The sequence below is a fragment of the Acinetobacter sp. KAM396 genome (assembly GCF_021602765.1).
GTDB classification, from domain to species: Bacteria; Pseudomonadota; Gammaproteobacteria; order Pseudomonadales; family Moraxellaceae; genus Acinetobacter; species Acinetobacter towneri_A.
On record NZ_BPPH01000001.1, the window covers coordinates 115,344 to 230,686 of the forward strand.

At 41.1% G+C, this 115,343-nt stretch carries 112 protein-coding genes, 4 tRNA genes and 3 pseudogenes (2 of these 119 cut by a window edge); 55 read left to right on the top strand and 64 right to left on the bottom strand.

The features are described 5' to 3' along the window. Both L6C30_RS00635 and L6C30_RS00640 read right to left on the bottom strand, forming a co-directional pair. On the bottom strand, positions 1–971 hold the 5' portion of the coding sequence (locus tag L6C30_RS00635) for an aspartate aminotransferase family protein (RefSeq protein WP_019837667.1). It extends 562 nt beyond the left edge of the window; the window shows 971 of its 1,533 coding nt (coding positions 1–971); the start codon lies at positions 969–971; its stop codon lies off the left edge, out of view. A 4-nt stretch (positions 972–975) separates the two neighbouring features. Continuing rightward, positions 976–2,349: a diaminobutyrate--2-oxoglutarate transaminase gene (locus tag L6C30_RS00640; RefSeq protein ID WP_194558779.1), complete on the bottom strand. Its 1,374-nt coding sequence runs from the start codon at positions 2,347–2,349 to the stop codon at positions 976–978. Between the two features lie 493 nt (positions 2,350–2,842). Between L6C30_RS00640 and L6C30_RS00645 the strand changes: the two genes are divergently transcribed. Beyond that, positions 2,843–3,547, top strand: coding sequence for an SIMPL domain-containing protein (locus L6C30_RS00645; RefSeq protein ID WP_236162220.1), 705 nt, complete (start codon positions 2,843–2,845; stop codon positions 3,545–3,547). A 137-nt stretch (positions 3,548–3,684) separates the two neighbouring features. On the opposite strand, the gene proB is transcribed toward L6C30_RS00645, so the two are convergent. Together proB and cgtA are read right to left on the bottom strand one after the other, a co-directional pair. Next, positions 3,685–4,818: a glutamate 5-kinase gene (proB, locus tag L6C30_RS00650; protein WP_019837670.1), complete on the bottom strand. Its 1,134-nt coding sequence runs from the start codon at positions 4,816–4,818 to the stop codon at positions 3,685–3,687. Positions 4,819–4,845: 27 nt separating this feature from the next. Beyond that, positions 4,846–6,060 (bottom strand): Obg family GTPase CgtA, encoded by a 1,215-nt coding sequence (gene cgtA / locus L6C30_RS00655; RefSeq protein WP_236162219.1) that lies wholly within the window; start codon positions 6,058–6,060, stop codon positions 4,846–4,848. Between the two features lie 468 nt (positions 6,061–6,528). On the opposite strand from cgtA, the gene L6C30_RS00660 reads away from it, so the two are divergent. Continuing rightward, entirely contained in the window at positions 6,529–6,816 is a 288-nt protein-coding gene (locus L6C30_RS00660; protein WP_236162218.1) for a hypothetical protein, read from the top strand. A 152-nt stretch (positions 6,817–6,968) separates the two neighbouring features. Here the strand turns inward: L6C30_RS00660 and L6C30_RS00665 are convergent, their stop codons facing one another. From L6C30_RS00665 to uvrB, 5 genes are all read right to left on the bottom strand, one after another. Then, positions 6,969–7,331: a helix-turn-helix domain-containing protein gene (locus L6C30_RS00665; RefSeq protein ID WP_236162217.1), complete on the bottom strand. Its 363-nt coding sequence runs from the start codon at positions 7,329–7,331 to the stop codon at positions 6,969–6,971. 221 nt (positions 7,332–7,552) lie between these two features. Continuing rightward, positions 7,553–9,010, bottom strand: coding sequence for a glyceraldehyde-3-phosphate dehydrogenase (locus tag L6C30_RS00670; RefSeq protein WP_019837674.1), 1,458 nt, complete (start codon positions 9,008–9,010; stop codon positions 7,553–7,555). Positions 9,011–9,358: 348 nt separating this feature from the next. Continuing rightward, entirely contained in the window at positions 9,359–10,282 is a 924-nt protein-coding gene (gene rarD, locus L6C30_RS00675) for an EamA family transporter RarD (protein ID WP_236162216.1), read from the bottom strand. Between the two features lie 177 nt (positions 10,283–10,459). Next, the gene (locus L6C30_RS00680) at positions 10,460–11,059 is read right to left on the bottom strand and encodes a lipocalin family protein (RefSeq protein ID WP_236162215.1); all 600 of its coding nucleotides are present in this window, start codon (positions 11,057–11,059) and stop codon (positions 10,460–10,462) included. 170 nt (positions 11,060–11,229) lie between these two features. Further along, the gene (gene uvrB, locus L6C30_RS00685) at positions 11,230–13,257 is read right to left on the bottom strand and encodes an excinuclease ABC subunit UvrB (protein ID WP_236162214.1); all 2,028 of its coding nucleotides are present in this window, start codon (positions 13,255–13,257) and stop codon (positions 11,230–11,232) included. Positions 13,258–13,509: 252 nt separating this feature from the next. On the opposite strand from uvrB, the gene L6C30_RS00690 reads away from it, so the two are divergent. Further along, on the top strand, positions 13,510–14,298 hold the full coding sequence (locus L6C30_RS00690) for a hypothetical protein (RefSeq protein ID WP_236162213.1): 789 nt from the start codon (positions 13,510–13,512) through the stop codon (positions 14,296–14,298). A 97-nt stretch (positions 14,299–14,395) separates the two neighbouring features. On the opposite strand, the gene L6C30_RS00695 is transcribed toward L6C30_RS00690, so the two are convergent. Beyond that, complete coding sequence (locus L6C30_RS00695) at positions 14,396–14,575, bottom strand: hypothetical protein (RefSeq protein ID WP_236162212.1); 180 nt, start codon at positions 14,573–14,575, stop codon at positions 14,396–14,398. Between the two features lie 218 nt (positions 14,576–14,793). Here L6C30_RS00695 and L6C30_RS00700 point away from each other — a divergent pair, with 218 nt between their 5' ends. After that, the gene (locus L6C30_RS00700) at positions 14,794–16,029 is read left to right on the top strand and encodes a pyridoxal phosphate-dependent aminotransferase (protein ID WP_004971708.1); all 1,236 of its coding nucleotides are present in this window, start codon (positions 14,794–14,796) and stop codon (positions 16,027–16,029) included. A gap of 93 nt (positions 16,030–16,122) precedes the next feature. On the opposite strand, the pseudogene L6C30_RS00705 reads toward L6C30_RS00700, so the two are convergent. Together L6C30_RS00705 and L6C30_RS00710 are read right to left on the bottom strand one after the other, a co-directional pair. Then, positions 16,123–16,948, bottom strand: a pseudogene (locus L6C30_RS00705) (DMT family transporter). 123 nt (positions 16,949–17,071) lie between these two features. Next, positions 17,072–17,530, bottom strand: coding sequence for a hypothetical protein (locus L6C30_RS00710; protein ID WP_236162211.1), 459 nt, complete (start codon positions 17,528–17,530; stop codon positions 17,072–17,074). Between the two features lie 248 nt (positions 17,531–17,778). Here L6C30_RS00710 and L6C30_RS00715 point away from each other — a divergent pair. Then, a tRNA-Asn gene (locus L6C30_RS00715) sits at positions 17,779–17,854 on the top strand. 281 nt (positions 17,855–18,135) lie between these two features. On the opposite strand, the gene L6C30_RS00720 is transcribed toward L6C30_RS00715, so the two are convergent. The 11 genes from L6C30_RS00720 to L6C30_RS00770 form a co-directional block, all read right to left on the bottom strand. After that, the gene (locus tag L6C30_RS00720) at positions 18,136–18,789 is read right to left on the bottom strand and encodes a tRNA-(ms[2]io[6]A)-hydroxylase (protein ID WP_026438186.1); all 654 of its coding nucleotides are present in this window, start codon (positions 18,787–18,789) and stop codon (positions 18,136–18,138) included. A gap of 39 nt (positions 18,790–18,828) precedes the next feature. Further along, positions 18,829–19,554 (bottom strand): pyridoxine 5'-phosphate synthase, encoded by a 726-nt coding sequence (pdxJ, locus tag L6C30_RS00725; protein WP_026438187.1) that lies wholly within the window; start codon positions 19,552–19,554, stop codon positions 18,829–18,831. Between the two features lie 11 nt (positions 19,555–19,565). Then, positions 19,566–20,279, bottom strand: coding sequence for a DNA repair protein RecO (recO, locus tag L6C30_RS00730; protein ID WP_026438188.1), 714 nt, complete (start codon positions 20,277–20,279; stop codon positions 19,566–19,568). Positions 20,280–20,287: 8 nt separating this feature from the next. After that, positions 20,288–20,488: an NF038104 family lipoprotein gene (locus tag L6C30_RS00735; protein WP_019837686.1), complete on the bottom strand. Its 201-nt coding sequence runs from the start codon at positions 20,486–20,488 to the stop codon at positions 20,288–20,290. A gap of 22 nt (positions 20,489–20,510) precedes the next feature. After that, entirely contained in the window at positions 20,511–21,539 is a 1,029-nt protein-coding gene (gene era / locus L6C30_RS00740) for a GTPase Era (protein ID WP_004971721.1), read from the bottom strand. Continuing rightward, positions 21,536–22,237, bottom strand: a complete 702-nt coding sequence (gene rnc / locus L6C30_RS00745; protein ID WP_026438189.1) for a ribonuclease III — start codon at positions 22,235–22,237, stop codon at positions 21,536–21,538. The genes era and rnc overlap by 4 nt, the downstream gene beginning before the upstream one ends. Next, positions 22,209–22,580, bottom strand: coding sequence for a DUF4845 domain-containing protein (locus L6C30_RS00750; protein ID WP_019837688.1), 372 nt, complete (start codon positions 22,578–22,580; stop codon positions 22,209–22,211). Before L6C30_RS00750 ends, rnc begins: the two co-directional genes overlap by 29 nt. A 24-nt stretch (positions 22,581–22,604) precedes the next feature. Beyond that, complete coding sequence (gene lepB, locus L6C30_RS00755) at positions 22,605–23,432, bottom strand: signal peptidase I (RefSeq protein ID WP_019837689.1); 828 nt, start codon at positions 23,430–23,432, stop codon at positions 22,605–22,607. A gap of 20 nt (positions 23,433–23,452) precedes the next feature. Further along, positions 23,453–25,270 (bottom strand): translation elongation factor 4, encoded by a 1,818-nt coding sequence (gene lepA / locus L6C30_RS00760; RefSeq protein ID WP_019837690.1) that lies wholly within the window; start codon positions 25,268–25,270, stop codon positions 23,453–23,455. Positions 25,271–25,539: 269 nt separating this feature from the next. Then, positions 25,540–25,986: a thioesterase family protein gene (locus L6C30_RS00765; RefSeq protein ID WP_019837691.1), complete on the bottom strand. Its 447-nt coding sequence runs from the start codon at positions 25,984–25,986 to the stop codon at positions 25,540–25,542. 171 nt (positions 25,987–26,157) lie between these two features. Beyond that, positions 26,158–27,540 (bottom strand): Do family serine endopeptidase, encoded by a 1,383-nt coding sequence (locus L6C30_RS00770; protein WP_070154165.1) that lies wholly within the window; start codon positions 27,538–27,540, stop codon positions 26,158–26,160. A 330-nt stretch (positions 27,541–27,870) separates the two neighbouring features. Here L6C30_RS00770 and nadB point away from each other — a divergent pair, with 330 nt between their 5' ends. Continuing rightward, positions 27,871–29,505: an L-aspartate oxidase gene (nadB, locus tag L6C30_RS00775; protein WP_236162210.1), complete on the top strand. Its 1,635-nt coding sequence runs from the start codon at positions 27,871–27,873 to the stop codon at positions 29,503–29,505. A gap of 175 nt (positions 29,506–29,680) precedes the next feature. On the opposite strand, the gene mtlD is transcribed toward nadB, so the two are convergent. The 5 genes from mtlD to pabC all read right to left on the bottom strand — a co-directional run bounded on the left by mtlD (position 29,681) and on the right by pabC (position 35,049). Then, a complete protein-coding gene (gene mtlD, locus L6C30_RS00780; protein WP_236162209.1) occupies positions 29,681–31,810 on the bottom strand; it encodes a bifunctional mannitol-1-phosphate dehydrogenase/phosphatase in 2,130 nt (709 codons plus the stop codon). Between the two features lie 194 nt (positions 31,811–32,004). After that, complete coding sequence (locus L6C30_RS00785) at positions 32,005–32,415, bottom strand: PaaI family thioesterase (RefSeq protein ID WP_096901103.1); 411 nt, start codon at positions 32,413–32,415, stop codon at positions 32,005–32,007. A 118-nt stretch (positions 32,416–32,533) separates the two neighbouring features. Next, a complete protein-coding gene (gene tmk, locus L6C30_RS00790; RefSeq protein ID WP_236162208.1) occupies positions 32,534–33,142 on the bottom strand; it encodes a dTMP kinase in 609 nt (202 codons plus the stop codon). Positions 33,143–33,144: 2 nt separating this feature from the next. Beyond that, positions 33,145–34,209, bottom strand: coding sequence for an endolytic transglycosylase MltG (gene mltG, locus L6C30_RS00795; RefSeq protein WP_236162207.1), 1,065 nt, complete (start codon positions 34,207–34,209; stop codon positions 33,145–33,147). Between the two features lie 15 nt (positions 34,210–34,224). Continuing rightward, positions 34,225–35,049: an aminodeoxychorismate lyase gene (gene pabC, locus L6C30_RS00800; RefSeq protein ID WP_236162206.1), complete on the bottom strand. Its 825-nt coding sequence runs from the start codon at positions 35,047–35,049 to the stop codon at positions 34,225–34,227. A gap of 160 nt (positions 35,050–35,209) precedes the next feature. On the opposite strand from pabC, the gene L6C30_RS00805 reads away from it, so the two are divergent. The 7 genes from L6C30_RS00805 to L6C30_RS00835 all read left to right on the top strand — a co-directional run bounded on the left by L6C30_RS00805 (position 35,210) and on the right by L6C30_RS00835 (position 42,369). Next, entirely contained in the window at positions 35,210–36,217 is a 1,008-nt protein-coding gene (locus L6C30_RS00805) for a sulfate ABC transporter substrate-binding protein (protein ID WP_236162205.1), read from the top strand. A 301-nt stretch (positions 36,218–36,518) separates the two neighbouring features. Next, positions 36,519–37,124, top strand: coding sequence for an alpha/beta hydrolase (locus L6C30_RS00810; protein ID WP_236162204.1), 606 nt, complete (start codon positions 36,519–36,521; stop codon positions 37,122–37,124). Positions 37,125–37,211: 87 nt separating this feature from the next. Then, entirely contained in the window at positions 37,212–38,045 is an 834-nt protein-coding gene (gene cysT / locus L6C30_RS00815) for a sulfate ABC transporter permease subunit CysT (protein WP_004971748.1), read from the top strand. After that, positions 38,042–38,935 carry a sulfate ABC transporter permease subunit CysW gene (gene cysW, locus L6C30_RS00820; RefSeq protein WP_236162203.1) on the top strand — a complete coding sequence of 298 codons (894 nt, stop codon included), beginning with the start codon at positions 38,042–38,044 and terminating at the stop codon, positions 38,933–38,935. The genes cysT and cysW overlap by 4 nt, the downstream gene beginning before the upstream one ends. 11 nt (positions 38,936–38,946) lie before the next feature. Beyond that, positions 38,947–40,008 carry a sulfate/molybdate ABC transporter ATP-binding protein gene (locus L6C30_RS00825; RefSeq protein WP_168417798.1) on the top strand — a complete coding sequence of 354 codons (1,062 nt, stop codon included), beginning with the start codon at positions 38,947–38,949 and terminating at the stop codon, positions 40,006–40,008. 53 nt (positions 40,009–40,061) lie between these two features. Beyond that, on the top strand, positions 40,062–40,985 hold the full coding sequence (locus L6C30_RS00830) for a CysB family HTH-type transcriptional regulator (RefSeq protein ID WP_236162202.1): 924 nt from the start codon (positions 40,062–40,064) through the stop codon (positions 40,983–40,985). Between the two features lie 187 nt (positions 40,986–41,172). Next, positions 41,173–42,369, top strand: coding sequence for an outer membrane protein transport protein (locus L6C30_RS00835; protein ID WP_236162201.1), 1,197 nt, complete (start codon positions 41,173–41,175; stop codon positions 42,367–42,369). A 58-nt stretch (positions 42,370–42,427) separates the two neighbouring features. Here the strand turns inward: L6C30_RS00835 and carO are convergent, their stop codons facing one another. After that, positions 42,428–43,165, bottom strand: coding sequence for an ornithine uptake porin CarO (gene carO, locus L6C30_RS00840; RefSeq protein ID WP_236162200.1), 738 nt, complete (start codon positions 43,163–43,165; stop codon positions 42,428–42,430). A 300-nt stretch (positions 43,166–43,465) separates the two neighbouring features. On the opposite strand from carO, the gene dapD reads away from it, so the two are divergent. From dapD to L6C30_RS00865, 5 genes are all read left to right on the top strand, one after another. Then, on the top strand, positions 43,466–44,287 hold the full coding sequence (gene dapD / locus L6C30_RS00845) for a 2,3,4,5-tetrahydropyridine-2,6-dicarboxylate N-succinyltransferase (RefSeq protein ID WP_236162199.1): 822 nt from the start codon (positions 43,466–43,468) through the stop codon (positions 44,285–44,287). 78 nt (positions 44,288–44,365) lie between these two features. Beyond that, positions 44,366–45,076, top strand: a complete 711-nt coding sequence (gene queE, locus L6C30_RS00850) for a 7-carboxy-7-deazaguanine synthase QueE (protein ID WP_236162198.1) — start codon at positions 44,366–44,368, stop codon at positions 45,074–45,076. Between the two features lie 89 nt (positions 45,077–45,165). Then, on the top strand, positions 45,166–45,837 hold the full coding sequence (gene queC / locus L6C30_RS00855) for a 7-cyano-7-deazaguanine synthase QueC (RefSeq protein WP_236162197.1): 672 nt from the start codon (positions 45,166–45,168) through the stop codon (positions 45,835–45,837). A 13-nt stretch (positions 45,838–45,850) separates the two neighbouring features. After that, positions 45,851–46,255: a hypothetical protein gene (locus L6C30_RS00860; protein WP_236162196.1), complete on the top strand. Its 405-nt coding sequence runs from the start codon at positions 45,851–45,853 to the stop codon at positions 46,253–46,255. Positions 46,256–46,325: 70 nt separating this feature from the next. After that, positions 46,326–46,784, top strand: a complete 459-nt coding sequence (locus L6C30_RS00865) for a peroxiredoxin (protein ID WP_236162195.1) — start codon at positions 46,326–46,328, stop codon at positions 46,782–46,784. A gap of 78 nt (positions 46,785–46,862) precedes the next feature. Here the strand turns inward: L6C30_RS00865 and L6C30_RS00870 are convergent, their stop codons facing one another. Continuing rightward, complete coding sequence (locus tag L6C30_RS00870) at positions 46,863–47,435, bottom strand: nicotinate-nicotinamide nucleotide adenylyltransferase (protein ID WP_096901115.1); 573 nt, start codon at positions 47,433–47,435, stop codon at positions 46,863–46,865. Between the two features lie 100 nt (positions 47,436–47,535). Here L6C30_RS00870 and L6C30_RS00875 point away from each other — a divergent pair, with 100 nt between their 5' ends. Both L6C30_RS00875 and L6C30_RS00880 read left to right on the top strand, forming a co-directional pair. Further along, positions 47,536–48,336 (top strand): enoyl-CoA hydratase-related protein, encoded by an 801-nt coding sequence (locus L6C30_RS00875; RefSeq protein WP_019837713.1) that lies wholly within the window; start codon positions 47,536–47,538, stop codon positions 48,334–48,336. Positions 48,337–48,487: 151 nt separating this feature from the next. Beyond that, positions 48,488–49,264: pseudogene (locus tag L6C30_RS00880) on the top strand (nitroreductase family protein). Here L6C30_RS00880 and L6C30_RS00885 read toward each other — a convergent pair. Continuing rightward, entirely contained in the window at positions 49,261–49,578 is a 318-nt protein-coding gene (locus L6C30_RS00885) for an NGG1p interacting factor NIF3 (protein WP_070154137.1), read from the bottom strand. The pseudogene L6C30_RS00880 and the gene L6C30_RS00885 sit on opposite strands and share 4 nt — an antisense overlap. A gap of 264 nt (positions 49,579–49,842) precedes the next feature. Between L6C30_RS00885 and L6C30_RS00890 the strand changes: the two genes are divergently transcribed. The 3 genes from L6C30_RS00890 (at position 49,843) to ruvB (ending at position 53,064) form a co-directional block, all read left to right on the top strand. Next, positions 49,843–51,183, top strand: a complete 1,341-nt coding sequence (locus L6C30_RS00890) for a deoxyguanosinetriphosphate triphosphohydrolase (protein ID WP_019837718.1) — start codon at positions 49,843–49,845, stop codon at positions 51,181–51,183. 129 nt (positions 51,184–51,312) lie between these two features. Then, positions 51,313–51,915 carry a Holliday junction branch migration protein RuvA gene (gene ruvA, locus L6C30_RS00895; RefSeq protein WP_070154135.1) on the top strand — a complete coding sequence of 201 codons (603 nt, stop codon included), beginning with the start codon at positions 51,313–51,315 and terminating at the stop codon, positions 51,913–51,915. Positions 51,916–52,062: 147 nt separating this feature from the next. Further along, positions 52,063–53,064 (top strand): Holliday junction branch migration DNA helicase RuvB, encoded by a 1,002-nt coding sequence (gene ruvB / locus L6C30_RS00900; protein ID WP_236162194.1) that lies wholly within the window; start codon positions 52,063–52,065, stop codon positions 53,062–53,064. A gap of 84 nt (positions 53,065–53,148) precedes the next feature. Here the strand turns inward: ruvB and L6C30_RS00905 are convergent, their stop codons facing one another. Continuing rightward, a complete protein-coding gene (locus L6C30_RS00905; RefSeq protein ID WP_236162193.1) occupies positions 53,149–53,727 on the bottom strand; it encodes a hypothetical protein in 579 nt (192 codons plus the stop codon). A 228-nt stretch (positions 53,728–53,955) separates the two neighbouring features. Between L6C30_RS00905 and ybgC the strand changes: the two genes are divergently transcribed. The 6 genes from ybgC to pal all read left to right on the top strand — a co-directional run bounded on the left by ybgC (position 53,956) and on the right by pal (position 58,889). After that, a complete protein-coding gene (gene ybgC, locus L6C30_RS00910) occupies positions 53,956–54,363 on the top strand; it encodes a tol-pal system-associated acyl-CoA thioesterase (protein WP_236162192.1) in 408 nt (135 codons plus the stop codon). Between the two features lie 27 nt (positions 54,364–54,390). Continuing rightward, positions 54,391–55,089, top strand: a complete 699-nt coding sequence (gene tolQ, locus L6C30_RS00915) for a protein TolQ (RefSeq protein ID WP_236162191.1) — start codon at positions 54,391–54,393, stop codon at positions 55,087–55,089. Next, positions 55,089–55,538: a protein TolR gene (gene tolR / locus L6C30_RS00920; protein ID WP_236162190.1), complete on the top strand. Its 450-nt coding sequence runs from the start codon at positions 55,089–55,091 to the stop codon at positions 55,536–55,538. The genes tolQ and tolR overlap by 1 nt, the downstream gene beginning before the upstream one ends. A gap of 3 nt (positions 55,539–55,541) precedes the next feature. Further along, positions 55,542–56,771 (top strand): cell envelope integrity protein TolA, encoded by a 1,230-nt coding sequence (tolA, locus tag L6C30_RS00925; protein WP_236162189.1) that lies wholly within the window; start codon positions 55,542–55,544, stop codon positions 56,769–56,771. A gap of 193 nt (positions 56,772–56,964) precedes the next feature. Beyond that, positions 56,965–58,248, top strand: a complete 1,284-nt coding sequence (tolB, locus tag L6C30_RS00930) for a Tol-Pal system beta propeller repeat protein TolB (RefSeq protein ID WP_026438303.1) — start codon at positions 56,965–56,967, stop codon at positions 58,246–58,248. 71 nt (positions 58,249–58,319) lie between these two features. Continuing rightward, entirely contained in the window at positions 58,320–58,889 is a 570-nt protein-coding gene (gene pal, locus L6C30_RS00935) for a peptidoglycan-associated lipoprotein Pal (protein ID WP_236162188.1), read from the top strand. Positions 58,890–59,044: 155 nt separating this feature from the next. On the opposite strand, the gene L6C30_RS00940 is transcribed toward pal, so the two are convergent. Beyond that, positions 59,045–59,230 (bottom strand): NF038105 family protein, encoded by a 186-nt coding sequence (locus L6C30_RS00940; protein ID WP_004971800.1) that lies wholly within the window; start codon positions 59,228–59,230, stop codon positions 59,045–59,047. A gap of 177 nt (positions 59,231–59,407) precedes the next feature. Here L6C30_RS00940 and L6C30_RS00945 point away from each other — a divergent pair, with 177 nt between their 5' ends. The 5 genes from L6C30_RS00945 to L6C30_RS00965 all read left to right on the top strand — a co-directional run bounded on the left by L6C30_RS00945 (position 59,408) and on the right by L6C30_RS00965 (position 62,688). Next, complete coding sequence (locus L6C30_RS00945) at positions 59,408–60,382, top strand: class 1 fructose-bisphosphatase (RefSeq protein ID WP_236162187.1); 975 nt, start codon at positions 59,408–59,410, stop codon at positions 60,380–60,382. Positions 60,383–60,432: 50 nt separating this feature from the next. Beyond that, complete coding sequence (locus tag L6C30_RS00950) at positions 60,433–61,209, top strand: RNA methyltransferase (protein WP_236162186.1); 777 nt, start codon at positions 60,433–60,435, stop codon at positions 61,207–61,209. 156 nt (positions 61,210–61,365) lie between these two features. Then, positions 61,366–61,980, top strand: coding sequence for an RNA polymerase sigma factor (locus tag L6C30_RS00955; RefSeq protein WP_236162309.1), 615 nt, complete (start codon positions 61,366–61,368; stop codon positions 61,978–61,980). Next, positions 61,977–62,297 (top strand): hypothetical protein, encoded by a 321-nt coding sequence (locus tag L6C30_RS00960; RefSeq protein ID WP_236162185.1) that lies wholly within the window; start codon positions 61,977–61,979, stop codon positions 62,295–62,297. The genes L6C30_RS00955 and L6C30_RS00960 overlap by 4 nt, the downstream gene beginning before the upstream one ends. Then, positions 62,287–62,688: a DUF3106 domain-containing protein gene (locus L6C30_RS00965; RefSeq protein ID WP_236162184.1), complete on the top strand. Its 402-nt coding sequence runs from the start codon at positions 62,287–62,289 to the stop codon at positions 62,686–62,688. The genes L6C30_RS00960 and L6C30_RS00965 overlap by 11 nt, the downstream gene beginning before the upstream one ends. Before the next feature lie 103 nt (positions 62,689–62,791). Here L6C30_RS00965 and L6C30_RS00970 read toward each other — a convergent pair whose 3' ends face one another. From L6C30_RS00970 to cxpE, 5 genes are all read right to left on the bottom strand, one after another. Then, positions 62,792–65,254: a CSLREA domain-containing protein gene (locus tag L6C30_RS00970; protein WP_236162183.1), complete on the bottom strand. Its 2,463-nt coding sequence runs from the start codon at positions 65,252–65,254 to the stop codon at positions 62,792–62,794. Between the two features lie 9 nt (positions 65,255–65,263). Continuing rightward, positions 65,264–65,851 carry a hypothetical protein gene (locus tag L6C30_RS00975; RefSeq protein WP_236162182.1) on the bottom strand — a complete coding sequence of 196 codons (588 nt, stop codon included), beginning with the start codon at positions 65,849–65,851 and terminating at the stop codon, positions 65,264–65,266. 11 nt (positions 65,852–65,862) lie between these two features. Then, positions 65,863–67,080 carry a rhombotarget A gene (gene rbtA, locus L6C30_RS00980; protein ID WP_236162181.1) on the bottom strand — a complete coding sequence of 406 codons (1,218 nt, stop codon included), beginning with the start codon at positions 67,078–67,080 and terminating at the stop codon, positions 65,863–65,865. 122 nt (positions 67,081–67,202) lie between these two features. After that, on the bottom strand, positions 67,203–67,907 hold the full coding sequence (hda, locus tag L6C30_RS00985; RefSeq protein ID WP_004971812.1) for a DnaA regulatory inactivator Hda: 705 nt from the start codon (positions 67,905–67,907) through the stop codon (positions 67,203–67,205). 14 nt (positions 67,908–67,921) lie between these two features. Beyond that, complete coding sequence (gene cxpE, locus L6C30_RS00990) at positions 67,922–69,142, bottom strand: chloramphenicol efflux transporter CxpE (protein WP_236162180.1); 1,221 nt, start codon at positions 69,140–69,142, stop codon at positions 67,922–67,924. A gap of 134 nt (positions 69,143–69,276) precedes the next feature. Here cxpE and purM point away from each other — a divergent pair, with 134 nt between their 5' ends. Beyond that, positions 69,277–70,347: a phosphoribosylformylglycinamidine cyclo-ligase gene (gene purM / locus L6C30_RS00995; protein WP_236162179.1), complete on the top strand. Its 1,071-nt coding sequence runs from the start codon at positions 69,277–69,279 to the stop codon at positions 70,345–70,347. Between the two features lie 10 nt (positions 70,348–70,357). After that, on the top strand, positions 70,358–70,987 hold the full coding sequence (gene purN / locus L6C30_RS01000) for a phosphoribosylglycinamide formyltransferase (protein WP_019837938.1): 630 nt from the start codon (positions 70,358–70,360) through the stop codon (positions 70,985–70,987). A gap of 88 nt (positions 70,988–71,075) precedes the next feature. On the opposite strand, the gene L6C30_RS01005 is transcribed toward purN, so the two are convergent. Together L6C30_RS01005 and sppA are read right to left on the bottom strand one after the other, a co-directional pair. Next, a complete protein-coding gene (locus L6C30_RS01005) occupies positions 71,076–71,894 on the bottom strand; it encodes an alpha/beta fold hydrolase (protein ID WP_070154104.1) in 819 nt (272 codons plus the stop codon). Next, positions 71,891–72,913: a signal peptide peptidase SppA gene (sppA, locus tag L6C30_RS01010; RefSeq protein ID WP_004971820.1), complete on the bottom strand. Its 1,023-nt coding sequence runs from the start codon at positions 72,911–72,913 to the stop codon at positions 71,891–71,893. The genes L6C30_RS01005 and sppA overlap by 4 nt, the downstream gene beginning before the upstream one ends. 127 nt (positions 72,914–73,040) lie before the next feature. Between sppA and L6C30_RS01015 the strand changes: the two genes are divergently transcribed. After that, the gene (locus L6C30_RS01015; RefSeq protein WP_236162178.1) at positions 73,041–74,030 is read left to right on the top strand and encodes a lysophospholipid acyltransferase family protein; all 990 of its coding nucleotides are present in this window, start codon (positions 73,041–73,043) and stop codon (positions 74,028–74,030) included. On the opposite strand, the gene L6C30_RS01020 is transcribed toward L6C30_RS01015, so the two are convergent. The 3 genes from L6C30_RS01020 to L6C30_RS01030 form a co-directional block, all read right to left on the bottom strand. Beyond that, on the bottom strand, positions 73,987–76,422 hold the full coding sequence (locus tag L6C30_RS01020) for a DNA internalization-related competence protein ComEC/Rec2 (RefSeq protein WP_236162177.1): 2,436 nt from the start codon (positions 76,420–76,422) through the stop codon (positions 73,987–73,989). The two genes, L6C30_RS01015 and L6C30_RS01020, sit on opposite strands and share 44 nt — an antisense overlap. A 133-nt stretch (positions 76,423–76,555) precedes the next feature. Then, positions 76,556–77,239, bottom strand: coding sequence for a lipoprotein-releasing ABC transporter ATP-binding protein LolD (gene lolD / locus L6C30_RS01025; protein WP_019837944.1), 684 nt, complete (start codon positions 77,237–77,239; stop codon positions 76,556–76,558). Further along, on the bottom strand, positions 77,232–78,467 hold the full coding sequence (locus L6C30_RS01030; protein ID WP_070154100.1) for a lipoprotein-releasing ABC transporter permease subunit: 1,236 nt from the start codon (positions 78,465–78,467) through the stop codon (positions 77,232–77,234). The genes lolD and L6C30_RS01030 overlap by 8 nt, the downstream gene beginning before the upstream one ends. Positions 78,468–78,493: 26 nt before the next feature. Here L6C30_RS01030 and L6C30_RS01035 point away from each other — a divergent pair, with 26 nt between their 5' ends. After that, complete coding sequence (locus tag L6C30_RS01035) at positions 78,494–79,066, top strand: PilZ domain-containing protein (protein ID WP_070154098.1); 573 nt, start codon at positions 78,494–78,496, stop codon at positions 79,064–79,066. A gap of 64 nt (positions 79,067–79,130) precedes the next feature. Here the strand turns inward: L6C30_RS01035 and L6C30_RS01040 are convergent, their stop codons facing one another. Both L6C30_RS01040 and L6C30_RS01045 read right to left on the bottom strand, forming a co-directional pair. Continuing rightward, positions 79,131–80,042: a DMT family transporter gene (locus tag L6C30_RS01040; protein WP_070154096.1), complete on the bottom strand. Its 912-nt coding sequence runs from the start codon at positions 80,040–80,042 to the stop codon at positions 79,131–79,133. A gap of 12 nt (positions 80,043–80,054) precedes the next feature. Further along, a complete protein-coding gene (locus tag L6C30_RS01045) occupies positions 80,055–80,522 on the bottom strand; it encodes a YaiI/YqxD family protein (RefSeq protein ID WP_004971836.1) in 468 nt (155 codons plus the stop codon). 238 nt (positions 80,523–80,760) lie between these two features. Here L6C30_RS01045 and L6C30_RS01050 point away from each other — a divergent pair, with 238 nt between their 5' ends. Together L6C30_RS01050 and L6C30_RS01055 are read left to right on the top strand one after the other, a co-directional pair. Continuing rightward, positions 80,761–81,693 (top strand): hypothetical protein, encoded by a 933-nt coding sequence (locus L6C30_RS01050; protein WP_070154094.1) that lies wholly within the window; start codon positions 80,761–80,763, stop codon positions 81,691–81,693. A 485-nt stretch (positions 81,694–82,178) separates the two neighbouring features. Beyond that, positions 82,179–82,319 (top strand): hypothetical protein, encoded by a 141-nt coding sequence (locus tag L6C30_RS01055; protein WP_167562399.1) that lies wholly within the window; start codon positions 82,179–82,181, stop codon positions 82,317–82,319. A gap of 91 nt (positions 82,320–82,410) precedes the next feature. On the opposite strand, the gene serC is transcribed toward L6C30_RS01055, so the two are convergent. The 11 genes from serC to L6C30_RS01110 all read right to left on the bottom strand — a co-directional run bounded on the left by serC (position 82,411) and on the right by L6C30_RS01110 (position 94,563). Further along, positions 82,411–83,490: a 3-phosphoserine/phosphohydroxythreonine transaminase gene (gene serC / locus L6C30_RS01060; protein WP_070154092.1), complete on the bottom strand. Its 1,080-nt coding sequence runs from the start codon at positions 83,488–83,490 to the stop codon at positions 82,411–82,413. A gap of 171 nt (positions 83,491–83,661) precedes the next feature. After that, complete coding sequence (locus L6C30_RS01065) at positions 83,662–84,105, bottom strand: DUF3887 domain-containing protein (protein WP_236162176.1); 444 nt, start codon at positions 84,103–84,105, stop codon at positions 83,662–83,664. Positions 84,106–84,188: 83 nt separating this feature from the next. Continuing rightward, complete coding sequence (gyrA, locus tag L6C30_RS01070; protein WP_236162175.1) at positions 84,189–87,191, bottom strand: DNA gyrase subunit A; 3,003 nt, start codon at positions 87,189–87,191, stop codon at positions 84,189–84,191. A gap of 434 nt (positions 87,192–87,625) precedes the next feature. Beyond that, positions 87,626–88,558, bottom strand: coding sequence for an electron transfer flavoprotein subunit alpha/FixB family protein (locus L6C30_RS01075; RefSeq protein ID WP_004971866.1), 933 nt, complete (start codon positions 88,556–88,558; stop codon positions 87,626–87,628). Positions 88,559–88,576: 18 nt separating this feature from the next. Then, positions 88,577–89,326, bottom strand: a complete 750-nt coding sequence (locus L6C30_RS01080; RefSeq protein WP_026438220.1) for an electron transfer flavoprotein subunit beta/FixA family protein — start codon at positions 89,324–89,326, stop codon at positions 88,577–88,579. A gap of 545 nt (positions 89,327–89,871) precedes the next feature. Then, a complete protein-coding gene (locus tag L6C30_RS01085; RefSeq protein WP_026438221.1) occupies positions 89,872–90,243 on the bottom strand; it encodes a hypothetical protein in 372 nt (123 codons plus the stop codon). Between the two features lie 266 nt (positions 90,244–90,509). Then, on the bottom strand, positions 90,510–91,424 hold the full coding sequence (xerA, locus tag L6C30_RS01090) for a site-specific tyrosine recombinase/integron integrase (RefSeq protein ID WP_236162174.1): 915 nt from the start codon (positions 91,422–91,424) through the stop codon (positions 90,510–90,512). Next, complete coding sequence (locus L6C30_RS01095) at positions 91,424–92,062, bottom strand: alpha/beta fold hydrolase (protein WP_019837956.1); 639 nt, start codon at positions 92,060–92,062, stop codon at positions 91,424–91,426. Before L6C30_RS01095 ends, xerA begins: the two co-directional genes overlap by 1 nt. A gap of 133 nt (positions 92,063–92,195) precedes the next feature. Then, positions 92,196–93,041 carry a diaminopimelate epimerase gene (dapF, locus tag L6C30_RS01100; protein ID WP_019837957.1) on the bottom strand — a complete coding sequence of 282 codons (846 nt, stop codon included), beginning with the start codon at positions 93,039–93,041 and terminating at the stop codon, positions 92,196–92,198. 12 nt (positions 93,042–93,053) lie between these two features. After that, a complete protein-coding gene (gene lysA / locus L6C30_RS01105; RefSeq protein WP_019837958.1) occupies positions 93,054–94,298 on the bottom strand; it encodes a diaminopimelate decarboxylase in 1,245 nt (414 codons plus the stop codon). A gap of 25 nt (positions 94,299–94,323) precedes the next feature. Then, positions 94,324–94,563 (bottom strand): lipoprotein, encoded by a 240-nt coding sequence (locus L6C30_RS01110; RefSeq protein ID WP_004971884.1) that lies wholly within the window; start codon positions 94,561–94,563, stop codon positions 94,324–94,326. Positions 94,564–94,921: 358 nt separating this feature from the next. Between L6C30_RS01110 and L6C30_RS01115 the strand changes: the two genes are divergently transcribed. The 3 genes from L6C30_RS01115 to L6C30_RS01125 all read left to right on the top strand — a co-directional run bounded on the left by L6C30_RS01115 (position 94,922) and on the right by L6C30_RS01125 (position 98,930). Continuing rightward, on the top strand, positions 94,922–96,277 hold the full coding sequence (locus L6C30_RS01115) for a sodium:alanine symporter family protein (RefSeq protein WP_019837960.1): 1,356 nt from the start codon (positions 94,922–94,924) through the stop codon (positions 96,275–96,277). A 152-nt stretch (positions 96,278–96,429) separates the two neighbouring features. Further along, positions 96,430–97,818, top strand: coding sequence for a DNA repair protein RadA (radA, locus tag L6C30_RS01120; protein ID WP_070154081.1), 1,389 nt, complete (start codon positions 96,430–96,432; stop codon positions 97,816–97,818). A 134-nt stretch (positions 97,819–97,952) separates the two neighbouring features. Further along, positions 97,953–98,930: a Tim44 domain-containing protein gene (locus L6C30_RS01125; RefSeq protein ID WP_070154079.1), complete on the top strand. Its 978-nt coding sequence runs from the start codon at positions 97,953–97,955 to the stop codon at positions 98,928–98,930. A 389-nt stretch (positions 98,931–99,319) separates the two neighbouring features. On the opposite strand, the gene L6C30_RS01130 is transcribed toward L6C30_RS01125, so the two are convergent. Continuing rightward, positions 99,320–100,498, bottom strand: a complete 1,179-nt coding sequence (locus L6C30_RS01130) for a S1C family serine protease (RefSeq protein WP_070154077.1) — start codon at positions 100,496–100,498, stop codon at positions 99,320–99,322. A gap of 166 nt (positions 100,499–100,664) precedes the next feature. Between L6C30_RS01130 and L6C30_RS01135 the strand changes: the two genes are divergently transcribed. The 7 genes from L6C30_RS01135 (at position 100,665) to L6C30_RS01165 (ending at position 103,769) form a co-directional block, all read left to right on the top strand. Beyond that, positions 100,665–101,423 carry a Nif3-like dinuclear metal center hexameric protein gene (locus tag L6C30_RS01135; protein ID WP_070154075.1) on the top strand — a complete coding sequence of 253 codons (759 nt, stop codon included), beginning with the start codon at positions 100,665–100,667 and terminating at the stop codon, positions 101,421–101,423. Between the two features lie 179 nt (positions 101,424–101,602). Beyond that, the gene (locus L6C30_RS01140) at positions 101,603–102,229 is read left to right on the top strand and encodes a superoxide dismutase (RefSeq protein ID WP_070154187.1); all 627 of its coding nucleotides are present in this window, start codon (positions 101,603–101,605) and stop codon (positions 102,227–102,229) included. A gap of 148 nt (positions 102,230–102,377) precedes the next feature. Continuing rightward, a tRNA-Asn gene (locus tag L6C30_RS01145) sits at positions 102,378–102,453 on the top strand. A gap of 6 nt (positions 102,454–102,459) precedes the next feature. Further along, positions 102,460–102,535 (top strand) — tRNA-Asn (locus tag L6C30_RS01150). Between the two features lie 214 nt (positions 102,536–102,749). Further along, entirely contained in the window at positions 102,750–103,052 is a 303-nt protein-coding gene (locus tag L6C30_RS01155) for a hypothetical protein (RefSeq protein WP_019837418.1), read from the top strand. Between the two features lie 115 nt (positions 103,053–103,167). Continuing rightward, a tRNA-Asn gene (locus L6C30_RS01160) sits at positions 103,168–103,243 on the top strand. Between the two features lie 82 nt (positions 103,244–103,325). After that, positions 103,326–103,769, top strand: a complete 444-nt coding sequence (locus L6C30_RS01165; protein ID WP_070154074.1) for a DUF2726 domain-containing protein — start codon at positions 103,326–103,328, stop codon at positions 103,767–103,769. Between the two features lie 16 nt (positions 103,770–103,785). Here L6C30_RS01165 and L6C30_RS01170 read toward each other — a convergent pair whose 3' ends face one another. From L6C30_RS01170 to glnA, 4 genes are all read right to left on the bottom strand, one after another. Next, a complete protein-coding gene (locus L6C30_RS01170) occupies positions 103,786–104,043 on the bottom strand; it encodes a hypothetical protein (RefSeq protein ID WP_236162308.1) in 258 nt (85 codons plus the stop codon). A 196-nt stretch (positions 104,044–104,239) separates the two neighbouring features. After that, a complete protein-coding gene (gene ubiA, locus L6C30_RS01175; RefSeq protein WP_070154072.1) occupies positions 104,240–105,118 on the bottom strand; it encodes a 4-hydroxybenzoate octaprenyltransferase in 879 nt (292 codons plus the stop codon). Between the two features lie 14 nt (positions 105,119–105,132). Further along, a complete protein-coding gene (locus tag L6C30_RS01180; RefSeq protein ID WP_019837422.1) occupies positions 105,133–105,621 on the bottom strand; it encodes a chorismate lyase in 489 nt (162 codons plus the stop codon). A gap of 206 nt (positions 105,622–105,827) precedes the next feature. Continuing rightward, positions 105,828–107,237 (bottom strand): type I glutamate--ammonia ligase, encoded by a 1,410-nt coding sequence (glnA, locus tag L6C30_RS01185; protein WP_070154069.1) that lies wholly within the window; start codon positions 107,235–107,237, stop codon positions 105,828–105,830. A gap of 866 nt (positions 107,238–108,103) precedes the next feature. Here glnA and L6C30_RS01190 point away from each other — a divergent pair. From L6C30_RS01190 to trpC, 3 genes are read left to right on the top strand one after another with little or no spacing between them, the layout of a single operon-like run. Next, positions 108,104–108,688, top strand: coding sequence for an aminodeoxychorismate/anthranilate synthase component II (locus L6C30_RS01190; RefSeq protein ID WP_168417738.1), 585 nt, complete (start codon positions 108,104–108,106; stop codon positions 108,686–108,688). Between the two features lie 17 nt (positions 108,689–108,705). Beyond that, on the top strand, positions 108,706–109,752 hold the full coding sequence (gene trpD / locus L6C30_RS01195) for an anthranilate phosphoribosyltransferase (protein ID WP_236162307.1): 1,047 nt from the start codon (positions 108,706–108,708) through the stop codon (positions 109,750–109,752). A 21-nt stretch (positions 109,753–109,773) separates the two neighbouring features. Beyond that, a complete protein-coding gene (gene trpC, locus L6C30_RS01200; protein WP_236162306.1) occupies positions 109,774–110,577 on the top strand; it encodes an indole-3-glycerol phosphate synthase TrpC in 804 nt (267 codons plus the stop codon). Between the two features lie 48 nt (positions 110,578–110,625). Here the strand turns inward: trpC and L6C30_RS01205 are convergent, their stop codons facing one another. Next, on the bottom strand, positions 110,626–112,137 hold the full coding sequence (locus L6C30_RS01205; protein ID WP_070154066.1) for an HNH endonuclease domain-containing protein: 1,512 nt from the start codon (positions 112,135–112,137) through the stop codon (positions 110,626–110,628). An 85-nt stretch (positions 112,138–112,222) separates the two neighbouring features. Between L6C30_RS01205 and L6C30_RS01210 the strand changes: the two genes are divergently transcribed. Together L6C30_RS01210 and folE are read left to right on the top strand one after the other, a co-directional pair. Continuing rightward, entirely contained in the window at positions 112,223–112,912 is a 690-nt protein-coding gene (locus tag L6C30_RS01210; protein ID WP_019837431.1) for a Smr/MutS family protein, read from the top strand. 93 nt (positions 112,913–113,005) lie between these two features. Continuing rightward, complete coding sequence (gene folE / locus L6C30_RS01215) at positions 113,006–113,554, top strand: GTP cyclohydrolase I FolE (RefSeq protein WP_236162305.1); 549 nt, start codon at positions 113,006–113,008, stop codon at positions 113,552–113,554. A gap of 86 nt (positions 113,555–113,640) precedes the next feature. On the opposite strand, the pseudogene L6C30_RS01220 reads toward folE, so the two are convergent. Both L6C30_RS01220 and L6C30_RS01225 read right to left on the bottom strand, forming a co-directional pair. Continuing rightward, positions 113,641–114,996 (bottom strand): annotated as a pseudogene (locus L6C30_RS01220) (diguanylate cyclase). A gap of 109 nt (positions 114,997–115,105) precedes the next feature. Beyond that, a protein-coding gene (locus tag L6C30_RS01225; protein ID WP_019837433.1) for a DUF4105 domain-containing protein crosses the window boundary here: on the bottom strand, positions 115,106–115,343 show its final stretch. 1,712 nt of this gene lie beyond the right edge of the window; only the last 238 of its 1,950 coding nucleotides appear in the window; its start codon lies off the right edge, out of view; it ends in the stop codon at positions 115,106–115,108.

Here is a 115,343-nt window from a genome sequence, read left to right on the forward strand (position 1 = left end):
GTTTGGAAATAATGCTTATGGAAATCCAGTGTTACAGAGTCTGATAACTCAATACCATCAAGCATGTCACGATGACTGTTAGAAAGAATTAATGCCCCACCCCAAGCCGCGTCAATGTGCATCCACGCGCCATATTGATTGGTGATGTCACGAATCTTTCTAAGTGGATCAATCGCACCAGCATCGGTTGTACCCGCAGTTGCAACCACACAGGCAACAATCTTACCTTCTGCTTTTAAATGTGCCATGGTTTGCTCAAGTGCAACCACGTCCATTTGTGCATTTTCATTGACCGGTACAGTAACAACCGACTGGAAGCCCATACCCATCATCGCCATGTTCTTTTGCACAGAGAAATGTGCATTTTCAGAACAAATGACTTTCACATTACGCATTGCATCGCTTGGAATACCATCGCGCTGAACAGACCACGGATTACCGTTTTCATCTTTCCAGTTCTTTGCAATACACGCATCACGCGCTAAGAGTACACCCATCAAGTTAGACTGAGTACCACCTGAAGTGAATACACCTGCTTGACCTGCACCATAGCCAACTTTTTGACGTAACCAGTCAATCAATTGTACTTCCATCAATGAACCTGCAGGGCTTTGATCCCAAGAGTCCATAGATTGGTTAGTTGCATTGATTAACACTTCTGCAATTTGACTTGCCACCATAGTTGGGCAATGCAAATGTGCCAAAGAATGTGGATGATGAACTTTTAAACTTTTGTTTAAGAAAAGCTCAACCATGCGTTCCAATGACTTTTGTACACCCAAGCCTTCTTTTGCAGGTTGGAAAGAAATCGCTTCACGCAATTCTTTAATGCTGCCGCCTGTGTACATTTTGTCATTTTGCAACCATGCCGCGACTGCTTGAGTCGCTTGCTCCATTGCTGCACTGTAGTCAGCAATGGATTGAGCATCATTGCAGAGTAACGCTTTACGATGTTCTGCAAAATCTACCATAAACTTATGCGCCTCGAACTGCGACTAACGCTTCAGCAACTGCTTTCTTGAAGCGAGCGATGACTTCTACACACTCTTCTTGAGTAATGATCAATGGGCAAAGTAAACGGATCACCGTACCACCACGACCACCTTTCTCAAGCAACAATTTGTTGTCAAAACATGCAGCTTGAACAGCAGCAGCCAATTGAGAATCTGCTGGATAAGCACCTAAACGGTCTTTTTCTTGGCGTTCATCTACAATTTCAATACCAATCATTAAACCGCGACCACGAACATTACCAATACATGGGAATTCAACCGCTAATTTTTTCAATTCAGCCTGAAGGAACTCACCACGCTCTTGTGCGTTTTGTGCCAAGTTTTGTTCTTTAATGGTTTTAAGTACAACAAGACCTGTACCCATTGCCAATTGGTTACCACGGAAAGTACCCGTATGACCTGCTGGCTGCCATGCGTCGAACTTACGTTTAATGGCAAGTACAGCTAATGGTAAACCACCACCAACAGCTTTAGACATGACAACAACGTCTGGCTCAATACCTGCATGTTCAAAAGCAAACATTTTACCTGAACGTGCAAAGCCCGCTTGAACTTCGTCTAAAATTAAAACGATGTTGTGCTTTTCAGTCACTTCGCGGATTTTTTTCAACCATTTAATTGGTGCAGTTACTACACCGCCTTCACCTTGAATTGCTTCAAGAATCACAGCTGCTGGCTTAGTTACACCGCTTTCTACATCTTCAATGAAGTTTTCAAAATAATACGTTAAAGCATCTACACCCGCTTCACCGCCAATGCCGAGTGGGCAACGGTATTCATGCGGATATGGCATAAATTGAACGCCAGGCATTAAACCATTGACTGCGTTTTTCGCAGACAAGTTACCTGTCATTGCTAATGAGCCATGTGTCATACCGTGATAGCCGCCTGAGAAGCTGATGACTGAGCTACGACCTGTATAGGTTTTTGCAAGTTTAATAGCCGCTTCTGTGCCATCTGCACCTGTAGGACCACAGAACTGTAAGCAGTACTCTTCTTGGCCGCCAGGCATGTGTGAAAGCAACGCTTCAGTAAAAGCATCTTTCAAAGGTGTCGTTAAATCTAGGGTGTGTAATGGCAAACCACTCGCTAAAGTGTCTTGGATGCTTTGAACCACCGCAGGATGGTTATGACCCAATGCCAAGGTCCCTGCCCCAGCCAAACAATCTAGGTACTCAGTACCTTCAACATCGGTAACCCAACAACCCAGTGCTTTCGCTATCGCTAACGGTAATTTACGAGGATAACTACGCACATTCGATTCCATCTGACTTTGGCGAGTCAAGTAGTATTCGTTTGTGGAATGGTTGGCAGGGTTTACAGAAGTAACGCTCATATCGAATTACCATCTCTGATATGGGTTGAAAGAAATAAGTCTGGTGACTTGCGGTCCTTTGACTCGGTGCTTTTTTGATCTAGCGAGATAGAGTTTTGTTCTTCAAGACTAGGAAGCGGGATAATACCTAATTTTTCTAGAAAATAAACAGGTTTAACCCAAATATTGCCTAATTTCATCGAAAAAACATATCTTGCAAATGATTCGATTGAATTATCATCTTACATTGTGACAAAGGAAAGAAAATTTAACTCTTTCCTATTCCTTTATACTTTCTTTTGAGCAATCTCTCAAGCCGTGCAGCATTTATTTTCAAAATAGTATAGATCATTATTTTTATTGAATTTTATAAACCTGAATTTACTGCAATTTTATAGCGAAATTTTACAAAGCCACCACAATTTCGACTAAAAATCCTCACAAAGCAAAGTTACTATTTAAAGCAGACAAATCAACTTCAAACTTTCCGATAATTTGAACAATAGGTCAGAATATGCGCTTACTTTCTCTCGCTGCTACGCTCTTGGCTGCTGGTGCTGCCAGTACGGTATTTGCTCAGCAAAATGAATCACTGAATTACAATATCGTCAATGTACAAGCTGAAGCTTCACGCGAAGTTTCAAATGATCAAATGCATGCAGTACTGTACATTGAAAAAAGTCACAAACAACCTGCAGAGTTGGCTTCGCAAATCAATCAGTTAATGAGCCAAGCTATTGCAACTGCACGTAAGTATCCACAAGTGAAAGTTGAAACAGGTTCACAGACCACCTACCCAATTTACGATAATGACAGCCGTAAGTTAAAAGAATGGCGTGGTCGTGCAGAAGTACGTGTGCAAAGCACCGATTTTAAAGCGGCAAGCCAATTGGTGAGCGAGCTACAACAAAACTTTCAGACCCAATCTATTAATTTTAGTGTGTCGGATGCACAACGTAAAAAAGTTGAAAATGAGTTGATGGTCGAAGCGTCTAAAAGCTTCCAGCAACGTGCGCAAATGTTAAGTCAGGCTTGGAATAAATCGGGCTATAACTTGGTTAATTTAAACCTAAACACCAATTCTTATTTCCCGCAGCCTGTTATGCTCGAGAGTAAGGCTAAATTTGCTGTCGCAGAATCGGCAGTAGCTGATCAAGATATGGCAGCGGGTGAATCTAAAATAACCGTCAATGCAAATGGAACGATTCAGTTTAAATAAAAATCTGAATTTACCTAAAACAGCTCATCAAGATTCATTTACTCGAATCATCTGAGCATATAAAAATCCCGCGAGGCAAACCAAGCGGGATTTTTTAAAACTTAAACTTAATTCAAAGCTTAAAATGCAAGCCAAATTTAGTAGATTGCCATGTGGTTGCGGTGAATCATCTCTAATGAACGTGCTTCACCTAAGACTTGATGCACTTTGTCGGATGCCAAACCTTTGACCAAGTCTGCAGAGCGCGAACTAAAGTTTACACGTCCAACTGCCACACGATGGCCTTGCGTATCTACACATTCCACCACATCACCACGGTCAAAATGCCCTTCTACGGCTTTTACACCCACAGGCAATAAACTGCGATGATTTTCTTTAATGGCTTTGACTGCACCATCATCAATAACCAAACGTCCTGCTGTTTGTAAATGTGCTGCCAACCATTGTTGATGTGCGGCAATACGGTCATTATCGGTAATAAATAAAGTACCCAACAATTCGCCCGCCATTAAACGCGCAAGTACGTTGTCACTTTCACCACTGGCAATCAACGTCGGACAGCCCGATTTAGCCGCTAAACGTGCCGCACGAACTTTAGTCAGCATACCGCCACGCCCAAACTTACCGCCACCACCTGCCATATCGAACAAGCTTTCATCCAAAGCACGTACGGTATGGAATAGTTTTGCATTTGGGTTAGAACGTGGGTCAGAGTCAAACATGCCTTGCTGATCAGTCAAAATGATCAGTAAGTCTGCATGCACTTGCCCTGCCACCATTGCAGCCAAGGTGTCGTTATCGCCAAAACGAATTTCATCGGTAGAAACCGTGTCATTTTCGTTGATAACTGGAATCACGCGCCATTCAATCAAGTTTTGCAAGGCATCGCATGAGTTTAAATAACGACGACGATCTGCCAGATCATCGTGGGTTAATAGGACTTGTGCAGTTTGAATCTGGTGCTTTTCCAGTACACTTGACCACGTCTGAATTAGCCCCATTTGACCAATGGCAGCGCATGCCTGAAGACTGGGTAGATCGGTGGGTCGCTGCTCAAGTTTCATTCGCACCATCCCTTCAGCCACAGCTCCCGATGACACCAAAATAATTTCGTGTCCAGCATTGTGTAGATCTGCAATTTGTCCCGCCCAATGCGAGATGGCATCCAAATCTAAACCTTGCCCATTGGCTGTGAGTAAAGATGATCCGATTTTAACAACGATTCGTTTACAACCCTTGAGCTGACGTTGACCATCTACCACTTCTATCATCTTGTCCTCAGTCACTTTTTGTAGCGCTTAGCGTACGTAATACACTTCTACTTCGCCATCTTCACCATCATCGTCTTCGTCGTCATCACCCAGAATACCGGCAAGACGTTGCTGACGACGCATCTCACGATACGCTTCTTTTGCAGCGATGGTTTGTTCACGTGTTTCAGCTTCCAACTGATCACGGAAGGCTTTCATTTCTGCTGCGTACTCAGGATCTTCAACTTCGCGTTCACGTTGTTGCTCAATTTGATCCATCAAGTAATACACGACTTGTTGTGTACCCTCAGACATTAAGCCTGAAGTTTTGAACACAGGACCATCCCATTGCAATTCTTCCAGAATGTGTTTACACCATTCTTCACGTGAATCTTCAGGGATTTGATCAAGTTTATTCAACACCAATACGATTGGTAATTTGGCCAAAGTTGGAGAGAATTTTTCCAACTCTTGCAGAATCGCTTTGGCATTGTACACAGGATCAGAACCATCAATAGGTTGAACATCCACAATGTGCAACAAAATACGAGTACGCGCCAAGTGCTTCAGGAAGCGAATTCCCAAACCTGCGCCTTCTGCTGCACCTTCAATTAGCCCTGGAATATCCGCCATGACAAAAGAACGATGACGATCTGCATCCACCACGCCTAAATTTGGCACCATGGTGGTAAATGGATAGTCAGCAACTTTTGGTTTTGCCGCAGATACGGCACGAATAAAGGTCGATTTACCTGCATTAGGCATGCCCAGCAAGCCTACATCGGCAAGCACTTTCAACTCCAGACGGATTTCACGGAATTCACCTTTCGCGCCATGCGTGAATTTACGCGGAGTACGGTTGGTAGATGATTTAAAGTGAGTATTCCCTAAACCTCCATCACCACCTTGAGCGACCAATACTTTCTGACCGCTTTCGACTAAATCTGCAATAATATCGCCAGAGTCTGTATCAACAATGGTTGTGCCCACTGGAACGGTCAAAACGACAGAATCACCACCACGGCCTGCACAGTTTGCGCCCGAACCGTTTTTACCACGTTCAGCACGAAATTTACGGGTATAACGATAATCTACAAGGGTGCTTGCGTTGTCGTCAGCTTCAATGAAAATACTGCCGCCACGACCACCATCACCACCATCTGGCCCACCAAATGGTACAAATTTCTCTCGGCGAAAACTGGCTACGCCATTGCCACCGTCGCCAGCCTCTACGGTAATGACTGCTTCATCAACAAAGCGCATCTTGCCAATCCTCTAAAAACTTTAAAAGCCGTATATTCTGCCATATTTTAGAGAATTTCTCGAATTATATTTATGCAATCGTATGTAGAGATGCTTCTTATCCTTGATTGTTCAAAACACTCATTGCTTTGAGCAATAAGAAGATCGTTTTTCTTATACAGGTTTTGTATCGACCTTTTGTTTTGGAAAGCAGTCTATTTCAGTAGCGACATCATCACCCTACTTTTATGCAGGATTATTATGGACAAAACTTGCATCTAAAGCTGCCTACACTAACTAGACTATAGCAGGCATATATCATGCTTTAGTTCAATTAGCTGTGGCCCAACCATATTTAATTCATAGCGCGTGCGCAGGTGCTTTGGGTTTTGCCATTTTGTCCTTGGTTTTTACTCCCATAACTTTTGTTTAAGTCATTCTGCCTTATCATTTTAGTGATTTTCTAGTTGGGCTTTTGGTTTATTGGGTGTGATTGGAATTTTCTCGTCAAGTTGGTCTAGTGAAACGGTAGGCAAATGTCATGAGAATTTTGTCGCAATGTTATGTATTGGCTTGATGTTGTTTTCTTGCATTCCACTCTTTTTTGCACAGCAGAATATTGTGACTTATGCCGTTGGCGTGTTGATGAGTTATTTTGGTTTAACTGCTTTTCACGTGTTGAATCAAAACTTGGCGTACCGAATTGATGCCACCGCACGTTCCCGCATTAATGCGGTATATATGACCTTTTATTTTCGGGTGCAGCACTTAGGCTGAATGGATGATGTTGCCAGTATATTGTTGTTTACCCTAAGAATTTTACTGATTAATCGTTATTATTTTTCACATCAACGTGCTATTTAATTATCCCGAATGTACTTCGGATTAGGTACATCTACAACGACTTCCCCTCAAAGATACGCAATCTATTAATGGGAAGATTGCTGTGAAGTTTCAGGCAAATGCTGTTCTAAATACTCAATGAGTTGATTCACTCTTATTGCAATTTGTGAGCCTTCAAAAGTGAGTTGATATTCCACTTTAGGCGGTACCGTTGGGTAAACTGTGCGCAAAATTAACCCATCTTGCTCTAGGGTTTTAAGCGTTTGTGTCAACATTTTTTCACTCACCCCTTCAATGCGCTGTCTTAACTCACTAAAACGGTGCAAACCTTCGCTCAAACAATGCAACACCAACATTGACCATTTATTGGCTAGATGCTCCAAACGAATCCGTGATGGACAATCTTTAGCAAGGACTTGTCCAAGTAAGTGACTAGTGGCGTATTGCATAACGGCATCCTTCTGTTATTTCTATTGTTCAGGCTTTGAAAGCTTGAAAGCAAAATCAAATCTACTTACTTTTTAGAAGAAACTTTATTTTGGTAAGTTTATAGTAGCGTATTAGGTGAAAATTTCAACACTCATCCTTATATTCAATTGTTTAATTAAAGCACATAAAAAAAGAGCTTCATTTGAAGCTCTTTTTAATTTTAAAGTTCTTTATCTACAAATTATGCATTTGTTTCAGCAGGAACTTTAGGATAGCTTACGCCGCCCATTTGTTCAGCAATACGTAATACTTGGCAGCTATAACCCACTTCGTTGTCATACCAAACGTAAGCAGTTAAACGGTTGCCTGAAGTAATGGTTGCTTGCGCATCGAATACACCTGCGGTACGCGAACCAATGAAGTCACTTGAAACCACTTCAGTCGAGTTGGTATAACCAATTTGACCTTGAAGATTAGAGTGAATTGAAATTTGACGAATATATTCGTTCACTTCTTCACGATCTACTTCTTTCTCAAGCGTTAAGTTCAAGATTGCAAGTGATACGTTTGGCGTTGGAACACGTACAGAGTTACCTGTTAATTTACCTTGCAATGCAGGCAATGCTTTCGCAACTGCTTTTGCTGCACCAGTTTCAGTAATAACCATGTTCAAAGTTGCCGCACGACCACGACGATCTGCCTTGTGGTAGTTATCAATCAAGTTTTGGTCATTGGTAAATGAGTGCACAGTTTCAACGTGACCATTCACAACAGTGTACTTGTCATGCAACACTTTTAAAGTTGGTGTGATTGCATTCGTTGTACAGCTTGCTGCAGAAATAATAGTATCTTCATCAAGAATGTCAGCTTGGTTTACGCCGTAAACCACGTTCTTCATGTCGCCTTTACCTGGTGCAGTTAAAATTACACGTGCAGCACCTGGGCATTGAAGGTGTTGAGCAAGACCTTCTGCATCACGCCATTTACCAGTGTTATCAATAACTAAGGCATTGTTGATGCCATAAGCTGTGTAATCTACTTCAGATGGGTTAGATGCATAGATCACTTTAATGAAGTTACCATTTGCGATAATAGCTTCATTTTCTTCATCTACAGAAATAGTGCCTGCAAATGGACCGTGAATAGAGTCACGACGTAGCAAAGACGCACGTTTTTCTAAATCACCGTCAGATGATTTACGCACAACAATAGCTTTAAGGTTTAAGCCACGGCCAAGACCTGATTGACCAATGATTAAACGTGCAAGAATACGACCGATACGACCAAAACCGTAAAGAACTACATCTTTGCTTTCTACAGTTGTTGGGTTACCTGCTAAAGATTTCACAGCGTCTGCAACAAATGCATCTACATCGCCGCCTTTTTCTTTATATTCAACAGCAAGTTTACCCAAGTCAACTTCTGCTGAACCAATGTTCTCTACTTTGGTTAAAGCTTCAAGAATTGGGAATGTGTGAACAACTGAAAGTTCTACATCCATCATACGAGTACGACGGTGTGCTTTCAAAATTTGGATCACAGAACGGTTAACTAAAGAACGACCAAATACTGAAACCATGATATTTTTTTCACGGTACAACTGACCGAGTAAAGCAATCATACGTTCCGCGATTTCTTCACGGTTTTTCCAGCGACCTTGGTGCTCTGCGTGTAGGGCGATGATAGTCTCTTTGCTCACAGATACGTCCTCTAATTAATTGTATATCTAGGCATGAATTTCAAAACCCGATAATTGTAATGGAATTGTCGTCAAGATTGAATCAAAAGCTGGCATTGACCCGACTATTTTCTTATATATTCACTATAAATTCATAAAATAGTTGTAATTATTTTTGTGATTTTACTTTTTTCATTCAATGTTCAATTTTTCAGGCCAAAAACTTGGCAGGTATATTTAAGCTTCATCTGCTTTTTCTATACCTTAAATTCAAAAAAGATCATTTTTTCAAACTAAGATGTATCGGCAAACCTTTAAACCATCTTCTTTGTATTTCTACAGAAGCATGTCAATAGATTTTTAAGATATTTATCGCTCTGATTGCTGCTCTATCTTCTGCTGTAAATCTTGCTGATTCTGTTTTTGCTTTCTTAAATGCAAACAACCTTCCATTACCAGCAACGCCACCGCCAACCAAATTGGAATATAGGTCAGCCATTCCCCTGCTTCTATTCGCTCACCCAATAACATTGAGGCAAAAGCCAACAGCACAGGTTCTAAATAACTCAATAAGCCAAAAATCACAAAAGGCAAATAACGACTGGCCAAAATATAACTACCCAGCCCTAATGCACTTAAAAAACCCAGTCCCAATACCGCCCAAATTAAATGGGTAAAATTTGCAATGACTTGCAAACTGTCACTATAGACAAAGGCCAAATACAGCGAAATAGGAATCACGAGCAGCAAATCCCACCAAAAACCACCCAAGTGATCGGTTTGAAATACACGACGTAAAAAGAAATATAAAGGATAGGCAAATGCCACATATAAGGTTTCCCATGCCACCGTGCCAATGCGCCAGATTTCATGACTGACACCTAGCACAGCTAAGGCAACTGCTGCCATCTGCCAAGTTGATAATTTTTCCTTATATAGCACACAGCCCAGCAGAACCATGACCAAAGGCAATAGGAAATAACCCAGTGAAACCTGCAAACCACGCCCGTTAATCGGTCCCCATAAAAACAGCCACAATTGCGTGGTGCATAAAAACGAACTAAAAATCAGCCAAAGTATGAATTGAGGTTGTTGTTTAAGCCGCTGAAAAATCGCAGAAATATGTTTTAAATCTCCCGACCACCACATAAACAAGGTCAGGAATGGCAAAGTTGCCAACATACGCCACGTAAAAGTTTCTTCGCTGTCTAAAGGCTTGAGTAATTGGGTATAAAAATACAGCACCCCAAAAGTGACCGATGCTAAAACCGATAATGCAAGGCCTTTATACATCCGACTCTCCCCTATATCAGTCGGCATTATATCCATATCTATGTTGTTTTAGAAATTGATCGAGTGTTCAAAATTTAAAATGACAGGACATAAAAAACCACGCAGCTTTTGCGTGGTCAATTGGTCTGCATGTGTTTATCTGCTTATATCTTTAAATAGCTCTGGAGCTGCTACAACTTAGTCTGACTTTTTAGTTTGCGTATGTTTGGTATAAATCACATCACTTAAGTCATAACCGAGTGATTTGGCATAGTTCAGATATTCAGTCACAACAGCCTGATCAGGATTTGGCGTACGCGAAAGTACCCATAAATATTTACGTCGTGGCTCACCCACCAAGGCCGTTTGATAATCATCATCCAGCTTTAACACCCAATAATCACCCCGCCCTACAGGCAACCAACGAATGACTTCAGGTAAAAAGCTAACTTTGAGCTTACTGTTAAAAGGCGCATTTTGTACAAAAGCTTCGCCCAATGCGCGCATTTGTTTGCCATCTTTTCCAGTACAACGGTTATCGACCTGCACATTGCCATTTTCATTCAAGGTATATGCTGCTGTTACGTTCGAACCGCATTTGTTTTGAAAATATAAAGGCTTTCTTGCGACTTCATACCAAACGCCTAAGTATTTATCCAATTCGACTTTTTCTACCGTTTTCATCGGTTCGTTGGTTTTGGAATATGCCATCGTCGCAGCACCCAAACCAATCAGTACCACACCACCAAGGGCAATTTTGGCAAGTCGCGCACCTGCAAACGGAAGTTTTTTAGCCATTTTCCCAACCTCGAAACTCTAATTTTTAGTCAATTTTGTTTATCTGCTTCAAAAATAACCGCAAGCATTTCAATTTACTGTATGGATATGTAATTTTTGCAACTCAAATTTTACATACACGTTTTGTTCAGATCGTTGCACATACAATGACAATGCAAATCGCCCCTAATTTAGCCTGATTGCAACATTTGTGCTTTTAAACGCAAAATTTCATCACGTAAACGTGCCGCCTGTTCAAATTGCAGTTCTTTAGAGGCTTTTAGCATCTCTTTTTCAAGTTTGGCTATATGTTTGGCATACAGTTTAGGGTCAGCCAAAATGTGTTGTTCATCGTCACTAAAAGCACGGCTTTGCGCATTGATTTTTTCATCAATTTGCTCATCATTCAGCACTTCACCTGTGTCAATCTCTTTAATCACCTGACGTACTGCACTGCGTGGGGTAATGCCGTGTAATTCATTAAATTCAATTTGTTTGGCACGACGACGTTCCGTTTCATCTATCGCCTTTTGCATTGAGTCAGTAATGCGATCTGCATATAAAATTGCTTTACCTTTCAAGTTACGCGCCGCACGTCCAATGGTTTGAATCAACGAACGTTCCGAACGCAAAAAGCCTTCTTTATCGGCATCTAAAATGGCCACCAATGACACTTCCGGCATGTCTAAGCCTTCACGTAACAAGTTAATGCCGACCAACACATCATGCAAGCCTGTACGCAATTCATGAATAATTTTAACGCGTTCTACGGTATCAATATCGGAGTGTAAATAAGCCACCTGAATGCCGTATTCTTTTAAATATGAGGTCAAATCTTCGGCCATGCGCTTGGTTAATGTGGTGACCAACACCCGCTCATTCAATTCTTTACGCAGATAGATTTCAGACAGCACATCATCCACCTGAGTTAACACCGGACGAATTTCAATTTCAGGGTCAATCAACCCAGTTGGACGCACCACTTGCTCTACAATTTGCTGCGATTTTTCCAATTCATATTGTGCAGGTGTGGCACTCACATAAATTGTGGTCGGCACAATGCGCTCCCATTCTTCAAATTTCATCGGGCGGTTGTCTAACGCACTTGGCAAACGGAAACCATAATTCACCAAGTTTTCTTTACGTGAACGGTCACCTTTATACATCGCGCCAATTTGCGGGACAGTCACGTGCGATTCATCAATAATCAGCAAGGCATCATCAGGTACATAATCAAATAAAGTTGGCGGTGCTTCACCTGCAGGTCGTCCAGACAAATGTCGTGAATAGTTTTCGATCCCATTGGTATATCCCAATTGCTGCATCATTTCTAAATCATAGCGCGTACGTTGTTCTATGCGCTGCGCTTCGAGTAATTTGTCATGTTCACGGAAAAACACCAAACGCTCTTTCAACTCTTCTTTAATGGTGCCAATCGCGCGTTCCAAATGATCTTTAGGCGTAACATAATGACTTTTAGGATAAATGGTCACGCGCGGCACTTTACGTATCAGTTTACCTGTGAGCGGATCAAACCAACGAATCGAATCAACTTCATCATCAAACAATTCTATGCGAATAGCATGCTGATCAGATTCGGCTGGGAAAACATCTAAAATTTCACCCCGAATACGGTAAGTACCGCGCAAAAACTCCAACTCATTGCGGCTATATTGCATTTCGACCAAACGACGGATTAAATCATCACGATTGACCCGATCACCCTGCACCACATGCAGTAACATGCTCATATAAGCATTAGGGTCGCCCAAACCGTAAATTGCAGATACCGATGCGACAATAATCGCATCACGACGTTCTAGTAATGCACGTGTCGCAGAGAGTCGCATTTGATCAATATGATCATTAATGGCCGCATCTTTTTCAATAAAGGTATCTGAAGAGGGTACATAGGCTTCAGGCTGGTAATAGTCATAATAACTGACAAAATATTCAACTGCGTTGTTCGGAAAGAACGCTTTAAACTCCCCATATAACTGCGCTGCCAGCGTTTTGTTATGTGCCATAACAATGGTCGGTCGCTGTGTTCTGGCAATTACATTGGCCATGGTATAAGTCTTGCCTGAACCTGTAACCCCAAGCAATAATTGATCGTGATAGCCCTGTTCTATCCCTTGAACCAATTTTTCAATGGCTTGTGGTTGGTCACCCGCAGGTTGATAGTTGGTGACTAAATCGAATGGTTTCTTATCACTCACAAATGCAGCTCTTTTGTTTAATGCGACCTGATATTTTAGCAGATTTGCCGAATCTCAGAGCATTTGAATATGTAGTGGCGATGTTACGTTTCTGCAAAGCCATCGCACAATTTTAATTCTGTCGTGCACGCTATTAGAACAAAGATGTTCTACGACTAAATTGAGCGTAGGGAAACTGCTTTAAGTCTTGACCCACTGGCTTTTCAAAGGCAACATGAAATTTCAGGATGACAACCATAAAAGCACACACTCATGACTTACCAATATCACGACGAATCAATTATCAAAAGCCTCCCTGAAGATACTGTTTTCGTATTTGGCAGTAATATGGCAGGACAACATGCAGGTGGTGCAGCACGAACAGCCAAAGAATTTTTTGGTGCCGTTGAAGGCGTCGGGCGCGGTTGGGCAGGACAAAGTTTTGCCATTCCTACCATGAATGAACATTTACAACAAATGCCGCTTTCGCAAATTCAGCACTATGTGGATGACTTTAAAATCTATGCCAAAAACCATCCTAAAATGAAGTATTTTTTAACTTCAATTGGTTGTGGTATTGCAGGATATACCGTTGAAGAAATTGCCCCAATGTTTAAAGGTATCGCCCATAATGTGATTTTTCCTGCGTCGTTTCGTCCTTTTGTTGAAAAAGCACTGCCTAAACTGACGCAAAAACTACTACACACCATTTACCGTGATTCTGTGATCTTCACCCCTGCCACCGATGAATTAATTGAAGTCTTGGCTTTGAGTGAAAATGAAAAAGCTTTAGCCAAAATTATACTGAATACACAAATGTACCCAACCGACAGCAATGGTCGTGATCGGGTCTATGAAATTCAGGATATTTTGCACAACTTAAATGGTAAGGTCTTTGAATTCCAGAGCAATTCTGAAGGACCTATGCTGTTTGGTGCCGTCATTTTAGCTTTATTGGAACTGTATAATATCAATGAGCAAGACTTTAGCGATGTTTGGCATGGTGTGCGTGTAATTGCACCACCGAAGCCTGCCAACAAAGCCCGTAAGCATGTACGTTAATCTCAACAATTTTTTTGGACGGTTGGCATTTCATAAGGCGCAGTGTCACAGACACTAATCTCCATCCATAAAAAATGCCACTAATTGTGGCATTTTTTTAGCGCTTACCCATCGAACGACGGGTGCCACGTGGTGGCATCCAAGTACGATCTGCATACTGTTCAGGTTTTGGACGAACCTGATTATGTGCAACATTGTCAGCACTTTGTTCTGCATTTGGCATTGGGAATGGGAGATTCACCAATGGTTTTTTTGAAGTAGGCTGCTGCTTACTCATGACCATCACTCTTTTAAAATTTGGACTATTTTAAAGTTTTTTGCTGCCCGATGCGAGAAACTTCCACCTCACAGCAGTTTTAATCATGATTTCATAGGAAATTGGTCTAATTCGGTGTTTTTTTATTATTTTGATGCAATTTTAAACGACGCAGGCATCGAATTTAGGCTAAGATAATATGCTTTTTATTTTTTTATCCCTATAAGAAGGAATATGCCGTGGACGTACGTCTCTCTGATCGTGTCAATGCCATCAAACCGTCCCCAACACTTGCCGTCACCAATAAAGCCGCTGAACTTAAAGCTGCGGGTCATAACGTTATTGGTTTGGGTGCAGGTGAACCGGATTTCGATACACCACAACACATCAAAGATGCAGCTATTGCAGCAATTAATAACGGTTTTACAAAATATACTGCTGTTGACGGTACGCCTGGTCTTAAAAAAGCCATTATCGCAAAATTAAAACGTGACAATAATCTTGACTACCAAGCAAACCAAATTTTGGTATCTTGCGGTGGTAAGCAATCATTCTTTAACTTGGCGTTGGCTTTGTTGAACAAGGGTGATGAAGTGATTATCCCTGCACCGTTCTGGGTAAGCTATCCAGATATGGTGATTATTGCTGAAGGCGTGCCAGTTATTGTGGAATGTGGCGAAGAACAACGCTTCAAAATCACACCTGAACAATTAGAAGCTGCGATCACTGACAAAACACGTTTAGTGGTACTCAACAGCCCATCTAACCCTACTGGTATGATTTACACCAAAGCAGAATTAGAAGCTTTAGCTGCAGTACTACGTAAATATCCTGAAGTATTTATTGCTTCTGACGATATGTATGAACCAATCCGTTGGGATGATGAGTTCTACAACATCGCGACTGTTGCACCAGACCTTTATGACCGCACAATCGTGTTAAACGGTGTGTCTAAAGCTTATGCAATGACTGGCTGGCGTATTGGCTATGCAGCGGGCCCTGCCAAACTAATTGGTGCGATGAAGAAAATTCAATCTCAATCGACTTCTAATCCAACTTCTATTTCACAAGTTGCTGCAGAAGCTGCATTGAACGGCCCACAAGACGTACTTGAGCCAATGGTTGAAGCATTCAAACGCCGTCATGACTTAGTTGTAAACGGTTTGAATGACATCAAAGGTATTTCATGCTTACCTGCAGATGGTGCGTTCTATGCGTATGCAAACATCAAACCATTGATTCGTGCCAAAGGCTTAAAATCTTGCACAGAATTCTCTGCCTGGTTATTGGAAGAAACTGGTGTTGCCGTTGTTCCTGGTGATGCATTCGGTTTAGGTGGTTTCATGCGTATTTCTTATGCAACTGCAGACGAAGTACTTGTAGATGCGTTGGCTCGTATCAAAAAAGCTGCAGAATCAATTGAAGGTGTCGATGAAGCGATTGCTTCAATCGAAGCTGAAAAAGCTGCAAAATAATCTAAACTTGTTTAGATGAATAAAACCCACGATTGAATCGTGGGTTTTTTATTTTACTTGGATGAAATTCCGAGCAAATTAGATGAATACTGGTTAAACCCGCGGCTTAGTTAAAATCACCATCAAAATACCACATAACACAATCAGGGTTGCTATAACCATCAACAGGGTTAATTGTTCACCCAGAAAAATCACACCACCTAAAATCGCCAAACACGGCACAGAAAGTTGCACAGTACTTGCGGTAATATGGTCAATTTTTTTCACAATGCTGTACCACAACACATACGCTCCAGCCGAAGCCAATGCACCCGACAACACCGCCAAAACCACACCCTGCCAAGTGATAAAACTTTCAGGTAAATGCCAAAGAAAAAATACAGCAACAAGTGGTGTCGCTAGAATGAAATTAGACAGCGTATTGGTTAAAGCATGCTGCATCGTCTTTGCAGCGATACTATAAAAACCCCATGCAATACCTGCCAGCAACATCATCAACGCATATTTGAATTTTGGCGCACTGGCTTCAGGCAATAGCAGCAAGCCCATCCCTAACACAGCACAGCCTAGTCCAACCCAGCGCGCTAAAGTCATACGCTCACCATGCAAAATGGCATAACTGATCATCGTGATTTGCACTGCGCCAAATAGAATTAATGCCCCTATACCTGCCGATATGCAAATACGCCAACGAAAAACCGAGCAGATATACAGCAAGGCTTAGTGCAGATTTCCATTGGAATTGAATTGGTTGTTGAACCTGCAAAACAACATAGAACAGTCCTAAACACACTACCCCACTGCCAACCCTGAGCAAACTAAAACTCATAGGATCTATTTGCTGTTCAGCCAATGCCAAACGACATAGCAAGGAATTTACAGCAAATGCGAGCATGGCAATGCTTATTTTTATCCACACGGCTGAATATCCTTTTCAAGCTGTCCGTAAATCTATACCCAGTTGATAACACTATTTCAGTGAGAGTTATTTAGCTCGACTCAATACATACCTATTTGGCTAACCATAATCAATCACCTTAGATCAAACACTGTTTTTCAATGCTGCTATCAACTCTGACTTAGACACTGCAGGTTGTGATGTCGCTTTATATTCACATAAATAGCGAAAAGCAGAGTCTAATTCTACACGCAATTGTTTTTGTTCAGACACAGACCATACACGTGAACGGTTGCTCCCCGAAAGTGCGCTGCCTACTAGTTGGTACAAATATAAATCATGATCACGCTGCAATGGTTTTTTGGTGCCGTTGTCTGGATGGTCTGAAAGCAATTGACAGGTTGATTGAATGAGCCATTTTTCACTAAACCACAATTGCAATAAATCGCCCAGATACAAATCTTGAGGTGCAAAAGGCCAGACGTGAATATATGCACCTTTTACAGCAGTATAGTATTGTTCAGGCGTAGACAGGATAGAAAGATAATGTTCTTGATAATAAGAAAATTGAGAAAAAATATCAGAAATGCTGAGCGTATTCATTCGCTTACTCCGATTTAGCCATTTTAGTGCTGGCAAGTTGGGTTAAATCCACACTGTTTAAGATCTACTTAAACGCCTTGTTCTGTTAATCAGACTAACAATCGATTTTGTGTAACGCAAGTTTTATGGATGATTTTTTTATAAAAAAATTTTTTTGTTCAAATAAAAAGCATATAAAGTCAAAATGAACGAAACATGACAATTTATGCTTGACCCTTGCTTAAATCTGCTTATAATCGCATTCAGATTCTCCCATAGCTCAGTCGGTAGAGCGACGGACTGTTAATCCGCAGGTCCCTGGTTCGAGCCCAGGTGGGAGAGCCAAATTCTAAAAAACCCAAGCATAACGACTTGGGTTTTTTATTGCCTAAAATTTATGGATGATGTGGTCTGTAAATAACCAAGCAGCGATTCATGCCTTAATCGTTCAAAAAGATGAATGTAACTGTTTTGGGCAATTCAGCTTAATGTAATTCCTAATCTTAGCCTTGATCATTTCTAAGTGACTTAGGCAACAATCCACAATCAAAATACCTAAGCAATAACTTGATTGATAAAAAAACGGAACCGAAGTTCCGTTTTCTATCTTAGATCATCTACAAGTTTTAAGCGGCTTGCACAGGCACACCACTATGAAAACGGAACAGATCATCTGGACTTAAAATAAGATTCTTTTCCACTTCACGTATATGCTGAATTCGCCCCTGAATATCTTCTTCAGGGTTTTTCAGTTTTGCTGTTTTTGCTACATCCAAAGCCAGTGCCAAATAATCTTCATAATGCCGTGATTCTGATTTAAGCAAATAACGGTAATATTTTCCTAATTCTTCATCCACGAGTGGCGCAAGCGCATAAAAACGCTCGCATGAACGTGCTTCCACAAAGGCACCAATCACCAACACATCAATCAATGCTTCGGGTTCATAGGTACGGATTTCTTTACGTAAACCACCTGCATAACGCCCTGCACTTAAACCTTGCCACGTTTGCCCACGCTTTGCCATAAACTCTAGCACCTGCTCATAATGCAACATTTCTTCGCGTACCAACTGTGCCAGTTTGACCTGCAAATCGGTAAAAAAGCTGTAACGAAACATCAAGTTCATGGCTGTGCCTGCAGCTTTTTTCTCACAGTTGGCGTGATCTTGCATCAAAATATCTAAATTATTTAATGCTTCATTCAACCATTCTTTAGGTGTTTCACAGCCTAAAAATGCTATTACAGGCTGCATCAATTCATCATAATTTATGCTGGACATAACGTTTCAAATTTTATCTTTCAATTTCAAATATACAGATTAACGCGCTGCATCAATCGCGGCTTTCATGCGTTTAACAGCCTGCTCCAATCCGACAAATACAGCATCACCAATTAAAGCATGACCAATATTTAACTCATGGATGTGTGGAATTGCGGCAATTGCACCTACATTATCCAAGTTCAAGCCATGCCCTGCATTAATCACTAAGCCACGGCTAGCTGCATATTCTACGCCCTGAACAATACGGGTCAATTCAGCTTGCTGTGCAGCTTCATTTTCTGCATTGGCATACGCGCCTGTATGAATTTCAATGGTCGGTGCACCACATGCAACGGCCGCATCAATTTGTGCAAGATCTGCATCAATAAACAGTGACACATCACAGCCAATTGCTGTTAATTCCTGAGTAGCGGCCTTAACTGCTGCAAAATTGCCTACTACATCCAAACCACCTTCAGTGGTTACTTCTTCACGGCGCTCAGGTACCAAACATACATGCTGTGGACGAATTTCCTTGGCAAACTCGATCATTTCTTCGGTGACTGCCATTTCCAAATTCATGCGGGTTTTCAACAACGGACGCATACGACGCACATCATCATCCTGAATATGACGACGATCTTCACGCAAATGCAAAGTAATCCCCTCTGCACCCGCCTGTTCACAAACTAATGCGGCCTTCACAGGGTCTGGATAGTTCGTGCCACGCGCTTGTCTTAAAGTTGCCACATGGTCAATATTGACACCGAGTAAAGCCATAATAGGTTCCTACATTACGCTTGGGTTTGAGAATTCTGAATCCACAATTGGCGACTTTTTAAAGGTCGATCACCCAACAGTGAACTAATCATTTGTCGATACAGCCGAGACAGTAATTGTAACTGCTCTGGGTTAAAATCCCTACCTTTTTCATAGTCGCACATACTGAGGATCTGTGCGCCAAGCAAATTGGCTCGTGAAGCTTGTGTAGTAGGGATAAAACCATCATTCAGTTGAAAATGATAATGTAGATTGGGCTGAATCGGCTCTTGGTTCGCATCGACTGAAAAATCAATCGCATAGCCTAATTCTTCCAATAATGCATGTTCAAACTGACGTAAAATTTGTCTTAAAAATAGATTAGGATTTTCTTGACTAGATAAATGTTGTAAATGCGCCAAAGTCTGGTGATATTGCACAAAAGTTTCAGGCATTTCCACTTCGGCAGAACACAAGCGCAACACAATTTCATTTAAATAAAAGCCTGAAAAAAATGCATCACCAAAGAAAAAAACGGGTTGATTGACAATTTCCAGCTTAGTGAAATTTTTAAGGTCTGATTTTCCCGAAGCTTGTATGCGAATCGGTTGATATTGTGGCGGTGGCATTTGTCTTAAAATACCATCAACCCGCCCATGTTCGCGGGTAAACAAGTGCACAATATGGCTACGTTCGCGGTATTTTCGATGATGGATTAAATAACCATGCAAGATTTCATTACGCATGATAGCGTCAATTAATCCTGTTCTTTAGAGGATTCTTGTTTGGATTTTTCTTCGTCATCACCATCTGGAATGACAGCACCAACTACAGCAGCAGTGCCTTTCACCACACCCTTTGTAGTTTTGTAGGCAACTTTTACGGGAACTGTCACAACTTTGTGAATACAACCTTGCAAGACAAACATACATGCCACAATGGCCAACACTTTCATCATCACAGTTCCCTTTTCGTCAAACTTAGATATCGCTATATCCTAAGCTTTTTAATGCACGTTCATCATCAGACCAACCACCTTTGACTTTCACCCAAAGCGTCAGCATGATTTTTTGCTCGAACATTTTTTCCATGTCGACCCGTGCATCCATACCAATTTTTTTCAGCTTCGCGCCTTTTTCACCAATCACAATGGCTTTTTGACCAGAGCGATCTACAAAAATAGTGGCATCAATATAGGTACATGGTGCTTTCATACGACCCGTTTTTTCATTTAAAACCGCATCTTCAGTTTTAAATGATTCGATTTGCACGGTTAAATCGTAAGGCAGTTCTTCGCCCAATTGGCGCATGATCTTTTCACGGATAATTTCAGATGCCAAGAAACGTTCTGAACGGTCTGTGATTTGATCTAGCGAATACAACGGTGGCTGGAATGGCAAATAGCGTTCAATCGTGTCACGCAAATGATCTAGGTTCGCGCCGCGCAATGCCGATACAGGTACAATTTCCGCAAAGTTCATTAACTTGGCACGTTCTTGAATAATCGGCAAAGCCTGATTTTTATTCTCAAAAGTGTCGAGTTTGTTAATCACCAGAATCACTGGCATTTCTGCATTTTTCAGCTTTTCTAGGACTAACTCATCATTTTGCGTCCATTTTTGTGCATCCACCACAAACAAAACCAAATTCACATCGCGCAAAGCAGACGATGCAGCACGGTTCATCATTTTGTTGATGGCACGGACTTCTTTTTTATGCATCCCTGGTGTGTCTACAAACACAGCCTGAGATTTTTCACGTGAATCAATTCCCACAATTTTGTGACGTGTGGTTTGTGGCTTACGTGAAGTAATGGATAGTTTTTGACCTAACAAATGGTTCATGAGGGTTGATTTACCCACATTCGGGCGACCAACAATCGCAACAAAACCACTGCGGAAATCAGATGGAATTTCAGTTCCCTGACCACTAAAGAATTGGTTAATTAGGTCATTGGCGTCGTTATTCGACTCGTGATCAGCATCTACGTGATCGGAATGGATGGTCATTCAGACTTTTGCTCCAAAAATTTTAAAATATCTGCCGCAACTGCCTGCTCGGCAAAGCGACGGCTTGAACCTTCACCCTTCATTACAGGCAAGCTATCGACTCGGCATTCCACAATGAAATGCTGATTCGGGGCATCACCCTGAATATCTACAACCTCGTAAACTGGGAGAGGTTTTTTACGTGCTTGTAAATATTCTTGTAAACGTGATTTAGGGTCTTTGAGTTGATCGGTTGGCTCAATATGATCTAAATAAGGGCTGTACCATTTTAGCACAATCGTTTGCAGTAAATTTAAATCACCGCTATCGACATATATGGCGCCAATAATCGCTTCTACGGTATCTGCCAGTATAGACTCACGATGATGACCGCCAGATTTCAATTCCCCTGTACTGAGAATTAAATTTTGGCTGAGCTTTAAATCATTGGCGATTTTGCCTAAGGCTTCCTGACGAACCAAGGTTGCCCGCATACGCGTTAAACGACCTTCATTTTCGTGAGGATAGGCCTCATATAAATAATTGGCGATAATCATGCCCAATAATGAATCGCCTAGAAATTCCAAACGTTCATAATTGTGTTTATGACTCACCGAACGGTGAGTCAAAGCCATTTTAAGCAATTCAGGTTGCTTAAACTGATAACCGATTCGGTTGGCTAGACGGGTCTCATTTAGCTTGGACTGAGCTTTGATCAAAACTTTTCTCGAATTTCATTACAATATCAATATTCAATAAGAAAGGTTTTCTTATTTCATATTCTTTTTTCACTTGCAGACCATCAACATTCGTGACTTGAGCAACATCTGCAAATTTAATATCGCGAATGTTGTTCATACTTAAACGTTTGTCCATTTCACCAATAAATTTTTGTGGTGATAGATTTTTTGGCCCATTTAACAATTGTTCTTCAATTTGATTGTCCAACATTCGATCATCGAAATATGGTCCCCAAACTGCAACTGCTACTTTTGCCATAAATGCAAAACCAATAATTGCAATTAAAATTGCAATATAAGATGCCCCTTGTTGATGACGCATTTTTTATTTTCCTAATCTGCTGTATTAATCAATTTTGCCGTTACGACTAAATGACGGCAAATTAAACCCAGGTTCTTTATGCATCCAAATATAGAATGCACGACCTGTTAGGTTTTCCTCTGGTACAAAGCCCCAAAATCGACTGTCAGCACTTTGATCGCGGTTATCCCCCATCGCGAAGTAATGACCGTCAGGTACTTTGACTTCCCAATATAAACCATTTTCTGCTGAATATTTACCATTGTCTACATAGTTCAGGAATGGTGCCTGACGTGCCACGTTGACACCTTCAAGTTCGCGCATGGTAAATGTATGCGTGCCTAAAGTTTCCTGATGGTAAATTGATGTAGGTGTATCTAAACTGTCTTTTTCACGGCTAAATTGGATTGGAGTTTTTGTTACTTTTTTACCATTGATGCTTAACTGACCATGGTCATAAACAATATGATCACCTGGTAAACCGACAATACGCTTAATATAGCTAATGCTTGGTTGTGGTGGATAACGGAACACCGCAACCTCACCACGTTCAGGCGAACCCACATCTATAATTTTGCTGTTGATAATTGGCAAACGCACACCGTATTCAAACTTGTTCACCAAAATAAAATCCCCCGTTTCTAAAGTTGGCACCATAGAATCTGACGGAATATTGAATGGTTCATACAGGAATGAACGCAGTACCATGACCACTGCCAAAACAGGCCAAAAATCATACGCCCATGTGATGATGAAGTTTTCATTGCCTCGTCCTTTGGTTGCTCTTTGCTTAAATACAAATTTATCGAGCAGCCACACCACAATAAAAAACAATGTGGCAGGAACGAGAATCAAATTAAAATCAAAATCCATGGGTTTTTATCCTTATAATTTTAGCGTTCGACTTTGAGTACGGCCAAGAAAGCTTCTTGCGGGATTTCAACACTTCCCACTTGCTTCATACGTTTCTTACCTTCTTTTTGCTTGGCAAGTAGTTTCTTTTTACGAGAAACGTCACCGCCATAGCACTTCGCAAGTACGTTTTTACGCATCGCTTTCACAGTTGAACGTGCAATAATTTGCGCACCAATTGCAGCCTGAATAGCCACATCAAACATTTGACGCGGAATCAAGTCTTTCATTTTTTCAACCAAGGCAATACCACGGTGACGTGCATCTTGACGGTGGCAAATCATCGCCAAGGCATCAACTTTTTCACCGTTAATTAGTACGTCTACTTTAACTAAAGATGAACTTTCAAAACGAACAAAGTTATAATCTAAGGATGCAAAACCACGTGAACATGACTTCAATTTGTCAAAGAAGTCCATCACGACTTCCGCCATTGGAATTTCAAAAGTAATGGATACTTGGTTACCCAAGAATTTCATATCCTTTTGCACACCACGACGCTCAATACATAAGGTCATGACATTACCCAAGTATTCTTGTGGCACTAAAATATGACATTCTGCAATCGGTTCACGCAAATCTTCTACAGTTGAACCATCAGGCATTTTAGAAGGACTGTCGATATAAATTGTTTCGCCATTTTTCATCACGGCTTCATAAATAACCGTTGGTGCCGATGAAATCAGGTCTAAGTCGTACTCACGCTCTAAACGCTCTTGTACGATTTCCATGTGCAACATGCCCAAGAAACCACAACGGAAACCAAAGCCTAAAGCATCTGAACTTTCAGGTTCAAAGAACAAAGCTGAGTCGTTAATTTGTAGTTTGTGCAATGCTTCACGGAACGGTTCAAAGTCACTAGCATCAATTGGGAATAAACCTGCATAAACCTGCGGCTTAACTTTTTTAAAGCCTGGTAAGGTTTCTACTTCTGGTGTCGTTGCGAGTGTAATGGTATCGCCCACGGGCGCACCAAAAATATCTTTAATACCCGCAATAACAAAGCCAACTTCGCCTGCTTCCAAAATACCTGTTTCGGTATGTTTTGGATTAAAAATACCAACTGAGGTAATAATGTGCGTTTGACCTGTCGATTTCATCAACATTTTATCGCCTTTACGCACACGACCTTGCTTGATACGTACTAACGACACAACGCCTAGATAGTTATCAAACCATGAATCAATAATTAAGGCTTGCAAGGGCGCATCACGATCACCTTGTGGTGCAGGAATGACACTCACCAAGGTTTCTAATACATTGTCGATGCCTAAACCAGTTTTAGCCGAACAGGTGGGTGCATCTTGCGCTTCGATACCAATAATTTCTTCAATTTCATGAATCACGCGCTCAGGTTCTGCCTGTGGTAAATCAATTTTATTCAGTACAGGTAAAACTTCTAAGCCTTGCTCGATTGCGGTATAGCAGTTTGCAACAGATTGTGCTTCCACCCCTTGTGCCGCATCAACCACCAATAGCGCACCTTCACAAGCTGCCAAAGAACGTGAGACTTCATAGGAAAAGTCGACGTGTCCTGGGGTGTCAATGAAGTTTAATTGGTATTCCTGACCATTTGGATGGTTGTAGTACAAAGTCACCGAGGTGGCTTTAATGGTAATCCCACGCTCACGCTCAAGCTCCATAGAATCCAACACCTGCGCTTGCATCTCACGATCTTGTAGACCGCCACAGGTTTGAATGAAACGATCTGCCAGAGTCGATTTACCATGATCGATGTGCGCAATGATCGAAAAGTTACGGATGTTTTTAATATCAACAGATTTTTTAGCTTGCGCCATGGGTTACCTTAAAAAATAACACGCCCTGCACCTTAAAATTCATGCAGAGCAAAAGCCGAATAGAAATTGCGAAGGATTATAGCAGATGGATTTTTCAATGTATCCATAATAATGAGTTCCTTTTGCTGCCCTTTAGTTTTTTCTTTTTATACAGCAGACTTAGACGTTTTATGTGTAGATTTAAATACTTTATGAATCTTAAAAACCTCAAGATATAACGAATCGTAATACCCAACTAGAGCACACTCGGTACTTAACTTATCTCTCGACTAATCATAAGCACTAAAATCTAAAGGATTAACATCTGCAGCCAGTGGCTGATAAGCTTGCGTAAAGGTAGGTGACATACGCTTTGGACGGCCTGTGGCAATTTCCACACATGCCCATTGTGTGCTACCCATAAATAACAGGCTTTTATCTTGCGGGCGATAAAATGCATACTGACGAAATGAATACAGCGCATTCAAATCACTGAGCCACGTTCGTAAAATCAGCTCCTCTCCTTCGAGAGCTGCTTTACGGTATTGCACATGGTGTTCTACAGCGACCATGGCATGTTTCAGCTTCAAATATTCTTGTACACCTAAACCTAGCTGCTCTATATGCGCCGATGCCACATCTTGCATCCATTGCACATAAACCACGTTATTCACATGACCCAAAATATCTATATGTTCTGGCTGTACGGTGATTTTTAAATCAAATATGCTACTCATGTCATCCTTTTAACTAAACGGTCATGTCGGTCTAGTCTAACAAAAATGCAGAGTTACATAAAAAAGTCGCCCTAATTCCAGAGCGACTTTCTTAAAATATGTGACTATCTAAAGTTTAGTAAAATTCTAAATTTTAGTTTAATTCACTATTTGATCTCATGCTGCATCAGCTTATTGAATACGCATGCCAATAATCGCACGTTGTCCTTGACGAATAATCACCACACGTGCAATAGCACCTTGTTTCAAGGTAGATACTGTTTCAACAAATTGGTTGGCATTTTGGATAGTGGTGTTATTCAATTGCACAATGACATCGCCTGGCATAATACGCGCCTGAGCAGCCGAGCCACCACGACGCACTTCCTGAATCAACACACCGCCTTTAATATCTAATTGGCGTTGTTCTGCAACACTTAAATCGCGAATTGACACCCCTAAAACAGGGCCTTTAGCTGCTGTATCAGGGTTATTTTTGGCAGGAGTGTCATCAGGAGCTGTGCTCACAGTAGCAGTAATATTACGGCGTTTATCATCACGTAATACTTCAAGCTGAATACTTTGATTGGGCACTGAGCGGTTTAAATAGTTCAACAATTCAGAGGTTCTGGAAATAGCTGTGCCGTTGTATTTAAGAATCACATCCCCTGCACGCAAACCTGCACGTGCAGCAGGTGAATTTGGTGCAACTTGAGTAATTAATGACCCTTCAGGTTTACTGAGTTTATAAGATTCTGCCAGATTGCGATCAATATCTTGCAAACTCACCCCTAAATAAGAGCGGGTCACTTTACCATTTCGTTTTAACTGATCGGCCACGTCCATTGCTACATCAATAGGAATAGAGAATGACAACCCCATATAACCACCCGTACCACTAAAAATACGGGAGTTCACGCCCACAACCTCACCACGCTGGTTGAACAGTGGCCCACCTGAGTTACCTGGGTTTAAAGCTACATCGGTCTGAATAAAGGGTACTGAGGTTTCACCCATCATATTCCGCATTTTTGCACTAACAATCCCTGCCGATGCAGAATAGTCAAATCCAAATGGAGACCCAATTGCAAGTACAGGCTCACCCACACGCAATTGATCGACATTGCCTGTACGCAACTCTGGGAAACTCACACCTTGCACTTTTAATAAAGCGACATCGGTACGTTCATCACTGCCCACCACAGTTGCATCTAATTCACGGCGGTCATTCAGTACAATTGTAACTTTTGAAGCATCTTCCACCACGTGGTGGTTCGTTAAAAGGTATCCATCTTTACTAATAAAAAATGCACTGCCATAACCTGTTTTTTCTTGTGGCAATTGTTGTTGTGGAATAATGACTTGATTGCCAAAAAAACGGCGTAAAATTTCTGGAACTTGTTGTTGTAAGAGTTCTTCCTGACTCATTTTTTTGACCACATTGACACTCACAACAGCAGGACTCACCTGCTCAACCAAATTAGAAAAGTCTACTGGTGGTGCTGCTTGAGTCTGCACAGTTGCCATAGTAAAAACAGCCGCATATAAACCTTTTTTTAAATTGCGATTTTTCATAAATAGCATTCACTCAATAATAATTATGACTTTGAACCCATCTTATTTATCACAAAATTACTCGGTTTTGCGTAATAAAATGTTGAATCTTTTCAGTTTCAGCTTTTAGTTTATTGCAATTAAATCAGTTTGATGAGATTGAATATTTAACCATGCTGAATCTGACTTAAAGCTCAACATCTGAAATAGATTGGACAAAATTGTCATAAAAGTTGGAATATTCCATAAAAGTTTCCCGTTTATTCTTTTTTTTCATTATTCATGCCCACTTCGCACTTGCGTTTTTCTGCAAAAAGGGGTGTCATTATCCAACTTTTTTCAAATTAGCTGATGGACATGTCTAATTTAAACACAACACATCAATTTGATGTGATTATTGTGGGAAGTGGTGGTGCAGGTTTGAGTTTAGCGCTCTCATTACCCCAGCATTTCAAAATCGCCGTTTTGGCAAAATCTACCCTCACTGAAGCCAGCACCTTCTATGCGCAAGGTGGTGTTGCTGCAGTCCTTGATGAAACCGACTCAATTGAACAACATATAGATGACACCATGATTGCAGGTGCACATTTATGTGAAATTGACGCCGTAAAACAAACGGTGGAAGGCGGTAAACCTTCGGTAGATTTTCTGCTCAAACATGGTGTGCAGTTTACCTTAGACGAACAAGAGCAATTGCATTTAACCCGTGAAGGTGGCCATTCTCAGCGCCGTATTATTCACGCTGCCGATGCAACAGGTCGTGCAATTTCCATGACTTTGGTGCAACGTGCTCAAGAACAGCAAAACATCACGATATTTGAAAACTATATTGCCATTGACCTGATTACCTCACAAAAGCTTGGTTTAAACGAAGCTAATCGCTCATTGGGCTTATATGCACTAGATGAAAGTACTCAAAAAGTACATACCTTCCTTGCTCCATTTACTGCACTTGCCTGCGGCGGCGCAATGAAAGCCTACCTTTACACATCAAACCCAGACATTGCGACGGGCGATGGTATGGCCATGGCATACCGTGCAGGTTGCCGTGTAGCCAATATGGAATTTAACCAGTTCCATCCAACCTGTTTGTATCATCCTCAGGCGCGTTCTTTTTTAATTACTGAAGCCATGCGTGGTGAAGGTGCATATTTACGTTTACCTGATGGCGAACGCTTTATGCTGCGTTTTGATGAGCGTGCAGAATTGGCACCACGTGACATTGTCGCACGTGCAATTGACTATGAAATCAAACGCTTAGGTATACGTCATGTGTGGTTAGACATCACTCATAAACCTGCAGAATTTGTAAAGGAACACTTCCCAACGATGTATGCACGTTTACTGGAATTAGGTATTGATATAACCACTGATATGATTCCTGTTGTACCTGCTGCCCACTACACTTGTGGCGGGGTGATGGTCAATGAACATAGCCAAACCGATATTGCAGGTTTATATGCGATTGGTGAAACTTCTTATACAGGTTTGCATGGCGCTAACCGTATGGCAAGTAACTCTCTTTTAGAATGTTTTGTCTATGGAATGGCGGCCGCCAAACATATTGAAGCCCATTACACCGCAGATTATAGCTCGCCTGAAGTCCCTGCTTGGGATGACTCTCAAGTCACTAACCCTGATGAAGATGTGGTGATTTTACAAAACTGGGATGAGCTACGCGCAACCATGTGGAACTATGTCGGCATAGTACGCACCACCAAGCGTTTAGAGCGTGCCTTGCACCGTATTGAAATGCTAAAACGTGAAATCACCGAGTATTATCAGGACTATCAAGTCAGTAAAAACTTGATTGAGCTGCGTAATTTGGTTCTGGTTTCTGAAATGATTGTGCGCTGTGCCATGCAACGCAAAGAATCGCGTGGTTTACACTTCACGCTAGATTATCCTGAACTCGCACCTGAATTGCGTAAGACTGTGCTTATTCCACCAAATTTCCAAGTGGAAACCCCATTGGTGAATGAGTGATCTGATTGCTTGTTACACAACAGCATTTGCATAAAAGTATCTGTGAATAAAGTGCATTTGAATTCTAATGCAAGAAAGCACCGAATCGTGTTCCATAACACGATTCGGTATTTTATCATTTTGAATATGATGACGTTAACTTACTACCCCCCCCAAGAATTCATCAAGTTGAGTTTTAGATTACGGCTGCAACTTGAGTACCATCTTGAATAAATGCTTCTAAGCGAACTTGACCAGCCAATAGTTGCTGTAATTGGTGGCTAATTATGTACTGCAATTGCTGCCGTGTCTGTTCGTCTATAGGCGCATTTTGCAATTGTTTTGACAAATGCTGTAATGCTGCTTGAGCCCCCAACTGCTGCATTTTAATTGCATACAGATAGCCCAACACCACTCCTTTCTGCACATAATTTGCAGCTAAATCATTCTGCAGATGATAAATCAAAGCACCCATCACCCGTTCATTGGCTGAGAGTTTACGCAAAGGGTCACGTGCCACACGCTGACACGGGTCTTTATAGGCATGTTCACATGAGTCCAGAAAGCTCTGTGCCAGATGCTTTAAGTTTTGCTGACGATGCGGCAACTGTGCAGCTAATCCCAACGCTACTTGTGCCGAAACAGCGCGGGTAAAATCTGCAACCAATGGGTCTGCCATTGCGACACCAATACTGTTATGCCCTATTAAACTGGATAACCAAGCCATCATGGCATGTACACCATTCCATAAACGATTTTTAATGAGTTGGATTTCGGCAATATCATCTACCAAAATCATTTGACGCATGTGTTGCAATAATGGACTGGCATTTTCCACATAAATAGGCATGTCACTTTCAGCATGAAATAAAATTAAATCCATACTTTGCAAAATGTGACTGGGCTGAAAATTGCGTCTTAAATCTTCTACATATAAGGTGGCTTGACGCTCTTGCTCAGGCTGCAATCGAGTATTATCTTCAATTTCAATTGGCTCTGCTTCGTCATCCAACTGAAATTGCTTAAAAATATTATACTTGATGCGTAATTGGCGATATAAGTTTTGATCGCTTAATTTAGAGACCATTCTATTTACGACAGTATCGCAAAAATAATGCTGCGCCATAATTTTGGCTGCCGTATCGGGATCCAACAACGTCTCTAACGCCTGATGAATATGCGTCATCAAGAGCTGTTTTGCCCCAACTTTATTTAAAATTACCAAAATAGTTAAAGGCTGATGGAGTTCAACTTGCGCTATAAAACGGGCATATAAGCCCTGCGCAATTACTTTAGCCTCTTGCTGTAAAGCATGTTCAGGCAAACATAATGCAATTAGGCTCGACTCCACATACATTTGCTGCATCTGCTGCAAGTTCTCCGCATCAATGATGTGCATATTTTCAATTCGTTCATCATAAGAACATTGTCCATAACGAATTGAATACGTTCCAAAGGCGTTTACTGCAGAACGATATAAGGTATTCCGTGTAGAAGCATAAATACGTTTAGGACGGGTATAGCCATCCCAGTGCGATAAAATTTGGGCCAAATAGCCCCCACCTATTGCACCAAAACCATGAATCCCCACACTCAATTGATTTAAAGTTTGCGGGAAGGCCTCTTGTAAACTCGGCATTTCCAATACAGGAATAACTTGATTTAAGTCATCTAAATAAGCTTGCATACTTGCGTAATAATGCTGCGTGAGTGACAACATATTAGCATTAGGTTTTTTGATATCCCGAAATAGTATGGTTATGCCACCCGCTGCATGTGCAGATTTGATTCCATTTTCAGAATCTTCCAGCATGAAACATTCGCTGGGTTCTAGATTAATTTTTTGTGCGGCTGTTATAAAAATTTCAGGATGTGGCTTGCCCTGTTGCACCTCATCGCCACAAACTAATACATCAAAAAACTTATAGACATTGGCATTAATCAAATATTCTTCGGCAATGGCACGACGACTAGACGTAGCAACTGCCATTCTCAAGCCAGACTTTCGTAACCGCTCTAATACCTGCAACAAACCTTTTTTAATGGGCACACCAAAATTGCGCACACTTTCTAATTCTAGTTCATCAGCACGCTGACGGATCTCACGGTAAGGAATGTCTGCACTATATTCTGCTTGCGCCAGTTGTTCAGCGCTCTTTGCACTCAAACCCAAACATTGCATGAGGTATACGTCTGAAAATTCAACGCCAATGAGCTCCTGAGATGCCTGCTTCAATGTTTGAAACCGTAATCGTTCAGTATCAAACATTGTTCCATCCATATCAAAGATTGCTCCATGAACAATATTGTTCTTGAATTTAAGCATTTAGCTCCCTTGTTTTATCACTTACGGGTTGTTAGCTTAGACAAAAGCAGATTTGATCTATATGAAAAACATAAAATGAAATATTTGTGATTGTTTTTTAACCAATTAAACTCTGATTTTCATGTGGTATGTGTACATATGTAACCACATGGTAAATATAAGTAACTAAAATTAAGATAAAGCTGACTTTATTCTCAGCCAATCTGTGGAATCGAATACGTCCCTGTTACATGCGCCACGGCATCATCTACACCTTCGGAATATACCCAAACCTCACCGACCACGAGGTTTTTCCCTACTTTCATTAAGCGACATTCACCACGTAAATTACGCCCTGCTGCGGGCTTGCGTAAAAAGTTGATGTTTAAATTACTGGTCACCGCCAAAGCCACCAAACCCAACTCCCCTAAAATGGCGATATAAAGTGCATAGTCTGCAACAGTCATCATAGTCGGCCCTGATACCGTACCACCTGGGCGTAAATCACGTTCATCGATGTGATAATTCACCAATGCCCCACGTGGCGTGATGGACACAATTTCACATTTTTCCAAACTTTGCGGAAACTCAACTTTTAAAAATTCAATAATTTCGTCTTTGGTCATATTTACTATTCGCTATTATTTAAATAAAAAAATCTTCTAAAGCATTTCCACTATAGAAGATTTTTCCATTCAATCAAATGCATAACCATGACCCATTGGCTTGTTATACCTTTGTTTGTTATGCCTTAGCTTGCAAATAGTGCATCGCCTGTGCAAATACTTGATCGGGGCTTTGTGTTGCATCTATGCGTTTCAGCCGCTCAGGATGTCGCTCCCACAAAGTTTGATAGCCACTTCTTACTTTCTCAAAGAAAGCTGCTTTCTCTTGTTCAAAACGATCAAGTTCTCCACGCGCCCGTGCACGGGTCATACCCAGTTCAATCGGTGCATCGAGCCAAAAAGTTAAGTCAGGCATACGTGCCACAAAATGGCTATTCAGCATGTTCAACTTCGCTACGCTTAAACCACGGCCAGCACATTGGTAGGCAAAACTTGCATCACTAAAACGGTCGCATAACACAGTTTTACCTGCAGCAAGTGCAGGTAAAATCACCTGATCTAAATGCTGTGCACGTGCGGCATACATCAACAACAGCTCTGTGTCGGAACACATTTTTTCTTCATGCTTAACGCTAAGTAACAAATTACGAATTTGCTCAGCCATAGCTGTGCCACCTGGTTCACGGGTGAGTACCACAGACTGGCCTTGTGCCGTAAGATAATCGTGAATACGTTGAATCAGTGTGGTTTTACCTACACCTTCGGTGCCTTCAAAACTAATAAACATACTTATTCCCCTGACTTTTTGGCACGTATTACGCTTAAATATTCTTGTACAGCGCGGTTATGATCTTGCAAATTGGTACTGAATTTATGCCCACCATTGCCTGTCGCCACAAAATAAATGTTGTCAGATTGGTCTGGATGCATCGCCGCTTCAATGGCTTTTTGACTTGGCAAGGCAATTGGTGTTGGCGTTAAGCCACTCATGGTATAGGTGTTGTATGGCGTTGGAGTGCGTAAATCCTGACGGGTGATATTACCCTGATAACGATCTCCCATACCATAAATGACGGTTGGGTCAGTCTGTAAACGCATACCCAGTTTTAAACGACGTACAAACACCCCAGACACTTGCCGTAATTCAGCATCGACATTGGTTTCTTTTTCAATAATTGAGGCCATAATCAAGGCTTCATATTTATTTTTATAAGGTAAATCTGCTGCTCGATTATTCCAAGCATCATCCAATGATTTCATTTGACGCTGATACAGATCGGTTAAAATTTTACGATCAGTTTCACCTTTGGCAAAGAAATAGGTATTCGGTGCAAATAAACCTTCGGGATGTGCAAAAGGAATATTTAAAGCTTTTAGCATTTGATCATACGGCAAATGAGACACTTCTTTGGTGACTAGCTCATCTTTCTTTAACGCATCAATCAATTGTTTAAAAGTCGTGCCTTCAATCACCAAAATGCGGTTCATTTGCGCATTTTCAGCATTGGCGATCATTTCCATAACCTGACGTACGCTCATGCCCTGACGCACTTCATATACACCTTTCTTCATGCTGTCATGGATCATCACCCGTTGGTACAACTTTAAAACAATTGGAAAGTTCACATGATCATCTTCAGCCAAACGATCAATAAAGCGTGAATACGTGTCGCCTTCATTAATCGCCAATAATTGTTTTTGACCTTCAACAGGATAATCTCTAAACAGACTTGACCATAAAATCACGCCAAGCACCAGTAATAGCCCCAGTATAAAAATGATGCCACCTTTCAAGGCACGCATAGACGGTACTGTATTAGTTTTCTTTTGAGACTTTGATGGGCGCTTAGACATAAGAATGAATCTGATTCAGTTGAAGTGACTTAATTGAAGTTGTTTAAATAGTTCCACGCACGGCTGCATATCTAAAACCTGCTGCCCCAAATGGCTGACAATTTTCATGGGCGTTAAGGCATTACAGAAAAACAGACTTTGAATCTGCGCAATTTCCGAAGCATGAATATCACGCTGTTCACAATGCAAACGCTGTTGTTGCATACGCGATAAAATTTCTGCCCGCATGACACCATGCACGCCATTATACCCAAGTTGTGGCGTAATCCATGTATTGTTTATACGAATGAAACAATTACTACTCACACCTTCAACCACACTGCCTTGTACATCAGTCACCAACGCTTCTGGCCAGCCTTTTTGATCGGCTTCTTGTTTTAGCAATACCTGTTCAAGCCGGTTTAGACTTTTCAGCCCAACTAAATTCGGCATACTCAGTCCAATCGTTTGCGTCAAGACACCACTTTGAATGATGTCATAATGATATGCCGTATCTACAGATGCTTGTACTTGTGGATAGAAAAATATCCAAACATCAGCAGGATGATCAGGCAAACTGTAGCCTCGCTGCCCCACACCACGACTTAAAATAATCTTTAAAGTACCGTTTAATTCGCCATGCGCCTGCTTTAAAAGCGTCAATGTTTCAGTGATCAACTCAAGATTGGCATTTAAAGAAAGTTGGCGATTGGCATATTGCAAACGCGCCAAATGGCGGTCAAATAATTCAATTTGATTTTGGCGAAAACGTGCAGTGCTAAAGCATCCATCACCATAATGAAACGCGCGATCTAACACATGAATCTGCTCGGTAGGCTTGGCATTTTTATAACACTGCATGGAAGAAGTACTCGTTATTTATCTCTAAATATAGAAAACAATGAAGAAATTTATATTTATCATTTACTGATATTCACCGCATTTTAAATTATTTTTTCAGCAAATAGACTACCGATATGCTTGCCTCATTCAACAACATTTTTAATATATGAGGTCAAACATGAACTTTACAAAACTGAAAATTGGACTACTGGCGGCAGTACTTTCGGCAACAACCTTGAGCGTATCCGCAAAAGACTTTCTGAATGTTTCCTACGATCCAACCCGTGAATTATACGATAACTTTAACAAAGATTTTGGTGCGTACTGGAAAAAAGCCACGGGGCAAAACATCAATTTTAAACAATCACATGGTGGTTCGGGCAAACAGGCACGTGCGGTGATTGATGGTCTGGGTGCCGATGTCGTGACTTTGGCACTGGCTGCCGATATTGATGAAATTGCCAAACGCGGTCTATTACCTAAAGACTGGCAAAAGAAATTTCCGCACAACTCAACCCCGTATACGTCCACGATTGTATTTTTAGTGCGTAAAGGCAACCCAAAAGGTATTCGAGATTGGGGCGATTTGGTCAAACCTGGTGTGGAAATCATTACTCCAAATCCAAAAACATCTGGCGGTGCACGCTGGAACTATTTGGCAGCGTGGGCATGGGCAAAACATCAACCTGCGGGCAATGATGCCAAAGCCCAAGAATTTGTTCGTCAAATTTATAAACAAACCAAAGTATTGGATTCAGGTGCCCGTGGTGCAACCACCACTTTTGCAGAACGTGGTATTGGTGATGTTTTGTTGGCTTGGGAAAATGAAGCCTATTTAGCCGTGCGTGAACAACCAGGTAAATTTGAAATCATCACCCCTTCCTTATCCATCTTGGCTGAACCCCCAGTGGCGATTGTAGAGAAAAATGTGCAAAAAGATGATAATCAACACTTAGCCAAAGCCTATTTAAACTATCTTTATTCGCCTGCGGGTCAAAATATTGCTGCAAAGCATTATTACCGGCCACGTAATGCTAAGGTGTTGGCACAATATAAGTCGCAATTTAAACCATTAAAACTCGTGACCATTGACCAAGAGTTTGGTGGATGGAGCAAAGTTCAGAAAAAACACTTTGAAAATGGCGGTGTTTTCGATCAGATTGTCAAAGCCAATCAAACCAAGTAATGCTGAAAGGCAAATCATACTGAAAGGATAGTGAAAAACACCCACATTGGAAAATGCGGGTGTTTTCATACAGCCTTATATCTTTTTCATTCATATAAAATTCATTTTTAATTATTTTTTTTGCATAGAAACTCTCGTTATCCTTGTCGCAGATGATTTAAAACATGAATTTTACAGCATTATCTTACTGAATTTTGAATCCAGGCGGTCACATCCAATACTGGAACATGATGGATTCAATTGAAATTTAAGCGTTATTCAGATCATCATTTCAGGCTGAAATATGCGAAGGAGCATCGACATGATTCATACCGTAATTGTTCCAGGTGTAGCTGGCAGTGAATATACACACTGGCAATCTTGGTTACAACGACAACTCATGTCTTGCTCGCGTGTACAACAGTCAGACTGGAATAGCCCCATTTTACAGAACTGGGTTACTGAGTTTGTCAAAACGGTTGCCCCGATTCAGGACGATATTCAAATTGTGGCACACAGTTTTGGTTGTCTAACCACGGTGGCGGCATTAGCACAGTACCCTGAACTACAGGCGAAAATTAAAAATGTGGTGTTGGTTGCGCCTGCCAACCCTGCCCGTTTTGGTGAGTCTGGTTTTGCAGAACACAGCCAAAGCAATTATTCGGCTTACTTTCAGCAACTTAAATTAGCTGTGCCGACACGCTTACTGATTAGTGAAAATGACCCGTGGCTCAGTTTTACAGATGCACAGTCGCTTGCACAAGCATGGCAAGTCACACCTATTAATTTAGGACAAGTGGGTCATATTAATGTTGCATCAGGCTTTGGGGCATTTCCTGAAATTTATGATTATTTGATTGCAGAAAATATGCAATCACATATCAGTATTTCTGATAACAACAAGTATTTATTCAAATTTGCAATTTAATCTTCGCAAATTATGCTTGTGCCGAATTTATCTTTTACTTTTATCTGTTTGTTTTCAAACACTCATTCTCTCTTTTGAGGAGTCATCATGTCGCAGCGATCCAAAGTGCTGCCAGGATTTGGTCTTTCTCTAGGCTTTACCCTAGCGTATTTATCCTTAATTGTTCTTATTCCCTTATCGGCTGTATTTATTAAATCGCTGGGTATCGGTTGGGATGGTTTATGGGAAATTTTAAGTTCAGAACGTATCCAAAAATCTTTGCAACTCAGTTTTAGCGCTGCGCTCATTGCAGCCTTTATTAATGTCGTCTTCGGCTTATTATTGGCATGGTGTTTGGTACGATACAGCTTTCCGGGCAAACGTATTATAGATTCTTTGGTCGATTTACCTTTTGCATTGCCTACTGCAGTTGCGGGTATTGCCCTGACTTCTTTATACGCACCGACTGGCTGGATTGGACAATATTTAGAACCATTAGGCATTAAAGTCGCGTATACCCCTATCGGGATTACCCTTGCCCTGATTTTTATTGGTATTCCATTTGTTGTGCGTACCGTGCAACCCGTACTCAGTGACTTAGAAACCGAGTTGGAAGAAGCAGCATCTGCGCTAGGGGCTAACCGCTTTCAAATTGTCACCAAAGTGATTTTCCCTATTTTATTGCCTGCACTGATTACAGGTTTTGCCCTCGCATTTGCGCGTGGCGTGGGTGAATATGGCTCGGTGATTTTCATTGCAGGTAACCAACCATTTAAAACTGAAATTGCACCCTTAATGATTATTTCCCGTTTGGAAGAATATGACTACGCAGGTGCAACCACAATTGCTGTGGTGATGTTGCTGATTTCTTTTGTCATGCTGTTCTTAATTAACTTATTACAAGCATGGGCAAGTCGTCGCACAGGGAGAACTGCACGATGAGTTTAAATACCAACAGCAATGCTTTGGCTGAAAAACTACAATCACGCGATGCAACACGTGAACCGACTTGGGTACGCTATACCCTGATTGCAATTGCCTTCATTTTCTTCTTAAGCTGTCTGATTTTGCCGCTGATTTTGGTTTTTGTCGAAGCGTTAAAACAAGGCATTGGTGTCTATGCCCAAGCATTGGTGCATCCTGACACTTTATCAGCAGTGAAATTAACCTTACTCACTGCAGCCATTGCCGTGCCTTTAAACGTGATATTTGGTATTGCCGCAGCGTGGTCAGTGGCGAAATTCAATTTCCGTGGCAAGTCAATTCTCACCACCTTAATTGATATGCCTTTTTCAGTTTCTCCTGTCATTGCAGGTTTAATGCTAGTCCTGATTTTTGGTACACAAGGTTGGATGGGCGGCTGGTTGATGGAACACGACATCAAAGTTTTATATGCCGTACCTGCAATTGTGATTGCCACGATCTTCATTACTGTACCTTTTGTGGCGCGTGAATTAATTCCTTTAATGGAAGCACAAGGCACAGAGGAAGAAGAAGCTGCAATTGTATTAGGTGCATCTGGTTGGCAAACCTTCTGGAAAGTCACTTTGCCAAATATTAAATGGGGTTTAATTTACGGCGTAATTCTGTGTAATGCCCGCGCGATGGGTGAGTTTGGCGCAGTATCTGTGGTATCGGGGCATATTCGTGGAGAAACCAATACCCTTCCGCTGCACGTCGAAATTCTCTATAACGAATACACTTTTAGTGCTGCGTTTGCGGTGTCCTCTCTCTTGGCACTTCTTGCGATTGTGACCCTGATTTTAAAAACTTGGGTTGAAATTCGCCAAGAAAAGCAAAACCAACGCAATGAAGATTCAACTGTTTCTTAAGGAATGACCGCATGAGTATTCAAGTTAAAAATATTGAAAAAAATTTTGGTGCATTTCATGCACTGAAAGACATCTCCCTCGATTTTCCAGATGGTCAACTGGTGGCTCTGCTTGGGCCTTCAGGCTGTGGTAAAACCACCTTGTTGCGTATTATTGCGGGTTTAGAATCGGCAGATCGTGGACAAGTCATTTTAGAAGGTCAGGACGCAACCGATGTGCATGTACGTGAACGTCAAGTTGGTTTCGTATTCCAGCACTATGCCCTATTCCGCCACATGACCGTATTTGACAATATCGCGTTTGGTTTACGGGTACGTCCGCGTGCAACCCGACCTTCAGAAGCCGAGATTAAAAAACGTGTTATGCGTTTACTCGACTTGGTACAGTTAAGCTTTTTAGCAGACCGTTATCCTGCACAATTATCGGGTGGACAACGTCAACGTATTGCTTTGGCACGTGCCTTAGCGGTAGAACCACGCGTATTGTTATTGGATGAACCTTTTGGTGCGCTTGATGCCAAAGTGCGTAAAGAATTACGTCGTTGGTTAAGAACTTTGCATGATGAATTACACATCACTTCAATTTTCGTGACCCATGATCAGGAAGAAGCGCTCGAAGTTGCCGATCAAATTATTGTTATGAACAAAGGTAATGTCGAACAAATTGGTTCACCACGTGAAGTGTATGAACAGCCTGCCACTCCATTTGTATTTGACTTCTTAGGTCAAGCCAACCGTTTTGAAGGACAACATCATCAAGGAATTGTGCAAATTGGTGAAGATCGTGTACAACTTCTTAATCAACCCAATGCGCCACAAGGCAAAGTCATTGCATTTGCACGTCCAGATGAGTTGCATATTCATGCCCAACCCCAGGAAAATACCATTCAAGCGACCTTCTTACGTGAAGTTTGGATTGCTGGTAAAGTAGTTGCAGAATTGCAAGATCGCCAAGGCAATTTGATTGAAATTGCACTCACTGCAGATGAAGCTAAGCTGCACCAATTCCGTCCAAACCAAACGGTTTGGTTAAGTGTAACCACTTTACATTTATTTGAAAATCAAGTCGCATAAGCACATTAATATGGAGCCTAACCCGCCCCATCCTTTTTTAGGTTTGCACCACTATGAATTTCCAACAACTTAGAATTATTAGAGAAACCGTTCGGCAAAACTTTAATTTAACTGAAGCATCTGCGGCACTATACACTTCTCAGTCGGGAGTGAGTAAGCACATTAAAGACCTTGAAGATGAGCTCGGGGTGCAGCTTTTTGTCCGCAAAGGTAAACGCTTATTGGGTTTAACCGAGCCAGGACAATCCTTGCTGTGTATTGTCGAACGCATGTTGATTGATGCAGATAACATTAAACGCCTTGCTGATGACTTTAATAAAGTTGATGAAGGCACGCTCACCATTGCGACTACACATACCCAAGCGCGTTATGTGCTACCGCCCATTGTGAATTTGTTTAAAAAAGAATTTCCTAAAGTACATCTGATTTTACAACAAGCCAGCCCTGTAGAAATTGCTGAAATGCTGCTACAAGGTGAAGCCGATATTGGTATTGCAACCGAATCTCTCACCACTGAAGAAAACTTGGCAAGTGTGCCTTATTATGAGTGGCGTCACAGCATTATTACTCCACAAAACCATCCTTTAGCCAGTAAAGCTGAGATTAGCCTGTCCGATTTGGCTGAATATCCAATTATTACTTACCATGGTGGCTTTACGGGTCGTTCTAAAATTGACAAAGCATTTACCGATGCAGGAATTGATGTCAATATCGTCATGTCTGCACTTGATGCAGATGTCATTAAAACCTATGTTGAATTGGGCATGGGCGTAGGTGTGGTGAACAATGTAGCATACGATGCAGAACGTGATTACCGCCTAAAACAAATCCAGACCGATATTTTTGGGGTAAACACCACATGGATTGCGGTTCGCAAAGGGCATTTACTGCGTGGCTATGGCTATGAGTTTATTTCTTTATGCGCACCGAATGCCGATATTAAAGCTTTAAAACGTATCGCCTATCCTGAAGAATAAAACAATAATGCATAAGAGAGCCTAGGCTCTCTTTTAGTTCTCTGGCAAAATTCTTGCTGATCTAAATGCCTAGAAATAATCAAAATAATGATTTTAATTTATCAGAAACATGAATAAAATATAATCAACAATAAAAAACGTAATTTGATTTTAAACACAATTCTATAATTTAGACCAAGGACGTAACATGAAATTTCACATTTTTATTGGATTGCTTTATGTCCTGCCGCTAGGTTATGCCTCTGCTGCCGCTTTAGAACGTAGCGGTCAATCGGTACATGCATTATTTGAAAAAGGAAATTATGCGGAAGTCGCTTTGCTACACGTGGATACCAATATTTCAGGTCAGGTACAGCATCAACAAAATATTGCCGAATTAGGCGTTCAAGATTTTTCAACAGGCAATTTAGTCAATAATCAACACTTCATCCAAGCTGCATTAAAATTACAACCACATCCACAAATTTCTGTGGCGTTATTATTTGACCAACCTTATTTTGTTGATGTGGATTATCACTATAGTCCTATTCTTTCAGGCGAACCTTTACCTATAGAAAATGCAGATATTAAGTTTGACTCAAGAAATATTACAGCGCTTATTGGCTATCAACCCACACAACATTGGAACCTCTTTACAGGTCTGAGTTACCAGTCATTTTCAGGTGATCTGAAAATTGGTACACAAGTTGACTATACCTTTTTTGATTATCACGTACATTTTCCAAAAGACCATGCGTGGGGTTGGTTGGCAGGTGTAAGCTACCAAATTCCTGAATATGCATTTAATACAGCAATTACTTATCGCTCTAAAATCAAGCACAGTACCAATGCAAGCGAAAGTATTTGGGGATTTCCTTTAGAGATTGCACCACATCAAGCAACAGAAATTGAAACACCTGAATCGGTGAATTTAGATTTTCACACAGGTTTACCTGCGCAAAATTTTCTGTATGGATCATTGCGATGGGTCAATTGGCAAGATTTTAAAATTCAACCCACTCAGTTTGCTGCAATTCTGCAATCTGAAGGACTAGGTAATCAGTTCAACCTGATTGATTATCAAAAGAATCAATGGTCGACCCGCTTGGGCGTTGCCCATCAATGGTCATCCAAATGGATCACTGCGGTGGAAGGATTGTGGGATTCTGGTGCAGGTAATCCTGCCTCAAGTTTAAACCCTGTAGATGGTTATGTTGGTGTGGGTACGGGTGCGGTTTATCACTTCAACCCCAAAACTTTTATGATTGCGGGTCTGCATTATTTGCACTTTACTAAGCCAGACACGACACAACCACAGTCGTTAATCACGCAAATTTCAAGTTTTTCTTCACTCGAACAACGTGAGGCTTGGGTTTATCACTTGAAATTAGCACACCGCTTTTAAGACACAAAAAAAAAACGAGCCGAAGCTCGTTTTTTTTATTAGGTTAAGCAGCTATAGCTTAGAAACGGAAGCTTACACCTAGTTTAGCCACTGGTAACCATTCGTATTTATTATCGTTACGAAGTGCATCTCGCTCATCAGCTAATGCTTGCTCTAAAGAACGACCATCGTCAGCACGGGCAATTGTATATGCTTCTGGATTAGCAGTTAAACTTACAGTAGGATTCCCATTATAATAGGCCCCTACCTCGCCGAAGACCCCCCAACGATTGGTAATGGCTGGTGAGAAACCAATCCCTACATAAGGTGCAATATTATTTTTATAAGATAGGTCACCATTAATGCGAACATCTGTATTGCCTGCATTAAAACGTGCCCCATCAACTGTGAATGAAGCATTAGTACCTGGACGACGTTCTAGACTATAATCATTATCAATATATGCTACACCAGCAGCCATATAGAACCAGTTCGCCCAAGGACGAATCTCAGCGTTCAAATAAGTCAGGTTATTGTCCATATCCAGGTCATATTTAGAACCGTTGATTGATAAATCATCAGTCCAAGAAATATCACCACCATTATAACCTAGAGTAACACCGACATAAGGGTTAGCATTCCAAGAGATCGCGCCACCATAACCTGTTGTACCGACTTCAGCACGAACTGCAGCGGGTTTAAAGAAAGAGAATTCAGCTACCCCTTCATCTGTTACGATTCTTTCATCAGCAGCCATGACAGATCCAGCTGTGGCAGCTAGAACGGATACTGCTAAAAGTTGATATAAAGCTTTCATTATTTCTCTCCTCAAAAGAACTTTTTTTCATCATTAGTTATTCGTGATGAGCTCAATATAAAGGAGTCAATGAATATTTTTTATTCGTGTTTTGCTGAGCTTTTGTTATTTTTTGATACTTATTAATTTTTCTTGTTGAATGATAAGCCTTTTTTAAACAATGTTTGTACATATCTAAAATACGAAAAGAATACTAATCACTTTACTTGCGAATTTAATTCAGCACCCTTCCTAGTTTTCCATCTTTTTAGAGCAATATAGTGTAAAATCTTGGAAAATTTTTTTCAGGTAATTACATCGATGTCGCAGCTTTCAACAATTATTGAACAAGCATTTGAAGACCGTGCTAATTTTACAGCAGCAGATTGCCCTGCTGAAATTCGCCAAGCAGTTGAACAAGCAATTGCAGGTTTAGATAACGGTACATTGCGCGTTGCTGAAAAAATTAATGGTGAGTGGATCGTTCACCAATGGTTAAAAAAGGCAGTTTTGTTATCTTTTAAACTCAATGATAACAAGCCAATTGAATCTTGCGATTTGCGTTTCTACGACAAAGTAGACACGAAATTTACAGACTGGACTGACGAGCAATTTAAACAAGCCGGTGTACGTGTAGTACCGCCTGCTGTTGCACGTAAAGGTTCATTCCAAGCCAAAAATGTGGTGTTAATGCCATCTTATGTCAATATTGGCGCTTATGTAGATGAAGGCACCATGGTCGATACATGGGCAACTGTAGGTTCATGTGCACAAATTGGTAAAAATGTGCATTTATCGGGTGGTGTAGGCATTGGTGGTGTACTTGAGCCACTTCAAGCAAACCCAACGATTATTGAAGACAACTGCTTCATTGGCGCACGTTCTGAAATTGTTGAAGGCGTGATTGTAGAAGAAGGTTCTGTTATTTCTATGGGCGTTTATATTGGTCAATCGACCAAAATTTATGACCGTGAAACTGGCGAAATCCATTATGGTCGTGTACCTGCAGGTTCGGTGGTCGTTTCTGGCAATCTGCCTTCTAAATGTGGCACTTATAGCTTGTATGCTGCTATCATTGTGAAGAAAGTAGATGCGAAAACCCGTGCAAAAACCAGCTTGAACGACTTATTACGCGAAGACTAAACTTTTTTAGTTTTTCCCATCTCTACGGCCAGCAATGACCGTAGGGATTTTTGTTTTTTATATACTGTGATGAATTTTATGAGTACCCTCCGATCTTCCGCTATTCCTGTTTCTGATCCGTCTGCGGGTTTACGCATTACGGAGATTTTCTATTCATTGCAGGGCGAAGCCAATACATCAGGCTTGCCAACCGTATTTATTCGTTTAACGGGTTGTCCATTGCGTTGCCATTACTGCGATACCACCTATTCTTTTGAAGGTGGCGAACGTCAATCTTTAGATGACATCATCCAAACCACACTAGATTTTAAAACCCCGTATGTATGTGTGACGGGCGGTGAACCTCTGGCTCAACCGAATGCACTGCCACTGATGCAACGCTTGGCAGATTTAGGTTGTGAAGTGTCTTTGGAAACCAGTGGAGCTTTGGATATTTCTAAAGTGGATAATCGTGTATCTAAAGTGCTGGATTTAAAAACCCCTGCCTCGGGTGAAATGTCCCGCAATTTATTATCAAATTTAGATTTTTTAAACCCGCATGATCAAATCAAATTTGTGATTTGTAATCATGACGATTATCTTTGGGCGAAGGAGCAGGTTGAGCAATATCAATTGCATAAAAAAGTCGATACCGTGTGGTTCTCCCCTGCATTTGCTGTCGAAAAAGGTGCAGTCGCCTTGCCACAACTTGCACGTGATTTGGCACAGTGGATTTTAGCCGACCATCTCCCTGTTCGTTTCCAATTGCAATTACATAAATTGCTTTGGAATGATGAAACAGGTCGTTAATGTCCACACGAATACACATTCGTACTAAGGTCAATCATCACAGTTTTGCTCAAGTTCTAACGCAATATTTTAAAAATTGGAGTTCAATTATGCGCCCTCGTGCCATTGTATTGTTATCTGGTGGATTAGACTCAACCACGTGTTTGGCATGGGCACAAGCGCGTTATGAATGTATTGCACTTAGTTTTATGTATGGTCAACGCTCGACCACAGAGCTAGATGCTGCACGTGCCTTGACTAAAAATGCAGGCATTGAGCATCGTGTGATTAATATTGATTTAGGCAACTTGGGCGGTTCTGCCTTGACCGATCACAGCATTGAAGTACCTGATCATGAGCAAGAAGGTATTCCTGTGACTTATGTTCCTGCGCGTAATACCATCTTCCTGTCTTATGCTTTGGCTGCAGCCGAAGTGTTTGATGCAGAAGCCATTGTGATTGGCATTAATGCGGTAGATTATTCGGGCTATCCTGACTGTCGTCCTGAATTTATTGATGCTTTTGCCAATATGGCGCGCTTGGCAACCAAAGTTGGCGTAGAAGGTAAACCGTTAAAATTTGAGACACCTTTGTTACATTTATCCAAAGCAAATATTATTCGCTTAGGTATTGAACATGACGTAGACTATAGTCAAACGGTTTCTTGCTACCAAGCAGATGACCAAGGACGTGCTTGTGGTAAATGTGACAGCTGTCGCTTACGCAAACAAGGTTTTGCCGATGCAGGTGTTACTGACCCGACACGTTATATACCGTCATAACAAGGTAAAGTGTATGAAAAATTTAAAATCAAACATTATGGTTTCTGCGATTATGTCTGTTGTTGCATTATTCGCTACAACGACGCACGCAAATAATGACAAGTTGCAACAAGCTTATAAAAGCACCAATGTGAAAGCAGCTTTAATTAATGTTTGTAAAGAAGAAACTGCAAAAGGCAAAAAACTAACTACAGCTGAAGTAAGCAAATATTGTACATGTGCAGTAGAAGCAGATGGTAAATTAACCAACGCTCAAAAATGGGAAATTCAAAGCGCAATTAACCAGAAAAAGAGCCCTGCGACTTTAGCTTTTGTACAAAAGCAAAATAAAGATTTGCAAGCTTGTTTTGGTCCTCAGCTTACAGGTAAATTAAAAACCTTAACTGAAGAAGCAATGAAAGCGGGTGAGAAAAAATAAGTTTTCTTAACAATTTCAACTAGCCACTTTATGTGGCTAGTTTTTTATGTGCATGATTTTGGAGAAAAATATGAGCACGACAATTCAATTACCAAATCAAGCTTTTCCTGCAACTACAGGCAAAGTCAACTTAACCGAGCTTGGTACAGATTGGTTAGTGGTGTATTTTTACCCGAAAGATTCTACCCCAGGCTGCACCACACAAGCTGTCGATTTTACTGCGCTAAAGCCACAATTTGATGCGCTTAATACCACCATCATTGGCATTTCGCGCGACTCAGTCAAAGCCCATCAAAACTTTACCGAAAAACAATCTTTAGGCATCAACTTGATTAGCGATAAAGAAGAAGTATTGTGTCAGTTGTTTGATGTGATTAAAGAAAAAAATATGTATGGCAAAAAAGTTATGGGCATTGAACGCTCTACTTTTATTTTCCATCAAGGTCAATTACTGAAAGAATATCGTAAAGTCAAAGCTGCAGGACATGCCGAGCAAGTGCTTGCGGATTTAACCGCTTTACAGGCTTAATTTTCAGCCTCTAAAAAAACACAATGTTCTGGATGATTGAAAGCTTTTTCAATCATCTTTTTTCATTTAAAAACTGGATTACTCCGTCAAATTACTGCTGTCCTGCTGCTGGTATTTGTCTTGTAATTGACGATAAATTTCCGTGTTTTGAAATGCGGTTAAGAAATCAATTGTGCCTTGCGGGAAAAAATTAGGCTGTATTTCCCCACGATAATAAGCCTCACGTGCAGGCGTAGCAGACATGGCATCTTGCAAGCTGTCTAATTCTACCATCTCCCATTCAGGGAAAAACTTTAAATAATAAGACGAGTCATCTTTAAAATGCCCAATTAAACCAACACGATCTTGCGGTTGAATCAATTCACCGACTAAAGATTTGACTAGTTTTTGCCATTTTTCATCATTGTAGACATCTACGACATGCACAAACTTAATCCGTTCTTGCATCTCAGGTGAAAAGTTAGACAAAATCATCTGCTCACGTTCTTTGGCTAAAAACGGATTTTTTAAATTGCGCTCATTTTGTGCAGAACCTAATGCCAAAATCACATAATGACTACGTGCTAACGCAATTTGAATGGTTTGCAAATGCGCCAAATGAAATGGCTGAAAGCGGCCAATGAAAACCAAATAATCAAACGTATATTGCATAATAAATCTAACTTTTTATGAACTCATGAGTTGTGCCAGCGCTGCGAATTTGCGACATAATGAGCCATAAATTCTAACCAATCAAAGCAAGGATAGTACGATGACACTGAGCTGTATTCAACAACCTCACCCACATTTGAATGCGAATTTAGAAAATGGCGTACTGACTTTAGCCATCAACCGACCAGAAGCAAAAAACGCGCTGTATGGTGAATTATATTTGTGGATTGCACAAGCCTTAGATGAGGCCGATCAAGCCAATGAAGTACGTTGCGTAATTTTACGCGGCGCAGATGCAGACTTTAGCGCAGGCAATGACATGCAGGATTTTATGAAGTCTGCCGCACTTAAAGGACAATTACCTGCTGCCGAAGGTCCTCCGTTCATCTTATTAAAATCTGCTGCCAAGTTTTCTAAACCGCTAATTGTAGCTGTACGTGGGGTGGCGATTGGCATTGGTGTCACCATTTTATTGCATGCAGATTTAGTGTATAGCGACAATACTGCCCTATTCCAGATTCCATTTGTGAGCTTGGGCTTATCGCCAGAAGGCGCATCAAGCAAACTTTTGGTAGAGCAAGCTGGCTATCACAAAGCGGCTGAACTGTTGTTGACTGCGCAGAAATTCAATAGCGAAACGGCATTATCGGCAAATCTAGTTAATAGTATTGAAACCGATGTCTATGCAACAGCACAACAAAAAGCAGCGCAATTGGCGGCTTTGCCTTTGGCCTCACTCAAACAATCTAAAGCCCTGATGAAACATAATGTCGATGAAATCGTGGCGTGGATTGACCATGAAGCAGAAATTTTTATGCAACGTGTCGGTTCAGCAGAAATGATGGAAGCAGTGCAAGCCTTTATGCAAAAACGTAAACCTGATTTCAGCCAATTTAATTAAGTACTGTTGAACTGAAATGCACTTATGCCTATTTTAAGTGTACTAGCCGTTTTTAAAACCACATTCATATTGGCTGAATGTGGTTTTTTCTTTATTCGCCCCCATATTCTGCAATGTGCTGTCAATCATTAAAAAATTGAGGAAAATTGTAATGTCTAATCCAAATCCAACCGATGTTAAAGCTGAAAAAAAAGAACGTTATTTTGAACCTGCACCACAAGATATTGATGTAGAAAACTTTAAAAAAGTCATTCAAAGCCGTCGTTCGGTGCGTAAATTTACCGACAAAGCCATTCCTGCTGAAGTGTTGGATGATTGTTTAGATATGGCTTTATTGGCGCCAAACTCATCTAATTTACAACCCTGGACTTTTGTGGTGGTGCAAAACCCTGCCAAGAAAAAACAACTTGTTAAAGCCTGCTTAGGACAGCTTGCTGCCCGTACTGCAGCAGAGCTAATAGTATGTATTGCGCGCACAGACCGCGTTGATGAAATGGCAAAAAAGAATATCAGCGAGTTTCCTTTTCCTGAAGCACCCGCTGCAGTGAAAAAATATTACAAGTTTATTCCTTATAACTACAAGACTGGTTACTTAAATGCAGTAGGTAACTTTAAGAAAGTCGCTTTCAAAATTGCACGTACTTTAGATAAACAATTACCTGTAACGGCATTTAACCCTGCCGATGCCAAACTTTGGGCCAGTAAAACCACAGCACTCGCCTGTGAAAATATGGTCTTGGCCCTTCGAGCACACGGTTTTGATAGCTGAATGATGGAAGGTTTTGATGAGCCGATGGTACGCAAACTCTTAAAACTGAATGATCAACAATTTCCAGTGATGGTGATCGCTGCAGGTGAACGTGCCGAAGATGGTGTCTTTTTCCCACAATACCGTTTTGACCGTGACTTGTTTATTCAGAAAATTTAATCATCAAAGACTAAAAGTTGCATAAACTCAAAGGCAGGCTCTTCGTAAGGATGGCTTGCCTTGAGCGCTTTTGCGACTGCCTGAGCATTTTGCTCAGGCACAATGGTTTCCACTCGCCACTCAGCAACACGCTCCAAAGCATCTAACTCACCAATAAAAGGATTTGCTCCTTTTACAGGTTTAAATTGCCCTGTGCCTAAAACCTGCCATGCACATTGTTCATAATTGCCAATCCCCCCTGCACCTGCTGCAAAAACAGCCTGTTTGGTTTCTTCAAGATGAGATTGAGGCACATAGTAAATCAGTTTAAGCATATTTAAACTTCGCTATCCATTTCACGATTGACTAGAAATTATCATAAAAAATGATGATCGGTGCTGTTTTGGCAAGCTGTGCGAATTATCAAATCCTCGTTTTATACCGCTTGCCCCCCAAAAATTTAAAGTACGCTTCGCCATGAACGTATCTCCCATTTTGTATGATTTTAGATTTAAAAAGACAAGCCATGTCGCCCGCCCCTAGAGCTTTTGTCATTTTTTTGGCATGATGCAAAACAAGCACATAGTGAATAATGATAAATGACTCAAATGCGTTGGTTAGAACTGCTTTCCACAGTTCGAATTGGTAGTAAAAAACAAAGTACAGAACAGGCGCGCAGCCCTTTTCACAAAGATTATGACCGTATTATTTTTTCGCAAAGTTTTAGACAGCTAAACCGTAAAACCCAAGTCCATCCACTGACTCAACACGATGGCATTCACACTCGCCTAACCCATTCTTTAGAAGTGTCTTGTATTGGACGTTCATTGGGAATGTTGGCTGCAGAAAAAATTAAAGATCACTTGCCTATGTGGATTTCCCCTGCCGATGTCGGTGCGATTATTCAAGCTGCTTGCTTGGCACATGATATTGGTAATCCACCTTTCGGGCATGCAGGCGAATATGCCATTCGTGAATGGTTTGATGATGCTTCACACGGCAATTTCCTCGCCAAACTCAGCGATGAAGAAGAAGCTGATGTCCGTCAGTTTGAAGGCAATGCACAAGGTTTACGTCTACTCACCAAAATTGACTATCATCCAAATGATGGCGGCATGCGTTTAACCTATGCCACTTTAGGCGCTTATTTAAAATATCCATGGCTCTCCAAAACCATTGCCGAACAAGGCAACCGCCCTGCCAATCAACGTGATAAGTTTGGTTGTTACCAAGCCGAAAAAGAAATTCTCAAACAAATTGCAGAACAGCTTGGTCTGATTCAATTGGGCGATTATCACTATTGCCGTCATCCACTGACATATTTATTGGAAGCGGCGGATGATATTTGCTATGCCTTAATTGATTTGGAAGATGGTATTATTTTAAACATGCTCAGCTATGAAGAAGTGGAACCGATCTTTTTAAACTTGATTGGTGACTACGGTATTCCTGCAGAACTGGCGATGGCACGTACCACATGGCAACAAAAAATTGCCGCTTTGCGTGGTCGGGTCATGAAGCGTTTGGTCGATGAAGTCACCACGGCGTTTGCCAAACACCATTTTGAAATTCTAATGGGACAACTCAAAGGCAGCCTTTTACAGTATTGCTCGGCAGATATTGAAATTGGTATCAATCGCGCCAAAGACTTAGCACGTGAGAAAATTTTCGAGCATCCGCAAAAAGCTGGATTGGAAATTATTGCGCATCAAAGTTTACAAAATATTTTGGATGCGTTTATTCCGCTCACCACACCCCATAAAACCCTAAGTTTTAAAGAGCAGCGTTTAATGTCCATCTTGCAACGCTCAGGTGCAGATTTTGCGCATAACCACTATGACAATATTATGCAAGTGTTGGACATTATCTCTAAGTTTTCAGATCACCAAGCCTATAACTTGTCGCAAGAATTACAAGGCAATAAGGTTGGCCTACTGTGATGACTCACCTGTATATCAATAACTTATATAAAATTGACGTAGAGTTTAAGCACGGATTTTGCCTTTTGTGAAAATGCGCTCTACTATGCGAACAGCAAATTATTTTAAATTAATCAGTGAATCACAAATATGATCGGATGTCTTATTGGCGAAGTATTGGCTTTAGAAGCACCAACCGTGTTGCTGAATGTGAATGGTGTGGGCTATGAAATTGACACACCGCTCACCACATTTTGCCAATTACAAAAAGGGCAGAAAATTACCCTATGGACGCATTTAGCCGTGCGTGAAGATGCTCAATTGTTATATGGTTTTTTAGAAGCCCAAGAAAAAACCATTTTCCGAACCTTACTTAAAGTCAATGGTGTCGGCCCAAAAATGGCGCTAGGTATTTTATCAACCTTAAGCGTCGAGCTACTGATTCACACCGTAGAACATGAAGATATTAATACCCTGATTAAAGTGCCAGGTGTGGGCAAAAAAACTGCTGAACGTTTAATGATTGAATTACGTGATCGCTTTAAAGCCATGTCCAACGAAGTGAGCAGCAGCAATTCCACAGTGACTCAAATCCAATTTACAGGCAATTCTGCTGTTGCCGAAGCCGAAGCCGCTTTACAATCTTTAGGTTATAAACCTGCCGAAGCACAAAAACTTATTAATGCAGTCAAGGGCGATTTTACTGAAGCCAGTGATATTATCCGTGCAGCATTAAAGTCGATGAATCGGTAAGCACATATATTGTCTAATTCACCTCATCTGATACGCGATGAATTCATTCGCAACTGTTGAGACAGAAAGTTCTATTGGAAAGACGCCGCCAAAACTGTTTTGCGGAATTTCTTATTAAAATCAGTTTACTTAAAGTTTAGATCACCTATGCAAGACCGTCTAATCAGTGGTTCTGAAAAACCCGAAGATCAAATTGATCGTGCCATTCGCCCAACCTCACTCGATGACTATATTGGGCAACCTGTGGTGCGTGAACAAATGGAAATTTTTATTGGTGCAGCCCGTGGACGCGCAGAAGCACTCGACCACACACTGATTTTCGGACCACCAGGTTTAGGTAAAACTACACTCGCCAATATTATTGCCAGTGAAATGGGCGGCAATCTTAAATCTACTTCAGGGCCTGTCTTGGAACGCGCAGGCGATTTAGCCGCCATGCTGACCAACCTTGAAGAAGGTGATGTGTTATTTATTGATGAAATACACCGTCTGTCACCTGTGATCGAAGAAATTTTGTATCCAGCGATGGAAGATTATCAACTGGATATCATGATTGGTGAAGGACCTGCAGCACGCTCCATTAAACTGGATTTACCCCCATTTACCCTTGTCGCCGCCACCACTCGCGCAGGTTTGCTCACCTCACCGTTACGTGACCGTTTTGGAATTGTGCAGCGCCTTGAATTTTACTCGGTTGAAGATTTGACCCATATTGTCAAACGTTCGGCAAGTCTGATGGATGTGCCTATGACCGAAACTGGTGCGAAAGAAATTGCACGTCGTTCACGTGGAACGCCGCGTATTGCCAACCGTTTGTTACGTCGCGTACGTGACTATGCACAGGTCAAAGGCACAGGTGAAGTCACACAAGAGATGGCACAACGTGCATTAGATATGCTTAATGTCGATAAAGATGGTTTAGATACTTTGGATCGTCGATATTTAAGTATGTTATTAGAGCGTTTTGATGGTGGTCCCGCAGGTGTGGAAGCCTTAGCTGCTGCTATGGCGGAAGATTCTGGCACTTTGGAAGATGTAATTGAACCATACTTAATTCAGCAAGGTTATGTGATGCGAAGCGCTCGCGGGCGTATCGCGACCAATATGGCGTATTTACAATTTGGGATGACACCACCTGAGCCGAAATAAAAGTAGGTCAAAAAAATAGATCAAAGGGAGGTATCTCCCTTTAAACGCTTAAACAATTAGGTTAATTGAGTCTGAAGATAGAGCTTAATTTTCGATGACACGTACATCTTCAACGAGCATTAATTCACACGCGCCCGCCCCTGTGTCATGACGGCTTAAAGAACTGCGCCACTGCCAACCATCTGCAGCAGTAACTTCAACCAATTTACCTTTCAAATAAATCAAATCATCTTCATCAATCTGTTTTAACTTTGTCGCAATCGCCGGCGTTGCAGGAATTAAATGCGTATTGGCACTCAAACTTGCAATCTCTTGTACAGGAATTGGTGGTGCTTGTTCATAACGCCAATGATACCAACGGTTGCTTTGACGAATAGACAACTGTTTATACACTTCAGGCTTGGCCATTTCGCCCCATCCCAAGGCAAAATCGACAGGGCTAAGTTCGGCTTCACGTCCAAAATTATAATTTTCACGTGACAATACCCGAAACTCACCTTCATAGCTTTCCAGAACTTGAATGGTGTAGTCTTTAAACTGATGGACTTGCTGCGATGACTGATAGGTTGTGTTATCGGCAATTCCTCCATCTGACTGGAGCAGCATCATCCACAATAAATACAATATGGCAATCACTACAAAAAATTTAACTAAACGACTCATGTACTGCTCATTTCGATGGATCATCTGCATGTGTAAGGCAAACAGCTAATTTTAACTTAAAAGCATGTTTGAAATCTTGTGCCATTGGACGAAGCGTTGAGAATGATAAACTGCCACGCTATACACAGCTTGACTTATAGCCCCGATTCACGTCAATTTCATAGACATGGCTTAAGCTATAAGTATTGCTTATCAAACAACTTTGCAACATTGAAGCGGAACATCATTATGGCGAATAAATTTGAATTTAAAATTCGTATCTATATGGAAGATACTGATGCAGGCGGCATTGTTTACCACGCCAACCATATTCGCTTTATGGAACGTACCCGTACCGAATGGCTTCGTGCGTCGGGTGTTAATCATTATTGGCATCAACAAGATTACAACTTTGTCGTGCATAAAATTAACGTGAAATATTCACGTCCAATCTTAATGGATGACCTAATTACTGTTACAGCAAGTGTAGTTTCGTGTAAAGCATCATCATTTGTATTGCAACAAAATATTTATCGTGGTGAAATCATGCTTGCATCTGGCGAGGTTGAATTGGCCTGTCTGGGTTCAGATATGAAACCACGTCGTCTGCCAGATGAAATTCGTAGCCTTATTCTGAAAGAATTAGGACAAGATTAAAAAAATGAATTGGCACATGTAGTAACTATGGCAACACAACTCGAATCATCTCTTCAAGTATCAGATCTTATATTACAAGCAAGTCCTGTTGTTCAGCTGGTAATGCTCTCGCTGCTTTTAGCATCATTATACAGTTGGTATCTGATTGCCAAGTTACACATGAGCTATAAAAAAGCACAAGCAGATGATCAGCATTTCCAAAAAATCTTCTGGTCTGGTGCAGAACTGAATACGCTTTACAACAACGCACAGCTCAATTCAAAACGTGTCGGTTTAGAAGATATTTTTTATCAAGGCTTAGGTGAGTTTTTAAAACTCAAAAAGCGCCAAGCGCATGCTTCACAAACCATTGAAGGCACAGAGCGTATCTTACGTGTCGGTTTAAGTCGCGACCAAGCCCAACTTGAACAAGGCTTAGGTGCATTGGCCAGCATTGGTTCGGTTGCGCCATACGTGGGTTTATTTGGTACCGTCTGGGGTATTATGAATGCCTTTATTGGACTGGCAGATGTCGATCAAGTCACATTAGCAACAGTCGCACCAGGGATTGCTGAAGCCCTCATTGCCACAGCGATTGGTTTATTTGCCGCTATTCCTGCGGTACTTGCTTTTAACCATTACACAGCCAAAGGTGAAGCGGTTTATTCTGATCGTGCTTTATTTGCCGAAGAAATGGTGGCTTTATTACAACGTCAATCTTTAGGCAATACTCAGGATCACGACTAATGGCCATTCAACGCTCAGGACGCTTCGAGCGCATTAAGAAACCACTCAAAAGTGACATGAATGTAGTGCCTTATATTGATGTCATGTTGGTACTGTTGGTGATTTTTATGGTCACTGCACCAATGATTACCAGTGGTATTCAAGTCGATTTACCACAAGCCAATGGCAACCCAATTGAATCGAAAGATGCTCCTGCTTTGGTGACGTTAAATAAAGATGGGCAATATTTTTTAGAATACAAAGAACACAAAGCCCAGCCTTTGGAATTAGCCCAACTGAAACAAATTTTGACCGATGCTCAAATTCAAGCCAAAGCTGAAAACAAAGAGTTTCGGGTTGTTATTCGCGGTCATAATACACGCCCTTATGGTGATGTGATTGCGTTAATGTCTAACTTACAAGATGCGGGTTTAACCCAAGTTGGATTGCTGACCGAGCCTTTAAAGTAATTTATGAAAGATTTTAAAAAGCCACCTTTTCAACAAAAAGCCATTGCGATCGGGTTCACCGTAGGTGTCCACCTTATCGCAGTGGTTGGCTTGCTTTATTTGGGCATGAGTAAAGCACCTGAGCCGCCTAAGCCCATTAAAACCGTACTGATTAAACCAGAAGATTTAAAACCCTTATTAGAAACTAAATCTGCTGAAACCACACATGAAAATGTAGCAGAGCAAATTACTCAAACTGCCGAGCCTGCTCTTGAACCTGCCCCTGTCATTCCAACACCTGCAGCGGCTCCTACGCCACCCGCTCCTCAAGTTGATACACAAAAAACTGCACAAGCAGCAGAGGCTCAAGCACGTGCAGAACGACAAGCTGCTGAAGCCAAACAAATTGCAGAGCGACAAAAACTAGAAGCTGAACGCTTAAAAGCTCAACAAGCACGCGCCGAAGAACGTGCTCAACGAGAAGCTGACGCCAAAGCAAAAGCTCAAGCCGATGCCAAAGCACGTGCTGAGGCAGATGCTGTACGTCGTAAAGAAGCCGAAGCCCTGAAAAAAGCAGAAGCTGCAAAAAGACGTCAACTCGAAGCCAATGCAGCAGCAAAACGCAAAGCTGAAGCAGATGCAAAAGCCAAGGCAGATGCTGAGGCAAAACGTAAAGCTGCTGCAGATGCAAAAGCCAAAGCTGATGCAAAACGTAAAGCTGACGCAGATGCAAAAACCAAAGCTGATGCCGACGCAAAACGTAAAGCTGCTGCAGATGCAAAAGCCAAAGCTGATGCCGACGCAAAACGTAAAGCTGCTGCAGATGCAAAAGCCAAAGCTGATGCCGAAGCAAAACGTAAGGCTGACGCAGATGCAAAAGCCAAAGCTGATGCCGAAGCGAAGGCACGTGCCGATACTGAAGCCAAAGCTTCAGCTGCCAAACAAGCTGCAGAAGAAGCTGCTCAGAAAAAGGCTGAAGTACGACGCATTGCATCCACTGCTAAACGCGATTTCGAAAATAAAATCAGACGAGCGTGGGATACCCCAGCTGGTTCTTCGGGTCAACGTGCAACTGCCCGCGTGACTTTAAGTGACAGTGGCGCAGTTCAGTCTGTCGTGGTTAATTCTAGCGACCCTGACATGAAAGCCAGTGTAGAAGCTGCTGTTCGTGCTGCCGCACCTTATCCGATGCCATCAGACCCAGATGCACGACGCGAAGCACGTAGCTTCACCTCTACCTTTACAGCGCAATAAGTTACCAGTTAGCCGAATAACATCTATTTGGCTAACTCCTTCTCAAAATATTTACGAGTATAAATAAATTTAAATTTTCACAGTGTTATAACAGTTTTATTATAAATTCATGCTTTCATTCCTACCAAAGCATGCCATTATGTACCACAATTACATCCAAAAAAGTTATGTTGATTTGAGAAAATAGCGAATGATGGAAACAACGCGTAAACACCTACTTTGTCTTGCTATTTTAACTGCGCTTAGCCCAGTTTTAAGCACACAATCTTTTGCACAACTGCATTTAGAAATTGCCAAAGCACCAGAAGAAGCACCTAAAATTGCGATTGTGCCGTTTGGCAATGATCAAAGTATTTATCCTATTGTAGAAAACGATTTAAACCGTTCAGGCAAATTCACCAGTTCATCTAAAAACCTTGCTGCAACTGCAAGCATGAACAATCCAAATGCAGCTGCATGGCAAGCCGCAGGTGTACCTTATGTGGTGACGGGAAATGTCAAAGCCACTGCAGAAGGCGGTTATGAAGTTCATTACCAACTTTATGATGTGCAAAAACAGCAATACTTATTGAATGAATTATTAAGCGTGCCTGCGTCACGCGTACGTTCTGCTGCACACATGATCAGTGATGCCATTTATGAAGCACTCACGGGCATTAAAGGTGACTTTAGCGGACGCATTGCTTATGTACTGCGCAACCCTGCAACACCTGAACAACGCTATACCCTGCAAATTGCCGATACTGACGGTGAACAGCCTAAAACAATTTTGACTTCCCGTGATCCAATTTTATCGCCTGCATGGACACCAGATGCCAAAAAAATTGCCTATGTGTCGTTTGAAACCAAACGTCCTGCTATTTATGTGCAAGATTTGGCGACAGGTCAGCGTGAAAAATTAGCCAGTTTCCGTGGTTTAAATGGTGCACCTAGCTTCTCGCCAGATGGGCAAAGCATGTTGTTTACCGCATCCATGCATGGCAATCCAGAAATTTATCAAATGAATTTAAGCACCCGCGAACTGCGACGCATGACCAATGACAGTGCGATTGATACCGAAGCACGCTATGCACCAGATGGTAAATCATTTATTTACACTTCAGATCGTGGTGGTTCCGCACAAATTTATCGTTATGACTTTGCCACAGGCAGCAGCAAACGCCTAACCTTCCGTGGCGCATTTAACGCACGTGGTACGCTCAGTGCCGATGGTCGTAAACTGGCATTGGTACATCGTCCAAGTGGCAGTAACTACAAAGTCGCAATTCAAGACATCAACACCAATATCACCAACATTTTAACCCCAACCAGTTTAGATGAGTCCCCGAGCTTCTCACCAAATGGGCAAATGGTAGTGTACGCGACACGCGAAGGCGCACGTGGCTTATTGTCGATTATGTCTTTAGATGGTCGCTTCCGCATGAACTTACCAAGTGAGCAAGGTGAAGTGCGTGAACCTGCGTGGGCACCAAAATAATGAGTACCCGCAAAGTAAATACGTTTTCAGTTCTGTTTTAAAACCAAAAATCAAGCTTCATGGAGATGAGGATGAACGCAGTGAAATTATTGGTACTCCCTGTTTTGGCATCGGCTTTAGTGATGACAGGTTGTGCAAACCGCAAACCAACGAGTGACTTACAAGCAGGTCAAACGCCAAATGGTGCAACTTCAGTCAACACCCAAGGTTTGAGTGAAGATGCAGCTTTAAATGCGCAAAACCTTGCTGGTGCATCTGCCAAAGGTGTAACCGAAGCCAATAAAGCTTTCTTGGCAAAGCGCGTGGTGCATTTTGACTACGACAGTAGCGAATTGTCTAATGATGATTACCAAACTCTACAAGCGCATGCACAGTTTTTAATGGCCAATGCAAACTCTAAAGTGGCGCTTACAGGTCATACCGATGAGCGAGGCACACGTGAATACAATATGGCTTTAGGCGAGCGTCGTGCCAAAGCGGTTGAAAGCTTCTTAATCACCAACGGCGTTAACGCAGCTCAGCTTGAAGCAGTGAGCTATGGTAAAGAAATGCCTGTTAACCCTGGACATGATGAAAATGCATGGAAAGAAAATCGTCGCGTAGAAATTAATTACGAAGCTGTTCCGCCATTATTGAAATAACCTTTTGCTGTGTTTTGGGAAAATACGTTTAGAACGTGTTCCTTAATACGAAAAAAGCGCTCTTTATTAGAAGGGCGCTTTTTTATGACCTAAAAAATAAAAGATGAATATTTTAAAAACTAATAAACATACGCAAAATTACAGCTTTGCTACAGTTATTCTGACTCGGCATCAGCTTTTGCAGTTTGCATAGATTCAATCAAATCATGCTTATTAAACTTTTTGTATTCAGGTTTAGACTCGTAATCCTTCCAAGCAGCTTTCATCTTGTCCTCAGAAATATCGTCTAAACTAATCCCTTCGCTTGGCGTTGGAGTCGCATCAAACTTTAACGTTGTCATATCTGTGCTCCTATCTCAAATTAAATCCTTTACATCAACATAGCACTTTCTGCAGGACTTGCAAGGGTAAAATCACAGCAAATAGTCGAGTTTAATTTTTCTTTTAACGCGTTCTCATCTAAACTATTGCAGCATATTGTTATCCTCATTTTTGCAGTCATTCGGAGTTTTCCAGTCATGTCATACCGCACCCTTTCCCAATTTTTACAACAACAAACTGGAAATCTAACACCCGAACTTGCTCAAGTAATTGAAACCATTGCTAATACTTGCAAGATAATTGACCAAACATTACAAAAAGGTGCCTTAGCGGGTGTATTAGGCAGTGCGCAAAATGAAAACGTACAAGGTGAAGAGCAAAAGAAATTAGATGTTATTTCAAATGATTATTTAATTGAAGCGTTACAAAAGCACCCAAATGTGGGTGGTTTGGCATCTGAAGAATTAGACGAATTCACCCCTGCTCAGGAAAATGGTCAATATTTAGTGTTATTTGACCCACTGGATGGTTCAAGCAACATCGACATCAATATGTGTGTGGGTACAATTTTCTCAATTTTACCTGCAAAAAATACCGTGACTCAGGCTGCAGACTTTATGCAAGCAGGTACACAACAAGTCGCTGCAGGTTATGTTCTTTATGGTCCATCTACCATGATGGCGCTCACTGTTGGTGCAGGTGTGGTGTTCTTTACCTTTGATCCAGAAAGCCAAGAGTTTTTAGTGACTGCAGACAACATTCAAGTTGCTGCCGATACAAAAGAATATGCGATCAATGCTTCAAATCAACGTCATTGGGAAGCGCCTGTAAAACGCTATATTGATGAACTTTTGGCTGGTAAAACTGGGCCACGCGAAAAAGACTTTAACATGCGTTGGGTTGCATGTATGGTGGGCGATATTCACCGTATTCTTTGCCGTAGCGGAATTTTCATGTATCCATACGATTTAAAAGATCCGAAAAAAGCAGGTCGTTTACGTTTAATGTATGAAGCCAACCCAATGAGTATGCTCATGGAGCAAGCAGGCGGCGCGGCAACCACAGGTCGTGTGCGTATTTTAGATATCCAACCTACAGACCTGCATCAACGTGTGCCTGTCATTATTGGCTCAAAAAATGAAGTCGATTTGGTCAGCAGCTACCATCAATAATTTTTAACAACAGCAGTCAGACATTTGCTGACTGCTGTGGATTTTATCGCATGCCTACGATTTTTTTAGAATCAAAAGATAACCCGAAAATTAAACACTTACGTGGTTTAATTGAACAAAATAACTATCGCAAAAAACAGGGACAAACGGTACTCGAAGGTACACATTTGTGTTTGGCATGGTTACATGAAAATAAAAAAATCAATTCGATTTTTACCACTGAATATGCACTGAGTCATCCTGACTATGAACGCATTTTGGCTAAATACTTAGGCGTGGTCTTTGTCATTGGCGAATCTTTATATAAAGATTTAAGCACTTTAGGCACTTCCCTTGCCTGTTTAGCCATTGTCGACGTGCCAAGTTCAAGCCAAGCTTTAGACTTTAAAGCAGACACGCTGATTTTAGAAAATGTGCAAGATCCAGGTAATGTCGGCACCTTATTGCGCTCTGCAGCAGCAGCAGGTATTGAACAAATTATTTGTACCAAAGGTTCTGCCTCGCTTTGGTCACCACGGGTATTACGTGCAGGCATGGGTGCACATTTTAGCTTGCATACCTTTGAAAATATTGATCTTGAGGATGTCTTGGCACAATTCCAGATCCCTGTATATGTGACCAGTTCACACCGTGCAGAAAGCCTCTATTCCAAAAATCTGCGCAAAGCTTGCGTCTGGATTCTAGGCAATGAAGGTCAAGGTGTGTCCGACTATGCCTTACAGCATGCAGAAGCGGTAAGTATTCCACAACCGGGTGGACAGGAATCTTTGAATGTGGCAATTGCAGGTTCTATCTGTTTCTTTGAAATGGTACGCCAGCGTCTGTAAATGGTTAATTTATTTTAAAAAGACTAGCCCTGCAAAAAAAATAGATTAGACTGAAAATAATAACTTGCAATGTCAACCAAACCATTGTTTTTAACGTTATAGAAATATGATGTTAAAAATAATGGTGGGTATCCAATGACAGGATTTTCCATCTCTATGGATTTAAACCCGAAGTCGTCACATTCGGAAAATTTGAGTGCTGTTAAGAGTACGGCTGAGCAACGTCTGAAGAATTTCATGCAAGACGTAACGGGGCGTGCCTTAGTAATGATGGAAAGTGCAACGCAAGGACAGCACGGCATAGCAATGGATTTGGTGCAAGAAGCCTTTATTTCCTTGCATAAATCTTATGCCGACAAAGCCACAGATGAGTGGTATCCCCTGTTTTACACCATTTTAAATAACAAATTACAAGATTGGCGTCGTAAAGAAGCTCGCCGCGCACAACCCTTTTCATTATTTAAAAAAGTCAGTTTAGATGATGATGATGTTGAACAACTCGATATTGTCGATGAGCAAGCACTCAATCCTGCAGAATTTTTAGATCAAGCTGTGACTGTAGAAGAAATTCAGGCAGCAATTGCGGGGCTTCCAGTGCGGCAACAACAAGCTTTTATGTTACGTGCTTGGGAAGGTTTTGATACGCAAACCACCGCGCAAATTATGAACTGCACTGAAGGCAGTGTAAAAACGCATTATCACCGTGCTATTCAAGCTTTACGCAACAGTTTGGCACATATGAATCCGTATCTGGGAGGATCATCAGAATGAAACAAGATGATTTCTTAAAACAAGTGACATCCAAACTTGATGGATTGGCTCGCCAACATCAAGACAAAGCCGCGGTCATGAACCATGTCTTGGACAATATTCAAAACAAGAAAACATCACGCTATGGGCTTTGGAAAATGTCAGGTTTTGCATTGGCTGCGGCAATTGCAGGTTTTGTGGTCTTGCCAAATTCAATGGAAATGACCACGCAGCCGCAGAATCAGGCAGTGTCTGTTCCTAAACTTTCTCCACAAATGGTGGAAGATTTAGAAATGTTAATGGTGTTGGGTGAGGACAAAGTTCCACATGGCAGCTAAACGAATTGTAATTGCGTGTTGTGCGCTCAGTTTTTTACAAACCAGTTTTGCAGGGTTTGAGCGTTTTTGGATTTTTTCCAAAGATGCAGATACGCAAATTTCAGAAACTTGGGAAACCCTTTCTGAAGAAGAACAATTGGCATTAATTAAGCGCTATCAAAACTTAAAAGAAATTCCTGCTGAGAAAAGCGTGGCTTTACAGCAGCGGATGGATTGGTTTACTCAATTGCCTGATAGCGAAAAACAAAAAATGCGTGAAACTTGGCAAAAAATGAGTACACAGGAACGTCGTGAATTAGGACAACGCTTGCAACGAGCAACACCTGAAGAACGCCCCTTGATTCGTCAGGAATACATTCTTAAATATCAGCAGCCTGCAATGAGTCACTAATTTTTATCTCTTCATGGATAATCTAGAAAGTGCTTGAAGTCACCAATAACAAAAGCCTCATCTGTTTTACACGATGAGGCTTTTGAAATAACGACTCGGTAAATTATGATTTTCTTGGACGTTGACGATAAAATGCCAATCCGAGTAAACCCAATACCCCCCAGAAACCTAAGCTTCCTCCGCCACCACCACTAGCTTCATAATTGGTATTTTTCGCAGTGTTTTCTAAAGTAATGGTCGCTTCAGGCGATAATTCCAGTTCATGGTCGAAAATCGTGTATTTCAGCTCATAATCAAATGGGCTAAAGCTATTTCGTACTTGAACCTGAATATTGCCACCATAACAAATTTCACGTGCATAATCCCCAGGACAAGCCGCTTGACGATCTGCTGTAAGCACCACACCTGAAGGCACTTGCGTAAAACGAATTGCCAGTTCTTGTCCTGTACTATCTTTATAGAATGCAGGCTTATTGGTATTTTCTTTCAGAGTGCTGATAGAACCATCGCCTGCATCGCTATCATTCGATAATGGATTAAAACTCACTTTGAGGTCTGTGCCATATTCAAGTCGTACACGATCATCTTTTGCAATTGGGGCAATATTGCTAAATTTACCTTCAAGCAAGCCCGAAGAATGCAAATTGCTGTCTAATTTTGACCTAATGGTGTATTTGCAATACGCTGAATCGGTTGCTTCTGTGACTTTATCATTCAATCGATACATCACAATCCGTTGCAACTGTGCATCCCATTCACATTTTAATAGTGGGTCTTGGGTCAATTTATCTGTGCTAAATGTTGTACCTGAACCCGAAATTGCACCAATCCCCAATGCTTCAGTGCTAATGCTAAAGTTGTCAGAATTAAGCTGTCTTAACTGAACAAATTTCCCATCTGCAGTTGGTTCATCTTGCTTTAATGCCATCGCAAATGGATCAACATAAATGGCACGATATTGCTGCTTGGCTTTAGTATTGGCCAACAAATCTTGCATCGTTTTCAAATCAGCACGCGATTGAGAAACGACCGAAGACGCTGCGTCTTTACTTTGGTCTATCGCAGACTGAATACGGTCAATTTGTTGCTGATAATTAGCAAATAAACTTTCATAAGAGACATTACGCAAGCTTTGAATATCGGCTGCGTTTAAACGCATCACTTCTACCGAGCCAATTTCACAGGTATTTTTTGCATCAGGATTTAAAGTTAAAGTTGCATTACTCACTCGCGCCAAACCACGTTGTTCATAATCACTACAACCCATGCTGTTTACATCAATCAAATCTTGTGCAGGGTCTGAACCCAGTTTTGGATAATACAACGGCAGGAATAAATTATAAGCAGATGGTTCTTGCAACGGCTGCAAAACTTGATCAAAGCTAAGCCCTGTCAAATCCAAATTTTTGGCTCCGTCATAAGAATTATTTGCTGTTTCAGGTAAATCACACTGCCCTTGCTCTGTCGCTGATCCCATTGCGAATAAGGCATTACGAATCGAGTTGATGTTGCGCGCCTGCTCTAAGCTCGCAGGGAATGCATAACGACAAGATTTACCTTGGTTAAAGGCCAAGATATTAAAAGCGAGGACAATGCTTGGATAATTGTCATAAAACAAAGTACTCCATGCTTTATTTTCAACAATGGTATTACTTTGCAAATACACCTGTGACAAAGTGCTAAGGGAATGATTTGCCGTATTGCTCAAGTTAAAGATATGACCTTTACTTGCATCAGCTTGGTTTTGTGCAATCGTACTGGCGGTCAACTCAAGATCAGGTTGACCACAAAGATCAAAAGTACTAAGACTATTTGCAGCACCGTTTTTTACAATACTACTGCGGTCAATTTTCACCATAGAGCGTGTATTGACCAAGTTGGCACTACAATCCATTGCTAACACACTGCCTACTTTGGCTTGGTTCGCATGGATATAAGCATTTTCTAAATTGACTTGACGCTCCGCTTGATGAGCAACAACATAAATTGCGCCACCTTGTTCTGCATGTGAATTTTGAATCTCGACATTGTTCGCAGCCAATGGGCCTGCCACAAATAATGCGCCACCTTTGCCTGCATCTGCAGAGTTCGCATTACCACCGCCATTGGCATTCCCATTTTTTAGGATGACATCGTATAGTGCTACGCTGGCTTGGGTATCTGAAGTATTGATAATGCGGCTATTACCCTGTGCATTAATACTGGTTTTTAACGGTGCAATTGAAGGATAACGATGCGTAATTGGATCTACCTGGTTATAGTCAACCGCTGTCGCCCCATAAATACGCACCATAGATTGCGGGCGTAATTCTGAGTTTAAGATATATTCCCCAGCCTGCAACTGAATCATATCTGTTACACCACGGTTGGTATTGCCTGCGCTACAACCACCAAACGCAATATTCTGCTTGGCCGCAACCAAAGCTTCACGTAATGAACATTTGCTTAAGTCTTCACCATTTTGATCTTCAAAGGTCGTCACCTGAATTATCGGATTATCTGCTGCCATGAGCGACATTGCAGACATCACCATTATCCCTAATAGTGTTTTTTTATTATTTTTCATATTCATCCTTTATGCTTTTCTACGGCGTAAACCCAACAAGCCCAATAACGCCATTAATCCATAAGCCCCCCATGCACCGCCAGAAACATTTATTTTATCGCTTTCCATACGATTTTCATGTTCTTGAATAACTTGGACTTTCACCTCCATATAAGGTGTCGTGCTGTTAAAACGTGTAGTGCTGGTGACTAATTTAATTTTAAAGACATCTGCACCATGCCAAGCAGAATCTGGGGTATATACCAAATTACCCAGCTCATCTACAGTCAATTTTCCTTTAGAGCGTGTATCAAGTTGCTCAATTTGCACACAGCCTGCTTGCCATGCTTGGCCTGTCGGATTATTTGGATAAACTTGATCACAAAACTCTTTAGGCACCAAATCACTATCACCCAACAAATCACCCACCGACATCTTAGCAATTTGACCTGCCAAAATATTTTGACCAATGAGGCTCATAGTTTCAGGAACCACCACCTCAATTGCCCCACGATCACATAAGGTAATATCTGACTGACGGTTTTTACCGCGTTGATCTGAAGCAGTACAACCTACCACTTTATGATCCGCCAGTTGTAATTGCCCACGGTTTAACACCACAGAATCTTTCAGGCTGTGTAACTGAGCAATACACGTGGGCGCATGAAGCCTAAGAATGAGTTTTCAGGAACTTGATATGGACAAAACAATGCCGTTTTATCTTGACTGAGGGTTTGGCATGCACCTTCAAGCAGATTACCAGCAAGTACCGAATTTGCAGTCCATACAGTATTTGGATAGTTGCTATCGCCTGCTCCACAGCCTGCACCGACTAAATTATTTTGTAATCTTGTTGCATCTGAACCTGCTTGCACACAGTTCGCTGCAGTACTCACACTGACAGGATGCGGATTGCCTAAAATCACACTATTCGCAATATAGGCTTTACCTAGAGGTGCATTGAGATACACACCACGACTGTTACCAATCAAGCTAATGTTATTGACACCAATATCATCCAACACATTCATGACATAGCCTTCATTTGCAGTAAAAGTACTGCTCACGATCATATTCCCCATGCTAGGAAAGGCTTTGATTTCTTCCTCTGCCAAACTTGTTGCAGAATAGAGATTGGCTGAAGTGGTCGATGTAGTCTTGTTACCTTTAAATACTGAAGTTGTAATCACAAAGCGCGGAAATTGCGTATAAATGACGCCACCTTCCTGCGCTTGGTTGGCTTCAAGCAAGCTATTTTTGATCTCAATAAAACCTGCAGGAATCTTTTCGCCAGTCACTTGTGCAGGGTTATAAATTGCCCCACCTTGATTGGCTAGCCCCTTACTCAATTTTACATAATCTAAAATTAAATGTTCGTTATTATAAATCAGACCACCTTGTTGCTGACGACAGCGTTCCTCACCGCAACCCTGTAAAGTTAATTCTTTTAAAGAAACTTTTAAGAAACGATCCTTGCTGTCTTCAATGTGGAAAATTCGCTCATTACCGCGCATCTGAATCGTGGCGTTATTTAAACCTGGAGCAGTTTTATCATTCAGACTACTGTCATAGGTTGTTTTAATTTCAAGGTTTTCTGTAATTTTAATTTGAGTATCAATTTGATAGACGGCTTTCTTTTCTAATAAAATCACACTTGAGGCATTTTTGCCGCCACAGCCCAAATAGCCTTCTTCAGGCATGCCTAAATTAATATACTCGATGGCTTCACGCAAAGAACATTGTTGATCATCTGCTTTGGTGTCAGAAGTGGTGGTGACAATGATATTACTACTATATGCATGACCTGCGATAAACAGCATACCAATGCCAATGCTCTGCTTGAGCATAAGCGAACTCCTTGTAATTTTCTTTGTTTTTTTTCTTCTTTAGTTGCAAATTCCCTGCAACTTCGAATTATTTTCCGTGTAATTTGGCATAACTTGCTCAAATTCTCAAGCAATTTTAATCTTTACCGATATTCGTCAATTAAAGCATAAATCTGACGCAGGTTTGCGCCACTTAATTTCGTTTTCTCTCCTTTAAGTAATTGCACCAACTGCTCAAGGCTTTGCAGCAAAATCGAGGTCTGCTGTGGACCGTGCAACAATAAATAATCGATAATTTGCGGATCGATAATAATACCGCGACGCTCTAACACGGAACTCACTAAAGCTTGTCGATCTGCATACAAACTGCCTGAAGGCACTTTGACACTCACTGCCTGCGTCAAACGTGATTGTAAATCGGGCAATTCGAGCTTTAATTCAATGGGTGCAAAACGTGATGAAAACACCAGCTGACCGCCAACTTCATTGCTGTAATTGATTAAATGAAACACCGCACGTTGCCAATGTGGTACACCACTAATCGCCTCAATATCATCTAACGCGACCAAATCATAACGATCTAAAGAGGTAATCGCTTCAGTGGGGGCATCCAATAATTCAAGTAAAGATACTTTAATGGCAGATTTGCCAATTTCTAAATAGGAATCGCAAATCGCGGACAATAAATGACTTTTGCCTGTGCCCGCACCACCATAGACATAAAAGCGATTAACCAATCCTGCATGAAGCTGTCGAACTGCATCAATCACATGCCCCCAACCTGGCCCAGAAAAATCACTGATCCGTGCATCTAATTGAGGCTCGATATCTAACTGCAGTTGGCGCATAGAATTGTAATCACCTAGTAGTTTTGCTGATCTGAAGGTTTTATCTTACTTGAGTTTTCAGTCTGTTGCTGTGAATTTGCGGACGGAGGATCAAGCTCAATATCAATATGAACTTGTGCTGTATCAATACTGATGTCACCCGACATTGCATCTTCAGACACCACCACAGGCTGTCCATACAAGTAGCTTTTTTCGTAATAATCACGCAAATGACGCAGCAACACCACAATCACCGCAGCCACAGGTAAAGCAATCAACATACCCATGAATCCAGCCAGTTGTGCACCCGCTAAAACTGCAAACACCACTGCGACTGGAGAAAGTCCGATTTTATCACCCAATAAAAATGGCTGTAGAATATAGCCTTCCACTGCCTGTCCAATCATAAAGACCACGAGGACTAAAACCAATTGCATCCAGTCAATGCCAAATTGTAAGAAAGTGGCAATGATTGCTGCAACAATCCCTACAGCAAAACCTAAATACGGAATAATACTGGCAAGTCCGGCAATCATTCCAATAATTAAGCCGACTTCTAAACCAATCAGTTGCAATCCAGTCGCATAAACCACGCCCAACAAGATCATCACCAAAAACTGACCTTTAACGAAAGCACCTAGAACACTGTGACATTCTTGTACCACAGCCAAAGTACTTTGCTCATAAGGACGCGGAATTAAGCGACGTAGACTGTCCAGCATACGCTGCCAGTCGAGTAGGAAATAGAAAGCAATAATTGGAATGAGCACGACCGTTCCCCCAATCTGGATAAAATTCAGTCCAGACTGTGCAACACGCAAGGCCATTGCTTGAATGCTATCAGCACTATAATTGGTCTGCACATAATCCATGACAATACTGCTCATGTGCGTAGTATCAATTTCCATTTCCTCAATATTGAAAGTAGCCGATGCCCATGGCAAAAAGGTAGAATTTATCCAATTAATACCAACAGGAATGCTGTCACGTGCAATAATCAACTGTTTCCAAACCAAAGGAATGATGTACCAAACAGCCAAGGTCAGCATGATGCCAATCCCAATAAAAACTAAACTGATTGACAGCCAACGTGGCAAACCGACTTTGCAAAATTGTTCAACCAATGGGCTAAATAAATAAGCCATGAAAAATGCAACGACAAAAGGAATGACAACTGGTTTTAATAAGTACAGCACCCAAAGGAGCAGAACTATCCCAGACAGGATAAAAATGCGACGTAAGGTACGATCGACCATAGAAATTCGCCTTTTTTCAGTTTATTCGTTATAGAAGTTAAAATATTTGAATAAAGATAGCATTTTAGCGCATAAATAACATAAGAGTTTCGTATATTCAGGTATAATCGCCCCGCGAATGCGGAGACTTCATTATGAGCAACTCAACTTCTAACCCAACCACTGGTTTAAGCTATAAAGATGCTGGTGTCGATATTGAAGCGGGCGACGCGTTAGTCGATCGTATCAAATCTGTCGCTAAGCGCACCACTCGTCCTGAAGTGATGGGGGGATTAGGCGGCTTTGGCGCACTTTGTAAAATTCCGAAAGGTTATGAAGAACCTGTGCTCGTATCTGGCACAGACGGTGTAGGAACTAAATTACGTTTAGCATTAAACTTAAACCGCCATGACACGATTGGTCAAGATTTGGTGGCAATGTGTGTCAATGACTTGCTGGTGTGCGGTGCTGAACCTCTATTCTTCTTAGACTACTATGCAACAGGTCACTTAAATGTAGACGTTGCAGCCAATGTTGTTTCAGGAATTGGTAAAGGCTGTGAGCTTGCAGGCTGTGCACTTGTTGGTGGTGAAACTGCAGAAATGCCAGGCATGTATGAAGGTGAAGATTACGATCTTGCAGGCTTCTGTGTGGGCGTGGTTGAGCAAAGCAAAATAATTGATGGTTCTAAAGTAAAAGCTGGCGACGTTCTAATTGGTGTAGCATCTTCAGGTGCACACTCAAATGGTTACTCTTTACTTCGTAAAATTTTAGACGTAAAAAATGTTGATTTAACTCAACTGGTTGATGGTCGTCCACTGGCTGACGTTGCCATGGAACCAACTCGCATTTATGTCAAATCGATGCTTGAACTGTGCAAACAAGTTGATGTACATGCTATGGCGCACATTACAGGTGGCGGTTTACCAGGTAACTTACCACGTGTATTGCCAAATGGTGCGCAAGCAGTGATTGACGAATCATCTTGGGAATGGCCAGAACTGTTCAAATTATTACAACGTGAAGGCGGTGTAGAACAGTTTGAAATGTATCGTACCTTTAACTGTGGTGTTGGTATGGTTGTCGCTGTCGATGCCACCGATGCAGACAAAACAGTTGAACTTCTCAACAGCCTTGGCGAAAAAGCGTGGGTGATGGGTCATATTCAAGATCACGCCGAATCTGTTGAAGGCGCAGATGAAAAAATTCGCGTAATTTTTGCGTGATTTGACTCACATGATCAAAATAGCTGTCCTTGTTTCCGGCAGCGGAAGTAACTTACAAGCCCTGATAGATGCCAATCTTACAGGGCAAATTGTTGGAGTTATTTCCAATAAGCCTGATGCCTATGCTTTACTACGCGCTCAACAAGCAGGGATTCAAACTGCCGTGATTGAGCACAAACACTATCCGAGTCGTGAATTATTTGATGATGTCATGCATCAACAATTACTTGATTGGGATGTTGATTTGGTCGTGCTTGCGGGCTTTATGCGTATTTTAAGTGCCCAATTTGTGCAAGCTTGGGAAGGTAAAATGCTCAACATTCATCCTTCACTCTTGCCGCATTATAAAGGCATGCGTACTCATCAACGTGTACTCAATACTGGCGATATCTTACATGGCTGTACGGTGCATTATGTTAGTGCTGAATTAGACGCAGGTCAGGCACTTGCACAAGGTGTGTTGCAAGTAAATATCCATGATGATGCCGAAAGCTTGGCTAATCGTGTGCATGTGTTAGAGCATTTAATTTACCCGCAAGTGGTTGAATGGATTTGTAACGGAACGATTCAGCACACTGCACAAGGCGTGAAGTACCGCCAGCAACTGATGCAACAACCTGTGCAGTTTTGCCATTTTTAAATACTGTTTAGTATGTCGCTTTTGATATATACGAAAAAACGCCTGTTAATCAGGCGTTTTTATGGTCTGTCCATTGGTTCAGACTGAATCAAAAGGAAGTAGTTTTGCTCTGCTGTGCTTTAATTAAGTCTTTAATTAACTGCACCGTAGCTTCAGGTTTTTCTAAAGGGAACATATGCCCACCTTCAACCACTTGATAAGCTATATTAAATTTCTTGGCGGTTATTTGTGGGAAACCTGCTTTTAGAAACGGCCCTTGTTTTGCAATTATCAATTCTGTCGGCACTTGCAGTTTTGCTTGCGGCAACCACCAAAGCGAGGGATTGGTTCTAAAAATATTTACTTCGTCCATTTTTGGAATCGTCAATTGTACTCCGCCTCGAACATAGTCATCTGTCAAAGCATGCTCAATATAAGCCTGAAAACAATCGGCATCGAAATCTTGATAAAAACCTTTCGGACGCAATAAATCAGCAGCTTGCTCACGACTTTCCCAATGATCACGACGACGCAAAGACAAAGACGCAGGCGACAGTTGATCTACTGCTTTAAGCTTAAACATTTTAGCAAAATGTAAAAACACCGATGCTTTGCCCATAATTAAAGGTGGATCAAGCATGATCACTTGTTCAAATAATTCAGGGCGTTGTAAAGAGGCTTGAAACGACAACACTGCACCTAAAGAATGCCCCAACGCAATCACTTTACGTCCCTGAGCTTGACGTACAACACTGTCAATCACTTGTTGGGTTAAGCTTTGCCAATGATTATCAATCGGATAACGCTTATCTGGCCCCAACAAAGGGACATAAATCACATCGTAGTCATCTTTAAGTAAATCAAACAGTTTTTGATAAACCTTCGATGGCACGCCATTGGCATGCGCAAAATGAATCAGTGGTTTCATTGTAATTTCGCGTTTTGCTCAGTCTGAATATGTTGAGATAAAGAAGTGGCAAAGCCCTCTCCCACTGCTGCACCCATACGACCCAACACAGAGTCTAAAGGACTGTGTTCAATGGTATAGTTCACTGTTTTATCTAGGTTTAAATCACGCTTCAGGCTATTTAAACTGCCAATCTTATCGGCAATGCCTAAAGTCACGGCTTGCTCACCTGTCCAGAACAGACCTGAGAAAATCGCAGGATCTTGTGATTTCAGTTTCGCACCACGTCCATCTTTCACCGCTTGAATAAAGTGACCATGCACATTATCCAATACAGCTTGTACATGTTTTTTCTGTTCAGGATCAACAGGTTGCGTCATCGACAATAAAGCTTTATTTTCTCCAGAGGTCATGGTGCGATCTTCTACACCCATCTTCTGCATTAAACCGCTCAGACCGTAATTTGGCATAATTACGCCAATCGAACCCACCAAACTTGATGGATTGACAATAATTTCATCTGCAGCTGAAGCAATGTAATACGCACCAGAAGCGCCAGTATCGCCAATCACGGCATAAAGTTTTTTACCTTGATGCTGTTTTTTCAGATATTGAATTTCTTGCCAGATTTCATCGGACTGTACAGGTGAACCACCTGGAGAATTAATATTTAGCACCACCGCCTGACTGTTGCTGTTTTCATAGGCTTTTTTCAGTGACTTGATGGTGTCATTACTATTCACACTTTGCTTATCAGATGCAATTGTGCCAACAATATCCACCACCGCGATATGTGGACTCGCTGCCGATGGATTCGTGGTCGTGGTACTGCACCCTTTGCCCATTATCACCAACAGTAAAAATATATAAGCAAAAGTTAAAAACTTAAAGAAAATTCCCCAACGACGTGCACGACGTTGTTCTTCAACTGAAGCCAAAACAGCTTTTTCTAATAGTTTCCACTCATTGCCTGTGGGCTGCTGTGCTTGTGGAGATATTTGTTGTGATTCATTTTGTGGTTTTGGTGGCCAATCGGACATGAAACAATCCAAAAAATAGTAAATTTGCTCCATTATATACACGGAATTGGCAAAAACTGTCTAAAGCCTGTATTTTCTCCTATAATATTTTACATCTTTATCCTTTCTATCAATTGATGCTGTCGTTATGACCGAACCTGCACCGACAACGGCTTTATCGCGCCTGCTTGATTTTGTCAGTCGACAACCTTTAACAGTTGCGCGTTTTTTTGCAAAATCCTTGGCTTTTTTGGTCAATACACTGCGTTTGAGTAAAACCTCTCAAACCATTCAACTCAATCTACAAATTGCGCTTCCTGAGCTGAACTCACAACAACGCGAACAGATTACCCAGCAAGCAATTCGTAACGAACTGACCTCTTATTTTGAGTTTTTTCATATTTGGGGATCAAGCAATCAAAAAAATATTCAAAGAATCCATCAGGTACATGGTTTAGAACTATTACAAGATGCACTGGCTGCACAAAAGGGTTTGGTCTTAATTGTGCCGCATTTTGGCACTTGGGAAATTATGAATGCGTGGATCGCTCAATATACGCAAATGACCATCATGTATAAACCTGTCAAAAACCCTGCGGCAGATGATTTTGTGCGCCAAGCACGTAGCCGTGAACAGGCACATTTAGTCCCAACAGATGAATCTGGGGTACGTCAAATTTTTAAAGCACTCAAACAAGGCGGAACCACTGTCATTTTGCCAGACCATACCCCAAATATAGGTGGTGAGATGATTCCTTTTTTTGGTATTCCGTTGGAATCGAGTAATTTAAGCGCCAAATTGATTCAGAAAACTAAAGCAAAAGCTTTGTTCTTATATGCGTTAAGAAATGCAGATCAAGGCTTTGATATGTATATCGAAGCGATAGATGAGCACATTTATCAGTGTGATGCCAATGCAGGGACAGCTATTATTCACCGTGCAATTGAAGATTTGATCCGTCGTTATCCTACACATTATCACTGGAGTTATAAGCGCTACAAAGCCCATCCAGATTTACGCGGGGTCTATCATAAACCTATACAAGAAGCTTTGGCCGATGTGCAGGCTATACGCACTCAAGTACAGCACCAAGCTAGCGCTGCAGCCACAACTTCTGCTGCCGATACGGCTGTATAAGCATACGCTGTTGTGCATCTACAGAAAAACGTATGCTGCCCTGTTGTATGGTGTTGATGAACGGAATATTGAGCGCAGCCAAGCGTTGCTGAACTAAAGGACTAGGATGTCCATAACGATTATCAAAACCCGCAGATGCCACGGCTAATTTAGGTTTAAAATGTGCTAAAAAATCGTAGGCAGAGCTGTGCTTACTCCCATGATGCCCCAAAATTAACACATCCACTTTTAAATCAAGGTATTCCTGTAATAACTGATATTCAGTTGCCCAGCCTGTATCGCCCATCACTAAAAAATGCTGATAAGGCTGTGCGGATGGCACTGAAATATACAGCACACATGACAACTCATTTTGTTGCTGTGCGGCATAAGGTAATTGACTAAATTTGGGAGACAAAACCTGTATCTTTACCTGATGCGGTAAAGACCACCGCTGCCCTTGCTGACACAAATTAAATTTTGTATTTGCAGTCACATCTACAACCTGATTGGCAAAGACATGCTGAATCTTGATTTCATTTTGAAGATAAGGAAGAGCACCGCTATGGTCTTGGTCTAAATGGCTTAAAACCACCTGATCCAGTTGCTTGACACCATGCACTGCTAAAAACGGACGTAAAATTTGCTGTCCAATACTAAACTTACTTTCATCATAAGATCCACCCACATCAATCATCATGTTGTAATGACCTGAGCGTAAAAACAGCGCTTGCCCCTGCCCTACATCTAGTACGGTCAATTCAAATGGTTGCCGTTGGCTATCGACTATAATCAGTGGAATAAAACACAAGATTGCCCAAGCTTTAGGCAATACCGCTTGTGGTAAAAACAGCATAAATAAGCCTAGACAGAGACAGACATATACCGCTATAGACATCGACAAAGTGTGTAGCCTTGGCGCAAAAATCGTTTCCATTCCCTGAAAAATCAAGCTTAATAAAGCCACGAGCAGATCATTTAACTGGAACAGCACCGATGCCAAAGGTTCAAAAATAAAAAAGAAAATTCCTGCCAAAATATCTAAAGGCACAATCAGCATACCAATCAATGGAATTGCGATAATATTAATAAGCGGTGCAATCCACGCCACTTCTTTAAAAAACACAATCACCAAAGGAAATAAGGCAATAAAAATTTTCCATTGTGATTCAATTAAAATTTTGCTGGCATGTTTTAGTTGCTGCCAAAGATTCAGGTCTATGCGAGGTTGCTCACTCAGGCTTTGATAAATACGCAGCAGAATAAAACATGCACCGTATGACAACCAAAAAGCAGCAGACAGCACACTTAAAGGATCAAACCATAGCAATAATGCAGCACTATAAATAAGTAAGGCAAAACCTTGAAGCTTCTGCTTCATCACCAGCATCGCTGTAACGAGACTGCACATGAGCAAGGTTCTTAAGGCAGGAATTTCAAAACCAACAAAGGCGGTATACAGCAATACACAACTTAAAAATGGCAACATGAGCAAATATTGTTTAGGCATCCACAAATACCAATGCGGACGATAACACCGAATAAGCTGATGCAACGCCCAACAGAGCATGCCTGCAAAAATCAGCACATGCGGTCCTGAAATTGCCAATAAGTGACTAATTCCAAAACGCTGAAATTGCGCTTCGATTTCTGCATCTAATAAGCTTTTATCTCCTGTAAGAAGTGCAAGAATGAGACCTGGGTGCTGCAAAGGTTGCTGATGAATAAACAAACGAATTTGATAACGCTGCTGTTCAATCCATAAACGAAATTTTGCCCATAACGTTTGTTGTGCACGCCAATGTTGTGTAAAGCCCATGGCATAGATTTGTTCTGGCGGAATGAGCTGAACCTGCTCCACCCGAAAACCACTCATGATATTTTGTTGTAAATACCATCGCTCTACATCAAATGCCCCTGCGGTGGCATAACTATGTGCTGGGCGAATTTTTCCACTTAATTTGTAATAGTATCCAAGTTCTAAATTTTGCCCATGATCTACTTGGGTCTGAGCTAAAGTCGCTAACCAGGTCACTGTTTGAGGATGTCGGCTTAACACCTCGATCTTTTGTGAAATGCCGTTGTCATTCAGTTGATTTAACTCTCTGACATAAACTACAACTTCGGTAAATTCAGGATTTAGCTCGCGCCATTGTAAACGCTGCTGCATCTGAGTATCGGCATAGATCAAGCCGAGAGCATAACTCAAAACCCCTGCTACACCAACATTCAAACATTTCCAATAAATTGAAGATAAGCGAACTTGCAACAAATACTGCGCGATGACACAGCATAGAATCAGTAAAACCATTGCACTGGGCATGGCAGTCAGAAGATGTATTGGAAAAGAAGAAGAACGTATTCCGACACAGGCGATTCCAATCACCCAAGTCAATCCCATCAATTGCAGCATGAATATTAGACTTATTATTTTTATTAACATGCATCATAAAGCCCACCGAAGTGGGCTTCAACAAAACAATCTTATTCAAGCAATTTATTGTAAACGCTATCACTTTTGAATGCGTTTACCAGCTATGCTGCTCTTAAGTATCTACCCAAATACCATCTTGCATGTGCAAAATTGTATCGGCAGATTTTGCCAGCTCCTCATCATGGGTCACAATCAGCATTGCCATGTTAAATTCACTGCGTAATTCACGCAGCAATTCAAAAATTTTAACTGCAGTTTTACGGTCCAAGTTTCCAGTGGGTTCATCGGCAAGCATAAGTGCGGGTTTCGCCACCAATGCACGTGCCAATGCGACACGCTGACGTTCCCCCCCAGAAAGCTCACCGGGTTTATGGGTTAAACGATGCGATAAACCGACACGCTCAAGCAGATACTCTGCTTGTGCCTTCACCTCTTTATAATTTGTACCCGCACGTAACATTAACGGCATCGCGACATTTTCAAGCGCACTAAACTCAGGTAATAAATGGTGAAACTGATAAACAAAACCGAGGTATTGATTACGCAAATAACCACGCTCAGCTTCGCCTAAATTGTCAAAACGCTGCCCATTTAAAAATACTTCACCTGTACTTGGGCGGTCTAGGCCACCCAAAACATGCAACAAGGTACTTTTACCCGAACCACTTGCTCCAACAATCGACACAAACTGTCCTTGCTGAACTTTTAAATCTAAACCACGAATCACTTCAACAGTGGTTTTGCCATCGGTAAAGTGTTTAGAAACTTGCTTGGCTTCCAGAACAATATTACTCATAACGCAACGCCTCTGCTGGTTGAATTTTCGCGGCACGTAACGCAGGATAAATCGTCGCCAAGAAACTTAAAATTAACGACAAACTTACAATCACCACCACATCCTGCCATCTTAAATAGGAAGGTAAGTAGTTGATAAAGTAGGCATCAAATAAATTTAGCCCTAATGCATTGTTCAGCCATGCAATAAAACTACTAATACTAGACGCAAAAATAATCCCCAAGATCGCACCTGAAACTGTGCCAATAACCCCAATGACCGTACCTTGCACCATAAAAATTTTGGTTATCGTACTTGGTGATGCGCCCAAGGTTCTTAAAATCGCAATATCCGATTTTTTATCAGTCACGACCATCACTAAAGACGACACAATATTAAATGCAGCCACCAAAACAATCAGGAATAACAATAGGCTTACCATGGCCTTTTCCATTTGAATGGCGCTAAACAAGTTGCCGTGAGTATACGTCCAGTCTGAAGCATAAAAGTTAGCAGGTAACTCTTGCACAATATCTCGAGATACTTGTGGTGCAGCAAAAATATCATCCAGTTTTAGACGTACACCTTGCGCACCATCGGGTAAACGCAGCAAAGTCGAAGCATCATTCAGGGCGATATAACCCATCATTGAATCAACTTCTGCACCAATACTAAAAATACCAACTACTTTAAAGCGTTTAAAACGTGGTACAACTCCTGCAGGTGACGGCGTCGCTTCAGGTAAAACCAAGGTGATGCTGTCATTTAAGCCCAAGCCTAGGGCATCGGTCATTTGTTTACCCAAAACAATACCAAATTCACCCTTTTTCAGGTTATCGATACTGCCTGCAACCATATGGTTTTGAATGATGGATACTTTCTTTTCGTATTCGGGTTCAATTCCCGTGACCATAATGCCCGACACTTGCCCTTGTGCGGTCAACATGCCTTGCAATTGCGTGAATGGCGCAGCACCAACAACATGCTTATGCTGCTCAACTTTCGTTGCAAGTTCTGGCCAATTTGTTAAAATTTGCGTTGATGAAACAGTGGCTTGAGGTATCATACCTAAGACACGATTTTTTAACTCACGATCAAAACCATTCATCACCGAAAGTACGGTAATGAGGACGGCAACACCTAAAGTTAGACCGATCATCGAAACTAAGGCAATAAAAGAAATAAAGTGGTTACTGCGCCGAGCGCGCGTATATCTCAACCCTATATATAGCGAGATTGGTTTAAACATACCATCAAAGTCCGAGGTAATACATTATGGAAAATTTACAGCATCAAAGCGTCGCGTCTGATCGTCGAGTCCTGTCACGAATTGATGCTGCCCTGAGAATCAATTACCAGATCATTTCTGAAGATGTTGCGTTAAATGACCCTTACGATGCTAATTTTGTTTTACCGCGTTATTTTCTACTACTCGCAGAATTAGATCAATTTGATCATGCATTAAACTACGAATTAGAACAATTAACTGAAAAAGATCAACAAATTGCACGAATCTTATCCTTATTCAACCAAAAATTAAACCTTATTACAGGGTCTTTATACGATACAATTGTACAAAGCATGTTACCTGTACCTGAACAGATCAATTTTTCAGAAAGCGGTTTAAGTTTTTATAGTGAACGTGAATTAAACACTGGAAGTTATATTCATGTCACGCTCAGCCATCCTGAAAACTTTTTCCACATAGCCGCAACGGCGCAAGTGGTTTACAGCCGTGAAGAAGAAAATGGTCAGTATCGTACCGGGGCGTATTTTATTACTTTATACCCTCAGGACCGCGTCAAGCTTGCTGAAGTTGTTGCTTTACAACAAACGCAATCTAAATAAAATTCATCATTTCTGCATCTTCGCGTATACAAAATTAGGTGGATGACACCATCTTTGCCAATCTTTAAGATGGTGTTTTAATTTTCCGTGCTAATGCCCGACTCGCTTTAAGATCACGATAAAAATACAGCACCAAGCCTGACAATAAAATCAAAGCGCCCAAAAAAACCATAACCGACAAAGCTTCTTGATTGAGTAGCGCACCAATTAACAAGGCAATCATTGGCGTCATAACGGTGGTTAAAGATAAAGTGGTCGCCTGAATATTCTGTACCAATTTAAAATAACAAAACATCGCAATCAAAGAAGCCATGATCACGGTATAAAGCAAAGCTACAATAGATTTAAGACTTGGCAAGCTAGTCGGTATAAATGGCCAAATAAAGGGCACAATACATAAAGCCGCAATGGTCGATACCAAGATGGAACCTGTTGCCTGTGCTACAGGTTCAACCTGCGCATTGATTTTTTTCACCCAAAAAATTGATACAGTGTAGGTCAGTACACTAAACAACATTAAAACAATACCCAGAGGGTGCACATGCTGTGTTTCGCCACCAAAGCAGATAATACCAAGCCCTAAAATGGACACTGTCATCCCAATCCATTGAATACGTGCCAAATGCAACTGAAACACAAACCGACCAATCAACCCCGCCATAATAGGTGTTAGACCAAACATCAGGGCAATAATACCTGAACTTAAATAAGCGGTGGCAAGGTAGGTGAAAATTTGCGAACCAATCAGACTAAACGAGCCTGCCAGATAACTATGCCACGCTTGTAGATGATGTGGAAATTTCACTTTTAACAGCAGCAGTAAAATAACCGCTAAAGGCAAAGCAATGAAAAAACGCAGCACCAAAGCCCAAAGCATGTGTAAATCTGACACGCTCCAAACAATTGCTAAAGGCGTCGTTGCCCAAATGAAAACCAATAAGGCATAAGTCATCATAATATTGGTTTTAGAAGGCATACAGGACTCGTATTAAGCGGTTTTACGTTTTTGCTTTTGAATGGTTTGGTCTAAACTACTTGAAAATTCGCGTTTATCACGTTCTGAAATAGGCGCTGGCCCGCCTGTTTGAACACCTGCGCCACGCAACGTATCCATAAAATCACGCAAATGCAGGCGCGCTTTCACATTGGCAACGGTATAAATTTCACCCCGTGGATGAATTGCAATTCCACCCTTTTCAATCACTTGTGCCGCCAATGGAATATCCTGCGTGATCACAATATCGTGTTCCTTCATGCGATCTACAATTTCCTGATCGGCAGCATCAGCACCATGCATAACTTGAATAGAGTTAATCCGTACCGAAGGCGTAATCCCGACCGATTGATTGGCAACAAAAGTGACTTCAAGCTGGTAACGATCTGAAGCACGTAAAATGACTTCTCTTAGAATTTTAGGCAATGCATCTGCATCAACCCAAAGTTTAAATGGCAGCACTGTGCAACCCTGATAATAATATGCGACTAGTGTATCAAACTCATTAAATTGCACTAGCTTTAAAATGCTCAGAATTGCATGTTAAAGTGTAGCTAAATGGATTTTGTTACTGCTGCATAGCTATGCACAACCTTTGCAAATGCAGTTGCAAAACATGAAATTTTAGCCAAAGACTTGAAAAATCGAAATAACCCTCGATCTAAGAGTAAACAAAAGAACCTAACATCTCAAAGTGCTTATGAACAATCAAAATAGACCAGAAATCATCCGCATTGAAGATCAGAACTTCGGCAGCCATGTTGAACATTGGAATTTACTCACGGATGAACCCTGCACCGAAGTTCCAAAATGGTTAGGGCTGGCTCTAGATGCACCAATTATGCCAATGGGTTTATGCCGTCATGAAGCAGAAATGGATCAAAGCACGTGGCTAATTCAAGGCCCAAGCCAACAATCGATTCAATTGATGCAAGTCATTGCGGTTGAAAATAACAAACCACAAGCTGTAAAAACTGCCTTCCCTTGCTTTGAAAGCCCTTACAAAGTTGAAGCTAAAATTGAACGTATCATTAGTTGCAAATCTAATACTCAAGCGGTACTTCGACTCAATTTAGGTAACAATAGCATTGTCTATGCTTTTGATAGTTTATACAGTGTTAACCATCAACAATACCTAAAAGATCAAAGCTATTGGGTGCACTTAAACGCCTGGGCATATGAACTAGAGGCTGTTGCTGAAGGTGAACAATTAGTAGTTGATGATCCTGCTTCGATTAAACATCACCGTGCGCTGAATGATATTTTAGCGGCAAATGATGGGATCGCTCCTGCCAATCTGCAAGAACAAATTGATGCATGGCAACCTAAGTCTGAAGATGATAAAGCACCTGTAACGGTGGATTTTTCTAAAATGGTCGCATATTTATATGGCGAAAATATCGGTCAAGAAGATGAAGCATGGTTTCAAGGCAATGTTGTTGGTAAAAGCAGTTTTGAATTCATGAATCAAACCTATACTGTTTATGATGTCACACTAATTCATGATGAAAATCAGCCTGCAATTTTAATTCGTCTTGCAACTAAAAATCCTGCGCATCAAAACTTCGAAATTGGACAATACATTCGTGGCAATATTTGGGTTCAAGCCAACATTCATAATATAAAACAGTAGGTTATTAAAAATAAATCTTAAAAATGCTTTCTAAAGAATAACCTTATATTTACTTCCTCTCATCCTAGCCTTCTCCCTCGGGAGAAGGAACTGTCAATACTTATTTCACTGATGGCTTATGATTATTTTTTGATTTATGAAAAAGTGCTATTGATAGTGTGAATATATTGATGCTTATTTAAGCATTTTAAATTCAAAAAAATACAGTTATCCACAGTTTTAAATTTATTATAAATTCAAAATCAGCCATATTTTAAATCGAATATGTGGGTAAGTTTTTTAAAAACCAAAACATATCAGCCAAACACCGTAGATAATCTGAAAGCTTTGAATGGTGCAGATTTTGAAAATCAGCATAGATGTAATTTATTATTGGTAGATATTATATTTAAAATAAAATTAGTACTTTATTTAATCAATTTTTTATGCTAAAAATATAGCCGTATTTAAATATTTAACGATAAATAGATCGGAAAATAATATCTATGAAAATCGTGCAAGAAGAAAACTTACAGCATGTTGAACATCAACTTGAGCAACGCTTTCAGCTCGACCCGATGTCTTGTCTATTTTTTGCATTAGGCATGCTGCTCTCCGCCTACGGCTTACACTTTTTTGTGTTCTAACCTTTACTCACTCACAAGCCACTATAATATCTTACCTATTTCTAAAAAAACCCAGCTAATACAGCTGGGTTTTTGCTTTCACCACTTTCTATTAACCATGACGTTTTGCAAAGTCATCCATAAAGTTAACCAAAGCTTGTACGCCTTCTAATGGCACTGCATTATAAATACTTGCGCGCATACCACCTACAGAACGGTGACCTGCCAGGTTCAACAAACGGTTGTCTTCAGCTTCTTGCAAGAATTGTTTTTCTAGTGCGGCATCAGCCAAAGTAAACGGAACGTTCATAATTGAACGGTTTGCGCTATAAATTGGATTCGCGTAGAAATCGCTTGAATCGATATAACCGTATAACAGTTTCGCTTTTTCTAGGTTAGCTTGATGAATCGCATCTACTCCACCGTTTTGCAATAGCCACTCAAATACTAAACCAGATAAATACCATGCATAAGTTGCAGGTGTATTCACCATTGATCCGTTTTTCGCCTGTGCTGAATATTCCAAAATGCTCGGAGTTTCAGGCTTGGCTTGATCAAGTAAATCTTCGCGTACAATCACGATGGTTAAGCCTGCTGGGCCAATATTTTTTTGCGCACCTGCATAAATTAGACCAAATTTAGAGATATCTAAAGGTGCAGATAAAATGCTTGATGAGAAATCACATACTAACGGCTTGTCCGTTTCAGGAATATTGGCAAACTGTAAACCACCAATGGTTTCATTATCTGCATAATGCACATAGGCAGCATCGCTCGATAAGTTCCATTGGCTTTGTTCGCTAATGGCATGCTTACCTTCAATCTGAATGCCTGCTTCAACGACATGAATATCGCCATAGCGCTGCGCTTCTTTTAAAGCTTTTTCAGACCAAATACCCGTATGGATATAATCTGCCTTATTATTTTTACCCAACAAATTCAATGGAATTGCAGAAAATTGTAGCGATGCACCACCTTGCAAGAACAATACTTTGTAGTTCTCAGGAATATTCATTAAAGTGCGTAAATCTGCTTCTGCCTTTTCTGCAACTGCCACATAGTCTTTGCTACGATGGCTCATTTCCATAATGGAAAGTCCCTTGCCATGCCAATCTAGCATTTCAGCTTGGGCTTTTTCTAAAACGGCTGTAGGTAATGCAGCAGGACCAGCACAGAAATTGTACGCGCGCATGATTTTTCCTTATCTATGTGAAACACAATAAAATGATGGCATTTAACCACATCTTGCCCTGACTTGCATAAAATTATTTCAATGCCAAGTGGCAGATGCAGTCATAAAATCAATCTTAATCAATTTTCGCACAATGTACATTTTGACATCAGCTATGCACAATAAATTTATTTACTCACCAAAGACCTGAATATTTAAATTCCGAATTTTAGGTTGATTCTTTGCGGTTAGCGCATTTATTCCCTCATCAAAACTGACATCGTATTGCACCAAGTTTTTAGGATAGGCAATTTCATAGCTGACTTTGTATTGCTGACTGTGATTGGCTTGCTGCTCAATTTTCTTGATCATTAAGGTGCGGGAACCCTCTGTATCTTTAGGAATGGCACTAGTGAATTTTTTCATGACCCGTTGATTCTCCTGAAAATACTGTTGTAACTCAGGTTCTAAATGTGACAAAAATTGCTCGTATTGCCCCTTTTGTAGGTCGGTATATGCTGAGAATGCAACCTGTTGTTGTGCTTCTGTCGGTTCAGGCACATTGTCTTGTACCTGACCACAGCCTGCTAAACTTAAAATTGTAGCGCATATTACACATCGTATTTTCATCGTCATGTTTATTTCCATTTATGCGGCATAAGAAGAAGGACGCCGAAGCGTCCTTAATTCATGCAATGCGAGCATCTTGCGCTCACACTTTAGTCAGTTGAGTTTTGATCATCTAAAGCAGCTTCAGTTAGATTGTTTTCTACTGGAGCATCTTCCGCTTGCACATCAGCAGCTGCAGGAGTTTCTGAAGATTCTGCATTGAGCGCCTCGTCCAGTAAATCATCCTCTTCTTCCACAGCTTCAATCGCCTCTACGCCCACCAATGTTTCGTTTTCACCTAAGCGGATTAAACGCACACCTTGTGCATTACGACCTGTTTGTGCCACTTCAGAAGCGCGAGTACGCACTAATGTACCGCCATCAGAAATCAGCATCAGCTCTTTGCTTTCATCAATCGCAACTGCACCCACCAATTCACCATTACGTTCAGAGGTCTTAATGGCAATCACGCCTTTACCGCCACGTTTTTTGGTTGGGAAGTCATCTACAGGTGTACGCTTACCATAACCATTCGCCGAAGCACACAAAACTTCGCCTGTTTCTGGTACTACAACTAGCGATACAATACGACTGATGAGTGCTGAATCTGAATTATCTTCATCATCGCTATCTACTTCTGCATCTTCGACATCTTCAACTTGCGCTGAACCAAAGCTAACACGCATACCACGTACACCTTTTGCCGCACGGCCCATTGAACGTACATCGGTTTCAGCAAAACGAATGGCTTTACCCTCATTAGAGAACAACATAATTTGCTGTTCGCCATCGGTAATTGCAACACCAATTAAGGTATCGTCTTCATTTAATTCAATGGCACGTAAACCATTCGAACGCACGTTACTGAATTGTTCCAATTCAACACGTTTCACTGTACCCGATGCCGTTGCCATAAAGACATAGAAGTTTTTACGCAAGGCTTCTGCTTGTGATGCAAATTCTGCAATGATTTCATCATCTAAATCGGTTGCAGAAAGCTCTACACCCAATTGTTTCAATTGCACACGTAATGCGTCAGATAAATCATCTCCATCTGCTAATTCAGCAAATGCTGCTTCTAATTCTGCATAATGTGCAGCAATGATTGCGTTGGTTTGTAGATGTGCCGCATTGGCTTTCACAAAACTACGGAAATCGGCCAGACGCTCTTTGAATTTCTTCGGTGCATCAATTACTGGCAGAATCGCGGTAATGGTTTCATTGGCATCTAATGGCAACAGGTTGACCATTGGACGGCCTTTCGAACCACGTGAAGCTTGTGGCACTTCAAATACTTTCAGGCGATAGACCTTACCGACATCGGTAAAGCACAGTACGGTCGCGTGGTTCGAGGTGACAATCAGATGCTGGATATAATCATCTTCTTTCATGCTTGTGGCAGACTTACCACGACCACCACGGCGCTGAGCCTGATAATCGGACAATGGCTGAGTCTTGGCATAACCGGATTGTGAAACGGTTAACACCACCTGCTCTTCAGGAATTAAATCTTCACGCGAGAAATCAATACGCGATTCAACAATTTCAGTGCGACGTGCATCGCCATATTGCTGCAATACCAGCGCCAGCTCTTCACGAATCACCGCCATCAATAAATTAAAGTCATTTAAAATAGCGGTGTATTCAGCGATTTGCGCCAGAATTTCAGAATATTCTGCATGTAACTTGTCTTGTTCCAGACCGGTTAAGCGGTGTAAACGCAGTTCCAGAATCGCACCGACCTGCGCTGGAGAAAGACGGTAAACATCTCCACCTAAACCAAATGGACGGCTTAAATCTTCACCTTCAATTTCATCTGGGCGAATAGACACGGAACCAGCTTTTTCTAATAATGCGACTACACCGCCTGCTGCCCATTCGCCTACCTGTAAACGCTCACGCGCTTCGGCTGGGTTGGCAGAAGATTTAATGGTTTCGATGATGGCATCAATATTGGCCAATGCGACGGTTAAGCCTTCTAAAATGTGCCCACGTTCACGTGCTTTACGCAACTCGAACATGGTACGGCGGGTCACCACTTCTTGGCGGTGACGAATAAATGCCGCAATAATATCTTTCAGGTTCATCAATTTTGGCTGACCATTGTCTAGGCAAACCATGTTGATGCTGAATGAGTTTTCTAATTGTGTATTCAAGAATAGGTTATTCACAATCACTTCAGCGTTTTCACCACGCTTCAGATCAATTGCAATACGCATCCCTTCTTTATCAGACTCATCACGTAGTTCTGAAATACCTTCGAGTTTCTTCTCTTTTACCAGTTCAGCAATACGCTCAATGGTTTTGGCTTTATTGACCTGATAAGGGATTTCAGTAAAGACGATGGTGGTACGACCAGACTTTTGATCTTCTTCAAAATGATACTTACCACGAATATGCAAACGGCCTTTGCCTGTACGGTAAGCATCGACAATGCCTGATTTACCGTAGATGATGCCACCTGTAGGGAAGTCTGGACCAGTAATATGTTCCATTAGCCCTTCAATTGAAATATTTGGGTTGTCTGCATAAGCCAAACATGCATGCACCACTTCAGTCATGTTATGCGGTGCCATATTGGTCGCCATACCCACCGCAATACCTGCAGCACCATTGACCAATAGGTTTGGAATACGAGTTGGCATTACTTGAGGAATACGCTCAGAGCCGTCGTAGTTATCTTCCCAATCGACGGTGTCCTTTTCTAAATCGGCCAACAATTCGTGGGTAAGTTTGCGCATACGGACTTCGGTATAACGCATAGCTGCAGCACTATCGCCATCAATCGAACCGAAGTTACCCTGACCATCGACCAATTGATAACGCAAACTGAAATCTTGCGCCATGCGAACAATCGTTTCGTAAACTGCATAATCACCATGTGGGTGATATTTACCGATAACGTCACCGACTACACGGGCAGACTTTTTGTAAGCTTTGTTGTAGTCATTGCCCAATTCGTGCATTGCGAATAGCACACGACGATGCACAGGTTTTAGACCATCTCGTACATCTGGCAGCGCACGTGATACAATCACACTCATCGCATAGTCTAAATACGAGTGCTTGAGTTCATCCTCAATGGCAATCGGTCTAATTTCCGATACGCTCATGCATACTCCTTATTCTGCAAACAAATTTTGCTTGCATTTTATATGTCGTAAAACTTGCAAATGATTAGCCTAAAATGCAGGCTAAAAATAAAAACTAGCGAAAAATTATAGCATATACGCCTGTGTTTTTGTGCTTTAGAGATGATCTTAATCTTGTTAATTTACTTAAATTTAATGGTGGTTTTTTAGGTAAATCATATTCACACCCAAGAAACAAAAGTGCGTCATATTTTTAAGCGTAACGTCAAAATATCTTCAGCATCCGCGTGCTCAATATGTACCCACATATACGATTAGTTCACATGATGCACTTATAGCTAATCACTGCGTCTAAATTAAAAATACAACGAAATGAATCGAGAATATTAAAAAAAAGACAATAAAAAACGCCTCTATGTTATTCACATAGAGGCGTTATAGACTGTGTTCAGTAATTAGATTTTAGAAACCAATTCTGGAACAACAGTGTTCAAGTCACCCACTAACCAGTAGTCAGCTACTGCGTTGATTGGCGCTTCTTCGTCTTTGTTGATCGCAACGATCACTTTAGAATCTTTCATACCTGCCAAGTGCTGAATCGCACCAGAGATACCTACAGCGATGTACAAATCAGGTGCAACGATTTTACCTGTTTGACCTACTTGCATGTCGTTTGGTACGAAGCCTGCATCTACTGCTGCACGTGAAGCACCTTGTGCTGCACCAAGTTTGTCTGCTAATGGATCAAGTACTTTGTGATAGTTCTCACCAGAACCTACACCACGACCACCAGAAACTACAATACGAGCTGCAGTTAATTCTGGACGCTCTGATTTCACAATTTCTTCAGAGACGAACTTAGAAATACCAGCATCACCTGTCACAGTAGCAGCTTCAACCGCAGCCGAACCACCTTCTGCAGCCACTGGGTCAAATGCTGTACCACGTACAGTACCCACCACAATCGCCTCTGAAGATTCTACAGTTGCAATCGCGTTACCTGCATAAATTGGACGCTTGAATGTCTTTGCAGAATCTACAGCGACGATGTCTGTGATCATACTAACATCAAGAAGCGCAGCTGCACGCGGTAAAATGTTTTTACCTGTTGTTGTAGAAGCAGCAAGGATATGGCTATAACCTTTGCCTAATTCTGCAACAAGTTTTGCTACGTTTTCAGCCAATTGGTTTGCATAAGCTGCATCGTCGGCAAGTAATACTTTACTTACGCCTGCAACTTTAGCCGCTTGGTCTGCTACTGCTTGTGCACCAGAACCCGCAACCAATACAGTGATATCACCACCGATTTTTTGAGCTGCAGCAACAACGTTTAATGTTGCACCATTTAGTGCTTTATTGTCGTGCTCAGCGATAACTAAAATACTCATGATTTTTATCCTTCTGTATTAGATCACTTTCGCTTCGTTTTTCAATTTATCTACAAGTTCGTCTACAGATTTCACTTGTACGCCCGCTTTACGCTCAGCAGGTGCTTCAACTTTTACAGTTTTCAGCTTAGAACCTGTTGCAACGCCATAATCTCCAGGAGATTTAGTGTCTAGCGGTTTTTTACGTGCTTTCATGATGTTTGGAAGTGCCGCATAACGTGGCTCATTCAAACGTAAGTCAGTGGTGATGATTGCAGGAAGTGTAAGCTCAACAGTTTGTAAACCACCGTCAATTTCACGTGTAACCTGAACTTTATCGCCCTCTACCTTAACTTCTGAAGCAAAAGTACCCTGACCTGCACCCAGTAAAGCGCCGAGCATTTGACCAACTTGGTTAGAGTCGTCATCAATGGCTTGTTTGCCCAAGAGAATAAGTTGTGGCTGTTCTTGTTCAACAACACCTTTTAAGATTTTAGCCACTTCAAGTGCACCAATCTCATCGGCTGTTTCAACCAAAATACCACGGTCTGCACCAAGTGCCATTGCAGAACGGATTTGTTCCTGCGCTTCTTTAGGACCAATGGATACCACTACGATTTCTGAAACAGTTCCTTTTTCTTTTAAACGAACCGCCTCTTCCACTGCGATTTCACAGAATGGGTTAATTGACATCTTAACGTTAGTCAGGTCAACTCCACTATTATCCGGCTTAACGCGAACTTTAACGTTGGCATCTACCACACGTTTTACAGCAACAAGAGCCTTCATGTAATCCTCGGCTGTTTTAGCAAAAGTAAATATTGAGAAAAGTTAATAATAACTCTTCGCTTTAAATTTTTTAGGTGTCCTATCTTGCTATGTGATTGGCATTTCGGTCAAGTCTGAATTGTCTAAACAACTCTAAAAATGACCAAAATTAACTGAACGATGCGTTCATACTTTTTTATTTCTAAAAATAAACAAACCAAAAGACGATTATATATTTAATTTTAAACTTTGATTTATATTATTTTTGTTATTGATTTATAACATCAGCAAGATTGATTGAAAAATAGTTTAAATACAGAGATGTCTACAAAACATGCAAATTCCTTACATAAAAACCGTTAACTAAACTGTCATTAAAGATAGAAACTGCCCTTATTTGCTTATTTTTTCCTGATAAAAACACCCTTTTTAAATGTGACTGTTAGTTCACTTCACAACATTGAAGCTTTTATTGGATAAGAAAGAAGCAATCTTTTGTATTTTAATGAGTATCAATGCACTACAACCCCATTACCTTCATGATTTAAGGCATAAAAAAACTCAGCTTAAACTTGCTGAGTTTCTAGGAAATCACGGTGAATATGGCTTAAATCAATCAGCTCATAGGCCTGTAAATTAAAAATTTCCCAAACCGCCAAAAAGTCTTCTTTCAGGTCAATTTTACTGGCACTGTTTGGACGTTCTTGCCACTGTTGATCTGAAATCCATAAATAGCTTTGTTGAGTCTGTGGGTTGATCGCTTGCATTTTACCTTCTGCATTAATGCCCTGAACTTGGCAATGCGCTGGCAATTCTTGCTCAATCATAGGCAAGCTAATCTCTACAAAGTGTTTTACCTGACGTAATCCATAGCCAGCAAAAATTTCTTTTTGACTCGGACTGAGCTGGTCATATTTTACTTGAAGATTTGAAATCATGGTTTTGCCTATCATTTGATATCCAAAGTGTTATGCAGTGGAACAAAAAATAATGTCATCCATGTCTATTATTCGTGTGACCCACTCTTTCTGCTTCTTTATACTGCATAACGCAAGTTTTTATTATTCTACAATAGTTGCAATGACATCTTAGTGAAAGCGCTCTTGCATTGCGACTTACATCCTAAATAAACGCATTTGCAAATTGTAAAGCCCTACCTACCACAAGCAAAAATAGTGCCTATTCACCTAAATTGTCGCAAAATTTACTTTTTATGGGCACGTGGATGCGCCTGATCATACACTTGTGCCAAATGGTCAAAATCGACATGGGTATAAATTTGTGTGGTACTTAAATTACTATGCCCTAGCATTTCTTGAACGGCGCGTATATCACCACTATTAGACAGCATGTGACTGGCAAAACAATGTCGTAATAAGTGCGGATGTAAATCGACATTGACACCTGCACGCCGTGCCTGAAACTTCACCCGATTTTCTATTTGGCGTGCTTTTAAAGGTTCGCCTTTTTGGGTAATAAACAATGCTGCATCGGGTACAAAATCGCCCTGCCACAGAGGATAAATCTGTAACCATTGCATCACTGCATCTTTGGCTTTACGACCAAAAGGCACAATGCGGGTTTTATTGCCTTTACCTGTTATGCGCAGCAATTGACGGTTAAAATCTAAATCGCGGATACGTAAACTTTGTACTTCTGCTAAACGTAAACCACTCGAATATAGCAATTCTAAAATCGCTTTATCGCGCCGCCACATTTGTTGTTGTACTTCAGTTTCAGGTTCTGGCTGATCCAAAATTTGATGAATTGTTTCAATATCAATCAAACCTGGCAAAGGGCTTGGCTGACGTTTTAGCTGAAAATTATCAATTGGATTAAATTGTAAATATTGTCCATGCTCTGCCCATTTCATAAACTGACGAATCGCTGACAACATGCGCTGCAAACTGCTGCTATTTAATTGTTGCTGTTCTACTTTTTGCGCTAAATAATGGCGCAAATCTGCAGCTTCTACATCATATAAGGCAAGTTGTTGTTGCTCACAAAAGCTAAAAAAATCATTTAAATCGCGCGCGTAGGCTTTTATTGTATGTGGTGACTGTTGTTGTATTTCACGCTCTTTCAGCCACATATTTAATAGTTGCTGCGGATCGTACATTAGTCACGCTCCGATTGCTGAACTGTCGCAAACTGTGATAAATAGTCAGCTATGTGTTCAGCCGCCTGATCTGCATGTGTTTCTAAAAACAAATGATCACCACCATGTACAATTTTTAATACGGTGTGTGGAAATTGTTGTTGTAAAAACTCACCTACAGCCAGTGGACTTATCGGGTCTTGATCGCCCCATAACAACAAAATAGGCATGTGGATTTTAGCGAAGTCTGCTGTGTAATCGACTTTTGCCTCAACAAACCAGTCAGGATAATTTAAATCACTTACTTTATAGTCTTGTCGCCAATCTTGCGCCTGAAAACTGCTTAAATCCATGCCACCAGATGTTGCAGCCAATACCAATCCTTTCACTTTTTCTGGATATTGCAACGCGGCAGCAACTGCAAAAATACCACCCATCGACTGTGCAATGATAATGCAATCATCTGGGATATTCGCCAACACATAAGCCTGCAAACTTGCAAAATCATGTACCTGTGAATGTGCAGGTTGATGATTAAACTCAGGATAAGCCACAATTTTTACAACATTCTGCCACGGCAATTTTTCAATCTTTTCGATTAGAGGATGAAAAAATGCGGTATTGCCTGAAGCGCCAGGTAAAAAAATCAGTTGCGGCATAATGAGTAGAAGTTTTTAGAATGACGTTCGGTACAGCATACCTGATCCGTGCCGCAAGATACAAAAAAGCACCATTCGTTTTGAATCGTGCTTTTAAGTAAGATTAATCATCCGTTCATGTTAGAACGAAGCATCAACCCTGAAAATAATTTAAATCCAAATGACCGTGATAGACGTTAGCAGTTGGCCCTGTCATCCATACCACATCACCTTCACGCCATTCGATTTGCAACTTACCACCTGCCAGTTCAATTTCAACTGAATTAGACAATAAGCCTCGACGCATACCCGAAACGGCTGCAGCACATGCACCTGTACCACAAGCCAAGGTTTCACCCACGCCACGTTCAAACACACGCAAACGTGCATGTTTTTCGTCAATGATTTGCATAAAACCTGCATTGACGCGCTGCGGGAAACGCTCATGTGATTCTACTTGTGGGCCAATTCCTGCCACATCGGCAGTCAATACATCGGGCACAATGGTCACAGCATGCGGATTGCCCATATTCACCACATCAATGGTCAATGCAGCACCATCTTTCAGCGCGATGTCGTATAAATTATCAGGCTCATCTGCAATGAATGGAATCTCATGCGGTAAGAATTTTGGATAGCCCATATTCACCCGCACCCAACCATTTTGCCCCAATTCAGGTTCTACAATGCCTGCCTTGGTTTGCACCTTGATTTTAGTTTTGGTCGTAAGCTGACGTTCATGCACAAAACGCGCAAAACAACGCACACCATTGCCGCACTGCTCCACTTCAGAACCATCGGCATTGAAAATGCGATATTTAAAATCAACATTTGGCAAATCGGGCGGTTCCACAATCAGGAGTTGGTCAAAGCCAACCCCAAAGTGACGGTCTGCAAGGCGCTGAATAGTCAATGCATCCAAATAAGCACGTTGGCTGATGAGATCAACCACCATGAAATCGTTGCCCAGACCATGCATTTTGGTAAATTCTAATAACATCTCGAATTCCCCTTATGGCAATAAACGCTCTCTTTCCCACAACGATTCAATGCTTTCACGTTCACGAATTAAATGTACTTGATCTGCATCGACCATGACTTCGGCTGCACGGCCACGGCTGTTGTAGTTAGAACTCATCACAAAACCGTATGCACCCGCACCCATCACAGCCAAAACATCATTTTCTTTGATCGCAAGCTGACGCTCTTTACCTAAGAAGTCACCTGTTTCACAAATTGCACCAACCACATCCCACTCTAGCGCTTCAACATCCGTACGTGGGGTGACGGGCTGAATGTCCATCCACGCTTCATATAACGCAGGACGGATTAAGTCATTCATGGCAGCGTCAATAATCGCAAAGTTACGATGATTGGTCGGTTTGAGTAAATCAACTTTTGTTAGCAGCACGCCCGCATTGGCAGAGATACTACGACCCGGTTCCATATACACTTTAAGACCTAACTTTTCTAAAGCGGGACGTAAAGCATTGGCATATTCTTCAACCGTTGGTGGAGTTTCATCTTTATAAGTCACCCCTAAACCACCGCCAATATCAATGTGTTTTAGCTGAATACCCATTTCTTTTAAGGTATCAATCATCACAATCACGCGATCTAAAGCATCGACAAACGGTTGTGTTTCGGTCAATTGTGAACCGATGTGACAGTCAATTCCAACGATATCTAAGTTTGCTAAAGAAGCCGCATATTCATAAGTGCTATATACCGAATCAGACGGAATCCCGAACTTGTTTTCTTTTAAGCCTGTAGAAATATAAGGATGGGTTTTGGCATCGACATCTGGGTTAACCCGTAATGAAATTGGTGCTTTGACATTCATGCTTGCCGCAACTTTTTGAATACGGTCTAATTCTGCATGCGATTCTACGTTAAAGCAGGCAATCCCAACTTCCAACGCTTTTTGAATATCGGCTTCAGTTTTACCTAAACCTGAAAAAACAATTTTCGATGCATCACCACCTGCTTTGAGAACACGCGCCAATTCACCGCCTGTCACAATATCAAAACCTGCACCCAACTTAGCCAATACATTCAATACCGCAAGATTCGAGTTTGACTTTACCGCAAAACAAATTTGATGATCGATAAAGTGGAAAGCACGATCCATATCTAAATAATGCTTTTCAAAAGTCGCTTTTGAATAAACATAGAGTGGTGTGCCAAATTGCTGTGCGAGTTGTTGTAGCGAACATTGCTCGGCGTGCAAAACCCCTTGAATGCGGGTAAAACTCATGAATGTATCCTTTATCTAGAAAGCGTTAAGGTGTAGTCGATGTAGATGCAGCAGGTGCAGCAAACTGCTGTTGCACAGGTACGGCTGTGTCTGAAGATGTTGCCGATTGCGTTGCACGTTTAGGCGCAGCATCTGGATATAACAAATATTTTGCGCGTTTGTCGTAATTTGGGTCATTGGGTAACTGTAATGTACCTGACTGACCACAACCGACCAAAACCACTGTTGTAAGCAAAACACTCATGCAGCAAATGACGGTACGCATCTGACCACCTATAAAATATTTTCAATGAAGTATAGCGCGATCACTGCCGTGACCAAAGTGCTAATGCAGAGAGATTATATTGAGCTTAGTAAAAATTCTAGCTTACTTGCCACTCTGCAAGCATTGATTGACTTTGTCAGCTCTAAAAAAATGCGACTTCACACACAGATAAAGTTAATTTTATTTCTAGGCATCAATTGTCAAAATCTAAAAACTATGCAAAAAATATAGCGTGCTTAACACCAAGTTCTTTTAACATGAAGTTTAAAAACTGGCATATCACTTGCTTAATTTTTACAATTGTTCAATTACTGTCACAAACTAAGCATTTATACACTGCGTTTATAAGAAGAAATTTATGCAAAATTTACAATCGATGATGGAAACCTTAAGCGGTTGGGTCTGGGGTCCATACATGCTAGTTCTCATTGTGGGAACGGGCGTTTTCCTCACCTTTCGCTTATTGTTTTGGCAATTCCGTATGCTGCCACTGGCTTTTAAACAAGTCTTTTGCAAACACGACAAAGCTCAAAAAGAGCAGGGTGATATTTCACATTTCGCATCACTCATGACTGCACTCTCTGCCACCATTGGTACGGGAAATATTGCAGGTGTTGCAACGGCTTGCGTCCTCGGTGGCCCGGGTGCAGTGTTTTGGATGTGGATGACTGCCCTGTTTGGTATGGCGACCAAATATGGTGAAGGTGTTTTGGCGGTTAAATACCGTATTAAAAACGAAAAAGGGCAAATGTCAGGCGGCCCAATGTACTACATTGAGCGTGGACTAAAATGGAAATGGCTGGCGATTATCTTTGCCTTTTTTGGCACAGTCGCCTCGTTTGGAATTGGTAGTTCAGTACAATCCAACACCGTAGCTTTAGCAGTTGAAAATAGCTTAGGTGTAGAAACTTGGATTACAGGTGTGGTGATTACCGTATTTTCTGCCTTGGTGATTTTGGGCGGAATTAGCTCAATTTCCAAAGCTTCTTCGGTGATTGTTCCAATTATGGCCATTCTGTATGTTACAGGCGGTTTAATTATCATCCTGAATAATTTACACCTTGTGGTGCCTGCACTCGAGCTAATTTTCCGTGATGCTTTTACTGGTGAAGCGGTTGCGGGCGGTGCAATTGGTGCAGTAATTCGTTACGGGGTTGCACGTGGCGTATTCTCCAACGAAGCAGGGATGGGTTCTGCCCCAATTGCTGCTGCGGCTGCAAAAACCGACCACCCTGCGCGTCAAGGTTTAGTGTCTATGACAGGTACCTTCATTGATACCATTATTGTTTGTAGCATCACGGGGATTGTTTTGGTGATGGGCTTCATTATGGCAGGCAATAGCTTTGGTGGTGCAACAGGCGCTGTACTCACCACACAGGTTTTTGACCAGTTATTGCCAGGCTTTGGTGGTTGGGTCGTTACATTCGGGATTATTTTCTTCGCCTATTCCACCATTCTCGGTTGGAGCTATTATGGCGAAAAATGCTGTACATATTTATTCGGCGAAAAATACGTATTGATTTACCGCCTGATTTATATTGCTTCGGTGTTCATTGGTACCATCGCGACACTCGATCTCGTTTGGTTATTTGCCGATACCTTTAACGGTTTAATGGCTGTTCCGAACCTGATTGCCTTATTATTACTGTCTGGTGTGATTGCCAAAGAATCTAAGGACTTTATTGCCAAACGCAAATCTGGCGAGTTGTATTAAGCCTTAGCTACAAATGTAATTTCATCCTTACCCATCATACAATCACCATTGTGGTTGTATGATTTTCCTTGAAAGATCAAGATAACATTCAATTCCCCGCCTTTACTCTGTATGCTGTAGCCAGTTTTCAAATAAATACAACGACTGGACTTATGGCAAAAGTAAAAAGTGTCTATCGCTGTGAACAATGTGGCGCAGATCATCCTAAATGGGCAGGACAATGCTCGGAATGTGGCGAGTGGAACTCGCTGAATGAAGTGAGTATTGCACCTGCAGTCACGCATCGTGCCCAACCCAAAATGGGCGGTGGCTATGCAGGACAAGCTGCAGCAATTACTACATTAAACAAAGTATCTGTTTCGCATGAAACCAGACTAACCACAGGCATTGGTGAGTTTGACCGTGTATTGGGTGGTGGTTTGGTTACAGGTTCGGTGGTGCTCATTGGTGGTGACCCAGGTATCGGTAAATCGACCATTTTGCTGCAAACTGCAACTCACATGGCTGCGGCCAACAACACCGCCTTATATATCACGGGTGAAGAATCGCTTTCACAAGTGGCATTACGTGCTCAACGCTTAGACTTACCCACAGATCAGCTCAAAGTCATGGCAGAGACCTGTGTTGAACGTATTTGCGAAGTGCTTGCGCATGAACGCCCTGCTGTGGCTGTTTTAGACTCAATTCAAACTTTATATACCGAAACGTTGCAATCTGCACCAGGTGGCGTTTCACAAATTCGTGAATCGGCGGCACTTCTAACTCGCTTTGCAAAAAACAGTGGCACAGCACTCTTTATTGTGGGTCACGTGACCAAAGAAGGCGCTTTGGCAGGGCCACGCGTCTTGGAACACATGGTCGATTGTGTCCTATATTTTGAAGGTCAGTCAGACTCTCGTTACCGTATGATTCGGGCCGTCAAAAACCGTTTTGGCGCAGTGAATGAGCTGGGTGTTTTTGGCATGACCGATAAAGGCTTACGTGAAGTCGCCAATCCATCAGCGATATTTTTAAGTCGTTATGATGAAGCAATCCCAGGTTCGATTGTCATGATTAGCCGCGAAGGTACACGTCCCCTTTTGGTTGAAGTACAAGCCTTGGTGGATGATGCACATGGTCAACCTAGACGTGTAGCTTTAGGTTTGGAGCAAAACCGTCTGAATATGTTGTTGGCGGTCATGCATCGACATGGTGGTGTGCAAACCTCAGGGCAAGACGTGTATGTAAATGTGGTTGGTGGTTTAAAAATTACCGAAACAGGCTCTGACCTTGCAGTATTACTGGCCTGTGCTTCGAGCTTACGAGGCAAAGCCCTACCACAACAATTGGCTGTTTTTGGTGAGGTCGGTTTGTCGGGCGAAATCCGCCCTGTGCCTAATGGTCAAGAACGCTTAAAAGAAGCCATTAAGCATGGCTTTAAATACATTATTGTGCCTCGTGGCAATGCACCACAAAAAGCCATTGCAGGTGTGCAAATTATTGCGGTAGCTCGTTTGCATGAAGCTTTAAGTGAAGCCATGAGTTTAAGTGAAAATCTCTAAAGACTTTTTAGCCGTATTCACTTCACTATGTATTTCTCAACATTTGTAGAAAAAATACCGATTTTATATTGAAATTCGTAGCAAATGCCTGCATAAATACACAGCTTAACTTTATTTTAATATAGGAAAATTTGATGGAAGTTCGACAGCGTGGTTTGATTGCAGCAATGCTTACAGCGACCTTATTGGTAGCACCGTTGGCAGCAGAAGCAAAACGTGCAGGTGGCGGTAAAAGTCATGGTATGAGCCGTTCTGCAGCCCCAACTCAGTCTTACCAACAACCTCGCCAAACAACGCCAGCACAACAACCTGCTCCTGCTCAGCAAAAATCTGGCCCAGGCGTAGGTGGTATGGTTGCAGCAGGTGTTGCTGGTGCAGCGATTGGTGCTGTTGCTGCGAATGCTTTGGCAGATGACCAAGCCAGTGCAGCCGAAGCACAAGAGGAAAAAGGTGGTATTCCAAGCTGGATTTGGATTTTACTCGCTGCTGCTGTCGCCTTCTTCATTTTCCGTAAGATGGGCGCAAAAAAAAAACTAACGCCTAACCCGTATGCGCCAAACAGCGGTGCCAATCAGGCACCGTTTGCGCAAACTCCAGCAAATGCTGCTCCGCGTAACGACAACACCAATATTTTTGGTCAGTCTGTAGGTGGTTCTGCAACTGCAACACAAGCTCCTTTTAGCCAAGCAGCAAATAACAATGCTCCTTTCGGCACAGCTTATACTAACAGTGGCAATCAATTGCCTGATGGTTCTGAGCCTGCCGCTTTCTTACGTGTTGCACGTCAGCGTTTTAACCATATTCAGTCTATGAACACCGCCAGTAATATCGCAGAAATTCAGCGTTATTTAACACCTGATTTATATCAGTCAATGTATCAAGATATTATGGCGAACCAAGACCAAGATGTAGCAGAGTTTTCTAACTTGAATGCAATGGTGGTCGATTCAGCAACTGAAAATGGTCAATATGTAGTGAGTGTACGCTTTACTGGTACGGTCAGCGAAGACCTGAACAGCCTACCGCAGCCATTTACAGAAATCTGGCACTTTGTAAAACCTGCAGGTTCAAACCAAGACTGGTTAGTGGCAGGTATTCAACAAGAGCAATAATTTCAAAATAATTTAAAACAGCGGTCTAGGCCGCTGTTTTTTATATCTATCTTTTATCAGACAGAGCTTCTATTCAAAAACTTCTTTGCAATTTTGCTCTCTCTTTTATTCTTATCCAGCATAAATTAAAGAAAAACCTAGTAGTTAAGAGAATGCAGCTTTGATACTGAATAAACATATTAAACAGGACTTCAATATCTTCTAGGTTCTGCTCTGGATTGAGGCAGGACAACATCTTGATATTTACAGATAAACCCATAAACTTAAATACGGCATCGCTTCGATTTATACAAAAGTGAATACATTTAGGCGATGTAGCAACTTCTATTGGATTCCTACCACAAAAAAGCCCTGCTACTGGCAGGGCTTTTTTACGGATGATCAATACATTATTCAGGCAATGGAATAAATTGCTTATCTGAATTTTGTACTTTTCGTTCACCTACAGCGACCTGTAAATCTAGTGCCTCTTCACCACGCTCTACCGATACCGTGACTGTGCTGTTTGGTGCTTGTGCTGCCACATAATTAATTAAATGCGAAGTTGAGGTAATCGCTTCATTATTTACTTTCAGAATTTTATCACCACGTTTTAAACCAGCTTCTGCAGCTGGGCCACCACGCAGTACATCTGCAACCACTACACCGCCTTGTGCAGGCTCTAAAATATTGTCTTGTTCTACAGGCAATAAACTAATACCTAACCAACCACGAACCACACGTCCATCTTTTAAAATAGAGTTTAAAACTTGCTGACACACTTGCGCAGGAATTGCAAAACCAATGCCTAATGAACCACCCGATTGTGAGAAAATTGCAGTATTTACCCCAATTAAATTCCCTGCCACATCAATCAATGCACCACCAGAGTTACCTGGGTTAATTGCCGCATCGGTTTGAATAAAATCTTCATAGGTATTAATGCCTAAATCAGAACGACCTGTGGCAGAAATAATTCCCTGAGTCACCGTTTGCCCTACCCCAAACGGGTTGCCAATCGCAAGGACCACATCGCCAACTTCATTACCACTGAGTTTAAATGGCAAGACTGGCAATTTTTCTAACTCAATTTTAATTACCGCCAAGTCCGTATCTGGGTCAGTACCAACAACTTTTGCCTCAGCACGACGGCCATCATGCAATGCCACCACAATTTGTTCTGCCTGCGCAATCACATGGTTATTTGTCAAAATATAACCGTCTGGACGAACAATTACCCCAGAACCCAAACTGTTTTCATTTGGACCTTGCTTAAATTGATCGGGCAACTGGTTACCAAAAAACTCACGAAACGCAGGGTCATTCAGTAATGGATGATCCAACTGTTTGACTTTTTGTGTGGTAAAAATATTCACTACTGCTGGCGCAGCCACTTTTACCGCAGCGCTGTACGACACCACCCTACCCGTGCGTGTTGTATCAATTAATGGTTCAACTTTTTCGGCAGGCATTTTGACCCCATCGGCAGCTACAGGCGCTTTCGGTTTTTGCAGCTGTTGCCAAGTCACAAAGCCAATAATGACTAGAATGAGTAACACCCAAGGTAACCAGGTAAAGGTCCGGCGCACGTTTTGTACCTCTAAATAAATTTTTTTGATGATTAAGTCATTGAATGAGCTATTGTAAAACGAAATACAAATAGAAACATAAAAAAGCCCAAGAGTTTTGTCTTGCTTTAGTTACAATACAAAATATGTTTTGATATTCGCTAAATATGTGCAATTTGAGAGAGTTATGGCGCAATTAAAAGAAATTATTCAATGGTGTGATCAAACTTTAAATACACATGAATTTAAAGATTACGCGCCAAACGGTTTACAAATCGAAGGCAGGTCTGACGTTCAAAAAATTCTTTGTGCAGTAACCGCCTCTCAAGAAGCTATCGAGGTCGCAATTGCGCAAAATGCAGACTTATTGTTGGTGCATCATGGCTATTTTTGGAAAGGCGAACCTTACCCAATTACAGGCATGCGCGGTAAACGCATCAAAAGTTTAATCCAACACGATATTTCTTTGGTCGGTTATCACTTACCGCTCGATTCACATCCAAGTCTAGGCAATAACGCAGCCATTGCTGAATGTTTAGCGTTAGAAAATTTGCAAGCCCTAGACCCGAGTGAACGTCATCCTATTGGCAATATTGGTTTTTTAAAGCAAGCCATGAGTGCAAGCGAATTTCGTGATTATCTTACAGCACGTTTAGGCTTTAATACCATTCATCTTCCTGCCGAAAAAAGTCAAATTCAAAAAATAGGTTTTTGTACTGGTGCAGCACAAGATTTTATTGGCAAAGCGGCTGAACAAGGTTGTGATGCCTTTATTTCGGGCGAAGTCAGTGAACGCACTTATTATGAAGCCAAAGAATTAGGTGTGCATTATTATGCCTGCGGACATCATGCGACTGAGCGCTACGGTGTACAAAGACTCGCAAAAGCTATTTCAGAACAGTTTAATATTGAGTATAGTTATTTTGAATTAAATAACCCAATTTAATACACTGTTTCACCTAACATTTCACTCAAATGACAGCTGTTTTTAACATCGTCTTTAGATGTATACATTCGAGTCTAATTTTGTATGGTTATTTAAACCTAATGCGCAATTTATCTCGAAATCTATTACAATAGAACCACTTAATGTTAAAACCCAGCAAAATGCAAGGAATTGAAAACATGACAACCATTACTTTACCAGCTTTACCATACGGTTACGAAGATCTTGCTCCACACATCAGCAAAGAAACTTTAGAATACCACCACGATAAACACCACAACACTTATGTTGTGAACTTAAATAACTTGATCGCGGGTACAGAGCTTGAAGGTAAAACTTTAGACGAAATTATCAAAGCAACTGCAGGTGATGCAGCTAAAGCTGGGGTATTCAACAACGCAGCGCAAGTTTGGAACCACACGTTCTACTGGAACTGTATGGCGAAAAACGGTGGCGGTAAAGCAACTGGTGCTTTGGCTGCTAAAATTGATGAAGCTTTCGGTTCTTACGAAAAATTCGCTGAAGAATTTGCTGCTGCAGCAACCACTCAATTCGGTTCAGGTTGGGCTTGGTTAGTGGCTGACGAAGTGAATGGCAAACTTTCTATTATGAAAACTTCAAATGCCGACACACCAATGGCACACGGCAAAGTTGCAGTATTGACAATTGACGTTTGGGAACACGCTTACTACATCGACTTCCGTAACGCACGTCCTGCTTACATCAAAACTTTCTTAGAAAGCCTTGTAAACTGGGATTACGCAAATGCGAAATACGCAGGTCAAGAAGCTGGTGTAGAAAAATAATTTCTATTTTTTATATAGAAAAACTGCTCGTTATGGGCAGTTTTTTTATTTTTTGCCAATGAAATGAATATTTATAACGCAAACAATCCATTTCTAATGATGAAGATGTTGACGACTTAAACTTTCATCCCTAAAATGCCCCACAGATTCTCCAATAGCTCAGTCGGTAGAGCGACGGACTGTTAATCCGCAGGTCCCTGGTTCGAGCCCAGGTTGGAGAGCCAATCTATTCTCCCATAGCTCAGTCGGTAGAGCGACGGACTGTTAATCCGCAGGTCCCTGGTTCGAGCCCAGGTGGGAGAGCCAAGATTCTAAAAATCCCACGCAGAATGACGTGGGATTTTTTTGCAATTTTTATCGTTTTTATAGTGGATATGATGTTCTAATCGAATTGAACATGCCCAACTCCTCCATAAATTAAAATTAAAAAACATGCGATGAAGATCGGGCAGCTCCTCTTGTGATGTCTCTATTTTTTCGCTACCTTAAGTGCATCAAAAACAATAAAACTTGAAAGCCCATGCAAGCGCCTTGGTTAAAATCCCTGATTTTTTGGACAATTCTGATTGTGGTGATTTTTTCAATTTTTCAATGCACACAAAAATCTGAAAGCAATAAAACTGCTGCTGCGCTCATGTATGAACGTCTGTATCAATGCAGTCGAGATCTGAAAGTACAGCAACAAGCAACATTAAGACAAATTCAAAACCAAGTGAAAGCAGACCTGACCCAGCAAAAGATGCTGAAATTAATTAATTTATGTCGCAAAACTAACCCTCTACAAACACGCGAAGATTATATAAAAGCGATTCAGTCACTTTAAAGTGCTATAAAACTGGCTAGGCGCTTATTTTTAAAGCAATTAATCTGCTTTTTAACGCTTTTTTTCAATTCCAGCTTGACCAAAAACATATACCCACATAGAATGCGTATCAGATTCTCCCATAGCTCAGTCGGTAGAGCGACGGACTGTTAATCCGCAGGTCCCTGGTTCGAGCCCAGGTGGGAGAGCCAAATTTATTAAAAAACCCACGCAGTATGACGTGGGTTTTTTTATTCCTGCTGTTTATTTGGGTCTAACGGCACCGCATCATCTATGTTTGAATCCAGTCAATTGACTTTCTTGCTTATTGGCAGCTTGGCAAGCCTTGCCCTGTTTATCTTAATTTTTAAGCCATTATTTTTTCCAAAGAAAAGTTTTTATTCCAAACCGATTATGACGGCTTTTGAACGCAGAATGTTTATGCGTTTAAAACAGGCTTTTCCTGAGCATCACATCTTGGCGCAAGTGGCATTTAGCGCATTAATTACTAACAGCCACTATAAAATTCGTGCGCTGTTTAATCGTAAAGTGACTGATTTTGTAATCTTAAATGCAGACATGCAAGTCATTGCAATTATAGAGTTAGATGATCCTTCACATATTGGCAAAGAACAAGAAGACGCAGAACGAGACGCAATGTTTCACGAGGCGGGTTATCGCGTTGTCCGATACACCGAAATTCCGAGTATCAGACAATTGCAATCAGATTTGAGCTGAAATCATCAACTCGATATTAAGGTGTAGCTTCTGAAGCGGCTTGTATCTGACTAGCCTGCTTCGCTTGTTGTTCTGCAGCTTCACGCGCTTCAATACGCACAATAATTTCTGCCTGTTGTTGTTTATATTTTTCCTGATTTTTAGCATCACTATTAACTGCTAAAAATGCCATGCTAACCAAGAAAATAGGAATCAACAAACCTAAGCTTGCCAAGAAAATCATCTTTTTTAGGCTTGGCTTTTTTGCAGGTGCTTGCTGTTCAGACTGTGACATCATCTATTCCTAATTCAAACTTCTAAATGAAGCTCAATATATCAGAATAATGCTGATTGTGCTTTGTGCATAAGTATGCACGTTCTAATGCTCAGTTTAATTTTTAACAGCAAAAATTGATCAGCCATCGAATAAAAAAGCACCTGCCCCACACTACCATCAGATGCTTTACTCAGTTTTTTTTGCATAGAAATATTTACATTAAAGCCAATACGATTCCTGAAAAAATAATCAGCCCTACCCAACGGTTATGACGAAATGCCCAAAAACATCGTTGCGGGTCTTTATCTTTGGTTTTACGCCATTGATATATAAAGTCTGCCACTACCACCAATAATGCCGCCAAACCAAATGGAATCAGTATATTTTCCAACCACAATGCCGTACCAATTAAAAGTACACTGCCTGCTTGCAACAATGAAATAATTTGAATGTCGTAGCGACCAAATAAAATTGCAGTCGATTTCACCCCAATTTTTAAATCATATTCACGGTCTGTAATTGCGTATTGAGTGTCATACGCCACAGTCCATGCCAAATTTCCAAAATACAATAACCAGCAAGTGAGATCAGGCGTTGCGCCAACAGCGGTATAAGCCATGGGGATAGACCATGAAAATGCCGCTCCTAAGAACACTTGGGGCAAATGAGTGTAGCGTTTCATAAACGGATAAATAAACGCTAAAAACAATGCCCCAAAAGACCAATAAAACGTTTCAATCGGTAAGAACAACAACATGGCTGCGCTAAGTGCAACCAAACCTAAGAATACATAAATGGCTTCTTTGGCACTAATCACACCCGTGGCTAAAGGACGTGTTTTGGTACGTTCTACATGACCATCTACCTTACGGTCAGCAAAGTCATTGATGGCACAACCTGCGGCGCGCATAAAAATTGTGCCTAGAATCATAGGGATTAATATCCCGATAGATGGCATACCCTGATTGGCAATCCACAAAGCCCACATCGTTGGCCAAAACACCAGTTCTGTGCCAATTGGTTTATCGAAACGACACAAATAATAATATGCTTCTAAACGCTCACGCCACGTGATCTGCTGTGCCAATGCCATACCAATCTCGTATCTTAATGTTGTTGAATAAATTGCTCAAAACACGGTAAAAAAGTTTCTTGCACAATAAATTTACAGCCATGCCAAGTATAGCAACTCTGCCGTGTCCAGCCTTCATCAAGCAAAACCACACGCCTTTGACATAGCGGATTGGTGCGCTGAAACAAAAACCAGCCAATCGGTTTATTGCCAATGTGCTGAAATAAACGGGCTTTGCTTTGTAAACTTAGAATCGGAAAAATACTTTTGGCTTTGACCCATGGCTGTTCATCACAACCATATAAATAGCTTTCACGCACCCATGAGGTGTGCCAATGTGGCATTTGCATCCACTGGGCATCTTGTAAATTTAAACGCTGAAAAGATTGTTGCAGCGGTTCAACTTCAAATTGTCCACCTGCGAGCTGAGTCAATTGTTGGGTCAAAGAACCTGCTGCATATAGCCATGTTTTTAATTCAGAAGGCAGATTAGCCTGCTTGGGAAAAATAGGCTGTGTTCGCATGTTCCGCCACCTTAACAAGATAGCCTAGTGTAGCCCAAATTTAAGCAAAGTTTTGTGACCGAGGGCGCAATTCTCTGCAATTATCCCAAAAAATTAAGTGAATTCTTATATTTTGATAAAATCCATGCCAACTTAAAACCATGATTGCGCAATCTAAAACAAAAAACCCGCAGAAGCGGGTTTTTGAAATTTGAAATTTTCGAGTATTACAAGCTGTAGTACATATCAAATTCAACTGGGTGAGTAGTCGTGTTCAAACGACGTACATCTTCAGTTTTCAATTCAATATAAGCATCAAGCATGTCTTTGGTGAATACACCACCTTTTAATAAATAGTCGTGATCTTCTTTCAAAGCATCAAGCGCCATTTCTAGGTTGTGTGCCACAGTTGGAATTTTTGCTTCTTCTTCAGGTGGAAGGTCATACAAGTTCTTGTCTGCTGCTTCACCTGGGTGAATCTTGTTTTGAATACCGTCAAGACCTGCCATCAACAATGCAGCGAAACCTAGGTACGGGTTCATCATTGGATCAGGGAAACGTGCTTCAATACGTTTGCCTTTCGGGCTAGAAACATAAGGAATACGAATAGATGCAGAACGGTTACGCGCAGAGTAAGCCAACATAATTGGTGCTTCAAAGTGCGGTACTAAACGCTTGTACGAGTTTGTAGATGGATTCGTGATCGCATTCAATGAACGGGCATGCTTGATGATACCGCCAATGAAGTACAGTGCCATTTCAGACAGACCAGCGTATTCATCACCCGCAAATAGGTTTTTACCATCTTTAGAGATGGACATGTGTACATGCATGCCTGAACCGTTATCGCCTACCATTGGTTTAGGCATAAACGTTGCAGTTTTTGCATATTGGTGCGCAACGTTCCAAACCGCATATTTGAACTGTTGTACTTCGTCAGCTTTACGAACCATGGTGTTGAAGCTCACACCAATTTCTAACTGGCAAGATGCAACTTCGTGGTGATGTACTTCTACACGACCTGGGCCCATGATCTCTTCGATTTTTGCACACATATCTGCACGCATATCATGGTGAGAATCAACTGGAGGAACCGGGAAGTAACCGCCTTTAACGCGTGGACGGTGGCCAGAGTTACCAGACTCGTAGTCTTTACCTGTAGACCAAGCCGCTTCTTCAGCGATTAAGGTGTGGCGTGCGCCAGACATGTCGATGTCCCATTTCACTTCGTCAAATACGAAGAATTCTGGTTCTGGACCAAAGAATGCAGTATCACCAATACCTGTAGATTTTAGGTATTCTTCTGCACGGCGAGCGATAGAACGTGGGTCACGGTCATAACCTTGACCAGTTGAAGGTTCAATGACATCACAAGTCACAACAACTGTAGGCTCGGCGAAGAACGGGTCGATGAAACCTGTTTCAGCATCTGGGCGTAAAATCATGTCTGACGCTTCAATACCTTTCCAGCCAGAGATTGAAGAACCATCGAACATTTTACCGTCTTCAAATGTATCTTCATCAATAGTATCTGCTGGGTAAGTCACGTGTTGCTCTTTACCTTTAGTGTCTGTAAAACGGAAGTCTACCCATTTTGCGCCACTTTCTTGGATGAGTTGAAGGACCTTGTTCGCCATGCTCAATTTGCTCCGATGTTTTTTTGTTGCACTTACGAAGTGCGTGTTAGTAGTTGGCAGTTATTAAGCAATTAGCGTACCAACTTTTAAAAGCAAAGATAAAACTATGAATTCCGCATGAGAATACATCATTTTAAAAATTACTTTATCGTTATTATACTGTCAGAAATACGATTTGCACCATATTCAAACATTGTTGATGTGATTAGATTTAAAACTGCAAAATATGGCACCATTTTAGTGCATTAATGTTTTATTTCTGTTGAATTTTAGATCAGAATTAGCTCAAACCATATCTAGGCAGACATTTTGTTGCGCCATGCTTGCATTAAGCAAGACAAACTATCCAACAATATTAAACAACACTTTATTTTTTAATGAGAAAAAATAATTAAATCGCTTAACAATTCTAAATCTGCATTCTTTTTGAGCAAATAGATTGAAAAGACACATTACTGCAAATTTGTTTTTCTTACAAAACGCTGCAATCAAACCACCGATTTGAGTCGCAATAGCATGCGGCAGGATGCTACTTTTAGCGCATTTCTATGCTGTCTTAAGTGTAAAGCTAAAATATAACTGCTGAATAACTCAGTTTGAACCAATGATCATTTCTTTCAGAGCGAACCTGAATAATGCATCACAAGCTTTGAAATGGCGAATTCGCTAATAAGCTTTAACAGCGATTATCATATAAATAGTCCGCAGAAAATGCTTATTTTTTGCTATGATGATAAGCGCTTTCTTATTCCATCTTCTTTTCGACAAGAAAAACAAAGCCCTTTCTCATTTATAGGCGTAGGAATAAAGCACATTATCTCAGACTCTTTAACACTTAGAGTGTTTAATTTTCAATAGGTTAGCTCATGCTTTTGATGATCGACAACTATGACTCTTTTACCTATAACATCGTCCAGTATTTTGGCGAGTTAAATCAGGAAGTAAAAGTCGTTCGTAATGATGCCGTGACATTAGAAGACATTGAGCGATGGCAACCCAAGTATTTGGTGATTGGTCCAGGTCCATGTTCTCCCTCTGAAGCAGGTATTTCAATTCCTGCCATTCAGCATTTTGCAGGCAAAATTCCATTACTGGGCGTGTGCTTAGGCCACCAAAGTATTGGACAAGCTTTTGGTGGGAACATTGTGCGCGCTAAAACTGTCATGCATGGTCGTTTATCGGATATGTATCACAGCAATACAGGTATTTTTAGCAACCTGCCTTCACCATTTTCTGCAACCCGTTACCACTCTTTAGTGATTGATCAGGCGACTTTGCCTGATTGTTTAGAGGTCACTTGCTGGACTAACGAAGCAGATGGCTCGATGGAAGAAATCATGGGTGTTAAACATAAGACTTTGCCTGTAGAAGGCGTGCAATTTCACCCTGAATCGATCCTTAGCCAACACGGCCATCAAATTTTTAAAAACTTTTTGGACATTTACGCCTAATGAACGAGTCAGATACCATGAATATTCAACAAGCTTTAAATCACATTACTAAACAAATTCATCTGACTCAGCCACAAATGGAAGATGTGATGCGTGCCATCATGACGGGCGAAGCAACTGATGCCCAAATTGGTGCGTTAATGATGGGCTTACGCTTAAAAGGCGAAAGTATTGATGAAATTACTGCTGCTGCACGTGTGATGCGTGAATTTGCCATCAAAATTGATGTCAGCGATATTCCTTATTTAGTGGATATTGTTGGTACAGGCGGAGATGGCCAAAACCTATTTAATGTGTCTACGGCATCTTCCTTTGTCATTGCTGCTGCTGGTGCAACTATTGCCAAACACGGTAACCGTGGTGTTTCCACGAAATCAGGCTCATCTGACCTATTAGAACAAGCAGGCATTAATCTTGATTTAAATATGCAACAAACTGAACGCTGTATTCGTGAAATGGGCGTAGGTTTCTTGTTTGCACCAAATCATCACAAAGCCATGAAATATGCGGTGACTCCACGTAAAGAATTGGGGATTCGCAGCATTTTCAACCTGCTTGGCCCACTGACTAACCCTGCAGGTGTGAAGCGTTTCGTGATTGGCGTATTCAGTAATGAATTGTGCCGTCCAATTGCAGAAGTGATGAAGCAGCTCGGTGCTGAACATGTCATGGTCGTGCATTCTAAAGACGGTTTAGACGAAATTAGCCTTGCTTCGAGTACTTATGTTGCAGAACTCAAAGATGGTGAAATTACCGAATGGGAACTCACACCTGAAAGTGTTGGTATTGAATCTCAAACCTTAACGGGGCTGATTGTAGAGAACTCTGCTGAAAGCTTGGCACTGATTAAAGATGCTTTAGGTAAAAACAAGTCTGACAAAGGCGAAAAAGCGGCCAACATGATTGCACTCAATGCGGGCGCGGGTATTTATGTTTCTGGTCTTACCAGAAGCTACAAACAAGGTGTCGCTTTGGCACATGACATTATTTATGGTGGACAAGCTTTGGAAAAAATGGGCGTGTTATCTGAATTTACCAAAACGCTCAAACAGTACGAAGCATAAAACAAAACAGGAAGGTGCATCATAGTGGATATTCGCAATACCATTTTAGGTAAAATTGTAGAACGTAAAAAAGAAGAGTTTGCAGAGCGTTTAAAACAACGCAGTTATGCAGACTTAGAACAATTGGCACGTGCAGCGACACCTACACGTGGCTTTGCGCAAGCCTTGGATAACAAACGCCCAGCGGTAATTGCGGAAATTAAAAAAGCATCGCCGTCTAAGGGCATCATTCGAGAAAACTTTGACCCTGCCGAAATTGCACAGCAATATGAAGCAGCAGGTGCAGCCTGTTTATCTGTACTGACTGATGTCGATTTCTTTCAGGGTGCAGATGAAAATATTCAGATTGCCCGATCACATTGTAACTTGCCTGCACTGCGTAAAGATTTCTTGATTGATCCATATGGTGTAGTGGAAGCACGTGCTTTACACGCAGACTGTGTGTTATTGATTGTGTCTTGCTTATCTGACCAACAGTTAGAAGAAATGTCGAAAACGGCTTTTGAACATCACTTAGATGTGTTGGTTGAAGTGCATGATGAAAATGAATTGGAACGTGCTTTAAATCTTTCAGAACGTTGTATTTTAGGCGTCAATAACCGAAATTTAAAAACCTTTGATGTTGATTTAAACACTTCATTGCGTTTAAAAAACTTGTTGCCACCAGCTCGTTTATTGGTCACTGAAAGTGGTATCGCCACACCAGAAGACGTCAGCATGATGCAAGACCATGATATTCACAGTTTCTTGGTCGGCGAAAGTTTTATGAAACAAGCACGTCCTGACCATGCTTTCCGTGATTTATTTGGGCCTATTGATGCTTAAAATCGATCTAGCCAAGCGATATGAAAATCGCTTGGTTATGCTTCATTTTTATTTACTTTGTCCTGTTAAAACATAGATTTCTGTTAAACCTTTACGATCAAACAACTCGTTCTGTTTAGTTGATGAAACTAGTAAACTATCAATTTCACCTTTAGGTTCATCCCATAAAGGATGATTAAATAATCTTTGCAAACAAGCTTTAATTCTTTCTTTTTGGTCACTCGTCATGAGATCGCGATACAATAGCTTTTTGCGCTCATCATGCGTCATAAAATTAAAAGCCATACCTAAAATACTTTCTAAATAAGGTGACCAGGTTGATACAGCACCTTTATGCCAAATACGGCGTGATTTGAGCTCAAGATCAGTTAACTCTTTCCCTCTGATATTTTGTACCCAACTATTCAAATAACCATGTTGCACTAGCAATTGTGCAAGTTCTTTAAAATTTTCAAGCTCTGTATCTCTATAATCATTGACCGCTTTAAAATTTGCAGAAGATGGCTCCAAATATAGGGTATTGCTAAAAATTGTTTTTTTGAGCAAATCAATCGACAAAGGATATGCCGCATCCTTAGATGCTTCCGCAATAAAAGGTCTTAATGCAGAAAGTTCAATTGCGTTATCCATAATTGCACTTTTAAGCATTTCCTTCGCATCTTTTTTATTCTGTTGTTTTTCAGCCACTAAAAACTTAATGAAATTCTCTTCTGAATGCTGCCCGACCGCTTTTTTCGCCGTAAATTCATCTAGCATCTCTTTATAAATAACAGATAAACGATCTAACAATGTAGAGGTATAAAATGGAATTTGTTTGTGCTTTGAATGTGCTTCTAAATTAGTGATCATCAAGTCATCAAACAATTTTTTAGCTTTTTCTGTATCATCAGGCGATACATAAACCTTAATATCTACTTCTGTATTGTTATTGAGGACTTGTGCTGCCAGTTTATGCTGACCATCAAACAATTTAAATTTACGATCAATTAAACGCGCAATAGATGGTGCTAATTGTGGATGAAATTTAAGATGATTTCTCAGAGAAATTAATCTCTTATAATCAATAACTCTCGGTTGCAAACCTTCTTGATCATCATTTTCAAGCCATTTGACCGGGATTCTACCGTAGAAGTATTCAACTTCTAAAATATTATCAAACAATAAATAAAATTCTTTTTTATCGACACCATCATCAATAACAATAGAATGATCTTTTTTCGTAAAAATAAGGGACTTTTGTTCAATATCTTTTAGCTTAAAAATATCTTGCAACTTTATTTTATTCTTTTTTTCAATAAACAATTGCTCAAGTTTAAGATTATCTCTAACCTCATATAAAGACTGATCAGACTTTCTTCGATTATATATTTTTTTAACAATACGGATATTGGCTAAATCAGTATCTCCCTGTTTCGCATAAGGTAAAATGTGATCGTACTCTATCTCATCATTGTTTAAATCGATAATTTCCCCAGAAATAAAACAACTCAAGGAACCATTTTGATTACGTTGTTGTTCTTGGACTAACTTTTTATCTTGCTCAGAAATTTGTCGTTTCATAGATTCCCTCAATCAAAAATAAATTTTGTAAAAATAAAAGCCAAAATCATATAGTATAAATCATCATTTCTATTTTTGTTTGATTATGAGTAAACACGACTCCTCTCTTTCTAAAGAACAGTACAATTTACTAAAATCTTTTAAAAAGCAAATCACTCAGCCTCACACTTCAAGTATTGCCAAGCCGTCTGAACCCAAAGTTCAGACGCCTGAGCAACAACAGGAAGATGATCTCGCTTTGTTTCGTCAGCAAATGCAAGGCGTTCAAAAAATGGATGCAGGCAATATTGCAAAAATCGAAAACACTGCCAAGAAAAAACCCGATGCCCAAACGCTGGCCAAACGTGCAGCTGCTATAGGACCTATGCAAACCGATGACACATTTCTGTCAGATACTCAAGCCATGCTTAACCCTGTAGGTAGCCAAGCTTCGCTGAGCTATCGTATTGCAACTTTGCAACATAAAGTCTTTGAAGATTTAAAAGCAGGCAACTTACGTTGGTTTGAAGCTGTGGATTTACATGGCTGTACCGTAGAAGAAGCGCGGGTAGCGGTGTTGCAAATCATTCAAATGGCCAAAGATGAAAACCAGAACGTGATTAAAATTGTACATGGTAAAGGCCCTGAAGCCATTTTAAAAACCTATGTGAATGGTTGGCTGCGTCAGCATCGAGATGTTTTGGCTTTTGTCAGTGCGCCTGAAAAACAAGGTGGTACAGGTGCTGTTTTAGTGTTGCTTAAACGCAGTGAAAAGAACCCAAAGTTTAAACAGTAATCGGATTCATCTTTTAAACAGGGCATTGTAATAGTTTTCTGTTACAATGCAGTCCTTGTTCAATATCAGTGTAAGTGAACACGTCTTATGTCTATGCAGCAATCCTACGCAAACATCCTAACCGCCGTTGGTGAAGATCTTAATCGTCCAGGTCTAAAAGATACGCCGATGCGTGCTGCTAAAGCTTTTTCGTATTTAACTTCAGGTTATAGCCAAACTTTAGCCGAAGTCACCAATAATGCAGTGTTTCCATCCGACAACCGTGAAATGGTGTTGGTTAAAAATATTGAGTTCTACTCACTATGTGAGCACCATTTATTGCCATTTTATGGTCGCGTGCATATTGCCTATTTACCTGAAGGCAAGGTTTTAGGTTTGTCTAAATTTGCTCGCATTACCGAAATGTTTGCGCGTCGTTTGCAAATTCAGGAAAACCTGACTCAGCAAATTGCAGAAGCCGTGGCTGAAGTAACTAAAGCACGCGGTGTTGCTGTGGTGATTGATTCAGCCCACATGTGCATGATGATGCGTGGTGTAGGCAAACAGGAATCGACCACACGTACCGTGTCTTTTGTAGGTGACTTTAAAACCGATAAAGAAGCCCGTCGTGAGTTTTTAAGTGCGGTGCCTGAAAGTTTTTAAATTGTGGCTAAGTTCCACAATCAAACAAAAAATCCCGAAATTTATGTTCGGGATTTTTTTGATTTTAGATTAATACATCTTCATATTTAGCCCATATAAATATTATTACGACCATTATTTTTTGCAACGTATAATGCTTTATCTACAGAATCCAAGAAGCGTTGATAGTCTGGATGACCATCATATTCAAATACGCCTATACTGACGGTAAAATTAAAACTTGCACCTGTTGAGGTATTTACCGTTCTTTCAGCAATTCGTCTGCGAATATTTTCTGCAACTTTTACAGCCCGCTCTACATTGGTATCGACCTGTAACAATAAAAATTCTTCTCCACCAATACGGAAGGCATAGTCACTACCTTTGGTATATTGCAAAATTGAGTCTGCTAAAAACTGCAGTGCTTCATCCCCTGCCGCGTGTCCATAACGATCATTAATATATTTAAAATGGTCAGCATCAATTGCAAGAATGGTCAGCGGTGTTTTGTGTTTACGGGCAAAATTAATTTCACGCGCCACAATTGTACTTAAATAACGACGGTTAAGCAGTTGGGTTAAGGCATCATTGCCCGAACTGATATATTCAGACACCTGAAAAATCTGATCAATTAAGTGCAAAATCTCACGATTCTTAGCACGAATCAGTTGAATCATTTCCACAGTCTGAGCCTGATTTTCACAGCTTTTAATTTGTTGAATCAGCTCATCGACCTGATAAATACGTTCTGTAATCGTACCGACTTGTTCTGTATTAGAAAAAGCATAAGCCGCTTTATGAATAAACCACAAACCAAATTCAGTTTTAGATAATATAGGCTGTTGTAAATTATGATGATCTGAGACGACTTGAAACATCAACTCATTTTCCCAATCCAGCAAAGTCCCGCGTTGTCGGTCTTTTTGTACAGCAACATCTTGCATGGCTGAAAATAAGCGATAGGTGTGTTTCATATCATTATGAACTTCGACCTTCATTTCATAAGATCGACACATAATTTCTGTGGCAAAACACAGAATTTGGCATAAATAATTAATTTGATTGAGATTGGTCTAAGCTTCTTGCGCTAAAAAAACAAATGCTTTTTTAATAATAATACGCACACCACGAATAATCAGCCAAGATGGAATTTGTACACGTGCATGCACATCGCCTACTTTAAATTGTTTTTCTACAATTTCTAAATAATTTTGCTTGAATGGTACTTCAAAGCTTGAGACTAACCATTGATGCAACGAGTTCTTTAAACGATTTTGTACCATTTCAACCGAAAGGAACTCTAAGGCTTGTTCTTCTAGCATCATTTTTTTGTAGAATTCGAGTACAAATGCATCTGCATGGCGTTGAACAAACTGAAATGTAGCTTCTAAATCAGCTTGGCTATACTGCTCGCAAATTATTTTCCACTGATCTGCGAGTTCGCGCATACATTCTTGAGACATTCCAACAACCATCCAACCACTGCCTAAACGCTCAAATTCTAACGAATTTAAGAAATAATACAATTGAAATTTATTTTTTTGTTATATAAATCAAATTTTTATAAATATTTTAAAAAAAATAAACATAGCCTAAACTAGTCTTATTCCAATCTTGTTTATACTGTTGTTGATATTCCCAACCTAATCGCAATACATGCTGGAGGTTGAGTACATATTGCAACTGGCTGTTCAGCTTAAATTGCCATTGATGACGATCTTCCCAATAAGGTAATTCAAGCTGAACTAAACTATTCACTCGCACAGACCAAATATTTTGACAACCCAGTGTTGGGCCAACTCCAACACGC

Excerpts from the sequence above, each read along its gene's own strand:
- L6C30_RS00640 (WP_194558779.1), bottom strand. The coding sequence starts at position 2,349 with ATGAGCGTTACTTCTGTAAACCCTGCCAACCATTCCACAAACGAATAC.
- L6C30_RS00645 (WP_236162220.1), top strand. The coding sequence starts at position 2,843 with ATGCGCTTACTTTCTCTCGCTGCTACGCTCTTGGCTGCTGGTGCTGCC.
- proB (WP_019837670.1), bottom strand. The coding sequence starts at position 4,818 with ATGATAGAAGTGGTAGATGGTCAACGTCAGCTCAAGGGTTGTAAACGA.
- cgtA (WP_236162219.1), bottom strand. The coding sequence starts at position 6,060 with ATGCGCTTTGTTGATGAAGCAGTCATTACCGTAGAGGCTGGCGACGGT.
- L6C30_RS00665 (WP_236162217.1), bottom strand. The coding sequence starts at position 7,331 with ATGCAATACGCCACTAGTCACTTACTTGGACAAGTCCTTGCTAAAGAT.
- rarD (WP_236162216.1), bottom strand. The coding sequence starts at position 10,282 with ATGTATAAAGGCCTTGCATTATCGGTTTTAGCATCGGTCACTTTTGGG.
- L6C30_RS00680 (WP_236162215.1), bottom strand. The coding sequence starts at position 11,059 with ATGGCTAAAAAACTTCCGTTTGCAGGTGCGCGACTTGCCAAAATTGCC.
- L6C30_RS00690 (WP_236162213.1), top strand. The coding sequence starts at position 13,510 with ATGACTTACCAATATCACGACGAATCAATTATCAAAAGCCTCCCTGAA.
- L6C30_RS00695 (WP_236162212.1), bottom strand. The coding sequence starts at position 14,575 with ATGAGTAAGCAGCAGCCTACTTCAAAAAAACCATTGGTGAATCTCCCA.
- L6C30_RS00710 (WP_236162211.1), bottom strand. The coding sequence starts at position 17,530 with ATGAATACGCTCAGCATTTCTGATATTTTTTCTCAATTTTCTTATTAT.
- L6C30_RS00720 (WP_026438186.1), bottom strand. The coding sequence starts at position 18,789 with ATGTCCAGCATAAATTATGATGAATTGATGCAGCCTGTAATAGCATTT.
- L6C30_RS00735 (WP_019837686.1), bottom strand. The coding sequence starts at position 20,488 with ATGATGAAAGTGTTGGCCATTGTGGCATGTATGTTTGTCTTGCAAGGT.
- era (WP_004971721.1), bottom strand. The coding sequence starts at position 21,539 with ATGACCATCCATTCCGATCACGTAGATGCTGATCACGAGTCGAATAAC.
- L6C30_RS00750 (WP_019837688.1), bottom strand. The coding sequence starts at position 22,580 with ATGCGTCATCAACAAGGGGCATCTTATATTGCAATTTTAATTGCAATT.
- lepB (WP_019837689.1), bottom strand. The coding sequence starts at position 23,432 with ATGGATTTTGATTTTAATTTGATTCTCGTTCCTGCCACATTGTTTTTT.
- lepA (WP_019837690.1), bottom strand. The coding sequence starts at position 25,270 with ATGGCGCAAGCTAAAAAATCTGTTGATATTAAAAACATCCGTAACTTT.
- L6C30_RS00765 (WP_019837691.1), bottom strand. The coding sequence starts at position 25,986 with ATGAGTAGCATATTTGATTTAAAAATCACCGTACAGCCAGAACATATA.
- L6C30_RS00770 (WP_070154165.1), bottom strand. The coding sequence starts at position 27,540 with ATGAAAAATCGCAATTTAAAAAAAGGTTTATATGCGGCTGTTTTTACT.
- nadB (WP_236162210.1), top strand. The coding sequence starts at position 27,871 with ATGGACATGTCTAATTTAAACACAACACATCAATTTGATGTGATTATT.
- mtlD (WP_236162209.1), bottom strand. The coding sequence starts at position 31,810 with ATGCTTAAATTCAAGAACAATATTGTTCATGGAGCAATCTTTGATATG.
- L6C30_RS00785 (WP_096901103.1), bottom strand. The coding sequence starts at position 32,415 with ATGACCAAAGACGAAATTATTGAATTTTTAAAAGTTGAGTTTCCGCAA.
- tmk (WP_236162208.1), bottom strand. The coding sequence starts at position 33,142 with ATGTTTATTAGTTTTGAAGGCACCGAAGGTGTAGGTAAAACCACACTG.
- mltG (WP_236162207.1), bottom strand. The coding sequence starts at position 34,209 with ATGTCTAAGCGCCCATCAAAGTCTCAAAAGAAAACTAATACAGTACCG.
- pabC (WP_236162206.1), bottom strand. The coding sequence starts at position 35,049 with ATGCAGTGTTATAAAAATGCCAAGCCTACCGAGCAGATTCATGTGTTA.
- L6C30_RS00805 (WP_236162205.1), top strand. The coding sequence starts at position 35,210 with ATGAACTTTACAAAACTGAAAATTGGACTACTGGCGGCAGTACTTTCG.
- L6C30_RS00810 (WP_236162204.1), top strand. The coding sequence starts at position 36,519 with ATGATTCATACCGTAATTGTTCCAGGTGTAGCTGGCAGTGAATATACA.
- cysT (WP_004971748.1), top strand. The coding sequence starts at position 37,212 with ATGTCGCAGCGATCCAAAGTGCTGCCAGGATTTGGTCTTTCTCTAGGC.
- cysW (WP_236162203.1), top strand. The coding sequence starts at position 38,042 with ATGAGTTTAAATACCAACAGCAATGCTTTGGCTGAAAAACTACAATCA.
- L6C30_RS00825 (WP_168417798.1), top strand. The coding sequence starts at position 38,947 with ATGAGTATTCAAGTTAAAAATATTGAAAAAAATTTTGGTGCATTTCAT.
- L6C30_RS00830 (WP_236162202.1), top strand. The coding sequence starts at position 40,062 with ATGAATTTCCAACAACTTAGAATTATTAGAGAAACCGTTCGGCAAAAC.
- L6C30_RS00835 (WP_236162201.1), top strand. The coding sequence starts at position 41,173 with ATGAAATTTCACATTTTTATTGGATTGCTTTATGTCCTGCCGCTAGGT.
- carO (WP_236162200.1), bottom strand. The coding sequence starts at position 43,165 with ATGAAAGCTTTATATCAACTTTTAGCAGTATCCGTTCTAGCTGCCACA.
- dapD (WP_236162199.1), top strand. The coding sequence starts at position 43,466 with ATGTCGCAGCTTTCAACAATTATTGAACAAGCATTTGAAGACCGTGCT.
- queE (WP_236162198.1), top strand. The coding sequence starts at position 44,366 with ATGAGTACCCTCCGATCTTCCGCTATTCCTGTTTCTGATCCGTCTGCG.
- queC (WP_236162197.1), top strand. The coding sequence starts at position 45,166 with ATGCGCCCTCGTGCCATTGTATTGTTATCTGGTGGATTAGACTCAACC.
- L6C30_RS00860 (WP_236162196.1), top strand. The coding sequence starts at position 45,851 with ATGAAAAATTTAAAATCAAACATTATGGTTTCTGCGATTATGTCTGTT.
- L6C30_RS00865 (WP_236162195.1), top strand. The coding sequence starts at position 46,326 with ATGAGCACGACAATTCAATTACCAAATCAAGCTTTTCCTGCAACTACA.
- L6C30_RS00870 (WP_096901115.1), bottom strand. The coding sequence starts at position 47,435 with ATGCAATATACGTTTGATTATTTGGTTTTCATTGGCCGCTTTCAGCCA.
- L6C30_RS00875 (WP_019837713.1), top strand. The coding sequence starts at position 47,536 with ATGACACTGAGCTGTATTCAACAACCTCACCCACATTTGAATGCGAAT.
- L6C30_RS00885 (WP_070154137.1), bottom strand. The coding sequence starts at position 49,578 with ATGCTTAAACTGATTTACTATGTGCCTCAATCTCATCTTGAAGAAACC.
- L6C30_RS00890 (WP_019837718.1), top strand. The coding sequence starts at position 49,843 with ATGACTCAAATGCGTTGGTTAGAACTGCTTTCCACAGTTCGAATTGGT.
- ruvA (WP_070154135.1), top strand. The coding sequence starts at position 51,313 with ATGATCGGATGTCTTATTGGCGAAGTATTGGCTTTAGAAGCACCAACC.
- ruvB (WP_236162194.1), top strand. The coding sequence starts at position 52,063 with ATGCAAGACCGTCTAATCAGTGGTTCTGAAAAACCCGAAGATCAAATT.
- L6C30_RS00905 (WP_236162193.1), bottom strand. The coding sequence starts at position 53,727 with ATGAGTCGTTTAGTTAAATTTTTTGTAGTGATTGCCATATTGTATTTA.
- ybgC (WP_236162192.1), top strand. The coding sequence starts at position 53,956 with ATGGCGAATAAATTTGAATTTAAAATTCGTATCTATATGGAAGATACT.
- tolQ (WP_236162191.1), top strand. The coding sequence starts at position 54,391 with ATGGCAACACAACTCGAATCATCTCTTCAAGTATCAGATCTTATATTA.
- tolR (WP_236162190.1), top strand. The coding sequence starts at position 55,089 with ATGGCCATTCAACGCTCAGGACGCTTCGAGCGCATTAAGAAACCACTC.
- tolA (WP_236162189.1), top strand. The coding sequence starts at position 55,542 with ATGAAAGATTTTAAAAAGCCACCTTTTCAACAAAAAGCCATTGCGATC.
- tolB (WP_026438303.1), top strand. The coding sequence starts at position 56,965 with ATGGAAACAACGCGTAAACACCTACTTTGTCTTGCTATTTTAACTGCG.
- pal (WP_236162188.1), top strand. The coding sequence starts at position 58,320 with ATGAACGCAGTGAAATTATTGGTACTCCCTGTTTTGGCATCGGCTTTA.
- L6C30_RS00940 (WP_004971800.1), bottom strand. The coding sequence starts at position 59,230 with ATGACAACGTTAAAGTTTGATGCGACTCCAACGCCAAGCGAAGGGATT.
- L6C30_RS00945 (WP_236162187.1), top strand. The coding sequence starts at position 59,408 with ATGTCATACCGCACCCTTTCCCAATTTTTACAACAACAAACTGGAAAT.
- L6C30_RS00950 (WP_236162186.1), top strand. The coding sequence starts at position 60,433 with ATGCCTACGATTTTTTTAGAATCAAAAGATAACCCGAAAATTAAACAC.
- L6C30_RS00955 (WP_236162309.1), top strand. The coding sequence starts at position 61,366 with ATGGATTTAAACCCGAAGTCGTCACATTCGGAAAATTTGAGTGCTGTT.
- L6C30_RS00960 (WP_236162185.1), top strand. The coding sequence starts at position 61,977 with ATGAAACAAGATGATTTCTTAAAACAAGTGACATCCAAACTTGATGGA.
- L6C30_RS00965 (WP_236162184.1), top strand. The coding sequence starts at position 62,287 with ATGGCAGCTAAACGAATTGTAATTGCGTGTTGTGCGCTCAGTTTTTTA.
- L6C30_RS00970 (WP_236162183.1), bottom strand. The coding sequence starts at position 65,254 with ATGAAAAATAATAAAAAAACACTATTAGGGATAATGGTGATGTCTGCA.
- rbtA (WP_236162181.1), bottom strand. The coding sequence starts at position 67,080 with ATGCTCAAGCAGAGCATTGGCATTGGTATGCTGTTTATCGCAGGTCAT.
- hda (WP_004971812.1), bottom strand. The coding sequence starts at position 67,907 with ATGCGCCAACTGCAGTTAGATATCGAGCCTCAATTAGATGCACGGATC.
- cxpE (WP_236162180.1), bottom strand. The coding sequence starts at position 69,142 with ATGGTCGATCGTACCTTACGTCGCATTTTTATCCTGTCTGGGATAGTT.
- purM (WP_236162179.1), top strand. The coding sequence starts at position 69,277 with ATGAGCAACTCAACTTCTAACCCAACCACTGGTTTAAGCTATAAAGAT.
- purN (WP_019837938.1), top strand. The coding sequence starts at position 70,358 with ATGATCAAAATAGCTGTCCTTGTTTCCGGCAGCGGAAGTAACTTACAA.
- L6C30_RS01005 (WP_070154104.1), bottom strand. The coding sequence starts at position 71,894 with ATGAAACCACTGATTCATTTTGCGCATGCCAATGGCGTGCCATCGAAG.
- sppA (WP_004971820.1), bottom strand. The coding sequence starts at position 72,913 with ATGTCCGATTGGCCACCAAAACCACAAAATGAATCACAACAAATATCT.
- L6C30_RS01015 (WP_236162178.1), top strand. The coding sequence starts at position 73,041 with ATGACCGAACCTGCACCGACAACGGCTTTATCGCGCCTGCTTGATTTT.
- L6C30_RS01020 (WP_236162177.1), bottom strand. The coding sequence starts at position 76,422 with ATGCTGCAATTGATGGGATTGACTTGGGTGATTGGAATCGCCTGTGTC.
- lolD (WP_019837944.1), bottom strand. The coding sequence starts at position 77,239 with ATGAGTAATATTGTTCTGGAAGCCAAGCAAGTTTCTAAACACTTTACC.
- L6C30_RS01030 (WP_070154100.1), bottom strand. The coding sequence starts at position 78,467 with ATGTTTAAACCAATCTCGCTATATATAGGGTTGAGATATACGCGCGCT.
- L6C30_RS01035 (WP_070154098.1), top strand. The coding sequence starts at position 78,494 with ATGGAAAATTTACAGCATCAAAGCGTCGCGTCTGATCGTCGAGTCCTG.
- L6C30_RS01040 (WP_070154096.1), bottom strand. The coding sequence starts at position 80,042 with ATGCCTTCTAAAACCAATATTATGATGACTTATGCCTTATTGGTTTTC.
- L6C30_RS01050 (WP_070154094.1), top strand. The coding sequence starts at position 80,761 with ATGAACAATCAAAATAGACCAGAAATCATCCGCATTGAAGATCAGAAC.
- L6C30_RS01055 (WP_167562399.1), top strand. The coding sequence starts at position 82,179 with ATGAAAATCGTGCAAGAAGAAAACTTACAGCATGTTGAACATCAACTT.
- serC (WP_070154092.1), bottom strand. The coding sequence starts at position 83,490 with ATGCGCGCGTACAATTTCTGTGCTGGTCCTGCTGCATTACCTACAGCC.
- L6C30_RS01065 (WP_236162176.1), bottom strand. The coding sequence starts at position 84,105 with ATGACGATGAAAATACGATGTGTAATATGCGCTACAATTTTAAGTTTA.
- gyrA (WP_236162175.1), bottom strand. The coding sequence starts at position 87,191 with ATGAGCGTATCGGAAATTAGACCGATTGCCATTGAGGATGAACTCAAG.
- L6C30_RS01075 (WP_004971866.1), bottom strand. The coding sequence starts at position 88,558 with ATGAGTATTTTAGTTATCGCTGAGCACGACAATAAAGCACTAAATGGT.
- L6C30_RS01080 (WP_026438220.1), bottom strand. The coding sequence starts at position 89,326 with ATGAAGGCTCTTGTTGCTGTAAAACGTGTGGTAGATGCCAACGTTAAA.
- L6C30_RS01085 (WP_026438221.1), bottom strand. The coding sequence starts at position 90,243 with ATGATTTCAAATCTTCAAGTAAAATATGACCAGCTCAGTCCGAGTCAA.
- xerA (WP_236162174.1), bottom strand. The coding sequence starts at position 91,424 with ATGTACGATCCGCAGCAACTATTAAATATGTGGCTGAAAGAGCGTGAA.
- L6C30_RS01095 (WP_019837956.1), bottom strand. The coding sequence starts at position 92,062 with ATGCCGCAACTGATTTTTTTACCTGGCGCTTCAGGCAATACCGCATTT.
- dapF (WP_019837957.1), bottom strand. The coding sequence starts at position 93,041 with ATGTTATTAGAATTTACCAAAATGCATGGTCTGGGCAACGATTTCATG.
- lysA (WP_019837958.1), bottom strand. The coding sequence starts at position 94,298 with ATGAGTTTTACCCGCATTCAAGGGGTTTTGCACGCCGAGCAATGTTCG.
- L6C30_RS01110 (WP_004971884.1), bottom strand. The coding sequence starts at position 94,563 with ATGCGTACCGTCATTTGCTGCATGAGTGTTTTGCTTACAACAGTGGTT.
- L6C30_RS01115 (WP_019837960.1), top strand. The coding sequence starts at position 94,922 with ATGCAAAATTTACAATCGATGATGGAAACCTTAAGCGGTTGGGTCTGG.
- radA (WP_070154081.1), top strand. The coding sequence starts at position 96,430 with ATGGCAAAAGTAAAAAGTGTCTATCGCTGTGAACAATGTGGCGCAGAT.
- L6C30_RS01125 (WP_070154079.1), top strand. The coding sequence starts at position 97,953 with ATGGAAGTTCGACAGCGTGGTTTGATTGCAGCAATGCTTACAGCGACC.
- L6C30_RS01135 (WP_070154075.1), top strand. The coding sequence starts at position 100,665 with ATGGCGCAATTAAAAGAAATTATTCAATGGTGTGATCAAACTTTAAAT.
- L6C30_RS01140 (WP_070154187.1), top strand. The coding sequence starts at position 101,603 with ATGACAACCATTACTTTACCAGCTTTACCATACGGTTACGAAGATCTT.
- L6C30_RS01155 (WP_019837418.1), top strand. The coding sequence starts at position 102,750 with ATGCAAGCGCCTTGGTTAAAATCCCTGATTTTTTGGACAATTCTGATT.
- L6C30_RS01165 (WP_070154074.1), top strand. The coding sequence starts at position 103,326 with ATGTTTGAATCCAGTCAATTGACTTTCTTGCTTATTGGCAGCTTGGCA.
- L6C30_RS01170 (WP_236162308.1), bottom strand. The coding sequence starts at position 104,043 with ATGTCACAGTCTGAACAGCAAGCACCTGCAAAAAAGCCAAGCCTAAAA.
- ubiA (WP_070154072.1), bottom strand. The coding sequence starts at position 105,118 with ATGGCATTGGCACAGCAGATCACGTGGCGTGAGCGTTTAGAAGCATAT.
- L6C30_RS01180 (WP_019837422.1), bottom strand. The coding sequence starts at position 105,621 with ATGCGAACACAGCCTATTTTTCCCAAGCAGGCTAATCTGCCTTCTGAA.
- glnA (WP_070154069.1), bottom strand. The coding sequence starts at position 107,237 with ATGGCGAACAAGGTCCTTCAACTCATCCAAGAAAGTGGCGCAAAATGG.
- L6C30_RS01190 (WP_168417738.1), top strand. The coding sequence starts at position 108,104 with ATGCTTTTGATGATCGACAACTATGACTCTTTTACCTATAACATCGTC.
- trpD (WP_236162307.1), top strand. The coding sequence starts at position 108,706 with ATGAATATTCAACAAGCTTTAAATCACATTACTAAACAAATTCATCTG.
- L6C30_RS01205 (WP_070154066.1), bottom strand. The coding sequence starts at position 112,137 with ATGAAACGACAAATTTCTGAGCAAGATAAAAAGTTAGTCCAAGAACAA.
- L6C30_RS01210 (WP_019837431.1), top strand. The coding sequence starts at position 112,223 with ATGAGTAAACACGACTCCTCTCTTTCTAAAGAACAGTACAATTTACTA.
- folE (WP_236162305.1), top strand. The coding sequence starts at position 113,006 with ATGCAGCAATCCTACGCAAACATCCTAACCGCCGTTGGTGAAGATCTT.